A 112,731-nucleotide genomic window follows, 5' to 3' on the forward strand; every position below is an offset into this window, starting at 1 on the left:
CGCTTGCTGGGGGGGGGGGGGGGGGCCCCCCGGGGGGCCCCCCCCGCTGTCCCCCCCCGCCCCGTGGGTTTGCCCCCCCCCCCGGGCGTGCGGGGCCGGGCCCACAACACTGCGGGTGAGGGGCCGGGGTCAGGCCGGTGAACCGAGCAGGGGGCCGGGGCCGGGAGTGATGCGCATGGTCATCACGGGGAGCAGATCGGCGACCCGGTGCGGGCGGTGTGCCGCGATACCCGGTGGGGCGGGAGCCAGCGGTACGAGCAGATCGGTGGGGGCGAGGGTTCCGCCGGACGCGTCGGCCTCGATGTCCTCGTGCAGCCACAGCGCCAGCATGTAGAGCTCGGGGATCGACAGCAGGCGCGGCTGGTAGTGCGGTGCCACCGTCTCCGCCTGACGCAGGGCGAGTTCGGTGGAGGCGATGTACGGACCTTCGAAGAAGTGCGAGAAGGCCCAGCCGTCCGGGGTGAGCATGGTGTCGGCCCCGGCGACGACACGCTCCGAGCCGCGGATCAGGAAGCGCCACGCGGCCAGCCGGGTGCGCGGCGCGAGCCCGCTCGGACCGATCCGGTCCAGTACATGGACGGGGAGCGGGAGTTCGGGGCTCAGCGGTCCCTGGACGGACCGGAGAGCCGGGGTGCGGGCCTCGCGGACTGCGGTCGGTGAACCGAGCGCCGCGAGGACGCTGCGCAGGGCGGGCGCGGGAGCCGGAGGTACATGCAGCGGCATAGTGGGTCGCCTCTCACTTGGGAGACACGTTGATGCGTGGGCGGGTGCAGACGGCGCTGTCGGCGTGCGGGGCCAGAGGAGGCCGGTGACTGGGCCGGTGCGTCAACTCTCTGCCTCGTCCGCGGAGTTTATACGACACGTGTTCACACGGTGTTTCCACTAGCCGCCTCAGGTATTGCCGGCAAGGCGGTATCAAGACTTTATTATGCGGAGATTCTGCTGATTCGGTGTGAGCGGCGCAGTCACCGCCTGGGGTTTTTCCCCGGCTGCGGTAGGCCGAAACGCGTCGGCGTTTTCGCCGTGCACCGGACCGCGGAAACTGCGTCATGCTTCATGCCGTCGGAATGTGCCCCGCGTGGCCGCCATCACATTACTCGGTCCGCGCTGTCCGTGGGGACGTTATGGATCACCTCCTCTGGGCATTATCGATCGTGACGTGAGCGGTCTGGGTCGCGGGCTGCCGACTTGTGGAGGGAGGCTTCGATGGGGGAGAAGGTCGTGTCGGGCGCCTTTGACCTGTCCGATCGGCAGAGGTACCGGAGGAAGCTCCACCTGTGTCTGGAGGGGCTGGGGAGGCTCCTGGCGGAGCGGAGGTTCGACCGCCCGCGCAACCTCATGGGTATGGAGATCGAGCTGAATCTCGCGGGTGCGGACGGCCTGCCCCGGATGATGAATGGTGAGGTGCTCGAACGGATCGCGAGCCCCGATTTCCAGACCGAACTCGGGATGTTCAATCTGGAAGTGAACATAGTTCCTCATCACCTGGACGGCCGTGTTTTCGATCAGCTGGCCGAGGAGCTCAGGACCGGTCTCGGATATGCGCACCGTAAGGCGGCCGAGGTGGCCGCCGGGATCGTGATGATCGGAATACTCCCGACCCTCGACCCCAAGGACCTGCACGCGTCGAACCTCTCTGAGGCGGACCGCTACACCCTGCTGAACGATCAAATAGTGGCGGCGCGCGGTGAGGATTTCGAGCTCGATATCGAAGGGGTGGAGCGATTGGTCTGCACCTTTCCCTCGATCACTCCGGAGGCCGCCTGTACCTCGGTCCAGCTGCATCTGCAGGTGACGCCGGCCCGCTTCGCGGACGTGTGGAACGCGGCGCAGGCCGTCGCCGCGGTCCAGATCGCCGTCGGGGCCAACTCGCCGTTCCTGTTCGGCAAGGAACTGTGGCGGGAGTCGCGCCCGCCGCTGTTCCAGCAGGCCACCGACACCAGGCCGCCCGAGCTGCAGAATCAGGGCGTTCGCCCGAGGACCTGGTTCGGTGAGCGGTGGATCGGCTCGGCGTACGAGCTCTTCGAGGAGAATCTGCGCTTCTTCCCGCCGCTGCTGCCGATCTGCGACGAGGAGGATCCGCTGCGGGTCCTCGACGACGGCGGGGTGCCGGCGCTCGGGGAGCTGGTGCTGCACAACGGCACGGTCTACCGGTGGAACCGTCCGGTGTACGGGCTCGCCGACGGCGTACCGCATCTGCGGGTCGAGAACCGCGTCCTGCCGGCCGGACCCACCGTCACCGACGTGATCGCCAACGCCGCGCTCTACTACGGTCTGGTGCGGGCGCTCGCCGAGGAGCCGCGTCCGGTGTGGACCAGGCTGCCGTTCTCAGCCGCGGCCGAGAACTTCGAGAGCGCATGCCGGCTCGGCATAGACGCCGAACTGGTCTGGCCCCGGCGGGGGCGGTCGGGCGGGCTGACGCGGGTGCCGGCCGTCGAACTCGTCCGGGACGAACTGCTGCCGCTCGCCGCGGCGGGGCTCGATGCCTGGAACATCGAACCCGCCGACCGTGACCGCTACCTCGGGGTCATCGAGGAGCGATGCAAGCGGCGGGTGAACGGTGCTTCCTGGCAGGCGGACACCTACCACCGCGGGCTGGAGGCCGGACTGGGGCGGGACGAGGCACTCGCGGCCACCACCCGCCGGTACGCCGAACTCATGCACGGTGGCGAGCCGGTGCACAGCTGGCCGGTGGGATTCCCCGCGCCGTAGTCGGGGGACCGCGGGGGCCGGACGCTGTCCGCCGCCGCTTCCCGCCGTCCCCGGACCGGACGCCCGTCATTCCCCGATTCCCCGGCACAGTGCCAGGCCGCCGTCTCGGCCGGCGCGTCACGGTGAGGACCCCGGCCCGGTCATCGACGTGCCCGCGCCCCAGGACCGGACGGGCAGTGCGGCGGTGGCCACGGCGCGCCGGTCCCGGTCGAGCCGTCCCCCGCGTCCTTCCGTCGTACGGCCATCAGGCAAGCTGTGACGTCCCGCAGCAGTGGTGCCCTCCTTCGGTGCGGAGAAGGAACGAGGGATCGCACCACCACCCGTGGTGGTCGTACCCCCGGTCACGCATGATCTTCGTATCCGCATCCGCGGGTCCAGGGGGACGGGGGAGCGGGACGGTACGCGGATACTCGATCGGAGGCAGGTATGCAGGTGGCGCAGGGGCACGTGGACCCATTTCCCGAAGAGACCTTGTCACGGCGGATCCTGCGATCCGAAACGCTCCTGGTGCTGGCTCTCTCGCTGGGTGCCAGCGGGGTGTCCGCCCTCATCAGTTTTGTCGGGTCGCTGACGAAGCCAGGAGGCCTGAAGGATCAGGCCGCGACGCTCAACAGCTCGTACGCCCCGGGGCGGCCCTGGCTCGATCTCGCCTGGCAGCTCTTCGGCATCGCCACGGCACTGGTCCCGGTGGCGCTGGTGGCGCACCTGCTGATCAGGGAGGGGAGCGGCCTCCGCGTCATCGGCTTCGACCGGAGCAGACCCGGATCCGACCTCGGGCGCGGCACGCTGATCGCGGCGGGCATCGGCAGCGCCGGACTGGCCTTCTACCTGGTGGCGCGGGCCGCCGGCTTCAATCTGACGGTGGTTCCGGAGTCACTGCCCGACGTGTGGTGGAAGTTCCCGGTGCTGATCCTCTCCGCGCTGCAGAACGCCGTCGTGGAAGAAGTGATCGTCGTCGGATATCTGCTGCGCAGACTCGGACAGTTGGGGTGGACGCCGATCGCCGCCCTGGTGGCGAGCTCGGTGCTGCGCGGCTCATACCACCTCTACCAGGGGATCGGCGGCTTCGTCGGCAACATGGTGATGGGTGTGGTCTTCGTGCTCCTCTACCGGCGCTGGGGGCGCGTCGGGCCGCTGGTCGCGGCGCACGCGCTGCTCGACATCGGGGCGTTCGTCGGTTACGCGCTCCTCGCGGGGAAGGTGGGGTGGCTGCCCACGCCCTGAGCGGGGTCGAGCGGGAGGCAGGCGTGCGCGGTGCCACCCCCCGGCCGGTCAGAACGTGGTCAGCAGTTCTCCGTCGACGACCGTCACCGCGCTGCCCGTCAGCAGGGTACGGTCACCGCGCAGCGCGGTGCGGACCAGTCCGGTTCGCGCGGAAGCCTGCAGTCCGGTCAGTTCGTCACGGCCGAACCGGGCCGACCAGAACGGGGCCAGTGCGGTGTGGGCGCTTCCGGTCACCGGGTCCTCGTCGATGCCGACCCGGGGGAAGAAGCCGCGGGATACGAAGTCGTAGCCGCGGGCCGGATCCTCGGCCGCGGCCGTGACGATGATGCCGCGCCGTGAGCAGGCGGCCACCGCGACGAGATCCGGGGCCAGGCCGCGCACGGTGGCCTCGTCGTCGAGTTCGACGAGGAGGTCACCGATGTGTTCGCCGGTGTCCAGTACGGACAGCGGCTCGGCGCCGAGCGCGGCGGTCAGTCCCGGCGGAGCGGCGGCCGGGGTCAGCGGGGCCGTGGGGAAGTCGAGGGCGAGCGAGCCGTCCGGGTGAGCGGTGGCGGTGAGGATCCCGCAGCGCGCCGCGAAGCGCACGGTGCCGTTCGCCGCTCCGGTGGTGTGCAGGACGTGGGCGGTGGCGAGCGTCGCGTGCCCGCACATGTCGACCTCGGTGGCCGGGGTGAACCATCGCAGTGCCCAGTCGGCCGTACCGCCCGGCGGTAGCGGGTGGGCGAAGGCGGTCTCGGAGAGGTTCATCTCCCGGGCGATCTCCTGGAGCCGGCCGGCGTCGGGGAAGGCGTCGGAATCCAGGAGCAGGACCGCGGCGGGGTTTCCCGTGAAGGGGCGGTCGGTGAACGCGTCGACGATGCGAATTCTCATGGGACGACCGTAGAGGCCCCCGGAAGCCGCGGGCCAAGGCCAATGCGGGGTCGGTGGACCGATCAGGCACCGGGGCACGCGAGCCGCGGCACGATCCGAACGAGAGGCCTACGCGGACGGGTGCCGCCGCAGTCGCGTCACGGCCGGCGTCCCCACGCGGAGACGAGCGGAGCGGTGGCCAGGTCCAGCCGTCCGGTGGCGACGTGAGCGAGGTGCTGGTCGATCTCCTCGTCCGTGGCGAGCCCCGCCGCCACGAGCCGGCCGCGGATCTGCCGCACGGTGGCGTCCTCCAGAACGGTGCAGGCCGGTGAGGTGATCGGGAAGTACGCGTCGGCCTGCACATCGGCCAGTCCGGCTTCGCGCAGCAGCCTGGGCAGGGTCCGGCCGTAGGAGAGGTCCGCGCCGCGGGCCGCCATGAGTTCACGGAAGCCGGACCGAAGGCGGTTGGCGAGCCGCTGCTCGGGGCCCGACTCGTCGGGACACAGCAGAGGTTGCAGGCCGGGGTCGGCGTCCTCCAGGAGGAGTGCGCCACCGGGGCGCAGCGCCCGGATCATGCGGCGGAGCGCCTCGGCGCGGTCGGTGACGTGGACCAGGACCAGCCGGGCATGGACCAGGTCGAAGGAACCGGGCGGCGGCGGGTCCGCTGCGACATCGTGACGCAGCACCTCGATGACATCGTCAGCGACGTCCTGGGCCCAGGACACGTCGATGTCGGTGGCGACCACCTTTCCGGCCGGCCCGACCCGCGCGGCGAGCCCGGCGGGGACGGACGGGCCACCGGCTCCGACCTCCCAGCACCGCATACCCGCGGTGATCCCGAGCCGGTCCACATGCCGGAAGGTCACCGGGTCGAACAGTTCGGCGAGGGCGCCGAAGCGGATGCCTGCCTCCGACTGACGGTTGTCGAGCAGATAGCCGCGCTCTGCGCCCTGTGTGGCGTCCGCGCCGGATGCGGTCATGAATCCTCGCCCGTGTTCTGTGGTGTCCCGGAGCCAGTATGCAGGTGTAGACGGCACCGGTCCGTGCCGGGCGGGCCGAGGCTCCGTCGGCGGAGCCGGGCGACGGGACACCGGCCGTCAGAGCCCGGAAGGCCCGGCGCGGCCCGCTCGACGCGACTGCCGTCGTCCCCCTGCCCCCGTCCCGAAGCCGCGCCGAGCGTTGCCGAGCGACTGGTTCCGATATATCGTTGACGCATCGCGACAGATCAACGATGGAGGGAGCGTACCCATGCGTCCACATGGACACGAGCATGAGCACGAACATGGGCACGGGCATGAGCACTGCGGGCCGGGTCATCACGGGCGGGGCGACTTCGAGGGGCGCCGTGCCGCCTTCGGGCATTTCGGTCCGCCGTTCGGCGGAGGCCCCTTCGGTGGCGGTCCCTTCGGCGGGGGGCGCGGTCGTGGCGGCGGCAGGGGGAGGGCGCGGCGGGGTGACGTACGCGCTTCGATCCTGGCGCTGCTGAAGGACCGGCCGATGCACGGGTACGAGATGATCCAGGAGATCGGCGAGCGCAGCGGCGGGGCCTGGCGGCCCAGCCCCGGCTCCGTCTACCCGACGCTGCAACTGCTGGAGGACGAGGGGCTGATCCTCAGCGCGAGCGAGGGCGGCAAGAAGCTGTTCACGCTCACCGAGACCGGCCGCGCCGAGGCGGGATCCGGGCCCGAGGCGCCCTGGGAGGAGGCCGGGCGCGGCGTCGACTGGGAGAGCGTGAACGAGATCCGGCAGGCCGGCTTCGGTCTGATGGAGGCGTTCGGCCAGGTCTGGAAGACCGGCTCGGCCGACCAGCGCCAGAAGGCGCTATCGGTGATCAACGACGCCCGTAAGAAGCTCTATCTGATCCTTGCCGACGAGGACTGATCCGAAGGAAGCGGAGCGAAGGGCCGCGCGGCATCGTGGGGCCTTCGCTCCGCCGGGCCCGTCGTGGCGTCATTCGACCCACCGGGCGCACGGGACCGGCCGTCAGCTCTGTCCGGTCCCGTCCGCCCGCCAGATCAGTGCCGCGTCGAACCGGTCGGAGGCGCGCGGGTGCGGGCCGTCGTCATGGCAGTGGAAAGCCGCCCAGAACAGGTCGGCGGGCAGGGCGTCGCGAGGGGCGTGGACCCGGTAGACGTACTCCCGTCCGTCGATCGCCGGGAGGGCGACCATCCATCCCACTCCGGCACTCCTCTCCCGCCGCCATGAACGTGGTGTGGCCCGAGGGACGTGTGCCGCAGGGGCCGCGGTTGCTCCGGGAGCGCAGTGCAAGGCGACGCGCGCTGTTCCCCGCGAACGGATGCGTATGGGGCGGGATCTCATCCAAAAGGAGGAGGAACCGCTCTGGTGTCCCCAACTCCGGTGGGATGCGTAGATGGGCCCCTCCGGGGATGCTCCCGGACCCCGGGGCTGATGGGGTGAGAGGTGTGCAAAACCGGACGCCGCGGATTCCTGAGCAGCCCGCATCGAACCGTTCCGAACTCCAGGCCGGAATCACCGCGGAGCTGGCCTCGGCGGTGACAGGTGCGCGCAGGCGTGCCCTGCGCGACGGTGACCGGCAGATCGACACCGCTCATCTGCTGCATTCCCTCGTCGAGTCGGATCCGGAGGTGCGTGCGGCCTTCGACGGAGGTCCGCAGCTCGCGAAGGTGCTCGGGTATCTCGTGCAGCGTTCGATCGGTTACGGACTCCGCTGGCAGGGAACCGTGGAGGGCTCCGGCGCGGTCCACGTCGTGGTCGAGGGGGACGCCGCCGTGCGGGGCACGGGGACCGACGGCTGGTCGCCCTCGGCCGCCGCGGCGATGGCCGGCGCGCGGGAGTGCGCGCAGCTGCGGGGGGACGAGCGGGCCCGAGGGCTGGATCTGCTCGCGGCGCTGGCCGGCGACCCGGAATGCCGGGCCGTCGAGGTGCTGGGGCGGGCGGGGGTCGACAGCACGGAGCTCGTCGGCCGGATCGCGGCGGCGTCCGGCCCGGGGTGATGTCGCCGGGACGCGTACGGGTCGGCGCCACGGCATGGAGAGACCGCTGGTGAGGGGCGGGCGTGACGGACCGTTCGGGCATGTGCGCCGCCCCGTGGACGGCCTGGATGCCGCGGCGACCGGGAGCTGATGCAGTACTCCGCCGGTCAGGGTTCCCGGCCGCGCCGGGATCTTGCGTACGTCAGGGGTGAATGGGGGTGACGCTCCTGACGGCAGCTGCCATGATGTGCCGATGCACGCGTCTCAGGAGAGAAGCGCCGGCCTGGGACTAGCCCTGGCCTCGGCGTTCGCATTCGGTGGTTCCGGGGTGGCGGCCAAGCCGCTGATCGAGGCGGGGCTCGATCCGCTCCATGTGGTCTGGTTGCGGGTGGCGGGTGCCGCCCTCGTCATGCTGCCCGTGGCCTGGCGCCACCGCGCTCTCGTACGCAGCCGCCCCGTGCTGCTGCTGGGCTTCGGACTGCTCGCCGTCGCCGGCGTCCAGGCCTGCTACTTCGCCGCCATCTCCCGTATCCCGGTCGGAGTCGCGCTGCTCGTCGAATACCTGGCGCCCGCGCTCGTGCTCGGCTGGGTCCGGTTCGTGCAGCGCCGTCCCGTCACCCGGGCCGCGGCGGTCGGCGTCACTCTGGCGGTCGCCGGTCTCGCCTGTGTGGTCGAGGCGTGGTCCGGCCTGAGCTTCGACGTCGTCGGGCTGCTGCTCGCCCTCTGCGCCGCCTGCTGCCAGGTCGGCTACTTCGTCCTGTCCGACCCGGGTGGCGGGGACACGGCGGCCGGAGCGGAGCCTCCACATCCGGTCGGTGTGATCGCCTACGGGCTGCTGATCGGTGCGGCCGTCCTCACGGTGGTGGCACGGCCCTGGAACATGGACTGGTCGGTGCTCGGCGGCAGCACCGGCCTGAACGGCGCGGAGGTTCCCGCCTGGCTGCTGCTCGTCTGGATCGTGCTGCTCGCCACCGTGATCGCGTATGTCACCGGTGTGATCTCGGTGCGGCTGCTGTCTCCCGCGGTGGCGGGTGTCGTGGCCTGTCTGGAGGCGGTCGTCGCGACCGTGCTCGCCTGGGTCCTGCTCGGGGAACACCTCGCGGCCCCTCAGTTGATCGGCGGCGTCATGGTGCTGATCGGTGCGTTCATCGCCCAGTCCTCGACGCCGAAGGCGCCCTCGGGTCCCGTCGCTTCGGGTGCGGGCGGGGGCGCCGGGGCCGTCGAGGGGGAGTTGTCCGCCGGACGGGCCGCCACGTAATGTGCCGATCATGCATCTGACTGTGCTTCCGCCGCCCGCCGCCTAGCGCGGGCGGCCACTCCTGACGAAGACGTGCTCGGGCAGTCCCCGAGCCGGTCGTCGCTGCCCGCACGCGGAGCCGAGCGATCACCGTCCTGTTTTCCTCAGGGGAAGTACACGTGTCGAATACTGTTTCCGGCTTGCCCGTCGGGCGGAGCCTGTTCTATCTGATCATCGCCGGAGTGGCCTGGGGAACAGCGGGGGCCGCCGCCTCGCTGATCTTCCGGGTCAGTGATCTCGGCCCTCTCGCCCTCTCGTTCTGGCGCTGCGCGGGAGGTCTCGTCCTGTTGTGCGCGGCTCTCGTCCTGCGCCCGCGGCGCACGGTGGCCACCGCCGAGTCACGACGGCGCCGACTGCTGCGCATCCTCGGGACCGGCATCGGCCTCACCCTGTTCCAGAGCGCGTACTTCGCCGCCGTCCAGGCGACCGGTCTCGCGGTCGCGACCGTGGTCACCCTCGGGGCCGGGCCCGTGCTCATCGCGGTCGGCGCGCGGCTGACCATGGGGGAGCGGCTCGGCGGGGGCGGTGTCGCCGCGGTGCTGGGGGCGCTCACCGGCCTTGCCGTGCTGGTGCTCGGTGGCGAGGGCGGTACGGTGCGGCCCGCCGGGGTCGCATCGGCGCTGCTCTCCGCCACCGGATATGCCGCCATCACTCTGCTGACCAGGTGGCTCGGCCGTGACGGCGGCGGCGCCGATCCACTCGCCACCAGCGCCTGGGCGTTCGGGATCGGCGCGCTGGGGCTGCTGCCCATGGCGGCGTCCGAAGGGCTGGTGCCGCACACCGCGGACGGCGCCCAGGTGGTGTGGCTGCTGGTGTACGTGGCGGCGGTCCCGACCGCGCTGGCCTACGCGCTCTACTTCGCGGGCGCCGCGGTGGTGCGGGCCGCCACGGTGTCCGTGATCATGCTGCTCGAACCGGTGAGCGCCGCGGTCATCGCCGTCGTGGTCCTGCGCGAGCAGCTCACCGCGGCCACGGTCGTCGGCACGCTGCTGCTGATCGCGGCGGTGGCGGGACTCGCCGTCGCCGAGACACGCGGTGCGGCGAGCGCGCGCCGTCGGGCGGCGGTACCCGCCTGATGGCTGTGGGGAGTGCGCGGTCGACCGTCGGGCCCCGCACTCCCCACAGCGCCGCTCAGAGGGCGGCCAGATAGTCCGGCACCGCGATGGCCGGGTCCAGGTCGTCCGACGGCTGCGGCGCGTGGTGGCCGCGGGCGAGCGGGATCACGCCCGCCCAGTGCGGCAGTCCGAGATCCTCCGCGTCGTCGTTGGGGCCGCCGGTCCGCACCTTTGCGGAGACCTCGTCGAGATCGAGCCTGATCACGGCCGTCGCGGCGAGCTCCTTCTCGTTGGCAGGACGGGAGTCGGCGGCCCGGCCCGGCACGACCTGGTCGACGATCGCGTCGAGCGCGGTGCGCCGTTCCTCCGGGTCGGTCACCGTACGGGCGATGCCGTGGACCACCACGGAGCGGTAGTTCATCGAGTGGTGGAAGGCCGAGCGGGCCAGCACCAGTCCGTCGACGTGCGTCACCGTGAGGCAGACCGGCAGGCCGGGATCGGCCTGCCCGGCCGTCCGCAGCGGCCGGGATCCGGTCGAACCGTGCACGTACAGCCGCTCGCCGACCCGGCCGAAGAGCGTCGGCAGCACGACTGGCGCGCCGTCGCGGACGAAGCCGAGATGGCAGAGGTACGCCTCGTCGAGTATGGAATGGACCAGCTCCCGGTCGTACGACGCACGTTCACGGGAACGGGTCGGGACGGTCCGCTCGGTCGGTTCGTACGGGGCAGCCGCCTCCGGGGCCGTGGTCTGCGGCGGTGCGGTGTCCGGCATTGCCAACTCCATTGCACTAGTTCATATTCATCTTTGTGCTAGAAGAGTATCGGACGGTCGGGCGGTGCGCATCGGAGATTGCCGCGAGTGCGGAGCGCGCGGTCTGATCGGGGGAGCCCCAGCCCGGGCAAGTGCTGCCGCCCATGCGGAAGTCGGCGGGCCGGCTACAGGTCGATCCGCACACCGTGGCGGCCGCCTGCCGGACCTTGCGTGAGCGCGGAGTGATCGAGACCGCCGGTGCCGCGGCAGCCGGGCGCGCCCGCGCCCCGCCGGAACGGCGCGCGGTTCGATCCGCGTCGCTGCGCCGCCCGGGGTGAGCGACCTCGGGAAGGGGGAGGCCCGGCCCGGTCCCTTCCGCCTTGCGAACACCGCATCCGGCGCCGCGCGCCGATCCGCCGGGGATCAGCGGGACAGCCCTCGGAGCGACGAGGTGCGCGGCGCGGTCCTGCGTGTACGGGTCCTGCTCTGTGTGAGGAAGGCGCCGGCCAGGACGATCAGCGCGCCGACCGGGGTGTTCCAGTTCAGCTGCTCGCCGAGCACGGCGACCCCGGCCGCGGTGGCGATGACCGGGATGAAGTAGGTGACCATCTGCGCGGTCGTCGGGCCGACCTCCGTGACCAGGCCGTACTGCATCAGTACCGCCAGACCGGTCCCGAGCGCGCCCAGGGCCACGACGGCGAGCGTCGGCAGCAGCGGGAAACCGTCCGGGGCCGAGGTGAACACCGGGGTGACCAGCGCGATCTGCACGGTTCCGACGAAGAGCTGGCTGCCGGTCAGGGCGAGTGTGGACGAGCCGCTGCCCGCAAGTGTCCTGCGGACGTAGATCCACCCGACGGGATAGCTGAGGGAGGCGAGAAGCGCCATCGCCGTACCGCTGAAGTCCAGACCGGAGAAGCCCTGCCAGGCGCCCAGCACCGTCAGCACCCCAAGGAAGCCGAGGCCGAGCCCGGCCACCCGGCGACGGGTCGGCCGGTCCTCGGAGAGCGCGACGAGCGACAGCGCCATCCCCCACAGCGGCGAGGTCGCGTTGCAGATGCCGGCCAGCGTCGACGGGATCGTCTGCTCGGCGAAGGCGAAGAGCGAGAACGGCAGCGCGTTGAGGAAGAAGGCGGCCACCGCGAGATGGCCCCAGGTGCGTGCGGTGCGCGGCAGCCGCTCACGGCGTACGACCATGGCGACGGCCAGCACCGCCGTACCCGACAGCAGTCGGCCGAGCGTGACCTGGAACGGGGCGTACCCGTCGGTGCCGACCTTGATCAGGAGGAAGCTGAAGCCCCAGATGAGCGAGAGGGCGGCGAACCGGATCCGCCAGTCCAGCGCCGGGCGGGAGGGGGCGGGGGGTGCGGCCGGCAGGGCAGGGGCGGCGGGAGCGGCGGCGGTCACGGAGGGGGCAGTCATGAGAAATACGATGCCGATTTCAATAGCGTAGGACAAGTGAGACTTTGTGAGAGCTTCAACGTAGCATTGCTTACATGTTGAACCTGGAGCGGCTGCGTACCCTCGATGCCCTCGCCCGGCTGGGCACGGTGGGCGGCGCGGCCGAGAGCCTGCACGTAACCACGTCGGCGGTCTCCCAGCAGCTGGCGAAACTCGAGCGCGAGGTGGGCCAGCAGCTGCTCGCCAAGAACGGCCGGGGCGTCCGGCTCACCGACGCGGGGCAACTCCTCGCGGACCATGCCGCGCGGATCCTGTCCCAGGTCGAACTGGCCCAGTCCGACATCGAGGCCCAGCGCGGCGAGGTCGTCGGAGAGGTCCGGCTGGGGGCGTTCCCGACCGCGGCTCGCGGGTTGTTTCCGGCGACGCTGGGCGCGCTGCACCGTGATCACCCCGAACTGAAGGTGCGCACCACGGAATTGGAGCCGGAGGTGGGAATCCGCAAGGTCCTGCGGGGTGACATCGACCTGGCGGTGGTGCTCGACTGGAGCAACAAGAGGCTGCCGGTCCCCGGCGGTCTGGCCATGACCGGACTGCTCGACGACGCACCGGACATCGCGATGCCGGCCGGTCATCCGCTCGCGGACCGGACGCAGGTGGATCTGGAGGACTTCGCCGACGACGACTGGATCTCGTGGCCCGAGGGCGAGTTCTGCCACGACTGGCTGATGTTCACCCTGCGCTCGAAGGGTGTCGAACCGCGCATCGCCCACCTCGCGGGCGAACACCACACGCAGCTCGCTCTGATCGCCGCCGGGGTGGGGGTCTGTGTCGCGCCCCGCCTCGGGCGGGGCGTGGTGCCGGACGGGGTGCGGCTCGTGCCGGTACGGCAGCAGATGCGGCGGCACGTGCACGCCGTGTGGCGGGCGGACGCGGACCGCCGTCCGTCGATCAGGGCGGCGGTCGCGGCACTGCGAGCGGCCGGCCGGGAGTTCGACGCCCCGCTGGACGGCGGCGACGTGGCCCGACCCTAGGGCCGGGCGGGAGTCAGGCCGGCGCCACCGATTTGCGGAAGTCCCAGGAGGTGACCTTGTCCGGGGAGAGTCGCAGCCACGCGTGCCGCCCGTCGTGCACCATCGTCTCCATCCCGAGGTACTTGGCCGCGAACAAGCGCTCCGCATCGGCCAGTTCGGGGCACTCCTCGCCGATGCGCGGTGCCTCGCCGACGAAGTCCGCCTCGCCGCGCAGTTCCACGCCGCGCAGTTCCCCGTACTCCACCCCGTCGTCGACGACCACAGCGATCCTCGGGTCGTGGCGCAGCTGGGACCAGCGCAGGGACCGGATGATCGAGTACAGCCAGAGCGAGGTGCCGTCCCAGACGAACCAGAGCGCGCCGACGTGCGGGCTGCCGTCGGACGAGACGGTGGCGACCCGGCAGGTGCGCTGCTGAGCGAGGTATGTGTCGCGTTCCGCGTCCGTCATCATGATCCGACGGCCCCGTCGCTGACTGACGGCCATGGATGCCCTCTTCCGGTAGCTGGCCAGGTCCCGGGAATCATGGGGCCACCGTCCGCCCCGACGCAACGGCCGCCCGTCCCGCCTGCCGGGCCGCCGCCGGGAGGCCCGGCAGGCGGAGCGCCCGGAGGGCTACGGAGCAAGGGTGATCGAGTCGCCCTCCACCTTGATCGACGCAGCAGGCAGCGGCTCGGTGGCCGGGCCGGCCGAGACACTGCCCGTCGCGGCGTCGAACTTGCTGCCGTGGCAGGGGCAGTTGATGGTGCCGTCCGCGACGCTCGACACCGCGCATCCCTGGTGCGTGCACTTCGAGGAGAACGCCTTGAACTCCCCGGCCTTGGGCTGCGTCACCACCACGCCCTTGTCAGCGAAGATCTTCCCGCCGCCCTCCGGGATGTCGGCGGTCTTCGCCAGGACGCCCGCGGCCGCGCCGCCACCGGCCTGGTCCACGGCGGCCGAACCACCCGAGTCCTTAGAGCTGCCGCACGCGGTGAGTACGGAGGCCACCACGACTCCACCCGCTGCCGCGACAACGGTGCGACGGCCGAGAGGGGTCTCGTAGTCCTGCGATGCGTTCATGCCGGCATTCCCTTCCGCGATGGTCATTGCTTCGCCCAGGGGTACGCACGGTTGTGGTCCCGCGTTCAACGACCGGGTGGTTTCGTGCCGGTGGTTCCTCGGGGAAAGCGTCTGACTGTTCTGTCGGCAGCTTGCGGGGCGCCCAGGGGCGCACCGTCGACGGATGCCGACCGGTGCCCCTCGCGCTCGGCCGTGGTTCCCGCCGGTCTGCGGAGGGGGTGAGACGATCATGGATCGTAAGGTGCCCCATCCGTATAACCTGGGGAAATGCTGACAGAAGTCACAGCGACCCGCTATGTCACGCCCCTGCGTGAGGGTGGCTCGCTCCCGGGCATCGTCGAGGCCGACGATCTCGGTACGTACGTCATGAAGTTCACCGGCGCCGGTCAGGGCCGCAAGACCCTGGTCGCGGAGGTGATCTGCGGGGAGCTCGGCCGGCGACTGGGACTGCGGGTCCCGGAACTCGTCACCATTCAGCTCGACCCCGTCATCGGGCTCGCGGAGCCGGACCAAGAGGTGCAGGAGCTGCTCAAGGCGAGCGGTGGGCTGAATCTCGGCATGGACTATCTGCCCGGTTCGATCGGATTCGATCCGCTCGCCTACCAGGTGGACCCGGCGGAGGCCGGGAAGATCGTCTGGTTCGATGCGTTGATCAACAATGTCGACCGGTCGTGGCGGAACCCCAACATGCTGGTCTGGCACGGCGACGCCTGGCTCATCGACCACGGTGCCACGATGATCTGGCACCACAACTGGCCCGGTGCGCAGGCGTCCGCGGCCAAGCCGTACAACGCCTCCGACCACGTCCTCGCGCCCTTCGGCCCGGACATCGCGGCCGCGGCCGCGGAGCTCGCCCCTCTCGTCACCGAGCGGCTGCTGACCGAGGTGACCGCCGAGGTGCCCGACGAATGGCTGGTCGACGAGCCCGGCTTCGACACGACCGACGCGCTGCGCCGCGCCTATGTGGAACCGCTGCTGGCGCGCGCCGCCACGATTCATGAACGGATCTCGATGGACGCGCCCACGAAGAGCAGGCCGTCGCAGGCGCCGGGGTGGCTCACCGACCACCTCGCGCCCTGGCCGCACCCCACGAAGAAGGACCGCACCGGGAAGGCGACGGCCGAGCAGGCCGCCGGCGAGGAGGGCGGCCGGTGAGCAAGCGCGATGTCTTCGAGTACGCGCTGCTGCGCGTCGTGCCCCGGGTCGAGCGCGGTGAGTGCATCAACGCGGGCGTGCTGGTGTACTGCCGGGCCAAGTCCTTCGTGGCGGCCCGTACCCACCTCGACGAGAACAAGCTGATGGCCCTCGACCCGGACGCCGACGTGGTCGGGGTGCGGGCGGCGCTGCGGGCCGTCGAAGGGGTCTGTGGCGGCGGCGACGAGGCCGGTCAAGCAGCCGGTGACGACGCCGGGCGCCGCTTCCGCTGGCTGATCGCCCCACGCTCCACGGTCGTCCAGCCGAGTCCCGTGCACAGCGGCCTCACCACCGATCCGGAGGCCGAGGTCGAGCGCCTGCTCGACCTCCTGGTGCGCTGACCCGGCCGCCGGCGGCGTCGCCCGCGGACCCCGCGGCCGCGGCGCCGTCCGGTGTGACATGCGCTGCTGCGCCCGTGGGCCGTTGACACCGGGTGCCAGGGCTTCTAGCGTCTCGTCTGCTGAAGGTACTAAGCGGTTGCTCAGTTATCGGGAACTTCCTGACGTCCGCTGAGCCGCGATCCAAGGGCGAGGAGAACCAAGCATGTCCACCACCGAGCAGCGTGTCGCCATCGTGACGGGAGCGGCGCGGGGCATTGGCGCCGCCACCGCGGTACGTCTGGCGGCCGAGGGCCGCTCCGTCGCCGTACTCGATCTCGACGAGGCGGCCTGCAAGGACACCGTCGAGAAGATCACCGCCGCCGGGGGCACCGCGCTCGCCGTCGGCTGCGACGTCTCGGACAGCGCCCAGGTGGAGGCCGCCGTGGCGCGGGTCGCCGCCGAGCTCGGCGCTCCGACGATCCTCGTCAACAACGCCGGCGTGCTCCGTGACAACCTGCTCTTCAAGATGAGCGAGTCCGACTGGGACATCGTGATGAACGTGCACCTCAAGGGCGCGTTCCTGATGGCGAAGGCCGTCCAGAAGCACATGGTGGACGCCGGGTTCGGCCGTATCGTCTCGCTCTCCTCCTCCTCGGCGCTCGGCAATCGCGGCCAGGCCAACTACTCCGCGGTCAAGGCCGGTCTGCAGGGGCTCACCAAGACGCTCGCCAAGGAGCTCGGCAAGTTCGGCATCACCGCCAACGCCGTCGCCCCCGGCTTCATCGTCACCGAGATGACCGCGCAGACCGCGGCGCGGATCGGCATGGGCTTCGAGGAGTTCCAGGCGGCCGCCGCCACCCAGATCCCCGTGCAGCGGGTCGGCCGCCCGGACGACATCGCCAATGCCATCGCCTTCTTCACGGGCGACGAGGCCGGCTTCGTCTCCGGGCAGGTCATGTACGTCGCCGGCGGACCGCTCAACTGACCCGAAGGGCAACGGACATCATGACTGTTCAGGACAGCGGGAAGGTCGCGCTCGTCACCGGCGCGAGCCGGGGGATCGGGTACGGGATCGCGGAGGCGTTCGTCGCCCGCGGCGACCGGGTGTGCATCACGGGGCGTGGTGAGGAGGCCCTCAAGGAGGCCGTCGAGAGGCTCGGTTCCGACCGGGTCGTCGCAGTGGCGGGCAAGGCGCACGACGAGGCGCACCAGGCGGCGGCCGTCGAACGTGTCATGGAGGTCTTCGGCCGCGTCGACTTCCTGGTCAACAACGCCGGTACGAACCCGGTCTTCGGCCCGATCGCCGAGCTCGACCTGGGGGTCGCCCGCAAGGTCTACGAGACCAATGTGATCTCGGCGCTCGGCTTCGCCCAGCAGACCTGGAAGGCCTGGCAGAAGGAGAACGGCGGGGCGATCGTCAACATCGCCTCGGTCGCCGGTGTCTCCGCCTCGCCCTTCATCGGCGCCTACGGCATGAGCAAGGCGGCCATGGTCAATCTGACGCTGCAGCTTGCACACGAGTTCGCGCCGGCCGTCCGGGTCAACTCGATCGCCCCGGCCGTGGTGAAGACCAAGTTCGCCGAGGCGCTGTACGAGGGGCGCGAGGCGGAGGCCGCCGCCGCTTACCCGCTCGGCCGGCTCGGTGTGCCCCAGGACATCGGCGGTGCCGCCGCATTCCTCACGTCGAGCCAGTCCGACTGGATCACCGGACAGACGCTGGTGGTCGACGGAGGCATCTTCCTGAATGCGGGCGTGGGCTGAGCACAGCCTGCGCCGGTTTGGCCCCGAATGACTCAAGTGCCCCGCCGGACCTGCGGATTGACCCGGCGGGGCGCTGCGGTATGGTCTGCCGACCCATGGCTGATCGAGGAGCGTGCACGTGTTCTACCGGGCCAGTCTGCAGGCTGCTGCAGCCCTTGCTTCCCTTTCTCTGCTGGCCGGTTGCGGTCTGCTTTCCGGCAGTGACTCAGAGGTCGAGCAGAAGATAGTCGTCGGTACCACGAGTGAGCCCTCGACCCTTGACCCGGCGGCGGCCTGGGACAACTCGTGGGAGCTGATGCGCAACGTCTTCCAGACCCTGGTGAGCTTCCCCACGGGCAGTACGAGCCCTGAGCCGGACGCCGCGGAGAACTGCGTGTTCACGGACACGACGAGCACGGCGTACCGCTGCAGGCTCAAGAAGGACCTGAAGTTCTCCAACGGGGACAAGCTCGATGCCGAGGCCGTGAAGTACTCCATCGACCGGATCACGACCCTCAAGGTCAAGGGCGGACCGCTCGGCCTGCTCGGCTCGCTCGACCGGGTGGAGACCAAGGGCGACGACACCGTCGTCTTCCACCTCAACAAGCCCGATGCCACGTTCCCGTTCATTCTGGCCACCCCCGCCATGTCGCTCGTCGCGCCCAGCGACTATCCGAAGGACAAGGTCCGCGAGGACGGCAAGGTCACCGGATCGGGTCCCTACCTCCTGGACAGCTACACGCCGGGTGACAGGGCCGAGCTGATCAAGAACCAGGACTACAAGGGCTTCGCCAACCGTAAGAACAACGCCGTGACCATCCGGTACTTCAAGGGGTCCACCCCCATGGTCGACGCGCTGAAGAAGAACGAGATCGACGCCACCTACCGGGGCCTCACCGCCGAGGAGGTCGTCAAGCTCGAAGACAACAAGGACAAGAACAGCAAGCTGCAGCTCATCGAGACGGTCGGCGCCGACATCCGGTTCCTCGTCTTCAACCCCAAGGACCCGGCCGCCGGGAACCCGGCCGTCCGCCGGGCCATCGCGCAACTCGTCGACCGGGACGCCCTGGTCGCCAAGGTCTACCAGGGGACCGCCGAGCCGCTCTACTCCATGGTCCCCAAGGGCATCGCCGGGCACACCACCAGCTTCTTCGACAGCTTCGGTGACCCGAACCGGGCGAAGGCGAAGGGGATCCTGACCAAGGCGGGAATCACCGAGCCCGTCGCGATGACGTTCTGGTACACCACCGACCGGTACGGCTCGTCGACGCAGTCCGAGTTCGGTGAGCTGAAGCGTCAGCTCGAGTCGTCCGGCCTGTTCAAGATCACGCTGAAGGGCCTGCCGTGGAAGAAGTTCCAGGAGGGCTTCACCAAGGGCCAGTACCCCGTCTTCGGCCGTGGCTGGTTCCCGGACTTCCCGGACCCGGACAACTTCATCGCCCCCTTCGTGGGCAAGGAGAGCGTCACCGGGATGCCGTACGACAAGACCGAGATCACCGAGCACCTGCTGCCGCAGACCCGCCAGCAGAGTGACCGGGGCGCGGTGAGTAAGGAGTTCGAGCAGGCCCAGAACATCCTGGTCGACGACGTCCGGTTGCTGCCGCTGTGGCAGGGCAAGCTGTACGTCGCGGCGGGCGAGGACATCGGCGGCGGCGAGCGCGCCCTGGACCCGCAGACGGTCATGCAGATGTGGGAGCTGTACCGCAAGGCCAGCTGGTAGGGCTCGCCCGGCCGGTTGTCAGTGGCCCCCGGTAGGTTCTGTGGTCGAGAACCGATTGCGTACCGGAGGTTGTTGAAGTGACCGACACCGACCTGCTGCCCGAGTCCTGGCGCGGCGTCCTCGGCGAAGAGCTGCAGAAGACGTATTTCAAGGAGCTCACCGAGTTCGTCGAGGAGGAGCGGGCCAGGGGGCCGGTCTACCCGCCCCGTGAGCAGGTCTTCGCGGCGCTGGAGGCCACCCCGTACGACCAGGTGAAGGTCCTGGTCCTGGGCCAGGACCCCTACCACGGCGAGGGGCAGGGGCACGGGCTGTGCTTCTCCGTGCGTCCCGGTGTCAGGACGCCGCCCTCCTTGCGGAACATCTACAAGGAGATGAAGGAGGAGCTGGGCCTGCCGGTCCCGGACAACGGATATCTCATGCCGTGGGCCGAGCAGGGTGTCCTGCTGCTCAACGCCGTGCTGACGGTCCGCGCCGGCGAGGCCAACTCGCACAAGGGCAGGGGCTGGGAGAAGTTCACCGATGCGGTGATCCGGGCGGTGGCCATGCGGCCCGACCCGGCGGTCTTCGTCCTCTGGGGCAACTACGCCCAGAAGAAGCTCCCGCTGATCGACGAGGAGCGCCATGTGGTGGTGAAGGGCGCGCACCCCTCACCGCTGTCCGCGAAGAAGTTCTTCGGCTCCCGTCCGTTCACGCAGATCAACGAGGCGGTCGCGGCGCAGGGACACCAGGCCATCGACTGGCGCGTCCCCGACCTGGGCTGACCGCCTGGAGCCGCGCGACAGGCCCGGGCCGCTAGCCCGAGCCTGAGCGGGATTGCGCATGTCAGCCGCTAGCGTCGCCGTGACCGGAATCGAACGGATTCAACCGGTCACGGGCCGGCCCGTGACCGGGACCGGCCGGAGACATGCGAGGGAGACCGCAGTGACGGAGCAGCAGGAGGCGTCACGGGACGCCGTCATGACCAGGATCGGCCAGGCGATCATGCTGCTCCACGGCGGTGACCGGGAAGAGGCACGCAACCGCTTCGGCGAGATCTGGTCGGAGATCGGCCAGGACGGTGACGCCCTGCACCGCTGCACCCTCGCGCACTACATGGCCGACACCCAGGACGATCCCGGTGACGAACTGGCCTGGGACCTGCGGGCGTTGACCGCCGCCGAGGGGGTGCGTGGTGACCGGGCGCCGGAGCACCGGGATGCGCTCGCGGTGCGGGCCTTCTACCCCTCGCTCCACCTCAATCTCGCGGCGGACTATGTGAAGCTCCAGCGCCCCGACGCCGCCCGGGTCCATCTGGACCGTGCCCGGCAGGCGTCCGGCGTGCTCGCGGACGACGGGACGGACGACGGGTACGGGGGAGGGATCCGCGCGGCGATCGGGCGGCTGGAGCGGCGGCTGTGGGAGCTGTGAGGCAGGGGATGTCATGGCCGAAGCGGCTCGTCCGCCGGAGGCGGGCCGCGACGGGCGACTCCGCCGGGCCGGCCCCGGCGGAGTCCGTGGCCCGATACGCGGGATTCAGCGGGCGTAGGCGTTCTCGCAGATCCGGGACTCGGGGCTGCCCGCGGGCCAGCCTCCGTAGCCCCTGCCGAGCGCGCAGAGATCCGTCCCGGTGACGGGGGAGGCCGGCAGTTCGGGCGCTCCCGCGGGGACGGGCGGCGCCTGTCGCGCCCGCGGACGCGACATACCGGGGTGCTCCTGCTGCTGCGGTGTTCGCGGGGCTGCGCGCCGGGTGCCGGACGGCGCCCCGCCCGACCGGTGGGGCGTCCCCTCGGTGGGCTTCGGTTCCCCGATGGTCTCCAGCGCGTCCTGGACCGGCGGCTGCGCGCTCGAGGGCGCCTGATGCTGGACGGGTCTGCTGTTCGCGGGCCGGGGCGTGAGGCCGCCCGGCCGGGGCTCCACGGACACACAGCCGGACACGGCAGTGACTGCCACCCCGGCCAGGAGCGTTACGGTGATGCTGGTTCGCTGCACCCGGGCAACTCTGCTGTGCCGGCAGGGTGCGTGGGGGAGCGGGCCGGGGCGAATGGCCCGCACGAGTGACCCGGTCAGCGCGTCGCACCGGGCACCGTGCCGTCGCCCCCGCGGTGGGCCCCGGCGGGCCGGTCAGTCGCCGGTCGCGCCGTCGATCCGCTCCCGGACAAGGTCGGCGTGGCCGTTGTGGCGCGCGTACTCCTCGATCATGTGGGTGTAGATCCACCGCAGGTTGAACTGTTCGCCGCGGCTGCTGCGGCCGGCCGACAGATCGTCGAGTCCGTGCCTCGCGGCGATCTCCCGGGCCGCTTCTACCTCCGCCCGCCAGACCGCCCCGTCCTTCTCCCAGGTATCCGCATCGGTGGGATGGAAGTCGCCGTCCGCGTCCTCGTCGGTGTAGTACAGCGGCTTCGAGCCCTCGTCGGCCATGACGTTGCGGAACCAGTGGCGCTCCACTTCCGCCATGTGCCGTACGAGCCCGAGCAGGCTGAGCTGCGACGGCGGTACGGACGCCTCGCGCAACTGGGCGTCGGTGAGCCCCGCGCACTTCAGTCCGAGCGTGTCGCGGTGGTAGTCGAGCCAGCCCTCCAGCATCGGGCGTTCGGCGGCGGTGACGGCGGGTTCGGAGCGTTCCTCTGTGGTCATGCCGACCATTCTTGCCCCGGGGCGCGGCCGGGACAAAGGATATTCGGCGCGCGATGCCGGCATCTGCCGCTCGGCAACTCACTTGAACCGGTGTGCAGTTCCTCCTCGGTCGGCACGACCCGGTGGAACGAGCCCGCGGCAGAGGAGAACATCGTCCCTTCGCACCAGCGCCTCGCGCTCGGTCAGGCGCCGCACCGACACCTCCGGCAGGGCCCGCCGCGTGGGCGGCCCAGGCGATCGAGGACGGCATCGTGCTCGCCCGCCATGCGGCGCCCGACACCGACCTGGGAGCGGCGCTCGTGGCGTGACGCGGGACGGCCCCCGGGGACCGGCGGCATCGTCCGCAAGGCCGCGCGGGCGGCCCGGCCGGCGGGCCCCCGTCGCCGCGCGCAACACGCTGATGTCCGCCGCCTCCCGCCCCGGACCGGCCCTCGTCCTCCGTACCCTCGACGGCATCGCGGAACGGCCGCCGCCGCAGCACACGTATGCTGCCCGGACCAAGAACGTGCATATGACATCGCGTTATTCGAGAGGGAGATCCCGTGAAGGTCGGCTGCATCGGGCTCGGCGACATCGCGCAGAAGGCGTACCTGCCGGTCCTCACCACCTTGCCCGGGGTCGAACTGCATCTGCAGACCCGCACCCCCGCCACACTGGCCGCCGTCGCCGAGTCCCACCGGATCCCGCCGGAGCGGTGCCACACCACGATCGACTCACTGATCGCACAGGGTCTGGACGCCGCCTTCGTCCACGCCCCGACCTCGGTGCATCCGGAGATCGCAGGCCGACTGCTCCGGGCCGGTGTGCCGACCTACGTCGACAAACCGCTCGCCTACCGGCTCGCCGATTCCGAGCGGCTGGTGAATCTCGCCGAGGAGCACGGTGTCGGCCTCGCCGTCGGCTTCAACCGCAGGCTCGCACCCGGCTACGCTCAGTGCGCCGAGCACCCGCGCGAGCTGATCCTGATGCAGAAGAACCGCGTGGGCCTGCCCGAGGATCCGCGGTCCATGGTGCTCGACGACTTCATCCATGTCGTCGACACCCTGCGTTTCCTGATTCCGGGCCCGGTCGAGCACACCGTCGTGCGGGCGAGGATCCGTGACGGGCTGATGCACCACGTCGTGCTCCAGCTGTCGGGCGACGGGTTCACCGCCATCGGCGCGATGAACCGGCTCAGCGGATCCACCGAGGAGCGGCTCGAGATCTCCGGGCAGGACACCAAGCGCGAGGTGGTCAACCTCGCCGAGGTCATCGACCACAAGGGCCAGCCGACCGTGCGACGGCGCGGCGACTGGGTGCCGGTGGCCCGGCAGCGAGGTATCGAGCAGTGCGTGCTGTCGTTCCTGGACGCGGTGCGCGCCGGCAGGCAGCTGAGTGCCCGGGACGCCCTGGAGACGCACGAGCTGTGCGAACGCATCCTGCTGGATCTGGACTGCGCCTGACGGAGACCGCTGCCCGGAAGGGATCCGGGCGGCTCCGGACGCGTGGTGACGAGCCGGCAGCGGCTCTCGGCGGCCGCGTCTTCAGGGACGTCCCGCCGGAGCCGTCGCACCCACCGGCTGCACCCGGGTTCGCCGCCTGAAGGACCGGGTCCCCTGGTACGTGCAGAACACCGCGAGCACCCCCAGCGCGCCGTGCACCGGCCAGTCGCCCAGCCGGACATAGAGCGTGGTGCCACGGGCCAGCGGTACGTCGAACACGGCGGACCGGCTCGCATCCTTCCCGAGCGGCGCGCCGACCCGCCTGCCCCGCGCGTCGTACACCGTGCTGATCCCGGTGAGCGTCGCGTGCACCATCGGACGCCCGCTCTCGGCCGCCCGCAGCGCTCCGAGCGAGGCATGCTGCTCCGGTGCCCAGCCGTGCTGGAACGAGGACGTGGACGACTGGGCGATCAGCAGCTGGGCCCCGTCGCGGGTCAGTCGCCTGCTCATGTCGGGGAACGCCGACTCGAAGCAGACCAGCGGCCCGATCCGCAGCCGGTGCTGGCCGGCACCGGTCCCGGTGGGGAGCCCCGGGGCCGTGGGCGCGGGGACGGACATCAGTACCTGCCTGGTACCGCGCAGCCGGTCCTCGCCCGCCGCCCTGCCCAGCGACGTCGCCCAGCCGAGCGCCGAACGCGCCGGAACGTATTCGCCGAAGGGCACCAGACGCATCTTGTCGTAACGTTCCCCGGTCGGACCGTCCGGCCCCACCAGCACCGCGGACTTGAAGATCCCGGTACGGCCCGACGCATCGGTCTGCCGCGCATCCACATTGACCAGCACATCCGCGCCCACCTCCCGCGAGAGCTTCGCGATCCGGGCGGCCAGGTCGGGGCGCCGGGCCAGATCCTTGCCGACACTGCTCTCGCCCCACACCACGAGATCGAGCCTGCGGCCCGCCAGCGCGCGGGTCAGCTGCTCGCTGCGCGCGAAGCGGCGTTCGATGCTGTGCGGGCCGTCGATGACACCCGGTTGCACGACGGCGATCCGGGCGACGCCCGACTGCTCCGGCTCCGGCGCCCAGATCCCTGTCGCACCCACCGCCAGCGCGCACACCACGATGCCGGCCGCCGCAACCGTCCGGGCGCCGGAAGCGGCGAGCAACAGGGCGACCGCGGTGTTGACCACCAGCACCAGGAGGCTCACCAGCCACACTCCTCCGACCGATGCCACCCGGAGCGCCGCTGGTACCTGCCACTGGCTCGCGCCGAGCAGCCCCCAGGGGCCGCCGAGTCCTTCCCAGGAACGCACCAGCTCGATCATCAGCCAGCCGGACGGGACCACGACCAGGGCCGCAACGACCCCGGCGGGGGACGGCGTCCCGCCCAGCAGCCGGGAGACCAGCAGCCCCCATGGCGCCCACAGCAGCCCCAGCAACGCCGCCAGCACCACGAGGAACACATGAAGGCTCGGCAGCAGCCAGTGATGCACCGCGAGCAGATACCCCGCACCGCCGAGCCAGCCGTCCAGCGCCGCCCGGCGGCCCGTGCCCGCCGTCCGGATCAGCAGCAGCCACGGCACCAGGGACACATAGGCGAACCACCACAGGGACGGAGCGGGAAAGGCGAGCGCGGGCAGCGCCCCGGCCAGCAGCGCGGCACCGCCGCGCCACCGGGGCGACCGGAGCAGCCGGTCCCGCAGACCGGCCGGAATCCGCATACCGCGCCTCCTCGTCCCGCCTGGTGAGCGATCTCCTCTTCCCTCTTCCCCAGTGTGGGGCGAGGGGAACGGGTGCGCCCGGAGGAGAGCGCGAGCGCCCGGATCAGCCGGGGGTGAGCTCGCCGGAGAGGCTGCGCCATTTCTCGTGCACGGTCACGGTACGGATGCGCCAGCCGGTTCCCGCGCGCAGCAGACCGAACGCGTACCGGCCACCGGAGACGAAGTCCGGCGCGGTGGTGGCCGGGGTGCCGGTTCCGTCGCCGGGCGCGCCGAGCAACCGCATCGGGTTCAGGTAGTCGGCCCGCACCTCGGCCCGGTCGCCCGAATAGCCGCCCAGGTCCTGGATGTCGAACCGGCGGTTGACGATCAGGTGCTGCCGCACGGGGAAGTTGCGCATGGTCTCCTCGAGCCACTGCGCGACCTCGGCGACGGGCCCCTCGACCCCGCCCGCGCTGCGGTAGTCGGCGCGGCCGTCCCCGGTGAACAGCTCCCGGTAGTCCTGCCAGGCACCGTCGTCCACCGCCGTCGCAAATCCGGTGATCACTGCATCGATGGAGAGCTGGTCCATCACGGTCGCGAGAGCCACGCGCTGCGTCATCCGGTCAGTGTGTGCCCGCAAGGCGCCAGGGCCAAGAGCCGTGCACGCGCGGCGGCCGACAGACCATGATCCGGTCGACCGGATCATGGCCGGGAGCGTGCACGGCTTGTGCTCGGCTCATGGCCCCGGCGGGGCCCACGGTGGGGTCCGGGCCCTCACAGGGCCGCGGCGAGCCCCTCGATCTGCTCGGCGAGGCACGGATCGGGGTGCGGTACGGCGCCGTACTCGTCGTCCTCCTCGACCGTCAGCCGCTGTACGGCCGCGCGCAGGGCGGGGCTGGGCAGCCGCCGGCGGCCCGCTGCGGCGGAGTGGCGGATGCTCAGCCGGCCCGTCGACCTGACGGCCGGGGCGGAGTCGAGGTCGGCGGCCTGGTCGGCCCAGTGCGCCGCGTCCCGGCGTTCGCCGCGGCTGAGGTGGAGCAGATACAGGCAGTAGGCCGCGGTGGAGTTTCCCGCACCGGCCGCGAACTGCCACCAGAACTGGGCGCCTTCGTAGCTCCCGGCCAGGTTGAGCAGACAGGCGAAGTGCAGGGCTCCATCGGGATCGATACGACGGGTGTTGGCCAGCCGGGCGAGGTGCTCGCGGGCGTCGATCCCGGTCAGTGCCTGCGCGGACAGGGCCTGGAGGTCCTTGCCGGCCTGATCGTGCACGGTGGGGAAGTTGTTCGCGGGGGCGGCGGGATGGGTGCGGGTGATGCCGGCGCTGCGGGCCAGGGCATCGTCGAACATGAGGGTGTCGGCGACGTCACGGCTGATCTGCCCCTTGGAGGCGGTCAGGTCGTAGTCGGCGAAGGCATCAGGTATCACGGCGTCTTCCAGGACTTCCTCGATGTTGCGCGGGAGCTGCATGGGTTACTCCTTCTTCTCTTCAGCGACCGCGTAGGTGGGCAGGCCGAGCTTCCGGGCGATGCGGCGCTTGGCCAGGCGCCGGTGGGAGCGGACGGTGTCCCGTTCGACCCCCAGAATGTCGGCGACCCGGTCCGACGGGTAGCCCAGCACGTACAGCAGGACGATCACGTCGTACTGGCGCTCGGGCAGCGAGGCTATGGCGGTGTACAGGCCGAGCGATGTCTCCATCACCTCGAACTTGCAGCGCACCGACTCCAGTACGGCGCGTGCCGTGCGCTGGAACGCCGCGGTCTCCACCATCTGCGGGGCCAGTCCGGCGAGCCTCAGATGGGTGTCCACACGCGACTTGAGCAACGCCCAGGCGTACGCCTCCGGGCTCTCCGCCTTCATGACCCGGGGCCAGTTGAGGGCCAGATGGGAGAAACACCGGCGTACCACCGCGAGGGCGGCGGCCTTGTCGCCGAGCATCGTGTGGGCGTAGCTGAGATACGCCTTCACATAGAGGTCGTGGAAGGCTTCGAGGGCCGGCGGCAGGCTGTACTGCACCTCGGCGAGGTGATCGCCGTGATCGTCCGGCGACGGAAGGTCGGCGCTCACGGCTGGGCCTCCTCGTTCTGGACGGCAGCCGAGCCCGGCTCGACCCGAAGAGCGCCGGACCGGCGGTCCTCCACCAGCGCGGCAGCGCCCACCCGCACGCCGGCGCGCAGCAGGCGCCGTGTCAGGTACCGCAGGTCGGGTGCGAAGACACGCACTGCGGTGGCCAGCACGAGCAGAGCGAGAGTGTCGTTGGGCGTCACTGTGTGTCCTTCTCCTCTCGGCGGTTCCGTCAACTCACGGACGGAACCGAGGACTTCGTCGTCCTCATGACGCAGGATTTCGGACGGGGACGGTCAAACGTGCAACGCACCCTCAAGAAAAGATTCGGAAAGCGATCGTCCCTTTCTCCACGGAGCCGGCGGGGGTGCCGGGGGCGAAGCGCCGAAAGACGGCAGGGGGATGCACCGGCGGAGCTGCGACCTGCGCCGTCGAGGCCCGGAGCGGTGGGTCGTGACCATCTGGTCGACATCGGACCACGATAGAAATCGATCAGGATGTGGCGCAGATCACTGCTTGTGCATGGTGGGCGGAGGAGGCCGAGCGGAGTGAACGGCCGAAGCGCGTCACGGAAAGGACGGGGCGGAGGTCCCGGTTCGGCACCGTCAGCTGCCCGTCCCCTTCCGTGACACGCTTCCCGGCCGGGTCGGTCGTCCCCGGTGGCGGCCGTCGGCGTCGCGGAGGTGCGTCTCAGCTGCTTGCGACGTATGCCGTGAGCGTGCCCAGCTTCTTGACGAAGTCCGACGTGGTGATGCCCACCGGGCTGGTCTGCGGCGTGTAGAGAGCTGTCTGGGGCGGGTTGAGCGGGTCGTAGGGCGAGGTGTCGTAGAGGTCGCCCACGTTGCGGCTCATGTACGCCTTGCCGTCGTAGGGCGTCACCGGCGCCGGTCCGCGGTAGGGGTTGGTGACCGAACCGACCGGTGTCAGCCAGTGGTCGCGCGTGCCGAGCCCGTCGACGACGGCGTCCGCCTGGTCGCGGGTCACGGTGGGCAATGACAGATCGGCATCCCGGAACAGATCGTCCAGCCCGAGGTCGCGGATGGAGAAATAGCCCGGAAGTTCACGCCTGCCGCGGGCGGAGAGCGGTGAGCGGGCCTTGAGGTCGGCGACCTCGGAACGGCTCATCGACATGAGCTCCTCGTACGTCGCGCGCAGCGCGGCGGTGTCGATCTTGCGTCCGCCACTGTAGTGACTCGGGGTGTCCCGGTGGTCGTAGTCGGTGTAGTAGGCGCCATTGCGGATGTTCGAGCCGAAGCGGTGTACGAAGCGGGCCCGGTTGGTGCCGAGTTCGACGAAGGTCGGGTGTGTGCTGGACGCCAGGAGCGGGTTCTCCGCCTTCTGCTGGTCCGTCAGCCGACAGCTCTCCAGCCAGGTGAGGGCTTCCGGGACGCGGCGCAGGAAGCTGTGGTCGCCGGTGAGCCGGAAATAGGCGAACAGCTGCGACACATTGGTCTGGGTGGTGTGGGTGACCAGCGCGCGCGGTTCGTAGGAGCGGGCTCCGGCGGGAGCCCCGGCAGGTCGGCCGCCCGCCGGCCGGGCGAGGTGCTGCAGACCCCAGCCGGCCTGCGGGCCGGGCTGCTGCATGCGGTGGAGGCACGCCATCGCCCGGCGGACGTGGGGGATCAGGTCCCGGCGGCCGAGGGAGGTGGCGCACATCAGCAGGAACTTGATGTTCTCGCCGAGCACGTTGTCGTTGAACGTCACATGCCCGGTGTAGTCGCCGTCCTCCATGCCGTGCCGGATACCGGTCGGCAGCCAGGGCGGCAGCTCGTCCGGCCAGGGGGTCCGCTCGACGGAGCCGGAGAAGGCCGGGAATCGTTGCGGCCAGCCGCCGTCGGCGACACCGCCGCGGTACTGGGCGGCCACCACGAAGCGGATCGCACGGTCCAGGGAGGCAGCGAACTTCGGGTGGGGCTGCTCCAGTTGGAGCCGGAGGATGAGCTGCGCGGCGGTCGAGGTCGCCGCATCGTCGAAAGTGGCGTTGCCGTAGAAGTGCTGGAACTCCTCCAGTCGCCACCCGCCGGCGCCGATGGTCTCGTACCACTTGCGCAGCGACCCCTGCCCCGCCGTGTCATGGATGTAGTTCCAGCCTCCGCAGGCCAGTTGGGCGTCGACGAGCGCCAGTCCGGTGTTCCTGGCGGCCCGGTGGCAGGCCTCCGATCCGGTGGCGTGGTACGCGTCGAGCAGGCTGTGGCCGACGGACGGCGTGCCGGGCGGCTGGATCCAGCACATGGTGCGCCGGGCTTCCATCTCGCCCCAGGTGGTCGAGAGGTCCGGCAGGTAGCTCCAGACGTATCCCCCGCGGTACGAGACGTGCTCGTCCATGAACGTGATCGCGCGGGTCATGGTCGCGGCGATGTCGGCGCGGGTTCGCACGGGGGTGGTCGCCGGTGTGACGGTGCCGGTGGCCGAGGCGCGCCCGGCCGATCCGACGACAAGTGCCGCGGCCGGTGCGGCGGCGAGGCGGGAGAAGGTACGGCGGCTCACGGGCAGATGCATCGGACGACTGCCTCCAACTCTGGTGGCGAAGCACGAAGGGGAACCGCGGGCAGGCGGTCCCGTCATGACGCAGCGTGGTTCGAAGATCTCGCCGGCCATGTGAAAGGAGTTCTAGCACCGCGCGGCGGTGGCGCCAAGAGGTCATACACAACAACGGAGTTCATGTATGTGGAGACAAGGGTGGGATGAACCTGCCATAAAGGACGCATCGGTTCGACTGTCTGGACATCGGGACGCATGGCCCGTGACCGCCCCGAATCCGGAAGCCGTTACGCAGAGATATGCGGCGATGAGTCGAGAAGTACGGGAGCCGTGCCCCGGCGGCGGCCGGTCGATCCTTCGGGCCGGGCGGCCTTCTCCGGCGGACCCTCCGGCGGGGCCGTCCCGATACGGCGCCGACGCCCTGCGGCGCTGTCGCGGCTCCGGGCGCACGGCCTGAGACGCAGGTCACGGTCGACTCCTTGTCACAGTTCGCCCGGCCGTCCTGTCCATGCTGCACGGACGTCATCACGGCATGGGAGGACAAATGAAGGACATTCTTGTCATCGGTGGAGGATTCGCCGGTGTGTGGAGTGCGGCGGGCGCCGTACGGGCCACGCGTGAGGCCGGTGAGGCGGTGCGGGTGACCCTGGTCAGCGGTGGCGACGATCTGGTCGTGCGGCCCAGGCTCTACGAAGAGGACCCGGAGACCATGCGGGTGCCGCTGGACCGTGTCCTCGGGCCCATCGGGGTGCGCCGGGTCGCGGCGACCGTGACCGCCATCGACACCGGGGCCCGTACGGTACGGGCCGTCGAGCGGGCGGGCGAGGAGCTGACCCTGCCGTACGACAAGCTCGTGCTGGCCGCCGGCAGCCGGCTGGTGCGGCCCGACTTCCCGGGCGCGCAGAACGTCTTCGACATCGACACCATGTCCGCGGCAGCCGAGTTCGACCATCACCTGCGGCGGCTGCCCCGGCGGGCGCCGTCCCCGGGCCGGTACACGGCCGTGGTGGTGGGCGCCGGCTTCACCGGCCTGGAGATCGCCACCGGCCTGGGCGAACGGCTGCGGAAGATCGCCGACGCGCACGGCGCCGGTGAGGAGGTGCGGGTCGTCCTGGTCGACCGGGCCGACGTCATCGGACCGGAGCTCGGAGCCGGACCCCGGCCGCAGATCGACGACGCCGTCGACGAACTGAAGATCGAGCGACGGCTGGGGCGCACCGTGGTGTCGGCCACCCTCGACGAGGTGACTCTCTCCAGCGGTGAGGTGATCCCCACCGCCACCGTGGTGTGGACCGCCGGCATGGTCGCCAGCGCTCTGACGGCGCAGATCCCGGGCGAGCGCGACCGGCTGGGGCGGCTGAGCGTGGACGCCTTTCTGCGGGTGACCGGAGTCCCGGACGTCTACGCCGCCGGCGACACCGCAAGCGTCCTCGCGGAGGAGGGGCACTACGCGACGCAGAGCTGCCAGCATGCTCAGCCGATGGGGAAGTTCGCCGGTCACAACGTGGCCGCCGATCTCCTGGGCACCGACCCGCTGCCCTTCGGCCCCGACCCTTACGGCACCTGCCTGGACCTCGGGCCGGCCGGGGCCGTGGTCACCGAGGGCTGGGACCGTACGGTCCTGATGACCGGCGAGGACGCCAAGACCATGAAGCGGAACATCAACACGCTGTGGATCTACCCCCCGGTCGACGATCCCGAGCAGATCCTCGCCCAGGCGGGCCGGTTCTCCAACCTGTGACCGTGCGGGCGGCCGCGTATCCCGACCGTCGGCTCCCCCGGATCGCTCCGGGTGGCAGACGGTGACGGGATCGCGGACAGGGGCCGCACCCACGGGGCGGTTGCGCGAATGCGACGGCAGGGACGGCCTCGAGCCGCCTGGCGAGGTGTACCGGCACGACGTCGTGCGGTTGCGCCCGCCACACGGCTTGGGTGAAGTTGACGCCATAAAGGCGCATATCGGAATAATCATCGAGAGAAGAGGTATGTCATGAAGTTCGCGGTCATCGGAGGAACCGGACGGATCGGGTCGCAGGTCGTGCAGAAGCTGAACGCGGCCGGTCACCAGGCCGTCCCGCACTCCCTGTCCACAGGCGTGGACATCATCACCGGTCAGGGCGTGGACGATGCCGTGGCGGGCGTCGACACCGTCATCAACCTGGCGAATTCCCCCACCTTCGACGAGGCCTCGCTCGACTTCTTCCGGACGTCGATGACCAATCTCCTGGCCGCGAGCGAGAAGGCCGGCGTCGGACACTTCGTCGTGCTCTCCATCGTCGGTGTGGACCAGGTTCCCGGCATGGACTACTACCGGGCGAAGGTGCTGCAGGAAGACCTCCTCAAGGCCGGTCCGGTCCCGTACTCCATCGTCCGCGCCACACAGTTCATGGAATTCGTCGACGCGGTCATGGCCGACACCACCGACGGTGAGACCGTCCGCCTGCCGCACACGCCGCTCCAGCCGATCGCCGCCACGGACGTCTCCGACGCCGTCGCCGAAGTCGCCGCCGGCGCCCCGCTGAACGGCGTACTCAACATCGCGGGCCCCGATGTCTACGCCCTCGACGAACTCGGCCGGATCACCATCACCGCCAAGAACGACGGGCGCTCCGTGGTCACCGACGACACCGCCGGCCTGTTCGGCGCCGTCCACGGCGACGTCCTCACCGCCCCGGGTGACGCCCGTATCGCCCCGACCCACTACGCGGACTGGCTCTCCTGAGCCATCGGCCCCGCCGGTGCTCCGGCGGGGCCGCCCCGTCGCCCGACGGCTCCGGGGCAGGTGAAGCCTCGTGGCGAAACGGTCCGGGTCGGTCGCCTCGCCCTCCTGGGAGAGAATGCCGGAGTGGCCGGTCCCCGACGACGGCACCGCACTCATGCGCCGGGGTCGCCGTCGCCGGTGGCCTCGACGAGCAGCGAGGGTTGTGAACAATGACGTCGAAGAACGATCCGGCGAACGGCGCAGTGACCCTGGAGGAGGCAGAGGCCACTTTCCAGGGGGTGCGCGGCCGCATGTTCGGGATCGCCTACCGGATGCTGGGCAGTGTCAGCGAGGCGGAGGACATCCTGCAGGAGGTCTGGATCCGCTGGCAGTCCTACGACCGGTCCACGGTCCACAACCCGCAGGCGTTTCTCGCGACGACCACGACAAGGCTTGCGATCAACGTCCTGCAATCCGCGAGGGTCCGCCGTGAGACCTACGTCGGGCCGTGGCTGCCGGAGCCGGTCGACACCAGCAGCGACCCGGCGCTGGGCGCCGAGCGCGCGGAGGCTCTGGAGGTCGCGGTCCTGATGCTGCTGGAGAAACTCACCCCCACGGAACGGGCGGCGTACGTGCTCCGGGAGGCATTCGACTACCCGTACGAGCAGATCGCGGAGATCATCGGCCAGACACGTGCGAACGCGCGCCAGTCGGTGAGCCGGGCGCGGAAACATCTGGCTGCGGAGAAGCGGGCGAGCGTCGGGGCCGCCGAGCATCAGCGGTTCCTGACCGCGTTCGTGGCGGCCGCGCAGACCGGGAACGTGGCCGTGCTGGAGGAGCTGTTCGCCGAGGACGTCGTCTCGTACGCCGACGGCGGAGGCGCCGTTCGGGCGTCCAAGTTCCCCGTCATGGGCCGGCACCGCGTGGCGAGGTACGTCCACGCGTTCGCCGACACCTTCTGGTCCGGTGCGACGGTGGAGCCGGTCGAGACGAACGGCCGGGCCGCGGCGTGTCTGAGCCGCGACGGAAACGTGTTCGCCGTCGTCACGGTGGATGTCACCGCGGAGGGCATCGACCGGGTGCTGTGGATGATGAACCCGTCGAAGCTCGCCGCGATGGCCGCCTGAGCACGGCGGCCCGGTGGAGAGGACCGTTCCCGTGGATGAGGACCAGGGCAAGGATCCGCCCCCGGCATCCCCGACACCCGCGGCACGGGGCGCTTCCGCCCTGCGCGACATGGTCGGGCGATGGACGGGGGAGATTGCCGCGATCGTCGGCCGTACTCCGGCAAGAAGGCGGAAACCCGGTTCCCCGACCCGCCGGGGCATCTGCCGCCGCCGCCCGCGGGAGACCGCGTCCGATGTCCACGCGCGCGTCGTCACCGCGTTCGCGGCGGCCTGCGGCACCGGCGACCTCACCACGCTCGTCTCGCTGCTCGATCCGGACGCCACCGCGCTCAGCGACGGCGGCGGCAGGGTGTGTGCTGCCCCGAACCCGATCCACGGAGCCGACCGCATCTCCTGCTTCGTGCTCGGCGCGCTGTCGCAGCGTCCCGGCCTCGACGCCACGCCACAGTCCGTGAACGGCAGGACCGGGCTGGTCCTCCGCCGGGACGGGATCGTGTCCGGAGTCGTCAGCTTCGATGTACGCGGCGAGAAGATCACCGACGTCTGGCTGGTGCTCAACCCCGACAAGCTGCGCAGCTGGAACCGCAGCTGACGCCCGGATGCGGCCTCTGACCGGATCCGGCGGCATTCTTCGCGCAGCTGTCACAACCGGCCGTGTCAGTGCCGTCGCCCCCGGTCCGACCCGGAGCGAAGCGCTCGCCGGCGCAGGTCTGACCGACGCGGAGGCCGATCGGATCAAGGATGCCGAGGCTTCCCTCGTCCCGCTGGGCCGCCGCGGCGAGCCCGAGGAAGTCGCCGCATGGATCCTGCGGCTCGCCGACGCCCGGACCAGCTGGCTGACCGGCCAGGTCCTCACCGTCGACGGCGGACTCGAACTCGTCTGACCGCGCCGGCGGCCCCCGACGACCAGGGGCTTGCACGAAGGGGATGCGAAGGGGATCACCCGTACTCCGTGGGGCGTATCGCGACCGACTCCGGAGGTAGGACGACGCCGGACGTTCCCTCGGGGATGCTCCGGTCATGGAGAAGCAGTCCGCAGGGAGCACCACGTCGGAACCGATACGCGTCGGGGCAGCGGGGCCGGCGTCGGGGGTGGTGCCCCCATGGTGGCACCGGGCCCGCCCGGTGGAACGTCTCTGCTACGCGACGGGTGGCCTGCTCGTCGTCTCCGGGCTGCTGCATCTGATGGTGTTCGCCGTCGACGGCGGCCCCTGGGACGGCCCGGTGTCCTGGCGCAAACCCATCACCTTCGGGGTCTCGTTCGGGCTGACACTCATCGCACTCTGCTGGGTCGCCTCGTACCTGCGTATGACCACCCGCGCCCGTACCGTGCTGCTTGCACTGTTCGCCGCCGACTGCGTACTGGAGGTCGCCGGCATCACGCTCCAGGCGTGGCGCGGCGTACCGTCCCACTTCAACATGGAGACACCCTTCGACACGGCGGTGTCCATGGCGCTGGCCGTCGGCGGGGGAGTTCTGGTCGTCATCCTCACCGGCCTCGCGGTCACCTCTTTCGTCCGGCGACCGGACGGGCCGACGGGCATGGCGCTCGCCCTCCGGGCCGGTTTCGCGATCCTGCTCCTCGCGCTGGTGTCGGGAGCGGCGATGATCGCCCGCGGCGTCTATCTGACACGCACCGGCCACCAGGCAGCGGCGTACGACTCCACGGCATCGCTCAAGCCACTGCACGCGGTCGGCCTCCACGCGATTGCGGTACTGCCCCTGCTGGCCGGAGCAATGGCCAGAACGCCGTGGAGTGACCGCACCCGTCGTACGGTTGTCCGCGCGGCCGTCGGGTGTTATATGGCGGCCGTCTGCGGTGCGCTGGTGTGGGCGGTCGTGGCGTACTGACCGCCGAGCGGCGGGGCGGGCGGTTCGGTGCGTCTACTCACAGGCGATCCCGTCGCCGTCGCGGTCCAGGTGGCGCCCGTAGCCGGGGTCTCCCGCACGGATGGGCGCGGCGTCGGCAGCCCGTACTGCCGTGCAGTTCGCGTAGTACACCGATTCGCTGCCTCCGCCCGATCCGGAGCCACCGGATGTGCCGCCGCCGGGTGCGACCGTGACAGTGACCTTGACTGTTTTCGTCCTGGTCACCGTCGGCGCAGGCTCGGGGGTGGCCGTGACGGTCTCGGTGACCGCGGGCCCGGGCTCTGCCGATTCGGTCGTCGTCACTGTTGCCGCAGGTGCCGCCTTCGCGCCGGCGGCCTCTTTCGTCTTCCCGCCGTCGTCGGCCGCGCCGAAGCCGACACCGATGAGGAACAGGAGGCCTGCCGCAGGGAACAGGATGCGCTTGCGCGTCCACTTCGGCCGTCCCCCGGGCGTCGCGGGTGCGATGTAGGGGTTGGCGCCGGAAGGCTGTGGCGGCCGGCCCCAAGGGGGCGGCTGCGGAGGCGGGTTGAGCGACATGGGTCCCCCTGATCGGTTCCTGGAGCGATGACCGTAGCGACTGTGTCCGAGGAGAAGGAGCCAACTGTTCCGGTGGTGACGGAGTTGTGACCAAAGTGCGGGGGACTGGTTGATTCGCCTGCGGCGACGGCGCACTCCGTCAGGACGACGACAACTGCGCGGTCTGGCAGAGAAGTTCCACCGGGTCGAGGTGTGTCACCGGGGAGCGGTGCAGATGTCGGCGACGGAAGCCGAGAACGGGGAACCGGCCGCCGTCCCCGGATGGCCGCCCGACCTCCTGCGCGCGTGAACAGCTCGTGTACACACGGCCGGCATGGCCCGGATCCGGGCGGTGGTGTCCATACCCTGAGAGGTATGGACACCGTCGCGCCGCCACTCCTGCTGCTCGATGTGGACGGACCTCTCAACCCATGGATGGCTGAGCCGACCCGACGCCCCGATGGGTACAGGACTCATCGGATGCGCCCGACGGGATGGGAGGATCCGTACCGGAAGCCGCTGAGGGTCTGGCTGAATCCCGATCACGGTGCGGCTCTGCTCGCGCTGCCGTTCTCGATCGTCTGGGCCACCACATGGAAGGGCGAGGCGAACGAGTGGATCGGTCCGCACCTCGGTCTCCCCGAGCTGCCGTTCATCGACTGGCCCGCCGCTCCGCGGACCTCCCTCCGCCTGCACTGGAAGACGCGGACCATCGTGGAGTACGCGGCCGGCCGTCCGTTCGCCTGGGTCGACGACGAACTCGGCGCCGAGGACCGGGAGTACGTCGAGCACCATCACAGCGGCCCGGCGCTGCTGCACCGTGTGAACCCCCGCCTCGGGCTGCTGCCCGACGACTTCGCGGAGCTCGCCGCATGGGCGGCGGGACCCGCCCGCAGCGATGACACCATCGGGCGGCCCTCCACCCGGCCGTCCGGCCGGTCGACTGCGCCGCCCGGCTCGGACTAGCCCGGCACGGTCCGCCGCGAGCTGATCGACGGCCTCGGCCCCGTCCGGATCGGCCGCATCGGGCAGCGTCTCCACCGTCCGTCCCCGGGCCTCATGTCACCTCGTACCGGTGGGCCCGGCCGCCGCGCCATTCGACCCAGCGCGGGTCGTCCAGGCAGTGCTCGGCGTCGTAGACCCCGGCCCGGCGCAGGAATGCGACGAGGTCGCCGTCGTCGTGGGCGAGTCCCGCGATCTCTCTGTTGATGGTGACCGCCCGGCCGCCGGACCGGACCGGACGATGCACGACGATCGGGGCGCTCATCATGCGTCCAGGGTGCGCATCACGCGGTTTCGTATCTGTGCGCCGCGGCTCCCTGCCACTGGACCACAGCCGGGTTGTCCAGGATCCGTTTCGGATCCTTCAGCCCGGCGTCGGCGAGGAACACGATGAGGTCGTGATCGTTGTGTGCGAGCCCGAGCCGTTCGTCGCGATTGTTGACGTGTACGACGACGGGGCGGGCGCCGGACGGGGTGGGTGCGTGGATGGTGATCGGTGGTGTTGCCATAACTTCAAGGGTGGCCCAGGGTGCCGTCGGACGCATCCGACCGGCCCGGGTGCGACAGGCGTGGATCGGCGTGACGATCGGGGTACGGACGGTGGCCCGGCTGCCAGGCACTGCCGGTACTCCCTGGCCGGCGGCCGGACCGCCCCCTGCACAGGCCGCGGATCGCGGCTCTCGTGACCGCGGGAGAGCGCACGGAGCCGGGATCGGTACGGCTGCGGGCAGCCGCCCGTCCCGTCGGACGCCTCCGGGTCCGAGCCCGGGGCACCCGCTGGAAAACCGGCCGGGTCAGCCCGCCGACTCACCCGCGTGGGGGCTCAGCACACCGGCCGCCACCAGGGCGAACAGAGCCAGGCCGAGCAGCACGCGGTAGATGACGAACGGCATGAAGCTCTTGGTCGTGATGAACTTCATGAACCATGCGATGACGGCGTACCCGACACCGAAGGCGATGAAGGTCGCGAAGATGGTCGGCCCCCACGACACATGTCCCTGGCCCGCGTCCTTGAGCTCGAAGACGCCCGAGGCGAGCACGGCCGGGATGGCGAGCAGGAACGAGTAGCGGGCCGCCGCCTCGCGGGTGTACCCCATCAGCAGACCACCGCTGATCGTGGCACCCGAGCGGGAGACACCGGGGACCAGGGCCATCGCCTGGCAGAAACCGAAGATCAGGCCGTCCTTGACGCCCAGATCCTTGAGCGACTTGCGCTCCCTGATCGCCCGGTGCCTGCCGCCGACCTCGTCGCGGGCGGCGAGACGGTCGGCGATGCCGAGGATGATGCCCATCACGATCAAGGTGGTGGCGATGAGCCGCAGATCGCGGAAGGGGCCCTCGATCTGGTCCTTGAACGTCACACCGAGGATGCCGATCGGGAGGGACCCGACGATGACCAGCCAGCCCATCTGCGCGTCGTGGTCACTTCGCATCGACCGGTCGGTCAGCGACCGGAACCAGGCCGAGACAATCCGGACGATGTCCTTCCGGAAGTAGATGAGGACCGCCGCCTCCGTGCCGATCTGGGTGATGGCTGTGAAGGCCGCACCCGGGTCGTCCCAGCCCGCGAATGCTGCGGTGAGCCGCAGGTGTGCGCTGGAGGAGATCGGCAGGAACTCGGTCAGTCCCTGAACGAAGCCCAGGACGAACGATTCGAACCAGCTCATGGGGCTTTGGCCATCCCGGAAGTGATCATGCATCGGCCGACGGCCGGCAGAGCCGTTGGCAACCTGCGGATTGCGGTCAATGAGGGACGGGCCACGGCGGGCCCGGTGATCGTCTGTCGTGCGCGGGCAGCGTATCGCCCCCGGATGAACGGCGTGACGGCTGCCCCCACAGCTACCGGTGACCCCGGTGCCCGTCGGGGGAGCACCGGGCCGTGGCCCGGCTCGCCCGCCTCCCGCGGGGTCACTGCGGGCCGAGGCGGTGACGCTTGCGCCAGGCGACGGCGGCCGCGCCGATTCCGGTCAGCGCGATGAAACCCATCGCCGCCAGGAACGCGGGCGAGGTCGGCGACGAGGCCTCGCTGCCCGCGACGACGTACGCGGCGGTGTTCGGGACCGAGCCGATCCCGGTGGCCACCAGGAACGGCGAGTAACCCATCCGCGACACGGCGGCGCAGTAGTTGGCGGCGGCGAACGGCACGCCGGGGAAGAGTCGCAGCGCCAGCATCGAACGGAACCCGTGCCTGCTCAGCTGACCGTCCGCCGCCTTCAGCCAGCGTCCGCGCAGCAGCGTGCGGAGCGCGTCCTGGCCCAGCACCCTTCCGAGCCCGAACGAAATGCCCGCACCGAGCACCGTGCCCGCCAGGGCCGCGGCCAGACCCGACTGGGAGCCGAAGAGCGCTCCGGCGGCGAGATTGAGCAACGGCCGCGGTACGAACGCCACCGTGCACACGCCGTAAGCGAGACCGAACAGCCCGGCCGCCACGGCGCCACCGCTCAGCCGGGACGGCAGGCCGGTGGCCAGCAGGCGCTGGGGTTCGAGCAGCAGCGTCGTCACCCCGGCGGCCAGCAGCACGGCCACGAGCAGCGAGAACCGGGACCAGGGCGAGCGCAGCACCCTCGTGCAGCGCACGGCGAGGCCGGAGACGGGACGGGCTGCGGGGACGGGGTCGAGCATTCGGGGAGACTAACCGACTCACATGTGTGATCGCCGTAATGTGCACCGTATGAGCCACGCAGCCGAAAGCGCTCCCGGTGTGCCGCACAGCGCGCTCGCCGACACCGTGCTGCGGCGGCTGACCACGCTCTATCCCTCGGCCGCCGAACCGGAACGGGCCGCCTCCGCCGCCGCGTACATGAAACACGTCGCCCCCTTCCTCGGTATCCCCACTCCGCGGCGCAGGGCCGTCTCACGCATGGTCCTGGAGGGCACCGGGCGTCCGGACGAGACGGACTGCACGGCCTTCGCGCTGCGCTGCTGGCAGCTGCCCGAGCGCGAGTACCAGTACTTCGCCGCCGACTATCTGCGCCGGCACGTGGCCCGCTGCTCGTCCGGTCTTCTGCCCGTCGTACGACACCTAGTCGCCACCGTCCCCTGGTGGGACACGGTCGACGTGCTCGCCGCCCATGTCGCCGGACCACTCGTGGCCGCCGACCCGGGGCTGAGGACGGTGATGGACGAGTGGATCGCGGACGACGATCTCTGGATCGCCCGGACCGCCCTGCTGCACCAACTGCGCTTCCGGGACGCCACCGACACCGAACGGCTCTTCGGGTACTGCCTGCGCCGGGCCGACCACCCCGACTTCTTCATCCACAAGGCGATCGGCTGGTGCCTGCGCGAGTACGCCAAGACCGATCCGGAAGCCGTTCTGGACTTCGTCGACGGCGCCCGGGAACAGCTCTCACCGCTTTCCGTGCGCGAAGCGCTGAAGCACCTCTGAGACCGGCGCGGCGCCGAACTCCCTTGCCCGGCACGGCGGAAAACCATTCGACCGGCCCGTCGCCGTCGGCCATGATCGGACCCATGTTCCGGTACGCCTTCCTCGCAGCGCAGTCCGCAGTCGCGGACACGCCGAAGGCTGCCGTTCTCGCCGCCTGCGCGGACACCGCGGCAGCGCACTCCGTTGCCGCAGCGCCCCTCGGCGGCGCCCGAAGCTGACCCTCCCCCGACAGTCCGGCGGACCCCGTGAGGGGAGGGTCGGCGGGGCCCTGGGGTCTTCTCTCTCAGCTTCGAGCTTCCAAGGAACGAGTCATGTCCAAGACGGCATACGTGCGCACCAAGCCGCACCTGAACATCGGCACCATGGGCCACGTCGACCACGGCAAGACCACTCTGACCGCCGCGATCACGAAGGTCCTCAGCGACCGCGGCACCGGCACCTTCGTCCCGTTCGACCGCATCGACCGGGCGCCCGAGGAGGCGCGGCGCGGCATCACCATCAACATCGCGCACGTCGAGTACGAGACCGACACCCGGCATTACGCGCATGTCGACATGCCCGGCCACGCCGACTACGTCAAGAACATGGTCACCGGCGCCGCGCAGCTCGACGGGGCGATTCTCGTCGTGTCCGCGCTCGACGGGATCATGCCCCAGACCGCCGAACACGTCCTGCTGGCCCGCCAGGTCGGCGTCGACCACATCGTCGTCGCCCTCAACAAGGCCGACGCGGGCGACCCCGAGCTGACCGACCTGGTCGAGCTGGAGGTCCGCGAGCTGCTCTCCGCGCACGGCTACGGCGGCGACTCCGTCCCCGTGATCCGGGTGTCGGGACTGAAGGCGCTGGCCGGCGACCCGCGCTGGACCGCGTCCGTCGAGGCGTTGCTGGACGCCGTCGACACGTACGTACCGATGCCGGTGCGCTACACCGACGCACCGTTCCTGCTGCCGGTGGAGAACGTCCTGACCATCACCGGACGGGGCACGGTGGTCACCGGAGCCGTCGAGCGCGGCACCGTCCGGGTCGGCGACCGCGTCTGCGTGCTCGGTGCGGACATCGAGACGGTCGTCACCGGCCTGGAGACCTTCGGGAAGCCGATGGAGTCCGCGCAGGCCGGGGACAACGTGGCGCTGCTCGTCCGCGGGGTGGAGCGCGACCGGGTCCGCCGCGGCCACGTGGTGGCGGCGCCCGGCAGTGTGACGCCGAGCCGTCGTTTCACCGCGCGGGTGTACGTCCTGTCGGCGCGCGAAGGCGGCCGGACCACGCCGGTCACCACCGGCTACCGGCCGCAGTTCTACATCCGCACCGCGGACGTGGTCGGGGACATCGACCTCGGCGCAACGGCGGTGGCGCGCCCCGGCGACACGGTCACCATGACCGTCGAACTGGGCCGTGACACCCCGCTGGAGCCGGGGCTCGGCTTCGCGATCCGCGAGGGCGGCCGCACGGTCGGTGCCGGCACCGTCACCGGTCTGCTCTGATCCGCACCGGAACCGCCGCCCGTTCGCCCGGGAGGCGGTTCCGGCGCCGGGTCCGGGACGGGCGGGACCGAGCGGCGGGGGACCGTCGCGGTCCCGAGCGGCGGGAGCGGCACCCCACAATGGGGGAGTGAACGAGCCGATACCTGTGATCCGGGACGTGGACCACGGCACCGCCAGACTGCTTCCCGATGTGGACCGGGACCGGGCCTGGCTGCTCACCGTCGACGGTGCGCCCCAGTCCTACGTCGACCTGGACGAACCGGCCCACCTGGAGTTCGAGTACGCACAGCGGCTCGCCCATGTCCTGGACTGCGCCGCGGAACCGGACGCCCCCCTCGACGTACTCCACCTCGGCGGCGGCGCCCTGACCCTGCCCCGCTATGTCAGCCAGGCCAGGCCCGGCTCCCGGCAGGTCGTCGCCGAAGCCGATCTGGGTCTGCTCGACCTGGTCGCCGAGCAGTTGCCCCTCCCCGAGGGCAGCGGCATCACCGTGCACGGCACGGACGCCCGCGCCCTGCTGGAGGCGACACCGGCCGGCTCTGTCGACGTACTGATCGCGGACGTCTTCGGCGGCTCCAGGGTGCCCGCGCACCTCACCTCGGTCGAGTACGCGCGGGCCGCCGGACGGGCGCTGCGCGACGACGGCGTCTACGCCGCCAACCTCGCCGACAGCGCCCCCTTCGGATTCCTCCGCTCGCAGCTGGCCAACTTCGCGGTCGTCTTCGACGAGCTGGCACTGATCGCGGAACCCGCGGTGCTGCGCGGGCGGCGCTTCGGGAACGTCGTCCTGATCGCCTCTCGCAGCCCCCTCGACACAGCCGCCCTGGCCCGTCGCTGCGCGGGCGACATCTTCCCCGCCCGGGTCGAGCACGGCCCGGCGCTGGCCCGGCTCATCGGTGCGGCCCGGCCGGTCGGGGACGCCGACGCGGTCGGCTCACCCGAGCCGCCCGACGGCTCCTTCGGTATCGGCTGACGACGGCTTCCCGGACGCGGCCACCACCTCCGTGGTGGCGCTGCGGCGGGTGAGGTTCCGTACGTCGGGTACGAGCAGCACGGCCGCGGTGCAGAGCGTGACCAGCGCCGCGCAGCCCCACAGCGCCGGGCCACGCCCGACCAGGCCCTCCACCGGGCCGGCCACGGCAGTGGACAGCGGCAGCATCGCCACCGATCCGAACCAGTCGTAGGCCGATACGCGCGACAGCTTCTCCTCCGGGATCTCCTGATGCAGAGCCGTCATCCAGGAGACCCCGAACACCTCGATGGTCACGCCGCTGACGAACATCACCGCGCTCAGCCCGGCCACCGGCAGCGGCACCGCGAGCGCCGCCGACGGCAGGGCCAGCGGGAAGACGCAGAGCGATCCGGCCAGCAGCAGCCGCCGGGGCTTCCAGCGCATCATCAGCAGTGCGCCGCACAGCGTGCCGACGCCGAACGCGGCGAGCGCGAATCCCCAAGGGCGTGCGCCCCCGAGTTCGTCCCGGGCGACCAGCGGCCCGTAGACCGACTCGGCGGCCCCGACCACCGCGACCACCACCGAGAACTGCGCCACGATCGACCACAGCCAGGGGCGGCCGATGAACTCCTGCCAGCCCTCGCGGAGATCGGACAGGAGCCCGCCGCCGGGTTTCCGCGCCGGAATGTGGGCGACGTCCAGGAAGGCGCGCAGCGCGCCGGCGACCGCGAACGCCGCCGCGTCGACGGCCAGCACCCAGCCCGGGTTCATCGCGGCGATCATGGCCCCGCCGAGTGCGGCACCGCCGATGGCGGCGCCGTGCATCGACATCCGGAAGAGGGCGAAGGCCCGGCCCGCCTGTTCGCCGCTGACGCTGGACATCAGCATGCCCTCGGCCGCCGGATTGAAGAACGCCTGCCCGGTGCCGCACGCCGCGGTGAGCGCCATCATCTGCCACAGCTTCGGGTCGCCGGCCAGGACCAGCCAGGCGAACGCGGCCTGCGAGACGCAGTTGAGCGCGTTCGCCGCCACCATCACCCGGTGCCGAGGCACCCGGTCCGCTATCGCGCCCCCGATGAGCAGGAACAGCACCAGCGGAGCCGTGCGGGCGGCCGCCACGAGGCCGACGTCACCGCCGTCACCGCCCGACTCCAGTACGGCGAACGCCGCCGCGATCAACGCACCATGGGTACCCAGACCCGTGATGATCGCGGCGGCGGTCAGCAGACTGTAGTTGCGGCCGGCCCAGGCGGGGCGTGTGCGGGGTCGGGGGACGGAAGCAGGAGTCACCGAGGAACTATCGCTGCCGGAGCCCCGACCTGCCAAATGCTCTGCCTGCCGGTGGCGCGGTCAGGAAGGGGTGACGTCGGTCAGCCGCACCGTGCTGAGGATCTTCTGGATCGTCGCGTCCGGGAGTTCGTCCTTGACGGAGTCGGCGCCGTACAGGATCCAGGAGGCGAAGTCACCGTTCTTGTTCTTGAAGGTGAAGGCGATGGACTTGCCGTCGGAGTCGCACTTCTTCCGCTTGGTGACGTTCGGGGCGGTGGCCGTGACGACGCTGCCGGTCAGACCCGACCGGGTCGTGTACTTCTTCGCCTCGCTGATCTTGATGATCTTCTGCGGCATGTGCTGCGCATAGGCGGCCCACGCCCAGGTCCCGGCCTCGCTGTGGGCGTTCTTGTCGGCGTCCGTGGCTCCCTCGGCGCCCCGGGTGCCCGCACTGGCCAGGCTGTACTCCTCCTTGGTGCCGTCCTTGTCGTCGTCGTCGACGCACCACTTGCTCTGGAGGTATGCCGGGGCCGTGAAGCCGATCAGCGTCGACCCGTCGCCCTTCTTCTCGTCCTCGAAGTACGAGAGCGTCCCGGGCGCTCCGACCTCCCAGTCACCGGGCACGTCGAACTGGGTGCCCCACTTGGGGTTGGTGACGACCTTCCAGCCGGCGATGAGGGGTTTGGCGTCCCCGTCGTTCCCGCGCGGGTTCGGCACCGCGGAGGAGGTGTCCACGGAAGGCTTCGGGGAGGACGAGGTCTTCCCGCCGCCGTTGACGTCGGTGCCGCCCTTGTCGTCCTTGTTCATCACGACGACGCCGGTGGCCACGGCGGCCACCACCACCGCGGTGGCCGCGACGATCGCGACGACGGTCGTCTTCTTCCTGTCGTCCCCGGGGGGCGGGGGCCCGGGCGGGCCGGGCACCGCGTACTGCGGCACGGTCTGCTGCTGGTACGGGTTCGGCTGCGGGTACCCGGGCTGCTGCCCCGGCTGCCCGTGCTGCTGATATCCCGGCTGCTGATAGGGATTCGGCTGCTGGTACCCCGGCTGCTGGTACGGGTTCTGATTCTGGTCCTGCGGGTTCTGCTCGCCCCCGGGCGGCTGCTGTCCTGGCCACATGGCGAGTAACCATAGAGGGGCCGCCGCCGGTCGGCTACGGCCGCCCCTGTGAGGGAATGGTCAAGGCGGCGGGGCGGGGGATCCGAGGGGGACGGGACGGGGGTCGCGCGGGGGATGGCCAAACTCCCCTACCCGTGAGTAACATGCGGCCCATGAGCGCTGAACAGATGACAGTCGGAGACATGCTCCTCGCGACGGTGCCGATGGCCGCCACCCTCGACCTCGAGTTCCTCGAGACGACCCCGGACCGTGCGGTCGTCCGTTTGCCGGACCGGGCCGAGTACCACAACCACCTCGGCGGACCGCACGCCGGAGCGATGTTCACGCTTGCCGAGTCGGCGAGCGGCGCGATCGTCATCGCCGCCTTCGGGGACCAGATGTCCCGCGCCGTCCCGCTCGCCGTGAAGGCGGAGATCGGCTACAAGAAGCTGGCGATGGGGGTTGTCACCGCGACCGCGACCCTCGGACGCCCGGTGGCGGACGTGGTCGCCGAACTGGACGCGGGCAAGCGGCCCGAATTCCCCGTCACCATCGAGATCCGGCGCGCGGACGGGGCGGTCACCGGGGAGATGACCGTGGTCTGGACGCTCCGCCCGAACGCCTGAGGCACGCCGCGGACCAGCCGGGCCGTCCCGCCCCTGACGGGGTGCGGGCGGCCCATCGCGCTGTCGGGGCAGGTGGCCGGGCGGGTAGGCTGCCCGCCGTGCGCCGCGGAGTCCTCCGGCGGACGAGGGCACATCAGCACGGGAGGAACCGGCGTTGCACATCCAGGAGTGGCTGGAGACAGTTCCCGCGGTCAGCGTGTACGTCCTGGTGGGCGTCGTCATCGGCCTGGAGAGCCTGGGCATACCCCTGCCCGGCGAGATCGTCCTCGTCAGCGCGACCCTGCTGGCCGCCGGCCACAGCGGCATCGACCCGGTGATCCTCGGCGCCTGCGCCTCCGCCGGGGCGGTCATCGGCGACTCGATCGGATACGCCATCGGCCGCAAGGGCGGCCGGCCGCTGCTCGCCTGGCTCGGCGGCAAGTTCCCCCGGCACTTCGGCGAGGACCAGATCGCCGTGGCGGAGCGGTCGTTCCAGAAGTGGGGCATGTGGGCGGTGTTCTTCGGCCGCTTCGTCGCTCTGCTGCGTATCTTCGCCGGACCGCTGGCCGGCGTCCTGCGCATGCCGTACTGGAAGTTCCTGATCGCCAATGTGCTGGGGGGCATCATCTGGGCCGGCGGCACCACAGCCGTCGTCTACACCGTCGGTGTCGTCGCGGAGGCCTGGCTCAAGCGGTTCTCCTGGCTCGGACTGGTGGTCGCCGTGGCCATCGGGGCGACCTCGATGCTGGTCCTGAAGAACCGGTCGAAGAAGGCGGCCGCGCAGGCCGCGGAACGCTCCGTGGCCGAGACGGAGTCCGTATCGGCCACGGACTGAGCGGTGCCGGAGCGGCCCCGCGGGCCGACGCGCCGGCCCTCCCTCAGCCCTCGTGCGCCTGACGGTGCGCCTTGGCCAGCTCCACGTACCCCACCGCGTTGAACTTGACGCCCTCCAGCTCCTCCGCGGTCAGCTCCCGCTTGACCTTGGCGGGGACCCCGGCCACGAGCGAACCCGGCGGTACCCGCATCCCCTGCGGAACGAGTGCCTGCGCGGCGACCAGCGAACCGGCTCCGATGTGTGCCCCGTTGAGGACCGTGGCCCCCATGCCGACCAGGACGTCGTCCTCGATGGTGCAGCCGTGCAGTACGGCGTTGTGCCCGACCGACACCCGCTCGCCGACGGCGACGGGGAATCCGGGGTCGGCATGGACGGTGCAGTTGTCCTGGATGTTGCTGTCGGTGCCGATGGCGATGGGAGCGCAGTCGGCGCGCAGCACGGTCTGGTACCAGACGCTGGAGCCCGGGGCCAGGGTCACCTCTCCGATCACGACCGACGTCGGCGCGGTGAAGGCCTCCGCGTCGATGTCCGGCTCCCGGCCGCCCATGCCCGTGATCAACGCCTGCTCTGCCATCGTGCGTTCCTCCGTGTGTCCGGTCGTGGCTGTCGGGTCGCGCCAGGGGAACGCTATGCGACGACCGTCCGGCTGCCGCCGAGTGGGGTGAACATCACAGACCACCGTTGCGGCCGGCCGGGGCGCTCCGACTACCGTGAGCGCGTGCCCAAGAACAGCAACACGTTCTCATCCCTGACCGCCTGGCGGCGGCGCATCCTGTCCCGGGCCGTCCACCGCGGCTGGCGCGCGGTGCGGGAGGCGGGCGCGGTCACCGCGGAACACCCCGGCGGACTGCGGTTCGGCCGCATCGGCGAGGGGACCAGGCTGGCCTTCCCGCAAGGCACGGTCTTCGGTGAGCCGTGGATCGAGCTCGGCGACTACTGCATCATCGGCGAGCAGGTCACCCTCACCGCAGGACTGATGCCGGACCTGGACCTCGGCTCCGAACCGATCCTCACCCTGGGGGACGGAGTGGTGCTCGGCCGCGGCAGCCACGTCGTCGCCGACACCACGGTGACCATCGGCTCGAACACGTACTGCGGGCCCTACGTCTACATCACGTCCACGAACCACAGCTACGACGACCCGCACGAGCCCGTGGGCCGGCAGTGGCCGCGCATGGAGCCGGTCGCCATCGGCCCAGGCTGCTGGATAGGTACGGGCGCCGTGATCCTGCCGGGCGCCAGGCTCGGGCGCAATGTGGTGGTCGCGGCGGGCGCGGTGGTACGTGGCGAGGTGCCCGACCACGCGGTGGTGGCGGGGGCCCCGGCACGTGTCGTACGCAGCTGGGACCCGGAGAAGGGCTGGCAGCCGCCCCTGCGCACGCCCGCACCGGTACCGATCCCGGCGGATGTCACCCCCGAGCAGCTGCTGGCCGTCGCCGAACTGGAAGAAGGGTGAGAGCCGCCCCGTGCGGGCGGGGCAGGCACCGGGCGCCGGATCTACCCGGTGGCGAGCAGAACGGTTCCCACCAGGGCGAGACCGGCCCCTGCCGCCTGCACCCCACGCAGCCGCTCGCCCAGGACGCCGCGCGCGGCCAGGGCCGTCACCACCGGGTAGAGCGAGGCGAGCACCGCGGCCACGGTGACGGGGCCGTGCTGCGCGGCGATCGAGTAGGTGCCGTTGGCCGCGACATCGGCGAGGCCGACGAACGCCAGAGCGGGCAGCGCGGCCAGCACCACGGTCACCCCGCTCCCCTCGGGCAGCGCACTTCCTCCGCGGCGCACCGACACGTACAGGGCCGTACCGCCGACCGCGATGTTGGTGAGCCGCTGCACGAAGAGCGCCAGGAACAGCCCGGTGACCGTCGTGGACGCCTCTGCGATCAGAGACATCACCGTCCCGAAGCCGAATGCGGCCACCACCGTCAGCACCACCGCCCGCCGCTGCACCGGAGCCCCGCGCAGCTCCGGTCCTCCGGCCAGCACGATGCCCACGACCGCGACGCCGACCCCCGCGAACTGCAGCAGCCCGGGGCGTTCCCCGACGATGAGACCGACGGTCACGGGCACGGCGACGCCCAGAGAACCGAGCGGCGAGACGACCCCCATCGGGCCCAGCGCCAGTGCCTTGTAGAAGCTCAGCATCGCGACCGGCCCCACCGCGCCCGCTGCCACGGCGAACCAGAGCTGCGGTCCGGCCTCGCTCCAGCCACCGGAGGCGACCACGACGACGCCCAGCACGAGTGCCGCCAGGGTCTGCGACACGACGACCACGGTGAGCGCGGGCGTACGCCGGGTGAGCAGTCCGCCGCCGAAGTCGGCCAGCCCCCACAACAAGCTGGTGGCAAGGGCGAACAGTGCTGTCATGGCAGGCCTCGCAGTACAGTGCGATGAACGGTGGGTACATCACACCGTAGTGCAGTATTTTCGACTCTGTCTTCCAGAATATTGGACGGAATGTGTCTGACCTCGACCAGCTCACGCAGTCGCTCGCGCGCAACCTCAAGCGTTGGCGCGGCGAACGCGGCTTCACCCTGGACGCTCTCGCCGCCCGGGCCGGAGTCAGCCGCGGCATGATCATCCAGATCGAGCAGGCGCGGACGAACCCGAGCGTCGGCACCACCGTCAAGCTCGCCGACGCGCTGGGCGTCAGCATCACCACCCTGCTCGACTACGAGCAGGGCACCCACGTCCGGCTGGTGCCGCAGAGCCAGGCTGTGCGCATGTGGTCCACCGAGGCCGGCAGCTCCACCACCCTGCTCGTCGGTACGGAGGCCAGGGGGCCGCTCGAACTCTGGTCCTGGCACCTGATGCCCGGCGACAGCAGTTCCTCCGACCCGCATCCGGAAGGCACCGTCGAACTGCTCCACGTCACCGCGGGCGTACTCACCCTGGTCGTCGACGGCGAGGCGCATTCCGTACCCACAGGCACCTCGGCCGTCTTCGAGGCGCACCACCCGCACACCTACCGCAACGACGGCTCCGAACCCGCCGAACTCACCATGGCGGTATCCATCCCGCCGGCACGCTGAGTTCACCGGTTGAGACGGCCGGCGGCGCCCACCCGCAGGCTGTTAACTTGACGCGCATGCGCGCACCCATCGGCACCTTCGAGGACGCGGCCCCCGCCGTCGACCGCCTCGACCTCCTCGTCCCGCCGGTCGCCCGGGCCGTGAGCAAGGGGTGGGGCGACGTCCCCACCGACCGGATCCTCCACGTCGACACGGATCCGGCCATCGCGGACACGGCGGTCTTCGTCGAACACCACGGCGCCGAACTCCTCGACACCTCGGCCAACTGCGTCGTGGTGGCGGGCAAGCGGGGCGGCGATGTCACGCTGGCCGCGTGCGTGGTCCTCTCCCGCACCCGTGTCGACGTGAACGGAGTGGTCCGCAAGCACCTCGGCGTCCGCAAGGTGTCGTTCGCCCCGATGGACACGGCGGTCGGCGAGACCGGTATGGAGTACGGAGGCGTCACCCCGATCGGCCTCCCGGCGGCCTGGCCGCTGCTGCTCGATCCCGCGGTGGTGGACGAGGAATGGGTACTGATCGGCAGCGGCAGCCGCCGCGGCAAACTGATCGTCCCGGGCAAGGCACTCGCGTCACTGCCGCACGCGGTACTCGTCGAGGGGCTCGGCGTCGAGGTGTGAGGGGCCGCGCGCGGCCCCTCGGAACGACGCAGTGCCGAGATGGCGGGAGCGCGGCCGGCTGTCGGGGAACGGAGGCCCCGGCCTGCCGACGGCCGGGTCAGGGCCGCGTCCCCCGCAGGGACGGAAGCCGGCGGGCCGCGAAGTCCACCGCGTCGGTGAAGCGGAAGAGTCTGGCCGTCGCCGAGCCCACCGTTCCGGTGCGTACCGCCGTGCCGTCGTCCGTGCGTTCGAACTCCGCCCCGAGCGTGGCGAAGTCGCTGTCGTCCAGGGCCACGTCCTCGTACTCCCACCAATGGCGGTTCCCGCGAGTGGTCACCACGCAGCGGTAGGTGCGGTGCGGCGGGGACGGGACGCGGTATTCGCCGAGATGGAACGCGGTGCAGGAGTCGAAACCGGTGCCGAGCAACAGCACTTGCGCCTGCACGTCGTACAGGCCGCGCAGCGGGGAATCCTCGCCGAGGTGGCAGTCGGGGCGGTGGTGCCCGACCAGTTTCCCGGCGAGTGGGCCCAGGGCTGCGAACGAGGTCTGGGGGTGGGCGCTGCGTACTGCCCCCGGCGTCAGCCGTACGGCTTCGGCGATGCGGCCCATCGAAGGGGCGGGCGATGTGGCCGGGTCGAACGGTGGCATGCTCGCGCGGACGGCTTCCCGGGCGTGGACGCCGAGGCCGCGGACCCGGTTGCGGTAGTGCGGGGAGGTGTCGGAGTTCTCCGGTGTGAAGGCCGGGACGATCAGGGTGCCGTCCTCGCCGAGCCCGTCCCGCAGCGCACCGGCCACCGCCCCGGCCCCGCCTACGACCGTCCCCATCGCACGCATCGACGCGTGGACCATGAGGACGCCGTTCCGCTCCACGCCGAGGTCCGACAGCTGATCTGCCAGCCGGTCCCGGTGGTGGGGAACGCTCAAGACGCAGGACGCACTGGTGAGACTCACAGCAGGTCATTCTCCCAGCCGGGCTGTACGTGTGATACCCCGCACATTCGGCCGAGGGATGAAGCGTCGCTCATCGGTCCAGAAGGGGTATTTCGATCGCCGGGCAGTGGTTCATCACCATGTCGAGGCCGGCCGCCCGGGTGCGTTCGTACGCAGCCTCGTCGATCACTCCGAGCTGGAACCAGACCGCCTTCGCGCCGATCGTCACGGCCTCGTCCGCGACGGCACCGGCGAGTCCGCTGTTGACGAAGACGTCCACGACATCGACCGGGAACGGAATGTCGGCCAGCGAGGCGTAGCCCTGCTCACCGTGCACCCGCTCCGCCTTGGGATGCACCGGGACCACGCGCTTGCCGAAGCTCTGAAGGACCGCGGCCACGCCGTAGGCCGCGCGCGACTCGTTGTCGGACAGCCCCACCACCGCCCAGGTAGGGCCCGTGTCGAGGAGGATCCGGCGGATCGTCCCGGCGTCCGCGCCTCGGTCCGAGCCTGCGTGTCCGTCTGCTTCTGCGTCTGCGTACATGATCGGGACAACGGGCAGCGGGCGCGGACCATTCCCGCGCCTGCGCATAGGGTGGCCGGATGCAGGAGCAGTACCGGACGGTCGCCCGAGCGGGCGTGCACGAGACCGAGATCAACCGATCGCGCTTCATCTGCGCGCTCGCCCCCGCCGCCACCGAACAGGAGGCGCAGGAATTCGTCGCACGCATCCGCAGGGAGCACCCGGCCGCCAGCCACAACTGCTTCGCGTACGTGATCGGTGCCGACGCCTCCGTGCAGAAGGCCAGCGACGACGGGGAGCCCGGTGGCACCGCGGGCGTCCCCATGCTGCAGATGCTGATGCGCCGCGAGATGCGGTACGTCGCCGCGGTCGTCACCCGCTACTACGGCGGGGTGAAGCTGGGTGCCGGAGGACTGATCCGGGCGTACGGAGGAGTGGTCGGGGAAGCACTCGACGCGCTCGGCACGGTCACCCGGCAGCGGTTCCGGCTCGCCACGATCACCGTCGACCATCAGCGTGCGGGAAAACTGCAGAACGACCTGCGCGCGACCGGCCGGGCCGTGCGCGAGGTCCGGTACACGGAGGCGGTGGTCATCGAGATCGGGCTGCCGGACGCCGACATCGAGGGCTTCCGGGGCTGGCTGGCCGATGCGACGGCGGGCGAGGCGGTGCTGAGGCTGGGCGGCGAGGCGTACGGGGACGCCTGAGCCCCCGTCCGCCCGGACGGGGCGTCGGGCGGTCGGGGAAAGCGGTTGGGGGAGGTCGCAACCGCCCTTAGCCTTGCGACAGTTGATCGCCGTAGGGGATTGCGCCCTACCCGAGCCTCCAGGGGCCGTCAGATGAGAACAGAGCCGTGGTCCGCCGACATCGAGGTCCTGGCGTCGATCACCGCATCCTGTGCCCGGGTGGGGTTCGAGCTGTCGTGCGAACCGCACACCGGGGCTCTCCTGCGGACGCTCGCGGCGGCCAAGCCCGGTGGCCGCGTCCTGGAGCTGGGCACCGGTGCCGGAATGTCAGCCGCCTGGCTGCTCGCCGGAATGACCGCGGACAGCACCCTGCTCACCGTGGAGAGCGAAGCGGCCCTCGTGCGGATCGCCGAGGAGCACCACGGGGACGACCCACGGGTGCGGATCGTGCACGACGACGCGGGCGCGCTGCTCGACCGGATCGCGGGCGAGCGGTTCGACCTGATCTTCGCCGACACCTGGGTGGGCAAGTTCGAGCGGCTCGACGAGGCCCTGGAGCTCCTGGCCCCTGGGGCGCTGTACGTGGTGGACGACCTGCTGCCGCAGGCCACCTGGCCGGACGGGCACGCGACAGAGGCGGACGCCCTGCTGGACCGGCTGCTGGCCGATGCCCGGCTGGTGCCGACCCCGCTGCACTGGTCGTCGGGACTGCTCGTCGCGGCGAGGGTCTGAGCTCCGGGAGCGTCGACGTACCACCTCACCCGCGGTGGTCCGGCGGCCGCGCCCGGTATCGGAGCGTGCGGTCCTGTCGCCTGAACACGTCCGGGGCGACAGGTCTTGTCGGCCGAACACGTCCGAGGCGGTGGGCGGCGATGGGACACTGGGGACGGTGCGAAACCAGTGCCGTGCGGGAACAGGGGCGTTCCGGCGTTAGCGTGGTGGGTGCCGGCCGGGCGGTCCGGTGCCGGTCGCGGCGGGTACGGGCGCTGGGTGCGAAGGAAGAAGACATGCAGGTCGGAGCCAGGTCTTGAGGATTCTCCACACGTCGGACTGGCACCTGGGGCGGTCGTTCCACCGGGTCTCCCTGCTGGAGGCGCAGGGCGCTTACCTCGATCATCTGGTGGCGACCGTCCGTGAGCGCGAGGTCGACGCCGTCGTCGTCGCGGGTGATGTGTACGACAGGGCGGTGCCGCCGCTTCCCGCGGTCGAGCTCTTCGACCGGGCGCTGCACCGGCTCGCCGCCGCCGGTGTGCCCACGGTGATGATCTCCGGGAACCATGATTCGGCCCGCAGGCTCGGTGTCGGCGCCGGTCTGATCGGCCGGGCCGGCATCCATCTGCGTACCGACCCGGCGGAGTGCGCCACCCCCGTCGTCCTGCACGACGATCATGGCGACGTGGCCTTCTACGGGCTGCCCTACCTGGAACCGGCCCTCGTCAAGGACGTGTTCAAGGCGGATCGGGCCGGACACGAGGCGGTGCTCACCGCCGCCATGGACCGGGTCCGCGCCGACCTCGCGACCCGGCCGGGATCGACCCGGTCCGTGGTGCTCGCCCACGCCTTCGTCGCTGGCGGCGAACCCAGCGACAGCGAGCGCGACATCACCATCGGCGGTGTGGCCGCCGTCCCCGCCGGAGTCTTCGACGGCGTCGACTACACGGCCCTCGGTCATCTGCACGGCTGCCAGGCCGTCACCGAACGGGTGCGCTACTCCGGCTCCCCTCTCGCCTACTCCTTCTCCGAGGCCGCTCACCGCAAGACCATGTGGCTGATCGACATCGGAGCCTCGGGAACGATCACCGCGGAGCGTGTCGACTGCCCGGTACCCCGCCCGCTCGTACGGCTCCGCGGCCGCCTCGACACGCTCCTCGAAGACCCCGCGTCGACGCCGCACGAGGAGGCATGGGTGGAGGCGACCCTCACCGACCCGGTCCGTCCGGACGAGCCGATGGCCCGTCTGCTCCAGAGGTTCCCGCACACACTCAGCCTGGTCTTCGAGCCCGAACGGGCCCCGGAGGACCCGCTCGCCTCGTACGCACAGCGCCTCAGAGGACGCGACGACCAGCAGATCGCGGAGGACTTCGTGGCGCATGTCCGGGGCGGGAACGGCGCGGACGACCGGGAGCGTACGGTTCTGCGCGGCGCCTTCGACCACGTGCGGGTGGACGACGGCGCGCGTGAGGTGAACCGTTGAGACTTCACCGGCTCGTCCTCACCGCTTTCGGCCCTTTCGGTGCCACTCAGGAAGTCGACTTCGACGCTCTCTCCGCTGCCGGGCTCTTCCTGCTGCACGGGCCCACCGGAGCGGGGAAGACCTCCGTCCTCGACGCCGTCTGCTACGCGCTGTACGGCGCGGTGCCCGGAGCCCGGCAGAGCCCCGGCACCTCCCTGCGCAGCGACCACGCCCCGGCCGGCCTCCCCACCGAGGTCCGGCTGGAGCTGACCGTGGGCGGCAGGCGCCTGGAGATCACCCGGCGCCCTGCCCAGCTCCGCCCCAAGAAGAAGGGCGACGGCTTCACCACCGAGAAGGCCCAGAGCTGGCTGCGCGAGCACGGCCCCGAGGACGGCTGGCGGGCGCTGAGTCGCTCGCACCAGGAAATCGGTGAGGAGATCACCCAGCTCATCGGCATGAGCCGGGACCAGTTCTGCCAGGTGGTCCTGCTGCCGCAGGGCGACTTCGCGCGCTTTCTGCGTGCCGACGCCGAGGCCCGCGGCAAACTGCTCGGCCGACTCTTCGACACGCGTCGCTTCGCGGCCGTCGAGGAACGCCTCACGGAGTTGCGCCGTACCGCCGAGACGCGGGTCAAGGAGGGCGACGAACGGATCCTCGGGATCGCCCAGCGGATCGCCCAGGCCGCCGGACCCGCCGCCGAAGAGGTGCCACTTCCGGACGCCAGGCCCGGCGAACCGGGGCTCGCCGACGCCGTACTGGAGTGGGCCGCGGTGGCCCGCAGCGGCGCCCGCGAACGGCTCGCCATTGCCGAGACAGTACTGTCCGCGGCCGAGAGCCGGCAGGTTTTCGCCCGGCAGGAGCTCGACGCCGAGCGCGAACTCGCCAGGCTTCAGCAGCGGTACGAGGAGACGCGCCGCCGCGCCGCCGACCTCGAACTCCGCCGCCCCGACCGGGACCGCCACCACGAGCTGCTGCGACGCGCCCGCAAAGCGGATCTCGTCGCCCCCGCGCTCGAACTGCGCGACGAGGCGGAGCGCGCTCACCGGGCAGCCGCGGCGACCCGTGAGCACGCCCTTGCGCAGCTCCCCGGGACCCTTGCCGACGCCGGTGCGGAGCAGCTGGCGACTGTGGAGCGCAGGCTCCGGCAGGAGCTCGGCGCCCTGTCGGCCGCGCAACGCGCCGAGCGGCGCAGTGCGGAGATCGACACCGAGCGGGCCGGACTGGAGCGCCAGGCCCGGGCCGACGAGGAGACGATCCGGGAAGCGGACGCCTGGCTTGCGGGATGGGATGCCGCCCGCCGCGGGATGCAGGAACGCATCGAGGAAGCACAGGAGTCCGCGACCCGCGCCGAACAGCTGGCGGGGCGGCTGGAGCCGGCCCGGCGACGCCTGGACGCGGCCCGGCGACGTGACACGCTCGCGGTGGAGGAGGCGGACGCGGCGGACCGGCTCACCGCCGCCCGTGAGCGCGCGCTCGGCGCGCACGAGGGGTGGCTGCACCTGCGTGAACAGCGGCTGCGCGGCATCGCCGCCGAACTCGCGGCGGAGCTGGTCGACGGCGAGGCGTGCAAGGTCTGCGGGTCGGACGACCACCCGGAGCCCGCCCGCCCGGGGGACGGGCATGTCGACCGGGCCACCGAGGAGAGGGCCCTCGACGCGTACCGACGGGCCGAACAGGGTCGCACGGAGGCGGACCGGGAGCTCGGGATCGTAAGGGAGAAGCACGCGGCGGCGCGTGCGGCGGCGCTGCCCGCCGACGGTGACGTCCCGCGCGGTGCGGTTTCCGGCGTCGACGGGCCGACGGGCGCCGAGCCCACCGCTGTCGAACTCGAAGCCCTTGTCGACCGGTTGGCGGCCGAGCATGCTCGGGCGCATCGGGCCGCCGCCGGTATGCATGCCGCTCGTGAGGCTCTCGCGGCCGCCGAACGCGAGCAGTCGGGGCGGCTCGAAGCACGGCAACGGGCCGAGCGCCGCGCCGCTGCCCGGACCTCCCTGCGGGAAGGGCTCGATCGTGAACAGACGGCACTGGAAACCGATTTGGTGACCGCACGCGGGGAATCCGGCAGCGTCGCCGAGCACGCCGCCCTGCTGGAGCGCCGGGTCGCCCTGCTCGCCGACGCCACCGAGGCGGTGCGTGCCGAGGAGGCGGCGGCGCAGCGCGGCAAGGAGGCCGACGACCGACTCGCGGACGCCGCGTTCCGGGCCGGGTTCGACACCCCGCAGGCTGCCGCGGCGACACTGGTATCCGACGCCGAGCAGCGTGAGCTCCAGCACCGGATCGACGGCTGGCAGACCGAGGCCGCTGCCGTCGCCGAACGACTGGCCGAGGCCGACAGCCATGCGGCCGCCACGCGTCCGCAGGCGGACCCGGCCACCGCGCAGTCCGCGTACGAGGCGGCCGAGCGGCAGGTGCGCGACGGATCGGCCACGCTGGCCGCCACCCGTGAACGCTGCGCCGAACTGGGCCGGCTCTCGCACCGTGCGGCGGACGAAGTGCGCAGGCTGGGGCCGCTGCGCGAGGAGTACGACCGGGTGGCCGGGCTGGCCGGGCTCACCGCCGGTACCTCGGCGGACAACGAACGGAAGATGCGGCTGGAGTCGTATGTGCTCGCCGCCCGGCTCGAACAGGTCGCGGCCGCGGCCACCGCACGGCTGCAGCGGATGTCGTCGGGCCGCTACACGCTGGTGCACTCCGACGCCCGCGCGGGAGGGCGCAGGTCCGGTCTCGGGCTGCACGTGGTCGACTCCTGGACCGGCCGGGAGCGTGACACGGCGACGCTCTCCGGCGGCGAGACGTTCTTCGCCTCGCTCGCCCTGGCGCTCGGCCTCGCCGACGTCGTGACGGACGAGGCGGGCGGCGTACGGCTGGACACGCTCTTCATCGACGAGGGATTCGGCAGCCTCGACGACCAGACCCTGGACGAGGTCCTCGACGTGCTGGACTCGCTGCGCGAACGGGACCGGAGCGTCGGCATCGTCAGCCACGTCGGCGATCTGCGTCGCCGTATCCCTGCCCAGCTCGAAGTGGTCAAGGAACGGCACGGGTCGGCGGTGCGGCACCACGCGACCGGCGGGATCAGCGGCTGACGGCCCGCCGGGGGAGCGGCGAGGAGTAGACGACGCTGGTGGTGACGGAGCCCAGCGCGCCTATCTTCCCCGAGACCTGCTCGAGGTGGCCCATCGAGCGGGCGGTGACCTTCAGTACGAAGCAGTCGTCGCCGGTGACATGGTGGGCCTCCACGATCTCCGGCGTGGTCTCCAGGAGATCGTGGAACGGCTTGTAGTTGCCGTTCGGGTAGCGCAGCCGCACGAGGGCCAGGATCGGCAGGCCCAGCCGCTCCGGGTCCACCACCGCGGCGTAACCGCTGATGACGCCCGCCTCCTCCAAGCGGCGCACCCGCTCGGTCACCGCACTCGGGGACATCGCCACGGCTCGGGCCAGCTCCGCGTAGCTCGCCCGCCCGTCGCGCTGGAGGACATCGAGGATGCGCCAGTCGGTGGCGTCCGGGGAATAGTCGGTCACACCCGAGAGACAACAGGGGAATCCCTGGCGGATCAAGGTTTGTGGCGGGGATCTCTTCTTCCTGCGCGGGAGCGCGGATCATAGATTTCTGGTCATGACCACCCAGCGCACCGTATCCGCCGCCAACCCCGTCCTCCGCGTCGCGCCGGTCTCTCCGGCCGCAGCCGCCGCGTATTTCGGCGCCTCGCTCGCCTTCCACGCCGATGTCTCGGACGTCGCAGCCGCACTCGCGGCCGACGGCGACCCGGGCTTCGTCGTCCTCGACTCCCGGTCCACCGCCTCCTGGGACCAGGGACACGTCCCCGGTGCCGTCCACCTGCCCACGGCGCTCATCGCCGAACAGGCCCGGAACCTTCTCGACCCGGACGTGCCGGTGGTCACCTACTGCTGGGGTCCCGGCTGCAACGGCGCCGCCCGCGCCGCGCTGGCCCTCGCCGAACTCGGCTATCAGGTCAAGGAGATGCTCGGTGGATTCGAGTACTGGGCGCGCGAGGGCTTCGAGTTCGAGACCTGGGAGGGACGCGAGCGACGCACGGCCGACCCGCTCACCGCCCCGGCCGCCTACGGCGACTGCGGCTGCTGAACGGCGGGTACGACCGTGCGGCGCGTCCTCCGTCGCCGCCGGTCGCCGCGCGAGATATGCGGGTGACAGGAGCTGCGGCTCTGCGCCAGGATGCATGGCCATGCCCCAACTTCCCCACCCGACAGCCGATGCACTCCGCCGCGACCCGTTGCCGCTCCGCGGCCGTACCGCGCTGGTCACCGGCGCGAGCCGGCGCGGCGGCATCGGGTACGCGGTCGCCCGTCGGCTCGCCGCCTACGGCGCGAGCATCTATCTGCACCATCACGTCCCGCACGACGCGGCGCAGCCCTGGGGAGCCGACGAGCCGGACGCCGTGGCGGCAGGAGTACGGGACGTGCTCGGCGACCCCTCGGCCGTCGTCGGGCACGGACCCGGCGACCTGGCCGATCCGCGGACGCCGGCCACGCTGATGGCCACCGCGGCGAAGGAGCTCGGCGGCCGGATCGACATCCTGGTCGCGAACCATGCGCTCAGCGGTTCCGACGGCACGCTCGACGCGATCGACGCGGAGATGCTCGACGCCCACTGGTCGGTCAACACCCGCTCGGTGATCCTCCTGGCACAGGAGTACGCCCGGCTGCGGACCACGTTGCCGGGCCGTACGCCCGGCGGCCGGATCGTGATGATGACATCGGGGCAGGACACCGGTTCGGGCATGCCGGGCCAGTTCGCGTACGCCCTCTCGAAGGGCGCCCTGGCCTCGGTGACCCGGTCCCTCGCCACCGCGGTCGGCGACATCGGCGTCACGGTCAACACGGTCCATCCGGGGCCCGTGGACACCGACTACCTGACCGGTGAGCCCTACGCGGCCGTCGCCGCGATGTTCCCCGCGGGCCGGTGGGGCATGCCGGACGATCCGGCCCGGCTGATCTCCTGGCTGGCGACCGACGAGGCGGAGTGGATCACCGGGCAGGTCATCGACTCAGAGGGCGGCTTCAGGCGCTGAGACCTGGCCGGTCGCCGACCGGGACCGGCCAGGTGAGGCGGACGGCTCACGGGGGAGTCCGCGGCCCGGACGGTCAACGGGACGGACACCGGGCCCCGGTGGTGAACCGGGCCCGGCCGCCGTCCCGTTGCCTGCCGCCGGGATCAGAGCCTGGACAGCTCTTCGACCAGGTCGTCCAGACCCAGCGGACCCTGCGACAGGGCCGCCATGTGCCAGGCCTTGGCGTCGAACGCGTCGCCGTGCGCCCGGCGGGCGTTCTCCCGGCCCAGCAGCCAGGCGCGCTCGCCCAGCTTGTAGCCGATCGCCTGCCCCGGCATGGACAGGTAGCGGGTCAGTTCGCTCTCCACGAAGTCCGCCGGCCGGCCGCTGTGGTTGCCGAAGAACTCCTGCGCCAGCTCGGGAGTCCACCGCTCGCCGGGGTGGAAGGGGGAGTCCGCGGGGATCTCCATCTCGGCGTGCATGCCGATGTCCACGATCACCCGGCAGGCGCGCATCATCTGGGCGTCGAGGTAGCCGAGCCGGCGCTCGGGGTCGGGCAGGAAGCCCAGCTCGTCCATCAGCCGCTCCGCGTACAGCGCCCAACCCTCGGCATTGGCGCTGACCATGCCGATCGTCGCCTGGTAACGGGAGAGGCTATCGGCGACGTGGGCCCACTGGGCGATCTGCAGGTGGTGGCCGGGGACACCCTCGTGGTACCAGGTGGAGACCAGGTCGTACACCGGGAAACGGGTCTCGCCCATGGTGGGGAGCCAGGTGCGGCCGGGGCGCGAGAAGTCCTCGGAGGGGCCGGTGTAGTACGGAGCCGCCGCGCCGCCCGGAGGAGCGATGCGGGACTCCACCCTCCGCACCCGCTCGGCGAGTTCGAAGTGCGTACCGTCGAGGGCCTCGATCGCCTCGTCCATCAGCCCCTGCAGCCAGGCCTGGACCTCGTCGACCCCCTCGATGTGCTTGCCGTGCACATCCAGGTGGGCCAGCGCTTCCCAGGGGCCGGCCCCCGGGAGCACCTTCTCCGCCTCGCTCCTCATCTCGCCGAGCAGTCGGTGGTACTCGGACCAGCCGTAGGCGTACGCCTCGTCGAGATCCAGGTCGGTGCCGTTGAAGTAACGCGACCAGCGGGCGTACCGCTCGCGGCCCACGGTGTCGGGTGCGTCCTCGACGGCGGGGGCGTACACGTCGCGCATCCAGTCGCGCAGTGCCGCCGCGGACTCGGTGGCCTGACGGGCGGCGTCGTCCAGATCGGTGCGCAGCGAGTCCGGGCCGGGGGCGACGAAGTCCTGGAAGAACCCCGTTCCGCTCTCCCCGATCCATTCGTTCAGCTGGCCGATGAAAGTGGTGGTGGCGCGCGGACCGCCGTACAGCTTCCGCTCCAGGCCGAGCGCGAGCGAGGCGCGGTACCCCTCCAGGGACTGAGGAACGGCGCGCAGCCGCTCCACGACCGCCGCCCAGTCCTCGTCGGTGTCGGTCGGGGTCACGGTCAGCACCTCACGGATGCTGTGCGCAGGGGAGTGCAGGTTGGAGACGGCGCGCAGGCTCTCGTCGGCCTCGTGGACAGCGAGTTCCGCGTTCAGCCGCTCGCGCAGCAGGCGCCCGCAGCGACGCTCTGCATCGCTGTCCGCGCCCGGCAGCTGCTCGGCGGCGTCGAGTTTCACCAAGGTGGTGCGGGCAAGCTCGGCAAGAGCTTCCTGCCCGGCGGGGGAGAAGTCGGGAAGACGGCGCGAGCATTCCGGGACACCGAGATAGGTGCCCGAGATCGGGTCGAGTTCGATGAACGCGTCGACGTATGCATCGGCGACCTGGCGTGGCAGCGCGCTGTTCGAAGTGTCTGGCATGCGGACATCCTCGTACGACCAGGGGGTCCGCGTCACTATCGATATATCTCGGGGACCTGTCGCACTCCGCCCCGGTCGGCGCTTCGGCGTCGTTCTCAGCCAACCGTCCGGAACCGGTCATCCGCTCTCCGCGGTCCGTCCGTGGGCCGCGGAGAGCGACGGTGGCAGCAGTGGCCCGCACTCCCATTGCTGGAATATCAGCCGCGTCTCCACCCGGGCCACCTCGCGGCGCGAGGTGAATTCGTCGATCACCAGGCGCTGCAGATCCGCGGTGTCGGCGACGGCGACATGGACCAGATAGTCGTCCGGGCCGGTCAGATGGAAGAGCGCACGGGACTCCGGCAACGCCCTGATCCGTTCGACGAACGGGCCGATGAGTTCCCTGCGGTGCGGGCGCACCTGCACCATGAGCAGTGCCTCCAGACCGCGGCCGAGCAGAGCCGGGTCGAGTCGCAGCCGGTGGCCGAGAATCACGCCCGAGCGGCGCAGCCGGGTCACCCGGTCCAGACAGGTCGACGGGGCGACCCCCACCTCGGCGGCGAGCTCGCGGTAGGTGGTCCGGGCATCGTTCTGCAACAGCCGCAGAATATGCAGATCCACCGGATCCAGAACGACGGAATCGGCCATGTTCCGAACGTAGCACGGGCTTTTGACGCCGAAGACCGGGATCTGTTCAGAGTGATGACATGGACACCGAAGCCTTGATGGGCGACTCGACGACCCCCCGGCCCAGAGCGCTGGCCACAGAGGCCGTGCACGCCGGACGCGACGACCTTGCCGGTCTCGGCCTGCACGCCGTACCGATCGATCTGTCCACCACCTATCCCTCGTACGACTCCAGGGGAGAGGCGGAACGGATCGACAGCTTTGCCGCCACCGGCGCCAGGCCCGACGGTCCGCCCGTCTACGGGCGGCTCGACAACCCGACCACGGCACGCTTCGAGACGGCTCTGGCCCGTCTGGAGGGAACCGAGAGCGCCGTCTCCTTCGCCACCGGAATGGCGGCGCTCACCGCCGTCCTGCTGGTCCGCGCGAGCATGGGGCTGCGTCATGTCGTCGCCGTCCGCCCGCTCTACGGCTGCAGCGACCATCTCCTCGGCGCCGGGCTGCTGGGCACCGAGGTCACCTGGACCGATCCGGCCGGCATCGCGGAGGCGATCCGTCCGGACACCGGTCTGGTGATGGTCGAGACACCCGCCAACCCGACACTCGCCGAGGTCGACATCCAGGCACTCGCGTACTCCTGCGGCTCCGTGCCGCTGCTCGTCGACAGCACCTTCGCCACGCCGGTTCTTCAGCGCCCGGTCGAGGACGGGGCCCGGATCGTCCTGCACAGCGCCACCAAGTACCTCGGCGGACACGGAGATGTGATGGGGGGCGTCGTCGCCTGCGACGAGGAATTCGCCGCCCGGCTGCGTCAGGTGCGCTTCGCGACCGGCGGGGTGCTGCACCCGATGGCCGGATATCTGCTGCTGCGAGGGCTCTCCACGCTGCCGGTACGGGTACGGGCCGCTTCCGCGAGCGCAGCCGAACTGACCCGCCGGCTGACCGCCGACCCCCGCATCGCCCGGGTGCACTACCCGAAGGTCGGCGGGGCGATGGTCTCCTTCGAGGTGTACGGGGACCCGCACCGCGTGATCTCCGCCGTCCGGCTCATCACGCCCGCGGTCAGCCTCGGAAGTGTGGACACGCTGATCCAGCATCCGGCCTCCATCAGCCACCGCATCGTGGATGAGGGAGACCGGCGGGCCGCCGGGGTCGGGGACCGGTTGCTGCGCATGTCGGTCGGCCTGGAGGACGTCGAGGACCTGTGGGCCGACCTGTGTCAGGCGCTCAGTGACCGGCCTGCTCGTACGGCGGCAGGGAACGTACCGGAGTCGCGTCCAGCCGGGCGGTGATGACGAGCGTGCCTTCCTCGATCTGGTAGTCGAGGGGCAGCGACAGGGCTCGCATGGCGGCGACCATGCCGGTGTTGGACGCCTGGGTGACCGCGTAGACGCTTTCGCAGCCCGCTTCGATGGCGAGCGCCACCAGACGGCGCAGCAGCTCCGAACCGATCCCGCGGCGCTGCCAGTCGTCCTCGACGAGGAGGGCGACCTCGGTCTCGTCGCCGTCCCAGAGCAGATGTCCGAGCGCGACCATGCGGCCGGACGCCGTCTGGACGGTCAGGGTGCGGCCGAACCGGGGGCTCAGCAGGTGGTCCAGGTAGCGGTCGGCGTCACGGACCGGACCGTGGTAGCGCAGCCGCAGCGTCTGCTCGGAGCAGCGGTCGTGCATGGCGCGAGCCGCGGCCAGGTCGTTGCTGTCCGCCCTGCGCACCGTGATCTCGTTGCCCTCGGGGAGCGTGAGTACGTGCTCGCTGCGCGGGACGCGGGGGCCGAGCCGGGCGTCGAGCTCGACCAGGGCGCGGGCCCGGGCGAATTCGGTCGGGGTGAAAGGCAGGTACGGCCGCTCGACGGTGATCGTTCCGCCGGACGGGTCACGCAGCCGCATGGCGGTCTCCTCCAGCACGCCTTCGACGGGTGCGGTCCCGCCCGTCGCCCGACCGGTGACCGAAACGGCAGGGAGCGAGTGAATGGTGCAACGGCCGAGCAACTGCCTGAGAGCCAGGGGAAGTTCGGCTGCGTCCAGAGCGGTGCGGGTGGCCAGGCCCAGGACACGCGTCGGGGCGTCCACCAGATCGTGCGTGTCGGCCCGTTCGATCCAGGTGGAACTGCCGCCCGCTGCCGAGATCGCCCGGCTCAGCTGCTGCACCTGCAGCTGCGCGGGTGCGCGCAGCAGGAACTCGTCGACCGTGCCCTGTGCCAGTGGGTGCGTCTGCAGGGTCAGGATGTCGATCCGATGCCGGGCGAGCGCGATGCACAGGGCGGCCAGGCTGCCGGGGGCGTCCCGGACGGTGGTGCGCATACGCCACAGCACCGTGTCCTCGCCGGGCAGGGCCGGAGCGCCCGCCGCGGTGGCGCCCGGTGCGGCGACCGAGGGGTGGGACGGGTCCACCGGCTGGGACAGGTCCCCGTCGTGGGTGCCGGCGGTGCTCGGGGGCGGGGCGTGGCTGTGCTTCCTTGCCCACCAGGTGTGGAACGCGGCCGTTGCCGTGAGGGCGACGGCCGAGGCGATCAGCAGATACGGCCCGTCAGGCTGGTGTCCGATCAGGTTGGCGATCGCGTCGGCCACCGCGACCGCGGTGAACAGGGCGGCCAGCTCGATCAGGTCCCGCCGCCAGTGGTGGGGGCGGCGGGCACTCTTCGCGGATGTCACGTCAGTCATGAGTTCACTGTGACCGAACGGTGTTGCCTGACCACGAACGCCTTGTGACTGATGGGTTAAGTATGGATCTAGTCCGTAATCAACCACTTTCGACGGGTTGAAGTCGCGCGGATTGCGGTCACCGCGCTGTCTGCCATGGTTCCGGGTGGGCCGGGGCGGGGGCACGGTTGGCCACCGCGGGTTACGCCGGGATGTCGCCCGCCGTCACCTCACCCCTTGCTCCCAGGCCGCTTTCAGCCGCACCGCATGGCGGACCAGCTGCGACGAACCACCACGTGCGGCAGTCGTGGCGAGCCCGGCTATCGGCCCGGAACGCACCGCACCGCAGCGTTCGGTGCACTCGGCGGCTACGGACAGCAGGTCGCCCAGCCCGCGGGGAGATCCTTCGTACGCCAACAGCGGAGGCAGCGCGGCCACCAGCACGGTAAGCACCGTCCGGTACGCGCCGGTCGCGGCGGCGGTACGAGCGGACTCCGCCAGACGGTTGGGCTTCACCAGGTCACGGTCGATGAGGCTTGCCAGCTCCCGGCCGAGCAGCTCCGCGTCCAGCCTGCCCTGCGACGCGAGGAACAGCAGGGCGTCGACCGCCGACAACCGGTCCTCCGGATGCCGGGCTCCGAGCCCGTACGCCACGGCCAGATGAATGGCCTCGCCGGCCGGGCCGCCGAGTTCGACGAGCCCTGGCAATGGCCAGGCCGCGCCCCGTAGCTCCCCGGTCGCGCACGCGGTGACAGCGGGCAGCGTCCAGGCGGCCAGCGCCTCGCCGTCCTCGGGCAGCGTGGCGAGCCAGGTCCCGGGCTCAGGGCCCCAGTGGTAGCAGCGGCGTCCGTCCGGGAAGTGTGGGCGCCCCAGCCAGTGGAAGGAACGCGGGAACTCCATCTGGATGACCGGACTTTCCGCGGTGGCCAGCAGGACGCGTCGGCTCCCGGCAGCCGGTCGTCGCGACCAGTCGTGGGCCGACGGCTGGTCGCTCTCCGGACGACGTCGCCGCACGGGCACGACCGGTCCGGGGGAGCCCAGCCAGGCAGCCAGCCGGTCACCCTGCGCAGTGCCGAGCCGACCCGCTGCCTCCGCCACCCGTGCTGCCTCACATGTGGTGCCGCGCCGCACGCGCAGCAGTGCCTGCGCGAAGTCGGCGTCCCCGGGTTCGGCCCCGATCCGCTGGTAGTCGCGCAGTCGCTCGACCAGCACCGTCGGGTCCAGCGAGCCGGTGTGCCACGTCGGGGTGGCCAGCAGGAACGGTGACCGACCCGTCAGCACCGACCAGGCCGCTTCCCACAGCCGGGCCCGGAGCACTCCGTCGAGTGCGGCGTGGACACAGGTGGAGGTCTCGGTCCAGCCGGCCCGCCCGTCGTGAACCGCCTGCGCCGAGACCCGTCCGAGCAGAACGGCCACGACGAGTTCGATGCCCGCGTCGGGGCCGAGCGTCCGCTCGGCATGGGGCGACGCGTCATCGAGCCACCACCGGCCCGCGAGGGCTTCGCGCAGCGCACCCGCCAACGCCGGACGGTCCGTATGGGCACGGCGGACCAGACCGTCCAGGGCCCGCTCGAAAGCGGTGAGCTCCCGCGACCCGGACCGCACCAGTGCCACCACTTCCTCGACGAGCTCGGCGATCGTCTCCGGCGCAGGTTCGAGCCGGCGCGGGGAAGGAACCGGCGGCAACATCTCCTCGTACGGCTCTTCGGGTGACCGGGCAAGGAGACGATCACCGAACACCTCGGCCGCCGCTGCCCGGTGTGCCGGCCCCAGCAGCGCGGCGGATATGGCGAGTTCCTCGAGCAACGGGTCGCCGGTCGGGGGCGCGTACCGAGCCACCAGCTTCAGCGCCTGCTCCTGGATCCCGATGTCTTCATGGCCGAATGCCTCGGCGACGACCGGCAGCAGCTCCTCGGCCGCCGTCGCATCACGACGCAGCGCCTTGCCGAGCTGCACGAGCTGGGCCCGGACCAGCTTCTTCTCGGGTCGGAACAGCACCGGACCCGAGACGTCCGCCAGCCGGCGCACCGTCAGGAAACCGCGCTCGTGGAGCCGGGCGAGCACCCCCTGGGCATGGCCCGCGACCGTCGCCGTCCGGTCCGCGGCCATGCCGGCCCAGTCGGCGACCCGCTCCTCTTCCTCCTGCTCCGTCAGCGCGAGCCGGCGCAGCACTGCGAGGAAGAAGCGCAGATCACCGGGCTTTCCGCCACGGAGCAACCGGGACACGCAGCTGGTGACGAGTGCGGGTCGGTCCAGCAGCCCCTCGTCCGTCAACGCGGCGAGTACGGCCGGCCAGTTGTCCGGGGATCGGGCATCCGCCTCCCCGTACCAGATCACCTGCGGAGGCAGTTCCACCACCTCGAAAAGCCGGGGCACCATGGTGGTGAGGTGTGGATCGGCGCGCAGAGTGTCGATCAGAGGCTGTGGTCTCCTCTGCCGCCACTGCGTGGTCGAAACCGTCTCCGCCCATCCGACGACGAATCCCTCCGCGGTGGGTACGGGGCACCGGGCCCTCTTCACCAGCTCGGCGACGAACGGGTGGTCGATCCGTGTGGCCGTCGGGCGGCCCGCCAGCCGATGGGCGAGGTCACCGAGCCACTCCGGATCACGGTCCGCCAGAGCTTCCAGGACCAGCGGATACGGGGATCGTGTCCACTCACGCAGCTCCCGCCCGCCGAGCCAGGAGGCGCAGCCCGCTGCGCCGGTGTGGCAGCCCGCGCCCGCGATCAGCAGTGCCTTCTGGATCTTCTCCCGTTCTCGCCATCCCCAGCTCCGTGCCTCCTTGCGGAGCACCTTCAACTCCGTCAGTGCCGTGCGGCGTTCCGCCCGGCCGAGCCGCAGGAGCAGCGCGGGAACGTCCTCCTTGCGCCCCTCCAGTACCGCCGTGAGGAGTTCCTTCACCGCACACCTCCGGCAACGGCCGATGCCCCTTGGCGGACCATTCGGACGGCCAGCGCGTGCTTGCACGGGCCTCGCCGTCCCCGGTGGTCCGCCCACCACTGGCAGGTGCAGCTGAGAACCCCATCCTTCTCCCGAACCCGGTAGCCATGTTCTCCGGAAGCCACCGAGACCGATTCCCCGTCGATTGCGACGGCTCCCGAGCCGGCCAGTTGCCGGGCGGCGACCAGGCGTGGGTTGTGCCGCTCCACGCGGTCGGACTCGTACGGCAGCTCCCGGTGGAAGTACGCCGCGTCGGCGAGGTCGTATCCCACCCGGCCCGCCGTGCCCAGCCGGGTGAGCGCGGCCCGTACGCGGTCCGCCGTCAGCCCCGACTGCTCGGCCAGGCCGGCCGGGTCGATCCGCGGTTCCCAGGCGAGCAGGACGGAGACCAGCTCGGCGTCGGCCGCCGCGGTGTCGGTGGCCAGCGCCTCGAGTACGCCACCCTCGCCGGAGAACCCGCGCGAGGCGTCGGGCGACAGTGTCAAGGTGAGCCGCATGCCGGGCAGGACCACCTCCCAGGCACTCGCGGACACGGCGCCGTCGGCCACCGGCCCGTACACCCGCAACGCCGAGGCGTCGCGCAGCACCCGCTGCAGCGACACCAGCCGCTCGGGCCCCGGCAGGCACACCGCGCCGGCCACCGGCCGTGTGGTCGGCCGCAGGACCCTTCCGGCGGGAACGACCCACCGCGCGCCCCGCGACGCGTTCCCCGACGAGCGCGGCAGCGCACGCAGGAACCGGACCGCCTCCACCGCGGACAGCTCCGCCCGAAGATCGAAACCGGCGGAGACCACCTGCGCCTCGGCGAATCCGCGCAGCCAACGGTCCGGCAGCGGCACCTTCTTCTCCACGACCGGGCCGTCCAGTGTGGTGACCGCCATCTCCTCCGGCCCGACCCTCAGGTGCAGCGGATCATCCCCGGTCATCCGCGAAAGTGCCTCCCGCAGCGGATTGTTGACATCCACATTCGTCGTGCCATGACCCGTCTCCGCGCCGCCCAGACCGTCCTGCAGCACGTCGAGTCGCGCATACACGCCGCAGCAGCCGGAGAACGACTCGAAGCGCAGTCGGTCGCCGTTCCCCGTCACCACGGGGTCGAGGGACGAGGGCAACGCCCGCTGGTGGTAGCGCGCTGACGCCACGTCCGCCACGGCCAGAAGACCGCGCGCGGCGATCCTCGGCGAAGCGAGGAAGCCGGCGAAGAACCGCGGATGGGGCTCCGCACCCCGCGGTGTCAGGCCACCGGCGGTCTCCAGGCCGAGCAACTGCCCGGCCTGGGACGACGCCAGGGCGGAAGGGCGGGAGTAGGCCAAAGCCTGTACGGATCGGGTCATGTAAAAACCGTAGAACCCACCACTGACAATGGGCCCCCGGAACGTCGTCCGGGAGCCCGTCAGCGCTGAGCTCTTGCAGGGTGGTCACTGAGCGGGTGGCGGAGCCGGATCCGTGAACGTCAGGGCGCCCCTGCCCCGGCCGACCTCCACGCCCGCCCGCGGCAGCCCGAATCGAATGGCGTCAACAGTCGACATCGCCCTCTCTCTCGGGCTGATGCCCTGATCCCTCGGGCTGATGCCCTGAGAAGAGTTCACCGCTTCCGAAGCCGGTTCACTGTCCTACCCGCCCGGGCTGCAGGACCTTGGTGAACAGCACCGAACCGCCCTGGGCCCGAAGCCGCACCGTCAACTCCCCGCTGCCGCCGTCGATGTCGACCTCGCCGAAGAACTGCGGCGACTCCATCGGTGAGACGTTCGCCCGGTCGGGCGCCCGCACGAAGACCTGATCGGGGCCGAAGGTGCTGTCCAGCGCGTTGGCGGGGAATCCACCGGCCGCCAGCGGTCCCGACACGAACTCCCAGAACGGTGCGAAGTCCTTGAACGCCGCACGCTCGGGGGCGTAGTGCTGCGCCGACGTGTAGTGCACGTCGGCGGTCAGCCAGAGAGTGCCCGTGATCCGGTGGTGCTTGATGAATCGCAGCAGTTCGGCGATTTGCAGTTCACGGCCGAGCGGGGCACCGGGATCGCCCTGCGCCACCGCCTCGAAGTCCGTCGCACCATCCGTGACGACCAGTCCCAGCGGCATGTCCGCTGCGATCACCTTCCACACCGCGCTGGACCGCGACAGCTCGCGCTCGAGCCATCGGAGCTGCTCGGCGCCGAGGATGCCCGTGGTGTCGTCGGGCTGCCGTCCGGGTGAGTTGGCGTTGCGGAACGACCGCATGTCGAGAACGAACACGTCGAGCAGCGGACCGTGCCGCACCACGCGGTGCACCCTGCCGTCGCCGGACGACTCGTGCAGGGTGGACACCGGGAAGTACTCGCGGAACGCCCGCATCGAGTGCGCTGCCAGAACATCGACGTTCTTCTCGGTGTAGCGGGCGTCGTCCAGGATCTGTCCGGGATACCAGTTGTTGCGCACCTCGTGGTCGTCCCACTGAATGATCGAGGGCACCTGGGCGTTGAACCGCTTCAGGTTGTCGTCGAGCAGGTTGTAGCGGAAGTTCCCGCGGTACTCGGCGAGCGTCTCGGCGACCTTCGCCTTCTCCTCGGTGGTGATGTTGCGCCAGATCCTGCCGTCGGGAAGCGTCACGCTCGGCTCGATCACACCGTCCGCGTAGATGTTGTCACCACTGCAGAGGAAGAAGTCCGGGTCGAGGCGGCGCATCTCGTCGTACACCCGGTAGCCGCCGATGTCCGGATTGATGCCCCAGCCCTGCCCCGCGATGTCGCCGGACCACAGGAATCGCACCCCGTCCCTGCGCCGGGCGGGCGCCGTACGGAAGGTGCCGTACACGGGCTCCCCGGTGCGGCGCGGATCGTCCGGGTCCGCGAGCGTCACCCGGTAGTGCACCTGCTCGCCCGCCGGGAGACCGTACAGCGGCGTCGTCCCGGTGAAATCGGTCCCGGCCCCGACCAGCGGTCCGTGCCAGGTGCGGGACCGGCGGAAGGACTCGGTCGCCGATGTCTCGACGATCATCCGGGCAGGGCGGTCCGAACGCACCCACACCAGGGCGGACGACGCCGTGACATCACCCACCTGCACGCCCCAGCCCGCACGCGGACGGCCGGACAGGGCGAAGGCGGGGGCCGCCGTTACCGCCACGGGGAGCGAGAGCGCGGCCGCGGCGGCGAGTGAACCACCCAGGACGGTACGGCGGTCGGGCGAGGGGATGCGCGAACGGTATGACATCGAGATGCCTCCGGGACGGCGGGACTGAGGTGCTGTGGGTCGGCCGTGCCCCACTTTTGTGCCCCTCGACGGCGGGCGGACCAACCCCGGATGAACACTGCTCCCACGTATGCGCAGGCGCCCAGGCAGTCGCCGCTCGCCCGGCTCAGCGACTCGTGTCGAGGATGACCCGCGCCACGAGTGCCGGATCGTCACTCATCGGCACATGTCCGCAACCGGGCAGACGCACCAGCCGTGCGCCGGGGATGGTGTGTTTGGCCCTGATTCCCTGCCGGCGCAGCAACAGACGGTCGCGGCTGCCCCAGGCGATGGTCACGGGCAGCCCCGGCACATCACCGGTGAACGAGACGTTCCGCCCGAGGGCGAGCGTTTCGCGGAAACCGGTCGCCTCGCGCAGGGCGACGGTCTCCGAGACGACCGCTTCGGGCGCACGCCGGCCGGGCCGTGCGTAGATGGTGCTGGTCAGCGCGGCACGTCCGGCCGCACTGCGCGAGAGCCGCTCGATCAACGGCATGGGCAGGGCCAGGGCGCCCTGCCGCATCGCCCGAAGCGTTCCGAACGCGTACAGCCGTTCACTACGGGTCCAGAATCCCGCGGGTGACAGTGCGGTCACCGACCGTACGAGCTTCTCGCGCCCCAGCTCCAGTGCCAACAGCCCGCCGAGGGAGTTCCCCGCGACATGCGGCCGGTCCAGGCCGAGCTCCGCACAGAGCGCCCCCAACACCGGAACCACGCTTTCCAGGTCGTACGGAACGCCGTCCGGCGGCCGGGGAGACGCCGAAGCCGGGCAGGTCCACGACCGTCACGTCCCGTTCAGACGCCAGCAGGGGCAGCACCGGATCCCAGGCCTGTCGGTGATGGCCGATGCCGTGGAGCAGCAGCAGCGGTTCACCTGAACCGGTCCGCTCGTACGCCACGGACACCGTCCGCGGCCCTCGGGTTGAATCGACGCTGAACGAGACCGTGGTGGCCATGCTGCTGCTCCCGGATGTGTCCGGCAGGGACCGGCCGTGCCCGAAGGGTCCGTGTCGGAGAGGATTTAGACGGCTCGTCAATAACAATTACCCATCAGTAGCTTGTAGTTCAAGAGGGGAGGACGTAATTCCCGCTGGACGTGGCGGTGTGTGTCGGCTGGGATGGGGCGGTGAATGCCGATGCCGTGACCCACGCCTTCGAAGAACACCGATCCGTGCTCACCGGGGTCGCCTACCGCATGCTCGGACGGATCGCCGACGCGGAGGACGTGGTCCAGGAGGCGTGGCTGCGCTGGTCCTCCGCGTCACGGGAGGACGTGCGGGAGCCGGGTGCCTTCCTCGTGCGGATCACCACGCGCCTCGCCGTCGACCGGTTGCGGCAACTGAGGGTGCGACGCGAGGCGTACGTGGGGCCGTGGCTGCCCGAACCCTTCGTCACCGACTACGGGCCCGCCGTTCCCGACACGGCCGAGCAGGCCGTTCTGGCCGACTCCGTGTCGGTTGCCGTCATGGTCGTGCTCGAATCGCTCTCTCCGCTGGAGCGCGCCGTCTTCGTCCTGCGCGAGGCGTTCGGCTTCCCGTACGAAGAGATCGCCGCCACGCTCGACCGCACCGAGCCCGCGGTACGCCGGCTTGCCGGACGCGCGCGGCGGCACGTGGAGGAACGCAAACCTCGGTACGACGTCGACCCGGCCCGGCGCCGTGACCTTACGGAACGGTTTCTCGCCGCGGCTGCGGGTGGTGACATCGAGGCGCTGCTGAGCCTCCTCGCCTCGGATGTGCGGCTGGTGGGCGACAGCGGCGGAAAGACCAAGGCGCCGCTGCGGATCATCGAGAGCCGGGACAAGGTCGGCCGGTTCCTCTTCGCTGTCGCCCAAGGGCAGGGTGCGAAGTTCGAAATCCGGTTCGTGGAGGTCAACGGCGGCCCCGCCGCGCTGGTGCTTTCGGACGGAGAGCCGGATTCCGTATTTCAGCTCGACGTCAAGGACGACGCGATTCAGTGCGTATATATCGTCCGCAATCCTGACAAGTTGTCGGGGCTGGCTGTCGTGTAGCCGGCCGGGGGCAACGCCCGCCCCGCCGCAGTGTTCCGAAACTTCGAAGCCCCACGGGCCCTCCCGGACGTGGGGCTTCGTGCTGTGCGCGTCCCGCGGCTCCACGAACGTCCTGTGAACGCTCTGCGGCAGAGCCCCGTTTCGCAGCGTGACGGAATAAGGATTGGTCTTGACCAAAGGGGTCGGCCGTCCTATGGTCTCAACGTTAAGACAGGAACCTTTAATAAATAACGTCGCGGAAAAAGACGCCGGGTGATTGCGGAGGACAGGGTGGGGACCACGCAGCTGGAGTCGGTACAGGAGCCGAAGTACTGGCACCTCAAGACTGTGCTCAGTGACGCACTCGACTCGGACTTTGCGGTGGGGGAGATCCTGCCGAACGAGCGTGAGCTCGCAGCCAGGTTCGGAGTCGCCCGGGCAACGCTCCGGCAGGCTCTGGAGCAGCTCGAACTCGAAGGCAGGCTGCAGCGTCGCCGCGGTGTCGGGACCACTGTCGCCCCGCCGCGCGTGGGCGTGGCCGTCTCGACCGCGCAGCACGACTGGACCGGCGGCGCCGGAGAGGCCTGGCAGCCCGTCGACTGCACGACCGATACCGCTCCCGCGCAGGTGCTCGCCATGCTGGAGGTGGGGAGCGACGAGCAGGTACACATCGTCCGCCGCATCCGAGTCACCCAGGGACAGCGGGTCGCGGCCGAACTGCTGTACGTGCCGTCGTCGTCCGTGCCCGAACTGTCGGCGATCGAGGCCCCGTCGGGTCCGGCCCGTGCCCGCAGTGTGGTACGCGAGCTGCACCGCCTCGGCCTCGGCGGCCAGGACCGGTCGGTGGAACTCGGCTCGGCGCGCGCGGACGACGCCAAGGAGCTCGACCGGCTCCCCGGTGCTCCCGTCCTCGTGGTCACCACCCGCTACCTCACGACGGGCGGTACGGCGGCCGTCTCCGTGGCCACCTACCGGGCCGACACCTGCCGGCTCACCTTCGGTGACTCGGGCGACCTGGAGATCAGCCACCACGGCCAGGAGCGCGAAGCCTCCTGAGCCCGGCCGGCCACGGCCGGCATCGCACACAACGAGCGGCCCGTCGCACTCAGCGGCGGGCCGTCACCGTTCCCTCCACCGCGAAGAGCTCCTCCTCGACATGGTCGAGCGCCAGCCGAAGAGCACCGGTGGCCACGGCCGCTTCACCGAGCAGCGACAGGGTGACGCGCGGCGGCCGGAGACAGTAGCGGGCCAGCTCGCCGCGGAGCGGGTCGAGTACGCCGTCCAGTCCGGCGGCCCAGCCACCGATCACCACCAGCTCCGGGTCGAGCGCCAGCACCAGAGCCGCCACGTCGTGCACCAGGCGCTGAATGAACCGCTCCACCGCCGCCTGGGCCCGCGTATCGCCGTGCCGGGCCTTCGCGAACACCTCGGCGACCGCGTGCTCGTCCAGCGGATCCAGCGGGGTGTCCGTCGTCGACAGCAACTTCTCCGGCGTCACCTCGCGGCCCAGCAGATGCAGCGCGCCGATCTCGCCGGCCGCGCCGCCGAAACCGCGGTGCAGCCGCCCGCCGATCAGTGAACCGGCTCCCGGGCTCAGCCCCGCCAGGACGAACACGATGTCGTCGGACTCGGTGGCAGCGCCCTTCCAGTGCTCGGCCACCGCCGCGGCGTTGGCGTCGTTCTCCACGAGGACAGGGCAGCGGAAGGAGCGACGCAGCCGCTCGCCGAGCGCGAGACCGGTCCACCCCGGCAGCGCGGTGCCCAGCCGTACGGTCCCGTCGGCCTCCACGATCCCGGGGCTGCCCACCCCCACCGCACGCAGACTGCTCCGGGCCACGCCGGAGCGCCTGAGCAGATCGGCGACCACAGCCCGCACCCGGTCGAGCCGGTCGTCGGCGGAGGCCGTCTCCGACACCTCGCGCGAACCGGCGCCGATGATGCGGCCGTCGAGCCCCGACAGCAGCGCGGAGACGCGGTGCGGGCCGATCTCGATGCCGAGCAGATGCCCGGCCTCGGCGCGGAACCGGAACCGGCGGGCCGGCCGGCCCTGACGCCGGGCCTCACCCTCGTCGGGCGCGGACTCGACAACCAGACCGGCCTCGAAAAGCCCTTCGACGACCCCCTCGACCGTCGGCCGGGACAGACCGGTGATCCGGGTCAGGTCGGTGAGGGTGGGGGAGTGGGAGCCTCTGAGGGCATGGAGTACCACCGCGGAATTGATCCGTCGCAACAGCGACGGGTCCCCACCGGTCAGCCGGCCCACGGTGTGTCCTCCCAGCTCGCGCGCATGTCAGGCGGATCGTACTCGCTGCCCCGGAGCTGGGCGACCGCGACCCGGGAGACGAGCCGTGCACGACCGGCCTCAGCTCGGTGCCACGAACCCGGACTCGTAGGCGGCGATCACCGCCTGCGTACGGTCCCGGGCTCCCAACTTGGCGAGTACGGCGCTGACATGTGTCTTCACCGTCTCGACACCGACCACGAGTTTGGCGGCGATCTCCGCATTGGACAGGCCACGGGCCATCAAGCGGAGTACTGCCTCTTCGCGCTCGGTGAGCGCCGCCCGCTCCATGGCCGCCCTGGCCTTGCTCGTCCCGTACTCGGCGGCGAGCCTGCGGACAGCGGCGGGGAAGAGCAGTGACTCCCCCTCCGCGACCAGACGCACCGCATGCACGATCTCAGCGGGCCGGGCGCGCTTGAGCAGAAAGCCGTCCGCCCCCGCGCGCAGTGCCTCGTAGACGTACTCGTCGTTCTCGAACGTCGTCACCACCACGATCTTCGGCGGATCCGGCACCGTCCGCAGTACCACCCGCGTCGCCTCGATGCCATCCATCAGAGGCATCCGCACATCCATGGCCACCACGTCGGGCCGAAGCTGACGGACCAGCGGGATCACCGCGGCGCCGTCGGCGGCCTCGCCCACCACTTCGATATCGGGCTGCGCCTCAAGAACAGCACGCAGACCCGCGCGCACGAGAGGTTCGTCGTCGACCAGAAGAACGGTAACCGGCATCCGGTCAGCGTAGGCCGTCCAGCGGAAGGCTGGCGTGCACCCTCCACTCGCCGTCGTACGGGCCTGTCTTGGCGTTTCCACCCAGGAGCGCGGCTCGCTCACGTATGCCCCGCAGGCCGCTCCCACCGCCGGGCGTACTCGTCGAGCCGGAGAGCGGATTGGTCACTTCCAGCTCCAGCCATCCGTCCGCCACCGCGATCCGTACCCGTACGTGTACGGCCCCGGAGTGACGCAGCACGTTGGTGAGGGACTCCTGCAGGATGCGGTATCCCTCACGGGACACCGCTCCCGGAACCAGCTCCACCGGACCGGATACCTCGGCGTCGACCTTCGCCCCCGAAACGCGTGCGGAGTCCAGCAGCCGGTCCGCCTCGGCGAGCGTCGGCCGCTGCCCGGCCGGTGCTTCCGATTCGCGCAGTACCCGCAGCACCCGCTCCAGATCGTCCAGTGCGTCCCGGCCCGTCTCCTCGATCGCGGCCAGCGCCCGCGCGGTGAACGCCGGGTCGTTCGCCGCCCGCGCTGCACCCGCCTGCACGACGGCGACCGTCAGCGCGTGTCCGATCGAGTCGTGCAGCTCACGCGCGATGCGATTGCGCTCCAGAAGTTGCTCGGTACGCTCCTCCAGCGCGGTCAGCCGCTCCACCGGTGAAGGCCCGAGCAGCCGGCGCGCCGCTGCTGTGACCAGCTCACCGCACACCACCACGGTCGCGAGCAGCACCAGGATGGGCAAGGGCGCGAGCAGCGCGTACCACCAGTGGGGCTCCAGTCCACGGATCAGCCCGTCGTCGCTCGGGCCCGCACCCCACGAGGTGAGGACGAGGTCAACTGCCGTGGCTGACAACCATACTGTCGCGAACGCCGTCACCACCGAGAGCAGCAGCCGCACTTCCAGCCAGCCCACCGTCCGCCAGCGTGCCGCCCATGTCCTGGCCGGGTCCGCAGATATCGCAGCGTCGGGTCTGCCGCGCTCCGAGGGCATCAGCAACAGCTGCGCCTGGACTCCCTCGGCCAGACGCATTCCAGGAATGAGGCCCACCGGAACGGCAAAGATCAGCAGAGCCCATGGAGTGTCCATGGAGATGAACAGCCATATGCTGGCGACCGCACAAGGAATGAGCATGTGCACCCAGCGGGTGTAGGTGACCGGCTCGGTCAGCGGACGGAGTAGGCGGCGCATGCTGTCATCGTGCCAGCCGCCGTGAGCCCTGCGGCTCCCCCGAGCGGGGGAGTCGATTCCCACGGGCGGGGGAGGCCGACGGCTGGGTCCGGCGGCGAGGCTGAGGACATGACCAGTATCGACGTCCATGAACTCACCAAGGAATACGGCGCGACCCGTGCAGTGGACCGCCTCACGTTCAGTGTGCGACCGGGCCGGGTCACAGGCTTCCTCGGACCGAACGGCGCAGGCAAGTCCACCACCATGCGACTCGTGCTCGGCCTGGACCGGCCCTCCGGCGGTACGGCCACGATCGGCGGACAGAGATACGCCGCTCTCGGACATCCACTGCGCCGGGTGGGAGCGCTGCTCGACGCCCAGGCCGCGCATGGTTCGCGGACCGCGCGGAATCATCTGCTGGCGCTCGCGACGAGCAACGGCATAGCTGCCAACAGGGTCGGGGAGGTTCTGGAGGAGGCGGGACTCGGACGCGTCGGCGGACATCGGATCAAGACGTTCTCGCTGGGCATGCGGCAGCGGCTGGGTATCGCGGCAGCTCTGCTGGGCGACCCGGAGGTCGTGATGCTGGACGAACCGTCGAACGGACTCGACCCGGAAGGCATCATCTGGGTCCGGGAACTGATGAAGCGGCTGGCCGGTGAGGGACGCACCGTTCTCGTCTCCAGTCATCTGATGAACGAGACGTCGTCGTTCGCCGACCACCTTGTGGTCCTCGGCCGGGGCAGACTTCTGGTCGACCTGCCGATGCAGGAGTTCCTCGATTCCCGGAGCCGTCCACGGGTTCGCCTGCGCACGACAGAGGCCGGCCGGCTCCGGGACCTGCTGATACGCAGAGGGTTCGGTCTGACGCAGAGTGACAGCGGGCGTTGGACCGTCGAGGGTGCGAAGGCGGCTGAGATCGGTGCTCTGGCCGCGGGCGAAGGCATCCCCATCCTTGAACTCATCGACGAACAGTCCACTTTGGAACAGGCCTATCTCGACCTCACCGCCGACGCGCAGGAATTCGCCTCCGCGGCCTCGGCGCCCGCGACCCGACAGGAGGTCTGACCATGTCGACCACCGCAGTGCTGCGTTCCGAGTGGATCAAGATCAGATCGGTACGGTCCGTGGCCGGTTCGCTCATGGCAGTCTTCCTCGCGACCCTTGCCGTCACGGTGCTCGCCTTCGCCACCGTCGGCCAGGCCGAGGCGGACGACCCCGGCACCGATCTGGTCTTCGGAGCCTTCTACGCGCTCAACTTCGGCCAGATCGCAGCCATCAGCTTCGGCGCCACAGCGCTCTCCTCCGAGTATCTCAACGGTGCCCTGCGGGTGTCCCTGGCAGCAGTGCCACGCCGTAACCTCTTCTACGCGGCCAAGATGACTCTCGTCGGCGTGCTCGCCCTGGTCGTCGGACTCGCCACCAGCTTCACCGCGTTCCTGGTGGGGCAGATGTTCATGGGGGAGTACGCGATCGGCCTGGGGGAACCCGGCGCGCTCCGGGCCGCTTTCGGCGGTGGGATGTATCTCGCGCTGATGGCCCTGTTCGCGGCCGGCCTGACTGCGCTGCTGCGGAGCGCCGTCGCCGTACTCAGCCTGCTCATCCCTTTCATCCTGATCGTCTCCTTCGTGGTAGGGGACGTCGCGAGTGGTGCCGCGAAGTATCTTCCTGACCGGGCTGGGCAGTTGGTGCTCCACCAGCATCCGGAAGGGAGTCCCGGGCCATGGGCGGGACTGGCCGTCACGGCGGCCTGGGCGGCCGCTGCACTGTTTGCCGGCTGGTGGGCGATAAGACGCAGGGACGCGTGAGTACCGGGGTCGCGCCTGAGGGCGGCGGGTGAGTGCGGGACGCGGTGGCGGGCGCGGTCGAACGGGGTGGAGAACGGCTGAAAGTCCCTCACCGTTCATGCCGGCGAACCGTATGTCAGTGCCGGGCGGTTTACTGACGACATGACCACCGCACCTCACCTCCGTCTCATCGACGGGATGCGTGCCCGGGAGTTCCCCGCGGAGCGCATCCGGTCGGGCCCGGCGGTCAGCGGGCCGGGTTACCACACCATGTTCCTGCACGCGGACGACGAGCACTGGCACGACGCGGACCTGGACGACGAGGCGGGGCGTCTGGAGCGCCGTGCCCAGTGTCTCGCGGACCACGACGCACTGCTGATGCTGCTCAGCGTGCGATGGGGTGAGCCACAGCTGGTCAGTCTGTGGAGCGCACAGGAACGGATGATGGCCGGCGAGGAGATACCGGAGCCCTGGGCCGACCCCGTTGCCGCCTGCGCATACCTGGAGATCTGGCGCGTGGAGAAGAGGTGGATAGCGATGGGGCTCCGTCTCCAGGAAGACGGTCCCGGCTGCGAGCTCAGCGTCCTGGTGACGGAGATCGACCCGCCCTGAGGTCCTGGTTCCTTCAGCCCGACCGGTCGGGGGCGGTGGAGTCGACCGCTTTGCGGAGGCGCCCGTACTCCTCGGCCATGGTCCCGGCGGTCCAGTGGGCGTTCAGGCCGCTGGGGTTGGGCAGGGCCCAGACCCGGGCGCCGCCGATCGTCCGGTCCTGCGGGCCGATCTGTGCGCGCCGCTCGCCGAAGGCGGTGCGGTATGCGGTGACACCCACCACTGCCAGCCACCGCGGACGCAGTCGCTCGACCTTCGCCGAGAGGAGCAGCCCGCCCTCGCGAAACTCCTCGGGAGCCAGTTCGTCGGCGCGTGCCGTGGCCCGGGCCACCACATTGGTGATGCCCAGGCCGTAGGTCAGCAGTTCGTCCTGCTCCGACGGCTTCAACTGGCGGGGGGTGAAGCCCGAGAGGTGCAGCACCGGCCAGAAGCGGTTACCGGGGCGGGCGAAATGGTGCCCCGTGGCTCCGGTCATCAGGCTCGGATTGATTCCGCAGAACAGCACACGCAGACCGCCCGCGACCACATCGGGAACGGTGTGGTCGCGGGCGGCCTGGAGCTCTTCGGGCGTCATCCGGTGAAGGTTCCGGCCGTCAGAGGATCGAGCCCGGCGTGTACGCGGCAGCCTCGGGGTGCTGCTTCGTGATCTCTTCGATCCGGGCGACGACCGCGGTGACCTGGTCGCCCGCCGCTCCCGTGAAGGAGAGCTTGTCGGCCATCAGCGCGTCGAGCTCCGTACGGTCCAGCGGGATGCGGTCGTCGGCAGCGAGCTTGTCGAGCAGCTCGTTGCGCTCCGTGCCCTGCTCGCGCATGGCCAGGGCCGAGGCGACCGCGTTCTCCTTGATGGCCTCGTGAGCGACCTCGCGGCCGACACCGGCGCGGACCGCACCCATCAACACCTTGGTCGTGGCGAGGAAAGGCAGGTACCGGTCCAGCTCACGGGCGACGACGGCCGGGAACGCCCCGAACTCGTCGAGCACCGTGAGGAAGGTCTCCAGCAGACCGTCGAATGCGAAGAACGCGTCCGGCAGCGCCACCCGGCGGACCACGGAGCAGGACACGTCGCCCTCGTTCCACTGGTCACCGGCCAGCTCACCGGTCATCGACGCGTAGCCGCGCAGGATCACCATCAGGCCGTTGACACGCTCGCAGGAGCGGGTGTTCATCTTGTGCGGCATCGCGGACGAGCCGACCTGACCAGGCTTGAAGCCCTCGGTCACCAGCTCGTGCCCGGCCATCAGCCGGATCGTCTTCGCGATCGACGAGGGTGCGGCAGCCAGCTGCACCAGTGCGGTCACCACGTCGTAGTCGAGCGAGCGCGGGTAGACCTGGCCGACGGAGGTGAACGCCTGGCCGAAGCCGAGGTGGCCGGCGATGCGCTGCTCCAGGTCGGCGAGCTTCCCGGCGTCACCGCCCAGCAGGTCGAGCATGTCCTGGGCCGTGCCGACGGGACCCTTGATTCCGCGCAGCGGATAGCGGCCCAGCAGGTCCTCGAGCCGTCCGTAAGCCACCAGCAGCTCGTCCGCCGCGGTCGCGAACCGCTTGCCGAGCGTGGTCGCCTGTGCGGCGACGTTGTGGGAGCGTCCGGCCATGACCAGCTCGCCGTACTCGCCGGCAAGCTTGCCGAGCCGGGCGAGGACAGCCACGGTGCGGTCGCGCATGAGCTCCAGCGAGAGCCGGATCTGCAGCTGCTCGACGTTCTCGGTGAGATCCCGGGAAGTCATTCCCTTGTGGACCTGCTCATGCCCGGCGAGAGCGTTGAACTCTTCGATCCGTGCCTTGACGTCGTGCCGGGTGACCTTCTCGCGCTCGGCGATCGAAGTCAGGTCGACCTCGTCGAGGACCCGCTCGTAATCGGCGAGGGCAGCGTCGGGTACCTCGATCCCGAGGTCCTTCTGAGCGCGCAGCACCGCCAGCCACAGCTGGCGCTCCAGCTTCACCTTCTGCTCGGGGGACCAGAGGACGGCCAGCTCGGTGGAGGCATAGCGGCCGGCCAGGACATTGGGGATGCGAGGCTTCGCAGACACAGCAGTCACGTGTCCAGAGCTTACCTGTCGTCTTGAGTGGTTCGTGAGCGTCCACAGCGTCCATAAGGCCCAGGTCAGAGACTCCTGGGCCACAGCCTCTCGCACAGCGTGTGCGAGATGCGCGAGTCGGAACCGCCCCGGCGGTGATTCCAGTACCGCCGGGGCCTCTAGACAGAACCCTTCCGATCAAGGGAGGCGACCCATGCAAGTCCGTGGTCCGGGCGCCGAGCTGGGGGCCTCCTTGCGGTTCTCTTCGAAACATTCGCTTTCCCCATGCCCGCCACAAGAGGACGTCCGTCTGCATCCCGACCGCGCCGCGCATGCCCGGGACGCCCTGGAGCGGGACCAGCAGGGCGACGACTGACCACTCTCCGGTCATGTCACCCTCGCCTTGTCCGGCCTGGTGCATCGGCCGCGCCGAGTACCCGGTCTAGTGCCGGGTCGCCCTTGCCCACGCTGGTTTCGGCCGAGGTGTCCGACTTCAGACACCGGGGTCGGAGCCCGTCCTCAGAGCGTTGCCTCCAGGTCCTCGCCGGTCTCACTGAGGTGCGCCGCCATCGCTGCGACGGCCTCCTGCGGATCACCCGCCGCTATGGCATCGAGGATTCTGCGATGGGCTGTGATGGTCGCCTGCTGGCTGTCGCCGCGGCGGGAGCGCCCCTCGTAACTCGCCAGCCGGTGCGCGGAGAGGACGTCCGAGAGCGATTCCAGCATCAGTTCCAGAATTCCGTTGTCGGCCATCCTGGCGATCTCGGCGTGGAACGCGAGATCGAGCGCCACGAACCGCTCGCGGTCGGCGGTGGCCTGCGCCATGTCGTCCAGCAGGGCGGCGGCGGCGTCCGGAGTCACCTCTCCCGCCCTGACCCGCGCCGCGGCACGGGAGGCCAAGGCCCCCTCGATCGCACCACGGGCGTCCAGCACATCGTCGAAGACCAGCGATTGCTGGCGCAGGCGGAACCCCAGGATCTGGCCGAAGACCCGAGCCGACGGAACATTGACCCGGGCCGGCCTACCCTGACTGGAAACCAGGATCTCCCGGGCGGCCAGCGCCCGGATGGCCTCACGCACCGCAAGCCGGTTGACTCCGAATCGGGCGGCGAGCTCGCCCTCCGGGGGCACATCGTCGCCCGGCTTGAGCGCCCTCTCCTCAATCAGGGTGATGATCTCGCTCGCGACCTGATCGAACAGCGTGGTGCGGCGCACTGCCACGTCGGGGGCTCCTTCGAGGAAACTGTTGGGCACCGCAGCCTATCGCCGGGCGCATGGCGCAGTTCGGCTCGGTGTCGCTGCGCGCGGCCCTGGTTGATGTGACGGTATGGAGGACGCCGGTCAGTCGGCCCGCTCCGTCGGACGGCGCGCAGCGGTGATCGATTCCAGCAGATCGCCCACGGCCTCGGCGCCTCCCGAAGTGAGGGCGCCACCCATGCCGACCGCGATCGCCCCTGCCGCGATCCACTGCGGCGCGCAGCCGGCGTCCACGCCACCCGTGGGTACGACCGGGGCCTGCGGGAGCGCCTGGAGCAGATCGCGCAGCACATCCGGGGTGAACGCACGGGCCGGGAAGAGTTTGACCGCGTCCGCGCCCGCCTCCAGGGCCGTCACGATCTCGGTGGCGCTCCCCACGCCGGGAAGGACGGCGAGTCCGTAGCGGTGCCCGCAGGCGAGAACCGCGGGATGCAGCGAGGGACACACCAGGAAGCGTGCCCCGGCAAGAGCCGCCAGCCGGGCGGACATCTCGTCCAGTACGGTGCCCGCTCCGATCACCGCATCGGGCCTGGCCGCCACCACTCGGGCGATCGCTGTCAGCGCACCGGGAGTGGTGAGCGAGATCTCGACGACATCGAGTCCGTCGTCCACCACCCGCAGTGCGGCCTTCTCCGCCGCCCGGGCGTCGGTGGCCCGCACGATGCCCACGACACCGCGCCGCGCCAACCGCTCCATCACTTGCCAGCGGTACATGTCCGCATCTCCTGTCGTTCCTCGGTGCCGTGACACCGGCGCCCCTGGTGATCGGCGCTCACGCTTCGCGCTCAACGGTCCGCATCGCCGAGCCCCGAGAGTTCGGCAAGGCGCGGCAGGCCCGGCAGGTCGCCGGGCGAGGCGACCACCATGGAGGCCACCCTGGCCGCCAGGCCCAGCGACTGCGAGACATCCAGACCGCGCAGCCGGCCGGACAGGAACCCGGCGTCGAAGGCGTCTCCGGCGCCGATCGGGTCCATCGCGGTCACGGGCCGAACGGGAATCTCCCACCGTGATACGCCGTCGGTGGCTGTCGCGCCGAGTGCTCCATGCTTGACCACGACGAGTTCCGCCCCCTGCCCCAGGAACCAGTCGACCGCTGCCTCTTTGGTGCGCCCGCTGACGAGTTCGGCCTCGTCCTCACCGGTCAGCACCAGGTCGGCGGAGCCGGCCAAGGGCCGCAGCAGTTCGCGCCAGCGCTCCGGACCGGCCAGCTTGAGCCGGATGTTGGGGTCGAAACTGACGGTCACTCCGGCGGCACGGGCAGCCTCGACCGCCCGGTGAGTAGCCTCGCGGGCCGAGTCGGACAGCGCGGGGGTGATGCCGGTGATGTGCAGCAGCCGGGCGCCGGCCAGCCAGGGGGTGTCCACGTCCGTGGGGTCCAGGCGGCTGCCGGCGGAGCCGGCCCGGTAGTACGCCACCGAGATGCGCCGGCTGCTGAGGCAGTCGCGTACGAGAAGTCCCGTCGGGGCCTTCGGATCCAGGGTGGCGCGTGAGACGTCCACGCCCTCGCCGCGCAGCGTGCGCAGAACGACATCGCCGAAGGCGTCGTCGCCGGTCCGGCCGAACCAGGCGGCGTCGTGGCCCAGTCGCGCGAGCCCCACTGCTACGTTGGCCTCCGCGCCCGCCACGCTGCGGGTGAACCCGGTCGCTTCGGCCAACGGCACGCCGGGGGGCCCGTGGAGGACAACCATCGCTTCGCCGAAGGTGATTACTTCGGGCATGGCAGGTGCTCCTCGAACTCGGTCATGAAACGGTCCACCATGGCGCGCTCCTCCGCATCCAGCCTCCACCCCGGCGCCCGGCAGTGGTCGGAGGCGAACCAGCCCCGGCGTACCGAGATCGCCTTCTCGGCGGCAATGATCAGCTCGACGTGCTGCATCCAGTACGAGAGGTAGGGGAGCAGCGCGCCGTGCAGGGCGAGCGCGGACGGCTGGTCACCGGACGTCCATCGGCGCCAGATCTCCTGGTAGATCTCGGTGAACGAGCAACCGGGCTGTACACCGACCGCTCCGCGGCGTAGTGCGTCGGGCAGTTGGAGACCCGCGTAGCCGACCAGGGCCGGGAGTTTCAGGGCGCTGATCAGCCGACCCGGTGGGGCGGACTCCACCTTGACGTGGCCGAGGTTGGGATGCGCGGCGGCGAGCGAGTCGATCGCGGCGGCGTCCAGGCTGGTGCCGGTCTGGGCGGGGGCGTATTGCAGGACGATCGGGACCGGCGCGACCGCGTCCAGGACGGCGGCCAGGTGTGCGAGAACGGCGTCCCGGGACGGGCCGAGCAGATAGGGCGGCAGCAGGTTGATCGCGTTCGCACCGCGTTCGGCCGCGCGACGTGCAGCCGCGACGGCGACGAGAGTGGCGTGGTCCGTGACCGAGACGATCGTGGTGAAGCCGGGCACGCCGGTGGTCGCGCCGAGTAGCCGGTCGGTGAGCTGATCTCGTTCGGCGGTGGTGAGTTTGTGGAACTCAGATGCGTACCCGGGGAACATCACCGAGGTGACGCCGGTGCCGAGCACCGCGTCCACCACCCGGTCGAAGCCGGGCAGATCGAGCGATCCGTCGTCGTGGTAGGGGACTTCCAGGACCGGGATGACTCCGCTGATCATGTCAGAACGCCTTCCTGGGCACCGCGTCACCGCTGGAACCGGTCAGGAAGTCCAGGTCCACGCCCTGGTCCGCCTGGAGGACATGGTCGATGTGCAGTTTGGTCCAGCCACGTTCGGCGGCGGGTGCCGGGTGGGTCCAGGCAGCCCGTCGAGCCTCCAGTTCCTGCGGATCGACCAGCAGGTCGAGACGGCGCGCGGGTACGTCGAAGAGGATCCGGTCGCCGGTGCGTACCAGCGCGAGCGGGCCTCCGACGGCGGCCTCGGGGGCCACGTGCAGCACGCAGGCACCGTAAGCGGTGCCGCTCATCCGGGCGTCGCTGATCCGAACGAGGTCGGAGACACCGGCTTCGAGGAGCTTGCGGGGGAGCGGCAGGTTGCCGGACTCCGGCATCCCGGGATAGCCGCGCGGCCCCATGCCACGTACCACCAGCACGGTGTCGGCGGTGACGTCGAGTTCGGGGTCGTCGATGACGGCCGTGTACTCCTCCAGGGAGTCGAATACCAACGCGGGGCCTTCGTGGACCAGCAGGTTGGGCGAGGCCGCGGACTGCTTCACCACCGCTCCGCCGGGGGCCAGGGTGCCGCGCAGTACCGCGATGCCGCTGCCGGCCTCCTGCACGGGGTCGGTGAGCGGACGGATGACCGCGTCGTCGTGCACCTCGGCGCCGGCGCATTCCTCGACAAGAGGCTTGCCGGAGACGGTGATCGGGGACGAGTGGAGCAGTCCGGTGATACGGGTGACGAGGGCGGGTACACCGCCCGCGTAGGCGAACTCCTCCATCAGGAATCGTCCGCTGGGCATCAGGTCGACCAGGAGTGGCACATCCCGGGCCAGCAGGTCGAATTCGTCGAGGCCGAGCGGAACGCCGACCCGGCCCGCGATCGCGAGCAGGTGGAGCACGGCGTTGGTGGAGCCGCCGATCGCAGCGTTGACCACGACGGCGTTCTCGAAGGCCTCGCGGGTCATGATCTGCGAGGGGCGCAGCCCTGCCCGGGCCATCTCGACGGCGCGTGCCCCGGTCTCCTCGGCCAGCACGGTGCGACGTGCGTCGACGGCCGGCAGCGCGGCGCCGCCGGGCAACATCATGCCGAGCGCCTCCGCGAGGCAGGCCATGGTGGAGGCGGTGCCCATGGTCATGCAGTGCCCGGCCGAGCGGTTCAGGCAGGACTCGAACTCGGTGAACTCCTCCTCCTCGATGCGTCCGGCCCGCAGTTCCTCGGTCATCCGCCAGATGTCGGTGCCCGAGCCGACGGCCTTGCCGCGGAAACGTCCGTTGAGCATGGGACCGCCGGTCAGAACGATCGACGGCAAGTCGGCGCTGGCAGCGCCCATCAGGGCCGCCGGCGTGGTCTTGTCGCAACCGGTCAGCAGGACGCAGGCGTCGAGCGGGTTGGCCCGCAACGCCTCCTCGACGTCGATGGCCATCAGGTTGCGGTACATCATCGAGGACGGCCGCAAGAAGGGCTCTCCCGGGGAGAACACGGGAAATTCCAGCGGTACGCCACCCGCCCGGAGGATGCCTCGCCGGACCGCGTCAGCCACCCCGGTCAAATGCCGGTTGCACGGCGTGAGATCGGAGGCGGACTGGCAGATGCCGATGACGGGGCGTCCGTCGAAGGCCCACGAGCCGAGTCCGGTGGCTCGCAGGTGGTGTCGGGCGATGAAGCCGTTCTTGATGTCGCCGCCGAACCACTCACGGCTGCGCAGGTTCTCTTCGGTGTCCACGATCAGCAACTTAGCAGCTAGGCAGATAGCTGACCAGCGCCTACGGTGCGTCCAGGTCGTTGCTGTGGACGTTGACGGTCGGGCGGGCGGAGAAATCCATGCGGTCGGACCGCTGGCGACATAACTGCTTAACTGCTAAGTAGTGTCCATGCAAAGATTCTCACGAGCGGGTCTCTTCCTGGCGGCCGTGTTGACGGTGTCGCCTGCCGTCGCCACGCAGGCCACTGCAGCCACCGACTCCGCGAGCACGACGAACGCGACCGGAGTCTCACCCGTCATCGAGTCCAGCAGCCTGCGGGTGCGGACCGGTGCCCAATTCCCTTACATCGTCGACTACACGGACCGGGCCACCGGCGCCGTCCTCGACGGTCGTGCCGAGGCAATGGACTCGGTGGTTCTCAACGGAACGTCCTACCGGGCCGAAGGCGTGGCGACTGTCGACGGCTCGACCGTCCGCTATCGGCTCACGTTCCCCGGCCTGCACGGCCTGCGCATCGACGCGCACATCGCGGTGGACGGCTCCCAGGTCACCTTCCGGATCGACAAGATCACCGACACCGAGGCGTTCCGGGTCTCGACGATCAGCATTCCCGGCCACAACCTCCTGTCCGTACGCGGAGACCAACCCGGAGCACACGTCACGGCGGCCCGCGTCGATCCCGACAAGAACGGCACGGGCGACACCTTCACCCGTGTCACGGGCGACACCCCCGCCGACGCGACGCCACAAGGGTCGGCGTACGCGATCGTCAACACCGACCGGCTGGCCGCCGCGATCGAGACCAACTCCGTGCAGGACGAGGCCTCCAGCGAGAACACCCGGGTGCAGCGTCAGGCTGTCAAGACTGCCGGAACCACCGAGGTCGGCGTCTCCAGCGGCCAGTGGACCTACCGGGCCAAGGGGTCACCCTTCACCGAAGAGCTGCCCTGGGCGAAGATCGTCGTGACCGGCGACCGCAACACCGATGACAAGGTCGACTGGCAGGACGGCGCCATCGCCTTCCGCTCGATCGAAGTCAAGGCCAACGGCTCCGACGAGACTCCGGACCGGGTCGTCACGCACATCCCGTTCAACTTCGCCAGCTACGCGAGCAACCCCTTCCTGAAGACCCTCGACAACGTCAAGCGGATCTCGCTCGCCACGGACGGCCTGGGTCAGCTCGCCATCCTCAAGGGATACGCGCAGGAGGGTCACGACTCCGCCCACCCCGACTACGGCGGCAACTACAACACGCGCGCAGGCGGTCTCGCCGACCTCAACACCCTGGCGAAGGAGGGCAAGAAGTGGGGGGCGTCCTTCGGCGTCCACGTCAACTCCACCGAGGCGTACCCGGAGGCCAAGGCCTTCAGCGACAAGCTGGTCGACCCGAAAGCCGAGGGCTGGGACTGGCTCGGTCAGTCCTACTACATAGACCAACGACGCGACCTCACCAGTGGTGACATCGCCAAGCGCTTCCAGCAACTGCGCGACGAGACCGACCCCAACCTCAAGTTCCTTTATATGGACGTCTATTACAGCCACGGCTGGAAGTCGGACCGACTTCAGACCGAGCTGCGCAAGCAGGGCTGGCAGCTCGGCACCGAGTGGGGCGACAAGATGGAGCGCTCCTCCCTCTGGTCGCACTGGGCGAATGAGCCGAGCTACGGCGGCGATGCCAACCGCGGCATCAACTCCAAGGTCATCCGCTTCATCCGCAACGGCGAGAAGGACGTCTGGATCGACAACCCGCTGCTCGGCTCCGCGAACATCAAGGAGTGGGAGGGCTGGGGCAACCAGAACGACTGGACGGCGTTCTACGCCAACATCTGGAACCGCAATCTCCCCGCCAAGTTCCTCCAGAAGCAGCAGATCACCGAGTGGACCGACCATGAGGTGAAGCTCACCGGAGGTGTCCGCGTCACCGACGCCTCCGGCACCCGCCAGGTCTTCGTCGGCAGCGACAAGGTGCAGGACGGCAGTGCGTATCTGCTCCCCTGGACCGGCAGCAAGGCCTACCACTGGAACCCGGCCGGCGGCACCAGCACCTGGCCGGTGCCCAAGCAGTGGAAGAACGAGGACTCGGTCACCCTGTACAAGCTGACCGACCAGGGCCGGGTCAAGGTTGGTGCGCTCCCCGTCCAGGACGGCAAGGTCACCATCGAGGCGGAGAAGGGGCAGCCCTACGTCCTCTACCGCAACGACACCAAGAAGCCCCAGCAGGCTGCCTTCGGCCAGGGCTCCCATGTCACCGACCCCGGCTTCAACTCCGGTACGCTCAAGGGCTGGCAGACTGACGGCCCCGCCTCCGTCAAGCGCAATGCGCTCGGCCAGTACGAGGCGGTCATCCCTGGCTCCGGCACGGGGACCGGCCTGACCACTACGCTGCGCGACCTGACCCGGGGCAAGCGCTACGCCGCCTCGGTCTGGGCCCAGGTCCAGCCCGGCAGGACCCGCAAGGTCACGCTCGCCGCGGGCGGTGCCGAGAACTGGATCGACCGCTCCACGGCCAAGGACGCCGTCGGCATCGACGAGAAGGGCGGCACCTACTTCCAGCGGATCACCGTTCGCTTCACCGCCACGGCCGGGACGGCGCAGCTGAAGGTTGCGGCTGACGCGGGTGACGCGGAGGTCAAGCTCGATGACGTGCGTGTCGTGGAGACCACCAAGTCCGAGAAGGCCGGCACCGTCGCGCACTGGGACTTCGAGGACAACGAACAGGGCTGGGGCCCGTTCGTGCAGACCGAGCCCGGGAACATCCGTACCGTGCGCTCCGAGAAGCACGCCCCGTACACCAATGCCGGCTGGAACGGCCAGCTCACCGACCAGACCATCGACGGCGACCACTCGCTGAAATCCCACGAGGAGGGCGCACAGCTCGTCTACCGGACGATCCCGCAGACCGTACGGTTCGAGCCGGGACACCGCTACAAGGTCTCCTTCGACTACCAGAACACGTTCGCGGGCCAGTACGCCCTGTCCACGGGCTACGACCAGCTCACCGCGACCGGTGCCAGGACCACGGAGACGGAACAGATCCTCTTCGGTCAGCAGCGCACCACCGCACGCTACGACCACGAGTTCACCGCCGGCGACTGCGGTGACTACTACGTCGGCATCCGCAAGGTCGGTTCGGCCCTCGACCAGTCCGACTTCATCATCGACGACTTCACCGTGACCGACCTGGGCGAGACCGACGAAGCCGCATCCTGTGCAACGCTCGTCGTTCAGCCGAAGTCGGGCAAGCTCACGCCGGGCACACCCAACAAGGTGGATGTGGCCTTCACCAACGGCGAGCGAATCGCCGCCACCGGGGTGAAGACCGAACTGGCCGTCCCCGAGGGCTGGACCGCGCAGCCCGAGACCTCGGACACGCTCGCCTCCGTCGCACCCGGCGCCACCGGCAAGGTGACGTGGAACGTCACCCCGAAGCCCGGCATCCCCGCCGGAAGCTTCACCCTGAACGCCAAGGCGTCCTACACCGCGGGTGAGAAGAAGTCGTCGGCCGGGGCCGCCGTCCAGGTCGGCACCGTGCCGCCCAACTACGTACCGCAGGACCAGATCAAGGTCGTGGACGTCGACAGCCAGGAGACCGAGGGGGAGAACACCCCGGCCACCAACGCACTTGACGGGGACCCCGCCACCTGGTGGGGGACCGCGTGGTCGGCGTCGTCCCCGAACTACCCGCACCACATCACGCTCGACCTGGGCGACTCGTACACCCTCAAGGAGTTCAAGTACCTGCCTCGCCAGGACCAGACCAACGACCGGATCAAGGAGTACGAGGTCTACCTCTCGGCCGACGGCCAGAACTGGGGCCAGCCTGTCGCGAAGGGCGCCTGGCCCGACAGCGCCGACGAACAGACCGTCACGCTCGGCGGACGCACCGCCCAATTCATCAAGCTCGTCGCCCTCAGCTCGGTCAACGGCCAGCCGTGGGCAGGCGCGGCCGAACTGAACGTGCTCACGCAGGAGTAGCCGGCGTCGCACTTACCTGACGGAACGGGGCAAGGGCCGGCGCCGGATGACTCCGACGCCGGCCCTTGCCCGGGCGTTGCACGTGCTCTTACACGTCGCTGCTCAACACCACGTACTCCCACTGACCGAGCGGGCGCGAGAGCAGCGGCCGGTCGTGCGACCAGTCTGCGTCGAGGCGCTCTCCGCGGGCCGTCACCTGGATGACGGAGTCCGGCTCAGGCATGCCCTTGGGCAGCCTGACCCGGAAGCCGTCCGCCTCGTCCGGGGACGCGTTCCACACCACCACGCGCCAGTGCGCACCGTCGGTCAGCACTTGGGTGACCAGCCATGGGCAGCCCGTCGCGCGGGCGTGCGTACCGCCCGAGAGCCAGTCAAGTACGGTACCGAGCTGTGCCTCGCGCTGCGGGTTCATCAGTGTCCGGCCCGGAGTGTGGGCGGGCCACGGTGTGACGGCCACCCGGCCGCCCAGTTCGTTGTCGTACAGAACCAGACCGACTCCCGTCTCCCGGCCGAGCTGGTCATGGACCACGCTCGCCACCCGGGCGTCCGGCGCCGGCTCGGCGGCCAGTAGTGCCGCCTGGGAGTAGCTCTCCACATCGATCGAGATGTTGCAGCCCGGCCGCAGTGCGAATCCGGGGTCGGTGCATATCTCACGTATGTACCCTTCGGGGCCGGAACGGGCCCCGGTCAGGCCGATGAGCGGACCGTACCCGCGCTCGAAGAGGATCCGTGCGGCCACCGAGTCCAACAGCAGGCCACCGCTCAGCCAGCTGCGCAGTTCCGCGTCGTCGTAGGCCCAGGCAGACTCCCCGGACAGGGCGTTGACCGTAGCGCCACCACGTCCGGTGACGGCGTGGCCGGCAGCGTTGAGCAGACCGACCCAGGCGCCGTGCGGCACCACGAGGGACTGCCAGCCCGTGCGTGACGTGTGCACCCTTCGGCCGGTCCTCGGCGACCAGGGAAGGCCGATACCGACGGTGCGCAGGGTCTTGGGAAATGTCTCGGAGAGCCAGTCGAAGGTGTCCCGCCACTCGGCCAGGAAGGTGGCGCGGCGTGGTTCGTCGTCCGGGTGGTTGCCGAGGAAGTCGTACAGGCTGATGGCCAAGCCGTCACAGCCCAGGATGTGGGCCATGGACATCTGGGCGGCCGTCTGGCGGAAGGACTTGTTCCACTGGCCGTAGGGCCAGCATTCGATCTCCGGAAGGCTGATGACCGACGCGGACTGTACGGCGCGCTGCATATCGAGTTGCAGAGCGGCATGCGGCAGGTCGGCCCCGCTTACGTCGGAGTATCCCCAGAAATGCGGCCGGTGCAGCCCTGGCAGGTCGAGCCATGCCGACCAGTCGCGGCCCTCGGCGGCGTGCTGGTCGGTGCGCGAGGACATCAAGCCGAGCCGGTTGCCGAGGATCTCCCCCCAGGAGGCGAGCAGCTCGCGCTGGGTCGTGTCCCAGAAGTCCAGCCACCGTTCGCGCCAGGGGTGCGGCTCGCCCGGAGCCGTGCATGCGGCGACCAATTGCTCCCGGTCGGTCTCGATACCGGTGCGGCGGGTGAACTCGGCGAGGTGCAGGGCGCAGAAGCAGCCTCCCCAGTCGAGCGGCTGATGGTTGTGCAGCCGTATATCGTCCTCGATCCACACCGCGTCGACGTCCTCCGCGGCGTAGCGGCACAGGGTCTCGGCGTAGTACTCGCGCCAGCCGGGATCCAGCGGGCACACCTGGACGGCCGCGGCCGTCCCGTGCTGGTCCGTCATCGGCTGCCAGGGCTGATCGGCCTTGGGTGAGCGCGCCCAGTCGCTGTGGCCCACGGTGTGACCGGGGTTGAGGCTGACCGCGATCCCCTCGGCGCGCAGTCGACTCCGCCACGGGCGGGTGGCGGTCAGCCAGTGGTCGATCCGGTCGAGGCTGTCATGGCCGTCGTTGAACTCCATGCCGAAGAGGAAGACGCAGATCTCTTCGGCGCGTGCGGTACGGGCCATGGCCAGCAGCCGGTCACCGACCGCCTGCGGGTCGTCGGCGGGATCCACCTGGAGGCGGAGCACATAACGTGAGGTCAACGGTTCGCACCTTTGGCTCTTGGGGTCTCTGCCTGCTGCTGCGCGAGGCGACGGCAGCAGCAGCGTGCCTATATAGCAGCTAAGCTGTCAAGCGTTCGCGGTTCGGTGCCTCATGGCGACTGGGCCGCACGGCTGCGGGCGCAGCCTCGACCATGGAGGAGCGGGTATGGGCCGGTTGACGGATCGAGTGGTCCTGGTGACGGGAGGGTCTCGCGGCATCGGCCGGGCCATTGTGGAGACCGCCGTACGCGAAGGTGCGGCCGTGGCGTTCTTCGACCTGGAGGAGAAGGCCGGGATCGCCCTCCGGGAGGAACTCACGGCGAACGGCGGGCGCGTGGTGTTCGCCCAGGTGGATGTCACCGACGGGCAGGCGCTGTCGACGGCGGTGGCCGATGTCCTCGCCGCGTACGGATGCATCGATGTCCTGGTCAACAACGCGGGACGCAATGTGTACGCGGACCCTGTGTCGATGACCGAGGCGGAATGGGACCAGGTCTTCGACGTCGATCTGAAGGCGGCTTTCCTCTGCGCCAAACACACCCTGCCGTCCATGATCGAGCGCGGGGGCGGCTCGATCGTCAACATCGCCTCCCTGCATGCGAAGCTCACCTGCGACGGCATGTACCCGTATGCGGCGGCGAAGTCCGGACTCGTGGGTCTGACCCGGTCGATGGCCCTGAACGTGGCGAAGCACGGAGTACGTGTGAACGCGGTCAGTCCCGGCTACATCAGGACAGCGCTCGTCGACGAGTACTTCGCCCAGCACCCCGACCGCGACGTCGAGCGGAAAGCGCTCGAGGTGCACCCGCTGGGCCGCATCGGCACCGCCGAGGAGGTGGCCGAGGTGGTGTGCTTCCTGGCTTCCGACGCGGCATCCTTCGTCACCGGTGCGGACTGGGCCGTGGACGGCGGACTCGGAGTCCGCTTCGCCTGACAACTCCCTGACGGCAGCGAACGGTGCACGGCGGCGTACCGCCGTGCACCGTCGGCGTGCTGTCACCCGATGAAGATGCCGCTGGCCCCCGCATTGGCGCCGGCCACCTTCTTGAGGGCGATGGTGACCCGGCCCTTCACCGACCACGAGACCCAGAAGCCCTGATCGAACCTGCCGGTGCGGAAGGTGTCGTAGACCCTGCCCGTCGCGTCCGAGACCGTGACGTCCTCGTCGCGCGGGTAGCCGCCCGCAACGCCGTCCCCGTCGACGAGATAGAGCGCGACGCGTCGGGCCGTGGCTCCGGTGTCGACCGTGAACGTGACGGTGTCGCCGAACCAGGAGGGCAGGATGCGCCGCGTCGCCTCTGTCGGATGCTGCAGGGCGCGTGCCTCCGTGCTGTTGCCGTCCCAGGTCCAGGTGTCGCCCGCCTGTGAGGTGTCCAGCACCACGCCCTTCGGGCTCGTGCGCCCGAATCCCGGGATCTCCCAACCGTCGGCGCCGTACTGTCCCTTCCAGTCGCCGCGTGTGGTGTCGTCCCGCACGCGCGTTCCGACTTCCGGAGCGTCGAAGACGAGCAGCTCGCGCCTCGCGGACACCTGCCAGTCGTCCGTACGGGCGGTGGCGCTGATGGTGTCCGTGCCCTGCCGGTCCCTGGGCGCGGTGAGCTCGAACTCCGCAGAGGCCGACTCGCCCGGCTTCAGGCGCGGGGTTCTCACCGCCGCTGGAGCAACCGTCCATTCGGCCGGCGCCGCGAGCGTCAGCCGTGTGCTGGACAGCGTCTTGGAGCCGATGGCTCGCAGGGTCGCCGTTGCTGTGGCCGTCCCGCCGGGCTTGACGTTCCCCGGCAACTCAAGGGTCATGCCGGCCTGAGCCACGATCCGGTACTGCTGGCCCGCCCGGGTCCGTAGCGTCAGCACGCCATTGTTCACGGCATGGTCGGCGGGTCTCCCGTCGGACTGCTCGACACGGAACTTTCCGGCGAAGAGAGGATTGCTCAGCTTCGCCGTGACGCCGCTGCCGGACGCGATCCGGATTTCCGTCGTCGCGCCCTGGCGCCAGGTCGCACCCAGCGTGAAGTCACCCCGGGCGCGGAGCCCGTCGTAGGAACCCTTCGCTGCCCAGCGCGACGGGAGCGCGGGCAACACCTCCACGACGCTGTGACGGCTGTGGCTTTGCAGCAGCATCTCCGCGATGCCGGCCGTGGCGCCGAAGTTGCCGTCGACCTGGAACGGGGGGTGGGTGTCCCAGAGGTTGGGCAGCGTGCTGGACTTCAGTTGCTCGGAAAGCATCTTCGCGGCGTGGTCGCCGTCGCCCAGCCGCGCCCAGAAGTTTATCTTCCACGCCTTGGACCAGCCGGTGCCTCCGTCGCCGCGCGCGGTGAGTGAGACCCGGGCCGCGTCCGCGTACGCCGAACCGGCCTCGATCTGGCGACCGGGGTGCAGTGCGAAGAGATGCGAGACGTGCCGGTGGGTGTTGTCCGGATCGTCGAGGTCGGCCTTCCACTCCTGGAGCTGGCCCCATGAGCCGATCCGTAGTCCCGGGTCCATGCCGTCAAGCGTCTTCTTTACCGCTTGGCGGAACTCCCGGTCGATGCCCAGGACATCGGCCGCCTCAACGGTGTTGGTGAGCAGGTCGTACACGATCTGCTGGGAGATCGACGCGCCCGCCGTGAACTGCCCCTGCTCGGGGGAGTAGCTGGGCGACACCACCAGTTTGCCGTCGCGCGGATCGGTGTGCAGGTTGGCCAGCCAGAACTGGGACGCCTCCTTCATCGCGGGATAGGCCTTCGTCCGCAGGAAGTCCGTATCCCGGTTGAACAGATAGCGCTCGTAAAGCTGTTGGACCAGCCAGCCGTTGGCCTCCGGCATCCAGAAGGAAGTGGCCCAGTCATGGACGCCGGTGTAGCCGAAGGAATTGGTGTTCTGGTGGACGACCCATCCCTCGGTGCCGAACATCGACTCAGCTGTCCTGCGGCCGGGTTCCCGCAGTTTCTCGATGAAGCGCTGGTACGGCTCCGCGGTTTCCGCGAGATTCGTCTGCTCTGCCGGCCAGTAGTTCATCTGGACGTTGATGTTGGTGTGGTAATCCGCAGACCAGGGAGGGGTGTTGGAGTTGTTCCATACTCCCTGGAGATTCGCGGGCAGTGATCCCGGCCGTGAGGAGGCTATGAGGAGATAGCGGCCGTAGGCGAAGAAGAGGGATTCCAGCGCTCGGTCGGCGGGGGAGTCGCCGCCGGTGTACGCGCTGAGCAGCTTGTCCGTGGGCAGGTCCGGCATCTGCTGGCCGATGTCCAGCCTCGTCCGGTCGAACAGATCTCGGTGGTCATCGACATGGGCCGCCCGCAACGTCTCGTACGGCTGGGCCGCGGCCCTGTCGACGGTGGCCGTCACCCGGGCGTGCGGGTCGGTGCCCCGGTAGCCCGGATCGGTGTCGGCGTAGTCCGTTCCGGCGGAGAAGACGAACGTGGCGCTGTCCGCGCCGGTCACCGTGATCAGGCCGTTGCCGTCGGTCCGGGTCCCGCCGTGGCTGACGACCTGGACCTGGCCCTCGTACTTCAGGCCATTGTCGGCGAGCGTACCCGTGATGAGCAGCCGCCCGTCCGTCGCCGTCACCGATGTCCCGGCCTGAGCGGTGGTGAAGCGCAGCGTGAAGGAGACCATGCCGGGCCGGTCCGCGGATATCCGCCCCGCGATGACTTGGCCAGGGTGACTGGCGAAGTACTCGCGTGTGAACCGGGTTTCGCCGTCGCTGTACGAGACCGAGGCCAGCGCCTCGGAAATGTCGAGGCCGCGCCGGTAGGATGTGGGCGAGGCGGGCGCGCCGGGCACTTCGAGCGTGAGTTCCCCGAAATTCTGGTAGTTGCCGAAGCCGGGGACCTTGCCCACGGTCCCGTACGTCGGATTGCCCAGCCGTCTGGACACCTCGTCGGGGTCCATCACCCCCTTCTCGTCGATGATCCTCTGCACGTCGGAGATCGCGTTTGGACGGGGCTCGGGCCAGTCTCCGTGGTCGTATCCCTCCTTGCTCCCGGGCCCGCCGGTCCACAGCGACTTCTCATTGAGCTGGAGCCGGTCGCGTGCCACCCCGCCGAAGACCTTGGCGCCCAGGGCGCCGTTGCCGATGGGCAGCGCTTCGCGTTCCCAGTCGGTCGCGGGGCTCTCGTACCAGAGGAGCTGCCCGGTCCGGGACTTCGCGGCCGCGGTGGACCCGAGAGGTGTGGCGGCCGCAGCCGTGGAGCCGCCGGCGATCCCAGGGAAGGCAGCTGCCACGCCCGCTGCCGCAGCGAGCACAGACCTTCGGGTGTACTTGATTGACATGAACCGCCCCTAGCCTTCTCATCGTTGATCCACGACACACCCGACCAGAGGTCGGATGACTCACCAGCCGGACCCTAGGGGTTGACGGGGTACTGCGGCAATCAGGTGGGAAGCGTCGTTTTCCCTCTGAGGAAACATCGGATTGATGAAACGGTGCGCCGTCCCGATCGCCTGACGGGCGGTCGAGCGTAGCCCGCCGTAGGCGAGTCGTAGTCGATGCCGAGTCCGCCCCCGAAATGCCCTTCGCCAGTCACTTGACTGCTTAGCTTCTAAGTCTAGTATCTGTCCTGACACCGGGTGGGCCGTCTCGGCACCCGAGGACTGACAGGCGGGCGACAGGGCTGGATCACCTGGCCGGCGGGAGTTCGTGGTGCTCTGCGCCGACACAGACCGACGCCCCTGATGAACCGCATATCGCCCGCGCCTTCGAGGCGCCAGGAAGGAACCACTGTGAGATCTGCTTGGGTGCGCGGAGCCGGAGCTCTGCTGGCCACCGCCGCGCTGGTCGTGACCAGCGCATGCTCCGCCGACTCGGGGTCGGACAAGACCGCGGCCGAGTCCGGCGGCAAGGCGAATCTGACCTTCTGGGGCTGGGCCCCCGGCTACGACAAGTCGGTGGCCGCGTTCAACGCTGCCCACCCGAACATCAAGGTCACCTTCCAGAAGACCGCATCGGGCTCGGCGGGCGGATACAGCAAGATGCTCAATGCCGTGAAGGCGGGCAACGCCCCGTGCCTGGCGCAGGTCGGGTACGAGTCCCTGCCCAGCTTCGCCGCCGCGGGCGCACTGGAGAACGTGGCGAAGTACGCCGACGCCGTCAAGGGCAAGTACGTCGGCTGGACCTGGAAGGCAGTCAGCGTCCAGGACCAGGTGTACGGGATACCGCTGGACACCGGCCCGGAGGCGATGTTCTACCGCGCCGACGTGCTCAAGAAGTTCAAGCAGCCGGTGCCCACCACCTGGAAGCAGTTCGCGGAGGTCGGCAAGGCCATCCACAAAGCCGACCCCGACGTCCATCTCGCCACCCCGCCCAGCGACGGGTACGACTTCGCGGGCCTCACCTGGCAGGCCGGCGGCCGGTGGTTCGGCACCGAGGGCGACTCATGGCAGGTGAGCATCGACAACCCGCAGAGCCGCAAGGTCGCCGCGTACTGGCAGGACCTGCACGACGCCAAGGTGCTCAAGAACACGCCCGCGCTGGACACTGCGTGGATCGCGGACGCAGACAAGGGCAACATCGTCTCGTACGTCGGTGCAGTCTGGGCGAACGCGCTGCTCTCCCAGAACCTGAAGGCCTCGGCGGGCAAATGGGCCGTCGCGCCCATGCCGCAGTGGGAAGAAGGCGGCAAGGCCGCCGGCAACAACGGCGGCTCGTCGACCGCCGTCCTCAAGGGCTGCAAGAACCCCAAGGAAGCAGTCGAGTTCGCCGACTGGTTCAGCAGCAACACCCAGAGCGCCGAGAACCTCATCAAGAACACCGGCATCTATCCGGCGGCCACTGACGCCCTGTCACTTCCGGCCGTCAACCAGTCCTCCGAGTTCTTCGGCGGCCAGAACATCTACGACGTGTTCAAGGAAGCCGCCGCCAACACCGACACCAACTGGCAGTGGGGCCCGACCATGACGCAGGTCGAGGCGGACTTCACCGACGGGATGAAGAAGGCCAACTCCGGCGGCGGGTCCTTCGCCGATGCGCTGACCGGCACACAGTCCAAGACTCTCTCCGCGATGAAGGCCCAGGGCCTGACGGCCTCGGGCAGCTGACAGCGTCGCGGGGCGCCGCCCCCCCCCCCCCCGCCCCTGTCCCTCCCGGCCCCCCGCCCGGTGGGCTACTTGGCGACCACGGCGACCGGTGCGTCCCACGCGTCGCGGTCGATGGTGAGGGTGGCGCCGTCGTGTGTCACCTTCTTGTTGACGGCGTACTGGTGGCCGCGGCGGTGCCCGGTCCACAGGGTCTTGTCGTACGGGTAGCCGGTCGTCGTGGAGTACACGTCGTCGTACCGGGCGTACCAGAGGATCTCCGGCAGGTCGGTGCGTGTCTTGGCCTTCGCGACGACGGCGGCGCTGGAGTTGCTGAAGCCGTAGAAGCCGGTCCAGTACCCCTTGGCGTGGACCGTCTTGTCCCAGGAGCGGATGTAGGCGAGTACGGCGTTCACACACGAGGTGTTCGCGGGGTCGTAGTACTCCATGTCCAGGTAGACCGGGCTGCCGGTCTTCATGCCCAGTGCGGAGGCCTTGGCCACCGCGTCGGCACCGTCGGTGGCCCCCAGCGCGGTGGCATTGGCCGCGGTCATCTTCTCGGGGTTGTTGCTGGTCTGGCACGGCGGCTGCGCGCCGACGTACAGCGGGATCAGCTTCCAGCCGCCCGTGGTCACGGACTTCACCCAGGAGGGGGTGAGCTGGGGCTGGGCGCACCCGCGGTTCTTGCCGCCGATGTACACCGCGGCGGCGCGGTAGACCGAGGTGGCCCGCCACTTCTTCATGGTGGTGAGTGTCGGCGCGGTGCACGTGTCGAAGGCATGGCCGGTGAACACGGTCGGCGCGGGCCGGGTGACCGTGGTCGCGGTGGCCGCCTCTGCGGCGAACGCCGCGCCGGCGAGCACGCCCACACCGGCCAGCGCCATACCGATGCGGCGCCGCTTCTTGGACAGACGGTGTTGGGACAACAGATACCTCGGCAAAGGGGTGCGGGGACGAATTCTGCACGGAGCCGACCGGACACGGCGGGTCAACGGGCGGCTCGGAAGCAGCAAACTTTCTCATACGGAGTTCACGGACCGAACGCACAAGCGATCTCATTGCCCAACCCTGGCAGTTCCTTGACCGAACTCCGCATCCGTGACGGGTCAGTTCATCTCGCCCTCCTGCCCGGCGTCGCCGTCGGACGGGCCGCCGTCGCCCCGGAGCCGGTCGGCCTGCGCGATCGCCGTCGCCAGTCTCCGCACCGAGCCGTCCCCGGTCGCGGACGCCAGCGCCGAGGCACGGGAGGCGAGTTCACCCGGTCCCGGCCGGCCCGGCAGCCGCCCACCGCGCAGCTCCTCCGCGAAGTACGCGGCCACCGCGGCGACCTGGAGCCGCTTGCCGCTGCCCCACAGGCTGCCGTCGATCGCATCGGTCTCGACGGTTCCGGTCCGCTCGTGCGGCGCCCGCGTCCTCGGATCGAGCCAGCGCACCGTCGCAGTCGCCACATGCCCGGCGGCGCCGTCCCGCAGCCGTACCGCATAGAGCGCGGTCACGGTGTGCCCGGGGCCGACCTCACCGCCGTCGACGCGGTCGTCGCGGAAGTCGTCGTCGGCGACCTTGCGGTCGTCGTACCCGATGAGCTTGAACTGCTTGACGTTCTCGGGGTCGAAGGCGACCTGGGCCTTGGCGTCGCGGGCGCGCAGTTCGACATGGGCGGGGAGCTGGTCGACGAAGACCTTCCTGGCCTGGGTCTCGTCGGCGATGTATGTGGTGTGGCCGTCGCCCCTGTCGGTGAGGCGCTCCATCAGCGCGTCGCCGTAGTCGCTGCCGACGCCGACACCGAACAGCGTGATGCCGTACGTGCGGCGGGCCGAGTCGATCCGGTCGAGGATGGCGTCGGCTTCGGTCTCCCCGGTGTTGGCGAGGGCGTCGGAGAGCAGCACGACCCGGTTGTTGGCGGCCTCGCGGCGGCCGCGGACCGCCTCCTCGTAACCCCTCCTGATGCCCGCCTCGACGTTGGTGGAGTCGGTGGGTTCCATGGAGTCGACGGCGTCACGGATCCTCCCGCGGTGGTCTCGCAGCCGGGTCATCGGCAGCAGGGTGTTCGCCTCGTCGCTGAAGGTGACCAGGGAGACGGAGTCGTCGTCGCGGAGTTCGTCGGTGAGGATCGAGAGGGACTTCTTCACCAGGTCCAGGCGGCCGGGTTCGGCCATCGAGCCGGAGATGTCGACCACGAACGTGAGGGCGGCGGGCTGCCGTTCGCCGTGCTCGTCCGCGACGCGGGTCGCCAGTCCGACGCGTACCAGTGACCAGTCACCCGCGCCCTCGTCCTCGCCGCCGGCCGCCCGCGCCCCGTCGACCGTCACCGAGAACCCGTCGCCGGCCGGCTGCCGGTATCCCTGCCGGAAGCTGTTGACGAACTCCTCCGGCCGTACGGTCCCCGCCGCCGGCAGGTGGCCGTCGGCGAGCCTGCGGCGCGCGTACCCGTAGCTGGCGGTGTCCACGTCCAGTGCGAACGTGGAGAGGTAGTCCGGCGCCACGGGCTTCACCGTCGCGCCGTCCTGCGCCTTCCGCGCACCGTCGTCCTCGACGGCGGGTGCGGGCACGGCCTTGCTGCCGTTCGTCCCCTGCCGCCCGTCTGCGCGGTCGGTGACCGGCCGGTTTCCGCTCGCCCCCGCCCCGCAGCCGGTGAGCAGCACCCCCGCCACCACCAGACCGAGTGTCCTTCTGAATGTCCGGCGTTCCATCCCGTACCCCCTGGCGTCGCGTCAGCACTTGTGAATGTGACGTTCGACAGGGGCCCCGGGAGCAGACGAAGACGTTGCGGAACAGTCTCGATGCGGCAACGGCGGAGGGCCCGGCCCGCAAGGCCGTGCGGTGTCCGCTTCAGGAAACGATGTCCTTGCGACTGAACCCCCGGAAGGCGAGCGCGAACAGGACCACGGCGTACGCCACCGAGACCGCTGCCCCCTTGGCCATCCCGCCCCACTCCAGTCCCGGCTGGAGCGCGTCCGCCCAGGCGAACTGCCAGTGCGCGGGCAGGAATTCACGCCAGGATCCGAGCGCGGTGACGGCATCGAGCACATTGCCGACGATGGTCAGCCCGACCGCGCCGCCGACCGCGCCCAGCGGGGCGTCCGTCTTCGTCGACAGCCAGAACGCCAGGCCCGCGGTGACCAGTTGGGAGACGAAGATGAACGCCACGGCGAGGGCTAGCCGCGGCACGGTGGAGCCGGTGGCGAGCGCACCCCCGGCGGGGAGTTCGAGCGGCCCCCAGCCGTACGCGACGGCTCCCGCTGCCAGCGCGACGAGCGGCAGCAGCACCATCGCGGCGAGGCTGAAGCCCAGCGCCACGACGAGCTTGCTCCACAGCAGCCGGGCCCGCGGTACCGGAGCGGCGAGCAGATAGCGCAGCGAGGACCAGCTCGCCTCCGAGGCCACGGTGTCCCCGCAGAACAGCGCCACCGGCACCACGAGCAGGAACCCGGCGGAGACGAACAGGCAGGTGGCGGCGAAGTTCGCGGCGGACGCGGTCGCGGTGTCCATCAGGTTCAGCCGGTTGCTGCCGCCGTCCCTGGAGCCAGGGGTGCCACCGATCGCGAAGGCGGTGATCAGGATGAACGGCAGCGCCGCCAGTACCCCGCCCATCAGCAGGGTGCGGCGCCTGCGCAGCTGCCGCACCGCCTCGACGCGCAGCGGCAGGGTGTGCCGTGCCCGGTAGCCGGGCGCCTCGGCGGCGCTGATGACATCGGCTGCGGCACTCATGCGGAGCCTCCGGAGATCAGGGTGAGGAACGCGTCCTCCAGGCGGTGGTACGGCCCGACGCCCGTCAACGGCACGTCGAGTCGGACCAGTTCGGTGATCAGCCGGGAGGAGTCCGCGCCGTCGAGGCGGACGAGCAGCCCCCGCCCGTCCTCCATGCGGACGGCCGAGCCGATCCCGGGGAGCGCGGCGACCTTCTCCACCAGAGGTTCGGCGATCTCCTCGGCGGTGGTGACGAGCAGCATGTCGCCGGAGCCGGTGATCTCGGCGACCGGTCCGGCCTGGACGAGCCGGCCGCGGTCCATGACCACCAGATGGGTGCAGGACTGCTCGACCTCGGAGAGGAGATGGCTGGAGACGATGACGGTCCGGCCGCCGGCCGCGTACCGGATCATCACGTCCCGCATCTCCCGGATCTGGGGCGGGTCGAGCCCGTTGGTCGGCTCGTCGAGGATGAGGAGGTCCGGCATGCCGAGCATCGCCTGAGCGATCGCGAGCCGCTGCCGCATGCCCTGCGAGTACGTGCGGACGGCGCGGGCCAGCGCTTCGCCGAGTCCTGCGATCTCCAGGGCCTCCTCGATGTGCGCGTCATCGGCGGGGCGCCCGGTGGCCTGCCAGTAGAGCTCCAGGTTGGCGCGCCCGGACAGATGCGGCAGGAACCCGGCCCCCTCCACGAAGGAACCGACCCGGGACAGCACGGGCGCGCCCGGCCGAATGGCGTGGCCGAAGACGCGGATCCCGCCGTCGTCCGGCGTGATGAGGCCCATCAGCATGCGCAGCGTGGTGGTCTTGCCCGCGCCGTTGGGCCCGAGGAGTCCGAGGACCTGGCCCTTCTCCACCCGGAAGGAGAGATCCCTGACGGCGTACCGGTCGGCGGCCCCGGCGTACTTCTTCGACAGTCCGGTGATCTGGAGGGGCACCTCGGCGAGTTCCGGGTCGGGGGCCGGGGCCGCGGTGCGGCGGCGCGCGGTGAGCAGCAGCGCGGCCGCGACGACGACGGCGGCCGCGGGAAGCCCCCAGGTCCACCACGGCAGGGCGGCCGGTGCGGTCTTCACCGCGGGTGCGGTGGGCACGGTCAGCGGGCCCTCCAGGGAGACGGTGTACGTGGTCGGCCGGGCCGGTGAGGCGTAGCCGAGGTCGGTGGCGGAGAGGACCAGCCGCAGCCGGTGACCCGCGTCGAGCGCGTGGTCGACGGCGGGCAGGGTCAGCTCGACCGTCCTGTTCTGCTGCCCGGGCGTGATCCGGTAAGGGGCGACGAGCTGGGCCGGCAGCACCTGCTGCTTCCCGTCCGGCGACACGTCGTACACCTTGCCGAACAGCACCGCGTCGCCCTGCCCGGCCGTCACCTTCACACGGACGGTGGGCGAACCGGTGATCCGCGTCGGGGCGCCGAGCGGCGCGGAGTCGTAGCGGGCGTACTGGCCGGGGAAGTCGAGTGAGAGCCCCACGCCGAGGGACGAGAGCTGGGCGAGTCCGCCACCGACGCCGGGGACGGCGGAGATGGCGGGCGGGCCGGCGCCGGCCGGGTTGCGGAAGGTCTGCGTCCGACGGTTCGTGGCGGCGCTCCCCTGCCCGCCGCCCGGCTCCGCGCCCGGTGCGCCGGTGCCGGTGAGCGCGATCTCCCGGGAGCCGCTCGACAGTCCCGGGTAGTGGTCGCTGCTCGCCCCGCGCAGGAGGGCGGCCCCGTCGGTGGAGTCGACGCCTCCGGTACGGGTGACGCGGAAACCGGGTCCGGTGTCGGTGTTCTTGTCCTGCTTCAGGTACCGGTCGAACCACGACTCGATCCGGTTCTCGACCCGGCCGCTCTCCATGTCCCCGCCGTCGTGCCCGCCGGCGATCCAGTCGACGGAGACGGGCGCGCCGTTGCCGCGGATGGTCCGCGCCATGGCGTCGGCCTGGCCGAGGGGGAACAGCGAGTCGGTCTGGCCCTGCACGATCAGCGCGGGCACCTTGATGCGGTCACCGACCGCGCTCGGCGACCGCTCGGTGAGCAGCGCACGCGCGGCGGCGTCCGGCTTCCCGGAGACGGCGACCCGTTCGTACATGGCGCAGAGCTGCTTCTCGAACTTCTCGCATCCGCCGCCCGAGGTGACGAAGATCCCGGCCCAGAGCTTCTTGAAGACCCCGTCCGGGAACAGCGCGTCGGCGAGGTTCCAGTAGGTGATTACCGGTGCGACGGCGTCGACGCGCTTGTCGTATCCGGCGGCCAGGAGCGAGACCGCGCCCCCGTACGAGGCGCCGGTGACGCCGACGCGGGGGTCGCCCTCGGCGTCCAGCTGCACCTCGGGCCGGCGGGCCAGCCAGTCGATCAGCCCCGACACGTCCTTGACCTCACGGTCGGGCGCGTTGAGCGAGATGTCCCCGCCGGACTTCCCGAACCCGCGGGCCGACCAGGTCATGACGGCGTATCCGGCTCCGGCCAGTTTCTCGGCCTGCGCCCGCACGTCGTCCTTGGAGCCGCCGAAGCCGTGGCCGATCAGCACGGCAGGCCGGCGCCCCCGCCCCCCGGAGGTGAAGTACGAGGTGTCCAGGGACACCCCGTCGATCCGCATCGTCCGGTCCGCGCGGTGCACGGCTGGAGCGTTGTCGTCGGCCACTGCGGTCCAGGTACCGGCGGCCCCCAGCACGAGGAGCGCGGCCAGGGCCGCCGCCCACCGGCCGCGCACGCGGGTCCACCGGCGCCATCGGGAGTCAGAGGTCTGCATGTCTCGACCCTAAGCGTCCGCCCCGCCCGCCTAGGCTGCCGCGAGGGTGAAGTGTCCGGCCTCCCTGAGAGGTACGGCGCTCCCCCGCCGTACTCCGTACGCGGTATGCCCGCGCCCGGCTCTTCTCGCGAAAGGCTTCCGATGGACCGTCATGTGGAGATCCGCCGCGCCACCACCGTCGACGAAATCGCTGCCGCCCAGCACCTCTACGACGGTCCGTCGCGCCGGGAGTGGGCGGAGCGCTTCCTCGCCTCGGACGGTCACCTCATGGTGATCGCGTATGTCGACGGGGTGCCGGCCGGTTTCGTCTCCGGCATCGAGATGCTCCATCCGGACAAGGGCGCGGAGATGTGCCTGTACGAGCTGTCGGTCGACGCGGCCTGCCGCCGACGCGGCATCGGGCGCGCCCTGACGGAGGCGCTGGCCTTGGTCGCGCGGGAGCGCGGCTGCTACGACATGTGGGTGGGCGCGGACCTGGACGACGAGGCCGCGCTCGCGACGTACCGGTCGGCGGGCGCCGGCGAGGACGGCGCATTCGCCATGCTGACCTGGAAGTTCGACGGGTCGGCGTGAGCGGCTCGCATCGGCTGGCGCCACGGCCGGTCGGACGGCGGGCGGCAAGCCGCCCGGTCACGGGCGACGGCTGACATCTGTCATACCCAGGTCAGGACGGCCGGCTCTGCCGGGCACCGCCCCCCGGCGGCCAGTCTGTACGTATCGAGAGCGGATCGCGGAAGTCGCCCCGCCGATACGGAGAGGACCCTGCCATGACCGGCCCGGCCGTCGTCACCCCTGCTCCCGCCACCGCCCGCTTCCCCCGCGCTGCCACCGTCGTCCCTTCGACGCCGCGGAAGGCGCCACGGAAGGCGCTGCTGGACAGCCTGATGCCGCTGATCGTGGACGCCGGGGTCCCGCTGGTGTCGTACTACGCGCTCACGGCGGCCGGGATGAGCACGTTCGGCGCGCTGGCCGCCAGCAGTGTCGTGCCCGCCGCGCGCACTGTCCGGTGCGCGGTACGGGACCGGCGGCTCAACGCACTCGCCGCGCTGATCCTGGCCGTCAACGTGGTCGGGCTGCTGCTCAGCACGGTGGCCGGTGACCCGCGGCTGATGCTCGCCAAGGACAGCGGGGTGAGCTCCACGATCGGACTGATCGTTCTGGTCTCCGCGGCGCGGGGCAAGCCGCTGATGACAACGTTCCTGAAGCCCTGGCTGACCCGGGGCGAGGCCGCCAAGGAGGCGGTCTGGAACCGGCTTTCGAGGGACTCCGGAGCCTTCCGGCGCTGCGAGACGCGGTTCTCGCTGGTGTGGGGGGCGGCGCTGCTCGGTGAGTGCGTGGTGCGGATCGTGGGCGCGTACACCCTGCCGGTCGACACCATGGTGTGGCTGGGCACCGTGATCATGGCGGGGGCGTTCGCGCTGGCGACGGTGGCGAGCGGCCGGCTGGCGGCGGGCCCGATGGTACGCATGATCGCGGACAGGACGAGCCGCGGGGAAGCGGTCGCCCGCTGACCGGCCGAGCGGCGGCAGCGGGCGGGCAGCCCCGTACGGAGGAGTCTCCGTACGGGGCGCGCGGCGGCGCCGCGCGGGGGCCTCAGGGGGCGGTGAACAGGGTCGGGAAACGGGGCCCGAGCCAGGGCTTGCGGCCCCAGGTGAGCACCCGCCCGCGGGCGATGGCTCCCCATGGGTCGCAGCGCCCGAGCGCGATCAGCAGGAACGTGACCGGCTCGATGAGGATCGTGCAGTCCGGGCGGCGCACCGGCCCGCGGTCGACGCTCACCTCACCGTCGGTGAGCGTCACCCCGAAGCGGGAGCCGCCCCGCAGCCGGATCTCGTAGCGGGCGGTGAGCCCGGCGGCCGCGGCGGCGACGACCCGCGGCATCGCCGTGATCATGAAGGGCATCGACAGCTCGACCCGGGCTCGGTCGAGCATGTGCGGACGGCCGACCGCGCGGGCGAGATCGTAGCCGTGGCCGAGCATGTGCGTGAGCAGGTACGAACCGAGCACAGGCAGATCCATCGGGCCCAGCGGCGTCTCCAGCGTCCGGGCCGCCTCCTGCGGCGCGCATCCGTCCGCGGCCCGGAGGAACGCGGCCGCCTGCGCCACGATCATCTCGGCCAGCGGCTCCGCCCCGCGCTCGGCGAACCCGGCGAGGGCGCGCTCGTTGGCCGCCGCCAGGCTCTGCGGCGTTCCGTCCCCGTGGCTGCGCTCGTGGCCCGCGGCGATCTCCGCCATCAGCTCGTTGGCCTGCGCCAGGTGGGCTGCCGCCTCGCCGAGTGTCCACTCGGACCCGGGGACCGGGCCGCTCGTGTCCGCGCGGCCGCGCAGCAGCGCGGCGATCTCCTCGGCGGTCGCGCGTATCGCCTCGGTGAGCCCCTCGGGGAGCGTGTCGTGCCGCTCCCGGGCAGGCGTGGGTTCCACGGCTGTCTCCCTCGTCCCTCTTCCATGAACCGGACTCCGTCGTCGGAGCCCGGGCGGACACGTGCAGGATGCCAGGCCGTGCGGGACGGGTCACCCGGCGGGCGGCATCACGTCCGTCGGGTACGGGGTCTCGGCGGGCAGCAGCGCCGCCGCCCCGTCGAGCCGGCCCGCCCGCACCAGGGAGTGGATCTCCCGGGCGAGCGGGGTGACATCGCGTATCGAGACCGTCCACTCGTCCGCGTACCGCCGCGCCGCCTCACCGCCGAGCCCCAGCTGCAGGGAGCGGTACGGAAGCGGGTTCAGACGGAGGTCGCGTTCGGGGTCCCACTGGACGCGGGCCGGTGAACGGCGCAGGCCGCGTTGCCAGGTGGCCCGGTCCGGGTGAACACCCCTCGCGTAGTGCGAGAGTTCGGCGTGGCTCAGGGCCCAGGCGAAACCCTCGCGGGTGATCTCCACCGCCAGGACGGTCTCCTGACCCTCCTTCGTGCCCCACCCGCAGCGGTACATCATCCACAGGAAGCTCGGCTTGATCCATGTCATGCGGTCGCGTTTCCAGGCGGCGGGGAAGCGCCCGTCGCGGGCGGCCGGAGCGCCGATGAGCGGGGAGTACGCCTGGTAGACGGTGACCGTGGAAGCGGTGTGCAGGGCGCGGATCGCGAATCGGGGGGTGGTGGGGGAAGCCGGTGCGGTCATGGGGCTCAGGATGGGCAGGGCGCGGCGCGGCGCGCCACCGGGTTTCCTTACGGCGGCCCCGCGCGTCCGTGACCCGGGCCCCAGGAGCTCCGCACGGGCCGCGGCGAGGTGTGGAGCCCCTCGACCGCGGCGGACGGGACGGGCGGCGCCCCGGTCGCGGGTGCGGCCGGGGCCCGGTGGGGTGCACGGTACGGATCAGTGGTTGCGGGGGAAGCCCAGGTCCACGCCGGTCGGGGCGTCCGCCGGGTCCGGCCAGCGAGTGGTGACGACCTTGCCGCGGGTGTAGAAGTGCACACCGTCGTTGCCGTAGATGTGGTGGTCGCCGAAGAGCGAGTCCTTCCAGCCGCCGAAGGAGTGGTAGCCCACCGGCACCGGGATCGGCACGTTGACGCCGACCATGCCGGCCTCGATCTCCAGCTGGAAGCGGCGGGCGGCGCCGCCGTCGCGGGTGAAGATCGCGGTGCCGTTGCCGAACGGCGAGGCGTTCATGAGGGCGACGCCCTCCTCGTACGTCTCGGTGCGCAGCACGCACAGGACCGGGCCGAAGATCTCGTCCCGGTAGGCATCCGAGTCGGTGGACACGTGGTCGAGGAGGGAGAGGCCGATCCAGTGGCCGTTCTCGAAGCCTTCGACGGTGTGGCCGGTGCCGTCGAGGACGACCTCGGCGCCCTGGGCCGCGGCGCCGGTGACGTACGAGGCGACCTTGTCGCGATGGGCCGCGGTGATCAACGGGCCCATCTCGGAAGCCGGGTCGGTGCCGGGGCCGATCTTGATCTTCTCGGCGCGCTCCTTGATCCTGGCGACGAGCTCGTCGCCGATGGCGCCCACCGCGACGACCGCGGAGATCGCCATGCAGCGCTCGCCGGCGGAGCCGTACGCGGCGGACACCGCGGCGTCGGCGGCGGCGTCGAGGTCGGCGTCCGGCAGCACCAGCATGTGGTTCTTCGCGCCACCGAGCGCCTGGACGCGCTTGCCGTTGGCGGAGGCGGTGGCGTGGATGTGGCGGGCGATCGGGGTGGAGCCGACGAAGGACACCGCGGCGACATCCGGGTGGTTCAGCAGCCCGTCGACAGCGACCTTGTCGCCGTGCAGCACGTTCAGCACACCGTCCGGCAGACCGGCCTCGGCGGCCAGCTCGGCCAGCAGGTTGGCGGCCGACGGGTCCTTCTCGCTCGGCTTCAGGACGAACGTGTTGCCGCAGGCGACGGCCAGCGGGAACATCCACATCGGCACCATGGCCGGGAAGTTGAACGGCGTGATGCCCGCGACGACGCCGAGCGACTGGCGGATCGAGGACACGTCGACCCGGCTGGAGACCTGGGTGGAGAGTTCGCCCTTGAGCTGGGTGGTGATGCCGCAGGCCAGCTCGACGATCTCCAGACCGCGGGCGACCTCGCCGAGCGCGTCCGAGTGCACCTTGCCGTGCTCGGCGGTGATCAGCGCGGCGATGTCGTCGCGGCGGGCGTCGAGCAGCGCGCGGTAGCGGAACAGGACGGCGGTGCGGGCGGCCAGCGAGGACGTGCCCCACGTCGCGTACGCGTCCTTCGCGGCGGCGACCGCGGCGTCGACCTCCTCGGCCGAGGCGAGCGCGACCCGGGTCGTGACGGCGCCGGTGGCCGGGTCGGTGACCGGGCCGTAGTTGCCCGACGTGCCCTCGACGGTCTTGCCACCGATCCAGTGGTTGACAGTCTTCATTGCGTAACTCCTTCAGGCCTTCAGAGGTGGCGGCGTCGGGCTGCGACTTGCCGGTCGTAGTCTTCCCGGGCCTTGACCGCCGCCGGGCGGGTGGCCGTTTCGGCTACAGGAACATCCCACCACGCCTGCGCCGGCGGAGGGCCCGACACTGTGTCTGCCGTTTCGGTCTCGACGTAGACACAAGTGGGGCGGTCCGCGGCGCGCGCCTCGGTGAGGGCCGTGCGCAGATCACCTACGGTTTCGGCGCGCAGCACCCGCATCCCCAGGGAGGCCGCGTTGGCTGCGAGATCGACGGGCAGCGGAGGGCCGGTGAAGCCGCCGTCCGGGCCCCGGTGCCGGTAGGCCGTGCCGAACCGTTCGCCCCCGACGGACTCGGAGAGGCCGCCGATCGACGCGTAACCATGGTTCTGCAGCACGACGATCTTGATCGGCAGCTGCTCCTGCACGGCGGTGACGATCTCGGTGGGATTCATCAGGTACGTGCCGTCGCCGACGAGGGCCCAGACGGGATTTCCGGGGGCGGCCATCTGTACACCGATCGCGGCCGGGATCTCGTATCCCATGCACGAGTAGCCGTACTCGACGTGGTACTGGCGGCGGGAGCGGGTCCGCCACAGCTTGTGCAGATCGCCGGGGAGCGAACCCGCCGCGTTGATCACGACGTCCTCCTCCGTGACCAGGGTGTCCAGCAGGCCGAGCACCTGGGCCTGGGTGGGACGCGCGTGCGGGTCGTCCGCGGCGAAGGCCGCGTCGACCCGCCGCTCCCAGCCCTCCTTGGCCTCGGTGTACTCGCTCTCGTACGCCGGGTCGACGCGGTAGTTGCGCCGGTGCAGGGCCTCGGTCAGCGCTTCGAGGGCGGTGCGGGCGTCGGCGACGAGCGGGAGCGCGGCGAGCTTGTGGGCGTCGAACCCGGTGATGTTGAGGTTGAGGAAGCGGACCGCCGGGTTCGAGAAGAGTGTGGCGGAGGCGGTGGTGAAGTCGGAGTAGCGGGTTCCGATGCCGATGACCAGGTCGGCGGTACGGGCCAGTTCGTCGGCGGTCGCGGTGCCGGTGTGGCCGATGCCGCCGACGTCGGCGGGGTGGTCGTGGCGCAGCGAGCCCTTGCCGGACTGGGTGGCGGCGACCGGGATCCGGGTGGCGGCGGCGAACGCGGCCAGGGTCTCCTCGGCCGCGCTGTGATGGACCCCACCACCGGCGACGATCAGCGGGCGGCGGGCGGTACGCACGGCCCGTACCGCCCGCTCCAGTTCATCGGTGTCGGGTGCGGGGCGGCGTACCTGCCAGACACGCTCGGCGAAGAACTCCTCCGGCCAGTCGTACGCCTCCGCCTGCACGTCCTGCGGCAGGGCGAGCGTGACGGCGCCGGTCTCCGCCGGGTCGGCGAGGGTCCGCATCGCCTGGAGGGCGGCCGGAACGAGCGCTTCGGGGCGGGTGACACGGTCGAAGTAGCGCGAGACGGGGCGCAGACAGTCGTTGACGGAGACATCGCCTGCGGACGGGACTTCGAGCTGCTGCAGAACGGGGTCGGCGGGGCGGGTCGCGAAGGTGTCACCGGGCAGGAGGAGGACGGGCAGGTGGTTGATGGTGGCGAGGGCGGCGCCGGTCACCAGGTTGGTGGCACCGGGGCCGATGGAGGTGGTGACGGCGTGCGCGGAGAGCCGGCCGCGCTGGCGGGCGTATCCGACGGCGGCATGCACCATGGACTGCTCGTTGCGGCCCTGGAGATAGGGCATGGCGGCGCCGGTCTCCACGAGCGCCTGGCCGATGCCGGCGACGTTGCCGTGGCCGAAGATGCCCCAGGTGGCACTGATCAGACGCTGCCGCCTGCCGTCGCGCTCGGTGTACTGGCGGGCCAGGAAGGACACCAGGGCCTGGGCGGTGGTGAGTCTGCGGGTGCTCATCGAGGTGCCTCCTGGCCGGAGAGTCCGTAGAGCGGGAGTCTGGGGTCGGCCGGCTGCGCCGGCCAGGTGTCGCGGATCCAGCCGTGGTCGGGGTGGTCGCTGATCAGCCACTCCCGCTCCTCGCCGGGGCCCGCCATCACGTTGAGGTAGTACATGGTGTGCCCGGGGGCGGCGATGGACGGTCCGTGCCACCCGTCGGGGATCAGGACCGCGTCTCCGCTGCGGACCTCGGCGAGGACGTCCGTACCGCCGGGACGGGACGGGGACACCCGGTGATAGCCGAGGCCTGGCCCGCCCCCGGCCTCCTCGATCTCGAAGTAGTAGATCTCCTCGAGTACGGACTCGGCCCCGGGGCGGTGCTCGTCGTGTTTGTGCGGCGGGTACGAGGACCAGTTGCCGCCCGGGGTGAGGACCTCCACGGCGATCAGCCGGTCGCACTCGAACGTATCGGCGGCGGCGAAGTTGTTGACCTGGCGCGAGCAGGTACCGGCGCCGCGCAGCTCCACGGGTACCTCCGGCGCGGGGCCGTAGCGAGCGGGGAGTCGTCGCTCGCACCTCGCTCCTGCCAGGGCGAAGCGGCCCCCTGCGCCGGAGGCGATCTGCGCGTGGGCGTCACGCGGTACGTAGGCGAAGTCGGACACCCCACTGAACACGCTTTCCCGGCCCAGCAGTTCAAAGATCTCACCTGAGGTGTGTACCGTACAGCCACCGGTCAACGGCAGGACGATCCACTCACTCTCTCCGGTGACGAGTGTGTGAACACCACCGGGCGGCAGATCCAGCACCCGCAGGCCCGATCGGTCCCAGCCGGCCCGTTTCGGGTCGATGTC

103 protein-coding genes and 3 pseudogenes (1 of these 106 only partly in view) are annotated in these 112,731 nt (G+C 70.7%); 49 read left to right on the forward strand and 57 right to left on the reverse strand.

The features are described 5' to 3' along the window. Positions 1-129: 129 nt before the first annotated feature. Positions 130-723 carry a hypothetical protein gene (locus ACFVXE_RS09760; RefSeq protein WP_389670498.1) on the reverse strand — a complete coding sequence of 198 codons (594 nt, stop codon included), beginning with the start codon at positions 721-723 and terminating at the stop codon, positions 130-132. Between the two features lie 483 nt (positions 724-1,206). Here ACFVXE_RS09760 and ACFVXE_RS09765 point away from each other — a divergent pair, with 483 nt between their 5' ends. Together ACFVXE_RS09765 and ACFVXE_RS09770 are read left to right on the forward strand one after the other, a co-directional pair. After that, a complete protein-coding gene (locus tag ACFVXE_RS09765) occupies positions 1,207-2,712 on the forward strand; it encodes a glutamate-cysteine ligase family protein (RefSeq protein WP_389670499.1) in 1,506 nt (501 codons plus the stop codon). Positions 2,713-3,138: 426 nt separating this feature from the next. Further along, on the forward strand, positions 3,139-3,936 hold the full coding sequence (locus ACFVXE_RS09770; RefSeq protein ID WP_389670500.1) for a CPBP family intramembrane glutamic endopeptidase: 798 nt from the start codon (positions 3,139-3,141) through the stop codon (positions 3,934-3,936). A 48-nt stretch (positions 3,937-3,984) separates the two neighbouring features. Here ACFVXE_RS09770 and ACFVXE_RS09775 read toward each other — a convergent pair whose 3' ends face one another. Beyond that, on the reverse strand, positions 3,985-4,806 hold the full coding sequence (locus ACFVXE_RS09775; RefSeq protein ID WP_389670501.1) for a PhzF family phenazine biosynthesis protein: 822 nt from the start codon (positions 4,804-4,806) through the stop codon (positions 3,985-3,987). Positions 4,807-4,943: 137 nt separating this feature from the next. Further along, a complete protein-coding gene (locus ACFVXE_RS09780) occupies positions 4,944-5,765 on the reverse strand; it encodes a class I SAM-dependent methyltransferase (protein ID WP_389670502.1) in 822 nt (273 codons plus the stop codon). Between the two features lie 268 nt (positions 5,766-6,033). Here ACFVXE_RS09780 and ACFVXE_RS09785 point away from each other — a divergent pair, with 268 nt between their 5' ends. Further along, positions 6,034-6,666: a PadR family transcriptional regulator gene (locus ACFVXE_RS09785; RefSeq protein WP_389670503.1), complete on the forward strand. Its 633-nt coding sequence runs from the start codon at positions 6,034-6,036 to the stop codon at positions 6,664-6,666. Between the two features lie 102 nt (positions 6,667-6,768). Here ACFVXE_RS09785 and ACFVXE_RS09790 read toward each other — a convergent pair whose 3' ends face one another. Beyond that, complete coding sequence (locus ACFVXE_RS09790) at positions 6,769-6,963, reverse strand: hypothetical protein (protein WP_389670504.1); 195 nt, start codon at positions 6,961-6,963, stop codon at positions 6,769-6,771. Between the two features lie 245 nt (positions 6,964-7,208). Between ACFVXE_RS09790 and ACFVXE_RS09795 the strand changes: the two genes are divergently transcribed. The 3 genes from ACFVXE_RS09795 (at position 7,209) to ACFVXE_RS09805 (ending at position 10,112) form a co-directional block, all read left to right on the forward strand. Further along, the gene (locus ACFVXE_RS09795; protein WP_389670505.1) at positions 7,209-7,760 is read left to right on the forward strand and encodes a Clp protease N-terminal domain-containing protein; all 552 of its coding nucleotides are present in this window, start codon (positions 7,209-7,211) and stop codon (positions 7,758-7,760) included. 232 nt (positions 7,761-7,992) lie between these two features. Next, a complete protein-coding gene (locus ACFVXE_RS09800) occupies positions 7,993-8,997 on the forward strand; it encodes a DMT family transporter (protein WP_389670506.1) in 1,005 nt (334 codons plus the stop codon). A 179-nt stretch (positions 8,998-9,176) separates the two neighbouring features. Then, positions 9,177-10,112, forward strand: coding sequence for a DMT family transporter (locus ACFVXE_RS09805; protein ID WP_389670507.1), 936 nt, complete (start codon positions 9,177-9,179; stop codon positions 10,110-10,112). A gap of 55 nt (positions 10,113-10,167) precedes the next feature. Here ACFVXE_RS09805 and ACFVXE_RS09810 read toward each other — a convergent pair whose 3' ends face one another. Beyond that, on the reverse strand, positions 10,168-10,863 hold the full coding sequence (locus ACFVXE_RS09810; RefSeq protein ID WP_389670508.1) for a pyridoxamine 5'-phosphate oxidase family protein: 696 nt from the start codon (positions 10,861-10,863) through the stop codon (positions 10,168-10,170). Between the two features lie 35 nt (positions 10,864-10,898). Between ACFVXE_RS09810 and ACFVXE_RS09815 the strand changes: the two are divergent. Further along, positions 10,899-11,197: pseudogene (locus ACFVXE_RS09815) on the forward strand (GntR family transcriptional regulator); the annotation flags it as partial. A 68-nt stretch (positions 11,198-11,265) separates the two neighbouring features. Here the strand turns inward: ACFVXE_RS09815 and ACFVXE_RS09820 are convergent. Further along, the gene (locus ACFVXE_RS09820; protein ID WP_389670509.1) at positions 11,266-12,261 is read right to left on the reverse strand and encodes a DMT family transporter; all 996 of its coding nucleotides are present in this window, start codon (positions 12,259-12,261) and stop codon (positions 11,266-11,268) included. Positions 12,262-12,335: 74 nt separating this feature from the next. On the opposite strand from ACFVXE_RS09820, the gene ACFVXE_RS09825 reads away from it, so the two are divergent. Then, a complete protein-coding gene (locus ACFVXE_RS09825) occupies positions 12,336-13,271 on the forward strand; it encodes a LysR substrate-binding domain-containing protein (protein ID WP_389670510.1) in 936 nt (311 codons plus the stop codon). Between the two features lie 13 nt (positions 13,272-13,284). Here the strand turns inward: ACFVXE_RS09825 and ACFVXE_RS09830 are convergent, their stop codons facing one another. Further along, on the reverse strand, positions 13,285-13,755 hold the full coding sequence (locus ACFVXE_RS09830; RefSeq protein ID WP_389670511.1) for a pyridoxamine 5'-phosphate oxidase family protein: 471 nt from the start codon (positions 13,753-13,755) through the stop codon (positions 13,285-13,287). A gap of 129 nt (positions 13,756-13,884) precedes the next feature. Continuing rightward, the gene (locus tag ACFVXE_RS09835; RefSeq protein WP_389670512.1) at positions 13,885-14,331 is read right to left on the reverse strand and encodes a Rieske (2Fe-2S) protein; all 447 of its coding nucleotides are present in this window, start codon (positions 14,329-14,331) and stop codon (positions 13,885-13,887) included. A 267-nt stretch (positions 14,332-14,598) separates the two neighbouring features. Here ACFVXE_RS09835 and ACFVXE_RS09840 point away from each other — a divergent pair, with 267 nt between their 5' ends. The 7 genes from ACFVXE_RS09840 (at position 14,599) to ACFVXE_RS09870 (ending at position 20,712) form a co-directional block, all read left to right on the forward strand. Continuing rightward, positions 14,599-15,486 (forward strand): HipA family kinase, encoded by an 888-nt coding sequence (locus ACFVXE_RS09840; RefSeq protein ID WP_389670513.1) that lies wholly within the window; start codon positions 14,599-14,601, stop codon positions 15,484-15,486. Beyond that, the gene (locus ACFVXE_RS09845; protein ID WP_389670514.1) at positions 15,483-15,866 is read left to right on the forward strand and encodes a DUF3037 domain-containing protein; all 384 of its coding nucleotides are present in this window, start codon (positions 15,483-15,485) and stop codon (positions 15,864-15,866) included. The genes ACFVXE_RS09840 and ACFVXE_RS09845 overlap by 4 nt, the downstream gene beginning before the upstream one ends. A 202-nt stretch (positions 15,867-16,068) precedes the next feature. Continuing rightward, positions 16,069-16,830, forward strand: coding sequence for a 3-oxoacyl-ACP reductase FabG (gene fabG / locus ACFVXE_RS09850; protein WP_389670515.1), 762 nt, complete (start codon positions 16,069-16,071; stop codon positions 16,828-16,830). Between the two features lie 20 nt (positions 16,831-16,850). Then, positions 16,851-17,606 carry an SDR family oxidoreductase gene (locus ACFVXE_RS09855; RefSeq protein ID WP_389670516.1) on the forward strand — a complete coding sequence of 252 codons (756 nt, stop codon included), beginning with the start codon at positions 16,851-16,853 and terminating at the stop codon, positions 17,604-17,606. 118 nt (positions 17,607-17,724) lie between these two features. Then, complete coding sequence (locus tag ACFVXE_RS09860; protein ID WP_389670517.1) at positions 17,725-19,305, forward strand: ABC transporter substrate-binding protein; 1,581 nt, start codon at positions 17,725-17,727, stop codon at positions 19,303-19,305. A 77-nt stretch (positions 19,306-19,382) separates the two neighbouring features. After that, positions 19,383-20,066: a uracil-DNA glycosylase gene (locus ACFVXE_RS09865; protein ID WP_389670518.1), complete on the forward strand. Its 684-nt coding sequence runs from the start codon at positions 19,383-19,385 to the stop codon at positions 20,064-20,066. A gap of 160 nt (positions 20,067-20,226) precedes the next feature. Then, positions 20,227-20,712, forward strand: coding sequence for a hypothetical protein (locus ACFVXE_RS09870; protein WP_389670519.1), 486 nt, complete (start codon positions 20,227-20,229; stop codon positions 20,710-20,712). Between the two features lie 105 nt (positions 20,713-20,817). On the opposite strand, the gene ACFVXE_RS09875 is transcribed toward ACFVXE_RS09870, so the two are convergent. Then, on the reverse strand, positions 20,818-20,985 hold the full coding sequence (locus ACFVXE_RS09875; protein WP_389670520.1) for a hypothetical protein: 168 nt from the start codon (positions 20,983-20,985) through the stop codon (positions 20,818-20,820). 420 nt (positions 20,986-21,405) lie between these two features. Beyond that, positions 21,406-21,918: a DinB family protein gene (locus ACFVXE_RS09880; RefSeq protein WP_389670521.1), complete on the reverse strand. Its 513-nt coding sequence runs from the start codon at positions 21,916-21,918 to the stop codon at positions 21,406-21,408. A 542-nt stretch (positions 21,919-22,460) separates the two neighbouring features. On the opposite strand from ACFVXE_RS09880, the gene ACFVXE_RS09885 reads away from it, so the two are divergent. Further along, entirely contained in the window at positions 22,461-23,360 is a 900-nt protein-coding gene (locus ACFVXE_RS09885; RefSeq protein WP_389670522.1) for a Gfo/Idh/MocA family protein, read from the forward strand. Positions 23,361-23,441: 81 nt separating this feature from the next. Here ACFVXE_RS09885 and lnt read toward each other — a convergent pair whose 3' ends face one another. From lnt to ACFVXE_RS09915, 6 genes are all read right to left on the reverse strand, one after another. Further along, the gene (gene lnt / locus ACFVXE_RS09890) at positions 23,442-25,058 is read right to left on the reverse strand and encodes an apolipoprotein N-acyltransferase (protein ID WP_389670523.1); all 1,617 of its coding nucleotides are present in this window, start codon (positions 25,056-25,058) and stop codon (positions 23,442-23,444) included. Between the two features lie 103 nt (positions 25,059-25,161). Continuing rightward, a complete protein-coding gene (locus tag ACFVXE_RS09895) occupies positions 25,162-25,656 on the reverse strand; it encodes a nuclear transport factor 2 family protein (protein WP_389670524.1) in 495 nt (164 codons plus the stop codon). Between the two features lie 155 nt (positions 25,657-25,811). Further along, complete coding sequence (locus tag ACFVXE_RS09900; RefSeq protein ID WP_389670525.1) at positions 25,812-26,504, reverse strand: hypothetical protein; 693 nt, start codon at positions 26,502-26,504, stop codon at positions 25,812-25,814. Between the two features lie 3 nt (positions 26,505-26,507). Beyond that, on the reverse strand, positions 26,508-27,101 hold the full coding sequence (locus ACFVXE_RS09905) for a sigma-70 family RNA polymerase sigma factor (RefSeq protein WP_389670526.1): 594 nt from the start codon (positions 27,099-27,101) through the stop codon (positions 26,508-26,510). After that, positions 27,098-27,301, reverse strand: coding sequence for a hypothetical protein (locus tag ACFVXE_RS09910; protein ID WP_389670527.1), 204 nt, complete (start codon positions 27,299-27,301; stop codon positions 27,098-27,100). Before ACFVXE_RS09910 ends, ACFVXE_RS09905 begins: the two co-directional genes overlap by 4 nt. A gap of 487 nt (positions 27,302-27,788) precedes the next feature. Further along, positions 27,789-29,585 (reverse strand): pectate lyase, encoded by a 1,797-nt coding sequence (locus ACFVXE_RS09915; RefSeq protein ID WP_389670528.1) that lies wholly within the window; start codon positions 29,583-29,585, stop codon positions 27,789-27,791. Positions 29,586-30,123: 538 nt separating this feature from the next. Here ACFVXE_RS09915 and ACFVXE_RS09920 point away from each other — a divergent pair. From ACFVXE_RS09920 to ACFVXE_RS09945, 6 genes are all read left to right on the forward strand, one after another. After that, positions 30,124-31,320: an NAD(P)/FAD-dependent oxidoreductase gene (locus ACFVXE_RS09920; RefSeq protein ID WP_389670529.1), complete on the forward strand. Its 1,197-nt coding sequence runs from the start codon at positions 30,124-30,126 to the stop codon at positions 31,318-31,320. A 249-nt stretch (positions 31,321-31,569) separates the two neighbouring features. Then, entirely contained in the window at positions 31,570-32,301 is a 732-nt protein-coding gene (locus ACFVXE_RS09925) for an SDR family oxidoreductase (protein ID WP_389670530.1), read from the forward strand. A 209-nt stretch (positions 32,302-32,510) separates the two neighbouring features. Continuing rightward, positions 32,511-33,407 (forward strand): RNA polymerase sigma-70 factor, encoded by an 897-nt coding sequence (locus ACFVXE_RS09930; RefSeq protein WP_389670531.1) that lies wholly within the window; start codon positions 32,511-32,513, stop codon positions 33,405-33,407. A gap of 31 nt (positions 33,408-33,438) precedes the next feature. Then, the gene (locus tag ACFVXE_RS09935) at positions 33,439-33,999 is read left to right on the forward strand and encodes a hypothetical protein (RefSeq protein ID WP_389670532.1); all 561 of its coding nucleotides are present in this window, start codon (positions 33,439-33,441) and stop codon (positions 33,997-33,999) included. 7 nt (positions 34,000-34,006) lie between these two features. Then, complete coding sequence (locus tag ACFVXE_RS09940; protein ID WP_389670533.1) at positions 34,007-34,291, forward strand: SDR family oxidoreductase; 285 nt, start codon at positions 34,007-34,009, stop codon at positions 34,289-34,291. Between the two features lie 136 nt (positions 34,292-34,427). Continuing rightward, entirely contained in the window at positions 34,428-35,258 is an 831-nt protein-coding gene (locus tag ACFVXE_RS09945; protein ID WP_389670534.1) for a hypothetical protein, read from the forward strand. Positions 35,259-35,291: 33 nt separating this feature from the next. Here ACFVXE_RS09945 and ACFVXE_RS09950 read toward each other — a convergent pair whose 3' ends face one another. Beyond that, positions 35,292-35,813 carry an excalibur calcium-binding domain-containing protein gene (locus tag ACFVXE_RS09950; protein WP_389670535.1) on the reverse strand — a complete coding sequence of 174 codons (522 nt, stop codon included), beginning with the start codon at positions 35,811-35,813 and terminating at the stop codon, positions 35,292-35,294. 354 nt (positions 35,814-36,167) lie between these two features. Here ACFVXE_RS09950 and ACFVXE_RS09955 point away from each other — a divergent pair, with 354 nt between their 5' ends. Continuing rightward, entirely contained in the window at positions 36,168-36,758 is a 591-nt protein-coding gene (locus tag ACFVXE_RS09955) for a hypothetical protein (protein ID WP_389670536.1), read from the forward strand. A 91-nt stretch (positions 36,759-36,849) separates the two neighbouring features. Here ACFVXE_RS09955 and ACFVXE_RS09960 read toward each other — a convergent pair whose 3' ends face one another. The 4 genes from ACFVXE_RS09960 to ACFVXE_RS09975 form a co-directional block, all read right to left on the reverse strand. After that, on the reverse strand, positions 36,850-37,062 hold the full coding sequence (locus ACFVXE_RS09960) for a hypothetical protein (protein ID WP_389670537.1): 213 nt from the start codon (positions 37,060-37,062) through the stop codon (positions 36,850-36,852). Between the two features lie 16 nt (positions 37,063-37,078). After that, positions 37,079-37,303, reverse strand: coding sequence for a hypothetical protein (locus tag ACFVXE_RS09965; protein WP_389670538.1), 225 nt, complete (start codon positions 37,301-37,303; stop codon positions 37,079-37,081). Positions 37,304-37,588: 285 nt separating this feature from the next. After that, positions 37,589-38,461, reverse strand: coding sequence for an undecaprenyl-diphosphate phosphatase (locus tag ACFVXE_RS09970; protein ID WP_389670539.1), 873 nt, complete (start codon positions 38,459-38,461; stop codon positions 37,589-37,591). A gap of 241 nt (positions 38,462-38,702) precedes the next feature. After that, positions 38,703-39,416: a TVP38/TMEM64 family protein gene (locus ACFVXE_RS09975; RefSeq protein ID WP_389670540.1), complete on the reverse strand. Its 714-nt coding sequence runs from the start codon at positions 39,414-39,416 to the stop codon at positions 38,703-38,705. 49 nt (positions 39,417-39,465) lie between these two features. On the opposite strand from ACFVXE_RS09975, the gene ACFVXE_RS09980 reads away from it, so the two are divergent. From ACFVXE_RS09980 to ACFVXE_RS09995, 4 genes are all read left to right on the forward strand, one after another. Further along, a complete protein-coding gene (locus ACFVXE_RS09980; RefSeq protein ID WP_389670541.1) occupies positions 39,466-40,182 on the forward strand; it encodes a DNA alkylation repair protein in 717 nt (238 codons plus the stop codon). Positions 40,183-40,265: 83 nt separating this feature from the next. Beyond that, positions 40,266-40,400, forward strand: a complete 135-nt coding sequence (locus ACFVXE_RS09985) for a hypothetical protein (RefSeq protein WP_389670542.1) — start codon at positions 40,266-40,268, stop codon at positions 40,398-40,400. A 93-nt stretch (positions 40,401-40,493) separates the two neighbouring features. Next, positions 40,494-41,663 carry an elongation factor Tu gene (gene tuf, locus ACFVXE_RS09990; RefSeq protein WP_389670543.1) on the forward strand — a complete coding sequence of 390 codons (1,170 nt, stop codon included), beginning with the start codon at positions 40,494-40,496 and terminating at the stop codon, positions 41,661-41,663. 127 nt (positions 41,664-41,790) lie between these two features. Then, positions 41,791-42,636 (forward strand): spermidine synthase, encoded by an 846-nt coding sequence (locus ACFVXE_RS09995; RefSeq protein ID WP_389670544.1) that lies wholly within the window; start codon positions 41,791-41,793, stop codon positions 42,634-42,636. Here the strand turns inward: ACFVXE_RS09995 and ACFVXE_RS10000 are convergent. Together ACFVXE_RS10000 and ACFVXE_RS10005 are read right to left on the reverse strand one after the other, a co-directional pair. After that, positions 42,598-43,905, reverse strand: coding sequence for an MFS transporter (locus tag ACFVXE_RS10000; RefSeq protein ID WP_389670545.1), 1,308 nt, complete (start codon positions 43,903-43,905; stop codon positions 42,598-42,600). The two genes, ACFVXE_RS09995 and ACFVXE_RS10000, sit on opposite strands and share 39 nt — an antisense overlap. 60 nt (positions 43,906-43,965) lie before the next feature. Next, entirely contained in the window at positions 43,966-45,003 is a 1,038-nt protein-coding gene (locus ACFVXE_RS10005; protein WP_389670546.1) for a hypothetical protein, read from the reverse strand. 167 nt (positions 45,004-45,170) lie between these two features. Here ACFVXE_RS10005 and ACFVXE_RS10010 point away from each other — a divergent pair, with 167 nt between their 5' ends. Beyond that, on the forward strand, positions 45,171-45,608 hold the full coding sequence (locus ACFVXE_RS10010) for a DUF4442 domain-containing protein (RefSeq protein ID WP_389670648.1): 438 nt from the start codon (positions 45,171-45,173) through the stop codon (positions 45,606-45,608). Between the two features lie 154 nt (positions 45,609-45,762). Next, positions 45,763-46,422, forward strand: coding sequence for a DedA family protein (locus ACFVXE_RS10015; protein ID WP_389670547.1), 660 nt, complete (start codon positions 45,763-45,765; stop codon positions 46,420-46,422). A gap of 43 nt (positions 46,423-46,465) precedes the next feature. Here ACFVXE_RS10015 and ACFVXE_RS10020 read toward each other — a convergent pair whose 3' ends face one another. Continuing rightward, complete coding sequence (locus ACFVXE_RS10020) at positions 46,466-46,996, reverse strand: gamma carbonic anhydrase family protein (protein WP_389670548.1); 531 nt, start codon at positions 46,994-46,996, stop codon at positions 46,466-46,468. 144 nt (positions 46,997-47,140) lie between these two features. Between ACFVXE_RS10020 and ACFVXE_RS10025 the strand changes: the two genes are divergently transcribed. Continuing rightward, on the forward strand, positions 47,141-47,878 hold the full coding sequence (locus tag ACFVXE_RS10025) for an acyltransferase (RefSeq protein ID WP_389670549.1): 738 nt from the start codon (positions 47,141-47,143) through the stop codon (positions 47,876-47,878). 41 nt (positions 47,879-47,919) lie between these two features. Here the strand turns inward: ACFVXE_RS10025 and ACFVXE_RS10030 are convergent, their stop codons facing one another. After that, positions 47,920-48,786, reverse strand: a complete 867-nt coding sequence (locus tag ACFVXE_RS10030; RefSeq protein WP_389670550.1) for an EamA family transporter — start codon at positions 48,784-48,786, stop codon at positions 47,920-47,922. A gap of 92 nt (positions 48,787-48,878) precedes the next feature. Between ACFVXE_RS10030 and ACFVXE_RS10035 the strand changes: the two genes are divergently transcribed. Continuing rightward, complete coding sequence (locus ACFVXE_RS10035; protein ID WP_389670551.1) at positions 48,879-49,451, forward strand: helix-turn-helix domain-containing protein; 573 nt, start codon at positions 48,879-48,881, stop codon at positions 49,449-49,451. A 56-nt stretch (positions 49,452-49,507) separates the two neighbouring features. After that, positions 49,508-50,068 (forward strand): YbaK/EbsC family protein, encoded by a 561-nt coding sequence (locus ACFVXE_RS10040; RefSeq protein ID WP_389670552.1) that lies wholly within the window; start codon positions 49,508-49,510, stop codon positions 50,066-50,068. A gap of 97 nt (positions 50,069-50,165) precedes the next feature. Here ACFVXE_RS10040 and ACFVXE_RS10045 read toward each other — a convergent pair whose 3' ends face one another. Both ACFVXE_RS10045 and ACFVXE_RS10050 read right to left on the reverse strand, forming a co-directional pair. Continuing rightward, positions 50,166-50,999, reverse strand: a complete 834-nt coding sequence (locus tag ACFVXE_RS10045; RefSeq protein ID WP_389670553.1) for an aminoglycoside N(3)-acetyltransferase — start codon at positions 50,997-50,999, stop codon at positions 50,166-50,168. 70 nt (positions 51,000-51,069) lie between these two features. Then, entirely contained in the window at positions 51,070-51,522 is a 453-nt protein-coding gene (locus ACFVXE_RS10050) for a CoA-binding protein (protein WP_389670554.1), read from the reverse strand. A 59-nt stretch (positions 51,523-51,581) separates the two neighbouring features. On the opposite strand from ACFVXE_RS10050, the gene ACFVXE_RS10055 reads away from it, so the two are divergent. From ACFVXE_RS10055 to ACFVXE_RS10070, 4 genes are all read left to right on the forward strand, one after another. Then, positions 51,582-52,208: a YigZ family protein gene (locus ACFVXE_RS10055; protein ID WP_389670555.1), complete on the forward strand. Its 627-nt coding sequence runs from the start codon at positions 51,582-51,584 to the stop codon at positions 52,206-52,208. A 132-nt stretch (positions 52,209-52,340) separates the two neighbouring features. Beyond that, complete coding sequence (locus ACFVXE_RS10060; RefSeq protein ID WP_389670556.1) at positions 52,341-52,919, forward strand: O-methyltransferase; 579 nt, start codon at positions 52,341-52,343, stop codon at positions 52,917-52,919. A gap of 295 nt (positions 52,920-53,214) precedes the next feature. Then, complete coding sequence (locus ACFVXE_RS10065; protein ID WP_389670557.1) at positions 53,215-54,381, forward strand: exonuclease SbcCD subunit D; 1,167 nt, start codon at positions 53,215-53,217, stop codon at positions 54,379-54,381. Then, positions 54,378-57,446: an AAA family ATPase gene (locus ACFVXE_RS10070; protein ID WP_389670558.1), complete on the forward strand. Its 3,069-nt coding sequence runs from the start codon at positions 54,378-54,380 to the stop codon at positions 57,444-57,446. The genes ACFVXE_RS10065 and ACFVXE_RS10070 overlap by 4 nt, the downstream gene beginning before the upstream one ends. On the opposite strand, the gene ACFVXE_RS10075 is transcribed toward ACFVXE_RS10070, so the two are convergent. Beyond that, a complete protein-coding gene (locus ACFVXE_RS10075) occupies positions 57,436-57,882 on the reverse strand; it encodes an Lrp/AsnC family transcriptional regulator (protein ID WP_389670559.1) in 447 nt (148 codons plus the stop codon). The two genes, ACFVXE_RS10070 and ACFVXE_RS10075, sit on opposite strands and share 11 nt — an antisense overlap. A 94-nt stretch (positions 57,883-57,976) precedes the next feature. Here ACFVXE_RS10075 and ACFVXE_RS10080 point away from each other — a divergent pair, with 94 nt between their 5' ends. Both ACFVXE_RS10080 and ACFVXE_RS10085 read left to right on the forward strand, forming a co-directional pair. Then, positions 57,977-58,465, forward strand: a complete 489-nt coding sequence (locus tag ACFVXE_RS10080) for a rhodanese-like domain-containing protein (RefSeq protein WP_389670560.1) — start codon at positions 57,977-57,979, stop codon at positions 58,463-58,465. Positions 58,466-58,565: 100 nt separating this feature from the next. After that, entirely contained in the window at positions 58,566-59,411 is an 846-nt protein-coding gene (locus tag ACFVXE_RS10085) for an SDR family oxidoreductase (RefSeq protein ID WP_389670561.1), read from the forward strand. Between the two features lie 143 nt (positions 59,412-59,554). Here ACFVXE_RS10085 and ACFVXE_RS10090 read toward each other — a convergent pair whose 3' ends face one another. Both ACFVXE_RS10090 and ACFVXE_RS10095 read right to left on the reverse strand, forming a co-directional pair. Further along, positions 59,555-61,240 carry a DUF885 domain-containing protein gene (locus ACFVXE_RS10090; RefSeq protein ID WP_389670562.1) on the reverse strand — a complete coding sequence of 562 codons (1,686 nt, stop codon included), beginning with the start codon at positions 61,238-61,240 and terminating at the stop codon, positions 59,555-59,557. A 117-nt stretch (positions 61,241-61,357) separates the two neighbouring features. Beyond that, complete coding sequence (locus ACFVXE_RS10095; RefSeq protein ID WP_389670563.1) at positions 61,358-61,867, reverse strand: Lrp/AsnC family transcriptional regulator; 510 nt, start codon at positions 61,865-61,867, stop codon at positions 61,358-61,360. A 59-nt stretch (positions 61,868-61,926) separates the two neighbouring features. Here ACFVXE_RS10095 and ACFVXE_RS10100 point away from each other — a divergent pair, with 59 nt between their 5' ends. Continuing rightward, positions 61,927-63,138 carry a trans-sulfuration enzyme family protein gene (locus ACFVXE_RS10100; RefSeq protein WP_389670564.1) on the forward strand — a complete coding sequence of 404 codons (1,212 nt, stop codon included), beginning with the start codon at positions 61,927-61,929 and terminating at the stop codon, positions 63,136-63,138. On the opposite strand, the gene ACFVXE_RS10105 is transcribed toward ACFVXE_RS10100, so the two are convergent. The 5 genes and pseudogenes from ACFVXE_RS10105 to ACFVXE_RS10125 all read right to left on the reverse strand — a co-directional run bounded on the left by ACFVXE_RS10105 (position 63,074) and on the right by ACFVXE_RS10125 (position 71,586). After that, the gene (locus tag ACFVXE_RS10105) at positions 63,074-64,498 is read right to left on the reverse strand and encodes a GNAT family N-acetyltransferase (protein ID WP_389670649.1); all 1,425 of its coding nucleotides are present in this window, start codon (positions 64,496-64,498) and stop codon (positions 63,074-63,076) included. The two genes, ACFVXE_RS10100 and ACFVXE_RS10105, sit on opposite strands and share 65 nt — an antisense overlap. A gap of 213 nt (positions 64,499-64,711) precedes the next feature. Then, positions 64,712-67,387, reverse strand: a complete 2,676-nt coding sequence (locus ACFVXE_RS10110; protein ID WP_389670565.1) for a DUF6493 family protein — start codon at positions 67,385-67,387, stop codon at positions 64,712-64,714. Further along, the gene (locus ACFVXE_RS10115; protein WP_389670566.1) at positions 67,384-68,760 is read right to left on the reverse strand and encodes an SWIM zinc finger family protein; all 1,377 of its coding nucleotides are present in this window, start codon (positions 68,758-68,760) and stop codon (positions 67,384-67,386) included. Before ACFVXE_RS10115 ends, ACFVXE_RS10110 begins: the two co-directional genes overlap by 4 nt. 271 nt (positions 68,761-69,031) lie before the next feature. Further along, a complete protein-coding gene (locus tag ACFVXE_RS10120) occupies positions 69,032-70,612 on the reverse strand; it encodes an alkaline phosphatase D family protein (protein ID WP_389670567.1) in 1,581 nt (526 codons plus the stop codon). A gap of 145 nt (positions 70,613-70,757) precedes the next feature. Continuing rightward, positions 70,758-71,586: pseudogene (locus tag ACFVXE_RS10125) on the reverse strand (alpha/beta fold hydrolase). Between the two features lie 170 nt (positions 71,587-71,756). Between ACFVXE_RS10125 and ACFVXE_RS10130 the strand changes: the two are divergent. Together ACFVXE_RS10130 and ACFVXE_RS10135 are read left to right on the forward strand one after the other, a co-directional pair. Next, entirely contained in the window at positions 71,757-72,641 is an 885-nt protein-coding gene (locus ACFVXE_RS10130; RefSeq protein ID WP_389670568.1) for an RNA polymerase sigma-70 factor, read from the forward strand. A 270-nt stretch (positions 72,642-72,911) separates the two neighbouring features. Further along, a complete protein-coding gene (locus tag ACFVXE_RS10135; RefSeq protein WP_389670569.1) occupies positions 72,912-73,676 on the forward strand; it encodes a GntR family transcriptional regulator in 765 nt (254 codons plus the stop codon). A gap of 49 nt (positions 73,677-73,725) precedes the next feature. Here the strand turns inward: ACFVXE_RS10135 and ACFVXE_RS10140 are convergent, their stop codons facing one another. The 3 genes from ACFVXE_RS10140 to ACFVXE_RS10150 all read right to left on the reverse strand — a co-directional run bounded on the left by ACFVXE_RS10140 (position 73,726) and on the right by ACFVXE_RS10150 (position 76,810). Then, on the reverse strand, positions 73,726-74,883 hold the full coding sequence (locus ACFVXE_RS10140; RefSeq protein WP_389670570.1) for an ROK family protein: 1,158 nt from the start codon (positions 74,881-74,883) through the stop codon (positions 73,726-73,728). 99 nt (positions 74,884-74,982) lie between these two features. Beyond that, positions 74,983-75,633 carry a response regulator gene (locus ACFVXE_RS10145; RefSeq protein ID WP_389670571.1) on the reverse strand — a complete coding sequence of 217 codons (651 nt, stop codon included), beginning with the start codon at positions 75,631-75,633 and terminating at the stop codon, positions 74,983-74,985. 4 nt (positions 75,634-75,637) lie between these two features. Next, positions 75,638-76,810, reverse strand: coding sequence for a sensor histidine kinase (locus ACFVXE_RS10150; protein ID WP_389670572.1), 1,173 nt, complete (start codon positions 76,808-76,810; stop codon positions 75,638-75,640). 108 nt (positions 76,811-76,918) lie between these two features. Between ACFVXE_RS10150 and ACFVXE_RS10155 the strand changes: the two genes are divergently transcribed. From ACFVXE_RS10155 to ACFVXE_RS10165, 3 genes are all read left to right on the forward strand, one after another. After that, positions 76,919-77,857, forward strand: a complete 939-nt coding sequence (locus ACFVXE_RS10155) for an ABC transporter ATP-binding protein (RefSeq protein WP_389670573.1) — start codon at positions 76,919-76,921, stop codon at positions 77,855-77,857. Between the two features lie 2 nt (positions 77,858-77,859). Next, positions 77,860-78,597, forward strand: a complete 738-nt coding sequence (locus ACFVXE_RS10160; RefSeq protein ID WP_389670574.1) for an ABC transporter permease — start codon at positions 77,860-77,862, stop codon at positions 78,595-78,597. A 141-nt stretch (positions 78,598-78,738) separates the two neighbouring features. After that, positions 78,739-79,188, forward strand: a complete 450-nt coding sequence (locus tag ACFVXE_RS10165) for a hypothetical protein (RefSeq protein ID WP_389670575.1) — start codon at positions 78,739-78,741, stop codon at positions 79,186-79,188. Positions 79,189-79,201: 13 nt separating this feature from the next. Here the strand turns inward: ACFVXE_RS10165 and mug are convergent, their stop codons facing one another. The 7 genes from mug to ACFVXE_RS10200 form a co-directional block, all read right to left on the reverse strand. Continuing rightward, positions 79,202-79,759 (reverse strand): G/U mismatch-specific DNA glycosylase, encoded by a 558-nt coding sequence (mug, locus tag ACFVXE_RS10170; protein WP_389670576.1) that lies wholly within the window; start codon positions 79,757-79,759, stop codon positions 79,202-79,204. Between the two features lie 19 nt (positions 79,760-79,778). After that, on the reverse strand, positions 79,779-81,221 hold the full coding sequence (gene purB / locus ACFVXE_RS10175) for an adenylosuccinate lyase (protein WP_389670577.1): 1,443 nt from the start codon (positions 81,219-81,221) through the stop codon (positions 79,779-79,781). A 498-nt stretch (positions 81,222-81,719) separates the two neighbouring features. After that, positions 81,720-82,421 carry a FadR/GntR family transcriptional regulator gene (locus ACFVXE_RS10180; RefSeq protein ID WP_389670578.1) on the reverse strand — a complete coding sequence of 234 codons (702 nt, stop codon included), beginning with the start codon at positions 82,419-82,421 and terminating at the stop codon, positions 81,720-81,722. Between the two features lie 120 nt (positions 82,422-82,541). Beyond that, a complete protein-coding gene (locus ACFVXE_RS10185; RefSeq protein WP_389670579.1) occupies positions 82,542-83,171 on the reverse strand; it encodes a bifunctional 4-hydroxy-2-oxoglutarate aldolase/2-dehydro-3-deoxy-phosphogluconate aldolase in 630 nt (209 codons plus the stop codon). Between the two features lie 71 nt (positions 83,172-83,242). Further along, positions 83,243-84,175, reverse strand: coding sequence for a sugar kinase (locus tag ACFVXE_RS10190; protein ID WP_389670580.1), 933 nt, complete (start codon positions 84,173-84,175; stop codon positions 83,243-83,245). Then, positions 84,163-85,056, reverse strand: a complete 894-nt coding sequence (locus ACFVXE_RS10195) for a dihydrodipicolinate synthase family protein (RefSeq protein ID WP_389670581.1) — start codon at positions 85,054-85,056, stop codon at positions 84,163-84,165. Before ACFVXE_RS10195 ends, ACFVXE_RS10190 begins: the two co-directional genes overlap by 13 nt. 1 nt (position 85,057) lies before the next feature. Beyond that, the gene (locus tag ACFVXE_RS10200; protein WP_389670650.1) at positions 85,058-86,785 is read right to left on the reverse strand and encodes an IlvD/Edd family dehydratase; all 1,728 of its coding nucleotides are present in this window, start codon (positions 86,783-86,785) and stop codon (positions 85,058-85,060) included. 145 nt (positions 86,786-86,930) lie between these two features. Between ACFVXE_RS10200 and ACFVXE_RS10205 the strand changes: the two genes are divergently transcribed. Next, on the forward strand, positions 86,931-90,737 hold the full coding sequence (locus ACFVXE_RS10205) for an endo-alpha-N-acetylgalactosaminidase family protein (RefSeq protein WP_389670582.1): 3,807 nt from the start codon (positions 86,931-86,933) through the stop codon (positions 90,735-90,737). Between the two features lie 88 nt (positions 90,738-90,825). Here the strand turns inward: ACFVXE_RS10205 and ACFVXE_RS10210 are convergent, their stop codons facing one another. Further along, positions 90,826-92,790: a hypothetical protein gene (locus ACFVXE_RS10210; protein WP_389670583.1), complete on the reverse strand. Its 1,965-nt coding sequence runs from the start codon at positions 92,788-92,790 to the stop codon at positions 90,826-90,828. 166 nt (positions 92,791-92,956) lie between these two features. Here ACFVXE_RS10210 and ACFVXE_RS10215 point away from each other — a divergent pair, with 166 nt between their 5' ends. After that, on the forward strand, positions 92,957-93,724 hold the full coding sequence (locus ACFVXE_RS10215; protein WP_389670584.1) for an SDR family NAD(P)-dependent oxidoreductase: 768 nt from the start codon (positions 92,957-92,959) through the stop codon (positions 93,722-93,724). 62 nt (positions 93,725-93,786) lie between these two features. Here the strand turns inward: ACFVXE_RS10215 and ACFVXE_RS10220 are convergent, their stop codons facing one another. Both ACFVXE_RS10220 and ACFVXE_RS10225 read right to left on the reverse strand, forming a co-directional pair. Next, entirely contained in the window at positions 93,787-94,584 is a 798-nt protein-coding gene (locus tag ACFVXE_RS10220) for an NEW3 domain-containing protein (protein ID WP_389670651.1), read from the reverse strand. Positions 94,585-94,587: 3 nt separating this feature from the next. Beyond that, positions 94,588-97,041, reverse strand: a pseudogene (locus tag ACFVXE_RS10225) (glycoside hydrolase N-terminal domain-containing protein); the annotation flags it as partial. A 450-nt stretch (positions 97,042-97,491) separates the two neighbouring features. Here ACFVXE_RS10225 and ACFVXE_RS10230 point away from each other — a divergent pair. Next, positions 97,492-98,805 (forward strand): extracellular solute-binding protein, encoded by a 1,314-nt coding sequence (locus ACFVXE_RS10230; protein WP_250971499.1) that lies wholly within the window; start codon positions 97,492-97,494, stop codon positions 98,803-98,805. A 65-nt stretch (positions 98,806-98,870) separates the two neighbouring features. On the opposite strand, the gene ACFVXE_RS10235 is transcribed toward ACFVXE_RS10230, so the two are convergent. The 4 genes from ACFVXE_RS10235 to ACFVXE_RS10250 all read right to left on the reverse strand — a co-directional run bounded on the left by ACFVXE_RS10235 (position 98,871) and on the right by ACFVXE_RS10250 (position 105,191). Further along, entirely contained in the window at positions 98,871-99,707 is an 837-nt protein-coding gene (locus ACFVXE_RS10235) for a glycoside hydrolase domain-containing protein (protein ID WP_389670585.1), read from the reverse strand. 180 nt (positions 99,708-99,887) lie between these two features. Then, positions 99,888-101,471 (reverse strand): von Willebrand factor type A domain-containing protein, encoded by a 1,584-nt coding sequence (locus ACFVXE_RS10240; protein WP_389670586.1) that lies wholly within the window; start codon positions 101,469-101,471, stop codon positions 99,888-99,890. A gap of 139 nt (positions 101,472-101,610) precedes the next feature. After that, a complete protein-coding gene (locus tag ACFVXE_RS10245) occupies positions 101,611-102,489 on the reverse strand; it encodes an ABC transporter permease (protein ID WP_389670587.1) in 879 nt (292 codons plus the stop codon). Continuing rightward, the gene (locus tag ACFVXE_RS10250; protein WP_389670588.1) at positions 102,486-105,191 is read right to left on the reverse strand and encodes an alpha/beta fold hydrolase; all 2,706 of its coding nucleotides are present in this window, start codon (positions 105,189-105,191) and stop codon (positions 102,486-102,488) included. The genes ACFVXE_RS10245 and ACFVXE_RS10250 overlap by 4 nt, the downstream gene beginning before the upstream one ends. A 153-nt stretch (positions 105,192-105,344) precedes the next feature. Here ACFVXE_RS10250 and ACFVXE_RS10255 point away from each other — a divergent pair, with 153 nt between their 5' ends. Continuing rightward, on the forward strand, positions 105,345-105,764 hold the full coding sequence (locus tag ACFVXE_RS10255) for a GNAT family N-acetyltransferase (protein ID WP_389670652.1): 420 nt from the start codon (positions 105,345-105,347) through the stop codon (positions 105,762-105,764). A gap of 194 nt (positions 105,765-105,958) precedes the next feature. Continuing rightward, the gene (locus ACFVXE_RS10260; protein ID WP_389670589.1) at positions 105,959-106,702 is read left to right on the forward strand and encodes a VC0807 family protein; all 744 of its coding nucleotides are present in this window, start codon (positions 105,959-105,961) and stop codon (positions 106,700-106,702) included. 82 nt (positions 106,703-106,784) lie between these two features. On the opposite strand, the gene ACFVXE_RS10265 is transcribed toward ACFVXE_RS10260, so the two are convergent. From ACFVXE_RS10265 to iolB, 5 genes are all read right to left on the reverse strand, one after another. Then, positions 106,785-107,612 (reverse strand): maleylpyruvate isomerase family mycothiol-dependent enzyme, encoded by an 828-nt coding sequence (locus ACFVXE_RS10265; protein WP_389670590.1) that lies wholly within the window; start codon positions 107,610-107,612, stop codon positions 106,785-106,787. Between the two features lie 90 nt (positions 107,613-107,702). Beyond that, positions 107,703-108,305, reverse strand: coding sequence for a DUF4291 domain-containing protein (locus tag ACFVXE_RS10270; protein ID WP_389670591.1), 603 nt, complete (start codon positions 108,303-108,305; stop codon positions 107,703-107,705). 195 nt (positions 108,306-108,500) lie between these two features. After that, complete coding sequence (gene mmsA, locus ACFVXE_RS10275; protein ID WP_389670592.1) at positions 108,501-110,000, reverse strand: CoA-acylating methylmalonate-semialdehyde dehydrogenase; 1,500 nt, start codon at positions 109,998-110,000, stop codon at positions 108,501-108,503. A 20-nt stretch (positions 110,001-110,020) separates the two neighbouring features. Beyond that, positions 110,021-111,901, reverse strand: coding sequence for a 3D-(3,5/4)-trihydroxycyclohexane-1,2-dione acylhydrolase (decyclizing) (iolD, locus tag ACFVXE_RS10280; protein WP_389670593.1), 1,881 nt, complete (start codon positions 111,899-111,901; stop codon positions 110,021-110,023). Beyond that, positions 111,898-112,731: the 3' portion of a 5-deoxy-glucuronate isomerase gene (gene iolB, locus ACFVXE_RS10285; protein WP_389670594.1), read on the reverse strand. The gene runs 93 nt beyond the window's last position; only the last 834 of its 927 coding nucleotides appear in the window; the start codon falls outside the window, past its right edge; its stop codon occupies positions 111,898-111,900. Before iolB ends, iolD begins: the two co-directional genes overlap by 4 nt.

It is taken from the genome of Streptomyces sp. NPDC058231 (assembly GCF_042882275.1).
Taxonomy (GTDB): domain Bacteria; phylum Actinomycetota; class Actinomycetes; order Streptomycetales; family Streptomycetaceae; genus Streptomyces.

Bases quoted from the DNA above. Each gene is read 5' to 3' on its own strand.
- ACFVXE_RS09760 (WP_389670498.1), bottom strand. From the start codon at position 723: ATGCCGCTGCATGTACCTCCGGCTCCCGCGCCCGCCCTGCGCAGCGTC.
- ACFVXE_RS09765 (WP_389670499.1), top strand. From the start codon at position 1,207: ATGGGGGAGAAGGTCGTGTCGGGCGCCTTTGACCTGTCCGATCGGCAG.
- ACFVXE_RS09770 (WP_389670500.1), top strand. From the start codon at position 3,139: ATGCAGGTGGCGCAGGGGCACGTGGACCCATTTCCCGAAGAGACCTTG.
- ACFVXE_RS09775 (WP_389670501.1), bottom strand. From the start codon at position 4,806: ATGAGAATTCGCATCGTCGACGCGTTCACCGACCGCCCCTTCACGGGA.
- ACFVXE_RS09780 (WP_389670502.1), bottom strand. From the start codon at position 5,765: ATGACCGCATCCGGCGCGGACGCCACACAGGGCGCAGAGCGCGGCTAT.
- ACFVXE_RS09785 (WP_389670503.1), top strand. From the start codon at position 6,034: ATGCGTCCACATGGACACGAGCATGAGCACGAACATGGGCACGGGCAT.
- ACFVXE_RS09800 (WP_389670506.1), top strand. From the start codon at position 7,993: ATGCACGCGTCTCAGGAGAGAAGCGCCGGCCTGGGACTAGCCCTGGCC.
- ACFVXE_RS09810 (WP_389670508.1), bottom strand. From the start codon at position 10,863: ATGCCGGACACCGCACCGCCGCAGACCACGGCCCCGGAGGCGGCTGCC.
- ACFVXE_RS09820 (WP_389670509.1), bottom strand. From the start codon at position 12,261: ATGACTGCCCCCTCCGTGACCGCCGCCGCTCCCGCCGCCCCTGCCCTG.
- ACFVXE_RS09825 (WP_389670510.1), top strand. From the start codon at position 12,336: ATGTTGAACCTGGAGCGGCTGCGTACCCTCGATGCCCTCGCCCGGCTG.
- ACFVXE_RS09830 (WP_389670511.1), bottom strand. From the start codon at position 13,755: ATGGCCGTCAGTCAGCGACGGGGCCGTCGGATCATGATGACGGACGCG.
- ACFVXE_RS09835 (WP_389670512.1), bottom strand. From the start codon at position 14,331: ATGAACGCATCGCAGGACTACGAGACCCCTCTCGGCCGTCGCACCGTT.
- ACFVXE_RS09840 (WP_389670513.1), top strand. From the start codon at position 14,599: ATGCTGACAGAAGTCACAGCGACCCGCTATGTCACGCCCCTGCGTGAG.
- fabG (WP_389670515.1), top strand. From the start codon at position 16,069: ATGTCCACCACCGAGCAGCGTGTCGCCATCGTGACGGGAGCGGCGCGG.
- ACFVXE_RS09855 (WP_389670516.1), top strand. From the start codon at position 16,851: ATGACTGTTCAGGACAGCGGGAAGGTCGCGCTCGTCACCGGCGCGAGC.
- ACFVXE_RS09875 (WP_389670520.1), bottom strand. From the start codon at position 20,985: ATGTCGCGTCCGCGGGCGCGACAGGCGCCGCCCGTCCCCGCGGGAGCG.
- ACFVXE_RS09880 (WP_389670521.1), bottom strand. From the start codon at position 21,918: ATGACCACAGAGGAACGCTCCGAACCCGCCGTCACCGCCGCCGAACGC.
- lnt (WP_389670523.1), bottom strand. From the start codon at position 25,058: ATGCGGATTCCGGCCGGTCTGCGGGACCGGCTGCTCCGGTCGCCCCGG.
- ACFVXE_RS09895 (WP_389670524.1), bottom strand. From the start codon at position 25,656: ATGACGCAGCGCGTGGCTCTCGCGACCGTGATGGACCAGCTCTCCATC.
- ACFVXE_RS09900 (WP_389670525.1), bottom strand. From the start codon at position 26,504: ATGCAGCTCCCGCGCAACATCGAGGAAGTCCTGGAAGACGCCGTGATA.
- ACFVXE_RS09920 (WP_389670529.1), top strand. From the start codon at position 30,124: ATGAAGGACATTCTTGTCATCGGTGGAGGATTCGCCGGTGTGTGGAGT.
- ACFVXE_RS09925 (WP_389670530.1), top strand. From the start codon at position 31,570: ATGAAGTTCGCGGTCATCGGAGGAACCGGACGGATCGGGTCGCAGGTC.
- ACFVXE_RS09930 (WP_389670531.1), top strand. From the start codon at position 32,511: ATGACGTCGAAGAACGATCCGGCGAACGGCGCAGTGACCCTGGAGGAG.
- ACFVXE_RS09940 (WP_389670533.1), top strand. From the start codon at position 34,007: ATGCGGCCTCTGACCGGATCCGGCGGCATTCTTCGCGCAGCTGTCACA.
- ACFVXE_RS09945 (WP_389670534.1), top strand. From the start codon at position 34,428: ATGGAGAAGCAGTCCGCAGGGAGCACCACGTCGGAACCGATACGCGTC.
- ACFVXE_RS09950 (WP_389670535.1), bottom strand. From the start codon at position 35,813: ATGTCGCTCAACCCGCCTCCGCAGCCGCCCCCTTGGGGCCGGCCGCCA.
- ACFVXE_RS09955 (WP_389670536.1), top strand. From the start codon at position 36,168: ATGGACACCGTCGCGCCGCCACTCCTGCTGCTCGATGTGGACGGACCT.
- ACFVXE_RS09960 (WP_389670537.1), bottom strand. From the start codon at position 37,062: ATGATGAGCGCCCCGATCGTCGTGCATCGTCCGGTCCGGTCCGGCGGC.
- ACFVXE_RS09965 (WP_389670538.1), bottom strand. From the start codon at position 37,303: ATGGCAACACCACCGATCACCATCCACGCACCCACCCCGTCCGGCGCC.
- ACFVXE_RS09970 (WP_389670539.1), bottom strand. From the start codon at position 38,461: ATGAGCTGGTTCGAATCGTTCGTCCTGGGCTTCGTTCAGGGACTGACC.
- ACFVXE_RS09975 (WP_389670540.1), bottom strand. From the start codon at position 39,416: ATGCTCGACCCCGTCCCCGCAGCCCGTCCCGTCTCCGGCCTCGCCGTG.
- ACFVXE_RS09980 (WP_389670541.1), top strand. From the start codon at position 39,466: ATGAGCCACGCAGCCGAAAGCGCTCCCGGTGTGCCGCACAGCGCGCTC.
- ACFVXE_RS09985 (WP_389670542.1), top strand. From the start codon at position 40,266: ATGTTCCGGTACGCCTTCCTCGCAGCGCAGTCCGCAGTCGCGGACACG.
- tuf (WP_389670543.1), top strand. From the start codon at position 40,494: ATGTCCAAGACGGCATACGTGCGCACCAAGCCGCACCTGAACATCGGC.
- ACFVXE_RS10005 (WP_389670546.1), bottom strand. From the start codon at position 45,003: ATGTGGCCAGGACAGCAGCCGCCCGGGGGCGAGCAGAACCCGCAGGAC.
- ACFVXE_RS10010 (WP_389670648.1), top strand. From the start codon at position 45,171: ATGACAGTCGGAGACATGCTCCTCGCGACGGTGCCGATGGCCGCCACC.
- ACFVXE_RS10020 (WP_389670548.1), bottom strand. From the start codon at position 46,996: ATGGCAGAGCAGGCGTTGATCACGGGCATGGGCGGCCGGGAGCCGGAC.
- ACFVXE_RS10030 (WP_389670550.1), bottom strand. From the start codon at position 48,786: ATGACAGCACTGTTCGCCCTTGCCACCAGCTTGTTGTGGGGGCTGGCC.
- ACFVXE_RS10040 (WP_389670552.1), top strand. From the start codon at position 49,508: ATGCGCGCACCCATCGGCACCTTCGAGGACGCGGCCCCCGCCGTCGAC.
- ACFVXE_RS10050 (WP_389670554.1), bottom strand. From the start codon at position 51,522: ATGTACGCAGACGCAGAAGCAGACGGACACGCAGGCTCGGACCGAGGC.
- ACFVXE_RS10055 (WP_389670555.1), top strand. From the start codon at position 51,582: ATGCAGGAGCAGTACCGGACGGTCGCCCGAGCGGGCGTGCACGAGACC.
- ACFVXE_RS10060 (WP_389670556.1), top strand. From the start codon at position 52,341: ATGAGAACAGAGCCGTGGTCCGCCGACATCGAGGTCCTGGCGTCGATC.
- ACFVXE_RS10080 (WP_389670560.1), top strand. From the start codon at position 57,977: ATGACCACCCAGCGCACCGTATCCGCCGCCAACCCCGTCCTCCGCGTC.
- ACFVXE_RS10085 (WP_389670561.1), top strand. From the start codon at position 58,566: ATGCCCCAACTTCCCCACCCGACAGCCGATGCACTCCGCCGCGACCCG.
- ACFVXE_RS10090 (WP_389670562.1), bottom strand. From the start codon at position 61,240: ATGCCAGACACTTCGAACAGCGCGCTGCCACGCCAGGTCGCCGATGCA.
- ACFVXE_RS10095 (WP_389670563.1), bottom strand. From the start codon at position 61,867: ATGGCCGATTCCGTCGTTCTGGATCCGGTGGATCTGCATATTCTGCGG.
- ACFVXE_RS10100 (WP_389670564.1), top strand. From the start codon at position 61,927: ATGGACACCGAAGCCTTGATGGGCGACTCGACGACCCCCCGGCCCAGA.
- ACFVXE_RS10115 (WP_389670566.1), bottom strand. From the start codon at position 68,760: ATGACCCGATCCGTACAGGCTTTGGCCTACTCCCGCCCTTCCGCCCTG.
- ACFVXE_RS10120 (WP_389670567.1), bottom strand. From the start codon at position 70,612: ATGTCATACCGTTCGCGCATCCCCTCGCCCGACCGCCGTACCGTCCTG.
- ACFVXE_RS10145 (WP_389670571.1), bottom strand. From the start codon at position 75,633: ATGCCGGTTACCGTTCTTCTGGTCGACGACGAACCTCTCGTGCGCGCG.
- ACFVXE_RS10150 (WP_389670572.1), bottom strand. From the start codon at position 76,810: ATGCGCCGCCTACTCCGTCCGCTGACCGAGCCGGTCACCTACACCCGC.
- ACFVXE_RS10155 (WP_389670573.1), top strand. From the start codon at position 76,919: ATGACCAGTATCGACGTCCATGAACTCACCAAGGAATACGGCGCGACC.
- ACFVXE_RS10160 (WP_389670574.1), top strand. From the start codon at position 77,860: ATGTCGACCACCGCAGTGCTGCGTTCCGAGTGGATCAAGATCAGATCG.
- ACFVXE_RS10165 (WP_389670575.1), top strand. From the start codon at position 78,739: ATGACCACCGCACCTCACCTCCGTCTCATCGACGGGATGCGTGCCCGG.
- mug (WP_389670576.1), bottom strand. From the start codon at position 79,759: ATGACGCCCGAAGAGCTCCAGGCCGCCCGCGACCACACCGTTCCCGAT.
- ACFVXE_RS10185 (WP_389670579.1), bottom strand. From the start codon at position 83,171: ATGTACCGCTGGCAAGTGATGGAGCGGTTGGCGCGGCGCGGTGTCGTG.
- ACFVXE_RS10190 (WP_389670580.1), bottom strand. From the start codon at position 84,175: ATGCCCGAAGTAATCACCTTCGGCGAAGCGATGGTTGTCCTCCACGGG.
- ACFVXE_RS10195 (WP_389670581.1), bottom strand. From the start codon at position 85,056: ATGATCAGCGGAGTCATCCCGGTCCTGGAAGTCCCCTACCACGACGAC.
- ACFVXE_RS10205 (WP_389670582.1), top strand. From the start codon at position 86,931: ATGCAAAGATTCTCACGAGCGGGTCTCTTCCTGGCGGCCGTGTTGACG.
- ACFVXE_RS10215 (WP_389670584.1), top strand. From the start codon at position 92,957: ATGGGCCGGTTGACGGATCGAGTGGTCCTGGTGACGGGAGGGTCTCGC.
- ACFVXE_RS10220 (WP_389670651.1), bottom strand. From the start codon at position 94,584: ATGACCCTTGAGTTGCCGGGGAACGTCAAGCCCGGCGGGACGGCCACA.
- ACFVXE_RS10240 (WP_389670586.1), bottom strand. From the start codon at position 101,471: ATGGAACGCCGGACATTCAGAAGGACACTCGGTCTGGTGGTGGCGGGG.
- ACFVXE_RS10245 (WP_389670587.1), bottom strand. From the start codon at position 102,489: ATGAGTGCCGCAGCCGATGTCATCAGCGCCGCCGAGGCGCCCGGCTAC.
- ACFVXE_RS10250 (WP_389670588.1), bottom strand. From the start codon at position 105,191: ATGCAGACCTCTGACTCCCGATGGCGCCGGTGGACCCGCGTGCGCGGC.
- ACFVXE_RS10260 (WP_389670589.1), top strand. From the start codon at position 105,959: ATGACCGGCCCGGCCGTCGTCACCCCTGCTCCCGCCACCGCCCGCTTC.
- ACFVXE_RS10270 (WP_389670591.1), bottom strand. From the start codon at position 108,305: ATGACCGCACCGGCTTCCCCCACCACCCCCCGATTCGCGATCCGCGCC.
- mmsA (WP_389670592.1), bottom strand. From the start codon at position 110,000: ATGAAGACTGTCAACCACTGGATCGGTGGCAAGACCGTCGAGGGCACG.
- iolD (WP_389670593.1), bottom strand. From the start codon at position 111,901: ATGAGCACCCGCAGACTCACCACCGCCCAGGCCCTGGTGTCCTTCCTG.